Raw genomic sequence first — 112,525 nt, 5'->3', positions numbered from 1 at the left:
GGTCGGGCTCCGCGCGACGAAAGGATCGACCCATGTCCGACTCGGCCCCGGCTACGGCGAAGGCCGGCTGGTACCCCACGCGCGTGCAGGGGACGGAGCGCTATTGGGACGGTATCCGGTGGACCGAGATGTTCCGCCAGCCGCAGGGGAGCGCTCCGACTCCGATCGGCGAGCGCATCGCGTCCGAGGCGTCCATGTGAGCACCGCCGTGCCGATCTTGAGATCGACTAGCACGACCGTCGAGCACGCACAATCCCTGCTCGTGTGACGGGTTCGGTCCGTACGGTCGGCGTCATGGCAACCACGACGAAGAACTCGACGACGAAGAACTCGAACACATCCGCCACGCGTAACAAGCGGCGGCCCGCTCGTGGCGCCCAGCTCACAAAGGAGCAGAACGCCGAGAGCGGGTTCACCGCTTCCGCCACACTCAGCGACAACCTCCAGAAGGTGCTCGTCGATCTCATCGAACTCGCGTCGCAGGGCAAGCAGGCCCACTGGAACGTCGTCGGCAAGAACTTCCGCGACACGCACCGCCAGCTGGACGAGATCATCGAGTCGGCGCGTGAATTCAGCGACGCCGTCGCCGAGCGCATGCGGGCGCTGCATGCCCTTCCCGACGGTCGCAGCGACACCGTCGCCGAAACCACCAGCCTCCCCGAATTCCCGCAGGGCGAGATCGACACGACCGACGTGATCGACCTCATCACGGAACGGCTCGAGAACACGGTCGGCACCTGTCGGGACGTACACGATGCGGTCGACGAAGAGGATCCCACCAGCGCGGATCTGCTGCACCAGATCCTCGAGAAGCTCGAACAGTACGCATGGATGGTCAGCTCCGAGAACCGGGTCCCGAGCAGGGGTTAGTCCCGGGCAGACGAAACGGGGTGCAGCCGCAAGGCTGCGCCCCGTTTCCTTCAGCAGGTGAGAATGACGACCATCAGGCCGTCCGATCCGGTCAGCGGTAGAAGTCGCCGTAGTAGGTGTCCAGCTGGCCGCGGTACGCGTCATCCTGACCCGTCGTGGACTGGTCCCACTCCGGAGAGTTCTTGATCTGGTCCTTCGTGAGATCGACGTAGACCTTCTCCTCTTCGTCGTCGACACGTTCGACTGTCCCGGCCGGAAGAATCACCTTCCGGCCGAAGATCCACGGCCCGGTGTCGACGACGAGCCGGCTGCTGCCGGCATCGTTGCTCGCCTCGTCGATCTTTCCGATGCTGCCATCCGTGGCCTCCACGTGGTATCCCACCGGGTCGCGGGAACCGGCCCCGCGATCGACCGACTGGCGGTAGTCCCAGGCGTCCCAACTCGAGGACATGAGTGCTCCTTGTCTTCATGCGAGGGATGGATGCGGAGATCGACCGGGGTGGTCGCTCCGACACCCACGCTAGGAAGCGGTCCGCAGATCAGTGACCCCCTAGCCAATCCGACGGAAGAGGCGTAAGGGGCACGGAGGGTGTCGCCGATGTCGTCGGTCGGTGCGACGATTCTCAGAACAAATGTTCGATGGGAGGCGGCATGCGGGGCGAGGCGACAGTGCTCCATGCGGATCTCGATGCCTTCTATGCATCGGTCGAGCAACGCGATGCGCCCGCGTTGCGCGGTCGGCCGGTCATCGTCGGCGGGGGCGTGGTGCTGGCGGCAAGCTACGAGGCGAAGGCTCGAGGCGTGCGCACGGCCATGGGAGGCCGTCAGGCTCGCGATCTGTGCCCCGATGCCGTGATCGTGCCGCCACGTATGGAGGCGTACTCCGCGGCGAGCAAAGCCGTCTTCGCGATCTTCCGCGATACGACGCCGCTCGTCGAGGGGCTCTCCATCGATGAGGCGTTCCTCGAGGTGGGCGGCCTGCGGCGCATCGCGGGTACGCCCGAGCAGGTCGCCGTGCGTCTGCGGGAGCGGGTTCGTGCGGAGGTCGGGCTGCCCATCTCGGTCGGGATCGCCCGCACCAAGTTCCTCGCCAAGGTCGCCAGCGCCGTCAGCAAGCCCGACGGGCTGCTCCTGGTCGATCCCGGACGGGAAGAGGAGTTCCTGCTCCCGCTGCCGGTGGAACGGCTGTGGGGCGTGGGTGCCGTCACTGCCGAGAAGCTCCACCGCCTCGGCATCCACACTGTCGGGCAGCTGGCCGAGCTCGAGGCTGCGACAGCCGAGAGGCTGCTCGGCAGAGCGGCCGGAGCGCACCTGCATGCGCTGGCCCGGCTGCGCGATCCGCGCCCGGTCGACACCACGCGGCGCCGCGGGTCCATCGGTTCACAGCGTGCGCTCGGCACCCGCCCACGCACGGCCGACGAGCTGGAGGTCATCCTCACACAGATCGTCGATCGGCTCGCGCGTCGCCTGCGCGACGGCGATCGCGTCTGTCGAACGGTCGTGCTGCGCCTCCGGTACGGCGACTACACGAAGGCCACGCGCTCCCGCTCGTTCCGCTCGCCCACCGATCGCACCGCGCTGATCCTCGCTGTCGCGCAGGGGTTGCTGGCTGTCGCGCAGCCCGAGATCGCAGCACGCGGCATCACCCTCATCGGCGTCTCGCTGTCGCAGCTCGGCCGCGTCGACAGTGTCCCGTCAGAGCTCCCGATCGATTGGGACGACGGCGTGCGCCTGGACACGGTGCTCGATGCCGTGCGCGATCGCTTCGGCGCAGCATCCGTCTCCCGCGCGGCGCAGCTCGGCCGCGACCCCGGCTGGTCGACTCCGCTTCTGCCGGAGCACGAGTGACGGCGACGAGCGCCGTCCGCGTGCCCTGGCATGCGGGAAGCGCACGACTTCTCGCGCGGCGCCGACCGGGCGGGCTATACGTCGGCGGTCAGGAGTTCGCTGATGTCGTGCGACTCGGTGGGTTCAACCGGTTCAGCGACGAGGTAGAGACCTGCCGGCGAGTTGGCCGCGGCGACGAGGGCCTCGAGCCAGGCGTGGTTGAGACGGGGCGGACGGGACCCGTAGTACTTGAAGACCAGGCTGGCCTCGGGGTGTATCCACACCGAGGTTCGCCCGTTGCCGAAGCGGGCATCGTCCTTCCAGGTGAAGTGGAACCCTTCCCTTCGCCGCAGCTTGGTCGTGATGACGAGCTGCAGGTGAGCCAGTGCACGGTCTTCGAAGTCGACCTTGACGGCGTTCTCGTAGATCAGCTTTCCCACCGAGGACACCTCCATTCGACTGCGCCGTCGCTTCTTCCTCCACACGCTACGCGGACATCCGTGAGGCGCAAGGGTCATCCGAGGGACGTCGGTTGCCGACAGTGCACGTCCGCGGCGGAATGACGCATCAGTGTCGCGGGGGCGTCACAACATCAGCCTCGGGCGACCGCGGGCTCGAGAACAGCTCCAGGGAAGAACACCCGGACAGCTGCATATCCCAGCGCCGCGCCGAGCAGCTGTGCTCCGATGAACGGAAGCACGGAGGCGGGGGCGATTCCGGCGAAGGTGTCGCTGAACATGCGGCCGATCGTGATGGCGGGATTCGCGAAGCTCGTCGACGAGGTGAAGAAGTACGCCGCCCCGATGTACGCGCCGACCGCGGGGGCGGCGAGATGCGAGCGTCCGGTGCGCACCAGCGCGAAGATCAGCATGATCAGCCCGGCGGTCGCGACCACCTCCGACAGCAGCAACGGCCAGGCCGAGCGGTCGGTCGTGCTCCACGCGAAAGCCGGCACGTCGAACATCAGATTGGCGAGCACGGCGCCGGCGATGCAACCGAGCACTTGGGCGGGCACATAGACGGCCGCGGTGGGCCAGGTCCGTCGGTGGAGAGTGATGTCGACGAGGGTGACAACCGGGTTGAAATGGGATCCCGACACGGTCGCGAAGACGAGGATCAGAACGGCCAGGCCGAGGGCGGTGGCGAACGCGTTCTCGAAGAGCTGCAGGCCGACGTCGTCGGGGGAGAGGCGTTGTGCGGCGATGCCCGACCCGAGGACGACAGCGGCGAGTCCCGCGCTGCCGAGGAACTCACCGGCGGCGGCGCGAATGGTGTGGCTCACGAGGCGACGAGGAGCTGCGAGACGCGGTCGAGTGCGCCAGGGACGAGCTTGAAGTAGGCCCAGGTGCCGCGCTTGCTGCGGGTCAGAAACCCCGCGGTCGTGAGAATCTTCAGGTGGTGGGACACCGTGGGCTGGCTGAGTCCGACTGGCTCGATCAGGTCGCAGACGCACGCTTCGGAGTCCTCTGACGCAGCGACGATGGACAGCAGTCGGAGCCGGGTCGGGTCGGCGAGAGCCTTCATGGTCACGGCGAGCTGCTCGGCTTCGTCGGCTGTCAGCGGCTCGCGAACCAGGGGTGTGCAGCACACGCCGGCGGTGACGTCCGTCACGTCGAGCATCGTGGTCATGCATCGAGATTAGTCGATATTGACACATGTCGATAGATGGGCCCAGAATCTGTATCGAAGTTCATCGATATCCGCTGGAGGACGTTGTGACCCTGCTTGACTTGACGCCTCGCGCCGCCGATGCCAGCCCGCTGTCGACTCTGCCCGTTGCGATCATCGGCGCCGGCCCGGTCGGGCTGGCCGCCGCCGCGAACCTGGTCGAGCGAGGCATCGACTTCATCGTCTTCGAAGCGGGCGCCGACGTGGCGGCCAGTGTCCGCTCGTGGGGGCACACCAGACTGTTCTCGCCCTGGAAGCACCTCGTCGACCCGGCCTCGCGTCGCCTCCTCGAAGGACGCGGGTGGGAGGTGCCCGACCCGGAGCGTGCGCCGACGGGGACCGAACTCGTCGAGAACTACGTCGCACCGCTCGCCGCCCTCGAGCAGATCGCCCCACGGATCCGCACCGGTGTCGAGGTGATCGGCGTCAGCCGCGAGGGCATGGATCGCACGCGGACGGCGAGTCGTGCCGCCACTCCTTTCGCAGTGCGCATCCGCACCGTCGGAGGCGACGTGGAAGACTTCTCGGCGCGCGCCGTGATCGATGCGTCGGGGACCTACCTCTCGCCGAACTCGCTCTCGTCGAGCGGGCTCGAGTTGCTCGGCATGACCGAGATCGCCGACCACGTAACTCCTGCCCTGCCCGACGTCCTCGGCAGGGACCGATCGACGTTCGCGGGTCGGCGCGTGACAGTCGTGGGAGCAGGCCACTCAGCCGCGAACACGCTGCTGGCCCTGGTGCAGCTCGCTCGCGAGGAGGCCGGCACCACGGTGACTTGGCTGATCCGCACTGCGATGGCGGTGCGGGTCTCCTCCTCGCCCGACGACGAGTTGATCGGTCGCGCGAACCTCGGCAACCGCGTCGACCGCGCGGTGGAACGCGGCGACGTCGCGCTCATCGACGGCTTCGAGATCATCCGTGCCCGTCGCGCGGGTGGCGCGGTCGAACTGGTCGGCCATCACGATGACGACGTGGTCAGTCACGAAACCGACATCGTCGTGAACGCCACCGGGTTCCGGCCGAACCTCGACATCCTCCGGGAGATCCGCCTCGAGTTGGACGACATCGTCGAAGCGCCCAGACGGCTGGCTCCCCTCATCGACCCGAACGTGCACTCCTGCGGCACGGTCGAGCCACATGGGTTCCGCGAGTTGACGCACCCGGAGCAGGGGTTCTTCATCGTCGGTATGAAGTCCTACGGACGCGCGCCGACATTCCTGCTCGCCACCGGATACGAGCAGGTGCGCTCGGTGACGGCATGGCTCGCAGGCGACACCGCGTCCGCGTCGAACGTGGAACTCGTCCTCCCCGCGACAGGGGTCTGCTCCACCGACGCAGGCAACGGCGGTGGATGCTGTTCATGACTCAGGTTCGTGAGATGACGCCCGCCGACTGGCCAGCGGTCGAGCGGATCTACCAACAGGGGATCGAGGACGGGGAAGCGACTTTCGAGGTCGCAACCCCGACCTGGGAGGCGTTCGATGCGGGGAAGCTGCCCGCACTGCGGTTCGTCGCCGAGGACGAGACCGGCGCACTCCTCGGGTGGATCGCCGCGTCGCCGGTGTCCTCCCGCCCGGCGTACCGCGGCGTCGTCGAGCATTCGGTCTACATCGATCGGAGTGCTCGCGGACTGGGCCTCGGTCGCCGCCTCCTGGACGTGTTCGTCGACGCCGCCGAGGACGCAGGGATCTGGACGATTCAGTCGAGCATCTTCCCGGAGAACGCTGCGAGCCTCAGACTCCACGAGGCGGCCGGCTTCCGCGTGGTGGGTCGACGCGAGCGCATCGCGCGGTCACACACCGGCCCGCGCGCAGGCGCCTGGCGCGACACGCTCCTCATCGAGCGACGCAGCACGACCGTGCACGCCGGTTGAACGTGGCCGTTCCCGAGAGTTATCCGGGCTGGTTCGGTGAATAGATAGATGACCATCTATTCTTTCTTCTGAGAGAAAGCGAGACCGTCATGAGTGACAAGCCCACCGTTCTGTTCGTCTGCGTGCACAACGCCGGGCGGTCGCAGATGGCCGCCGGCTACCTGCGCGCCCTCGGTGGCGACGACGTCGAGGTGCTCTCCGCGGGCTCCGCGCCGAAGGACGTCATCAACCCGGTGGCTGTCGAGGCCATGGCGGAGGAAGGCATCGACATCGCCGGCAACACGCCGAAGGTGCTGACAGTGGACGCCGTGAAGGAATCGGATGTCGTCATCACGATGGGCTGCGGCGACGCGTGCCCGATCTTCCCCGGCAAGCGCTACGAGGATTGGGAGCTCGACGACCCGGCAGGCCAAGGGATCGAGGCGGTGCGTCCGATTCGCGATGAGATCCGCCGCCGGATCGAGTCGCTGATCGAAGATCTTCTTCCCGAGCGGGTGGCGCAACCATGAACAGCGCTCAACCCCTTGGAAACATCGGGATCACAGTGGCGGAGGATGGGGGATTCGAACTCTCATTTTCTGAGGCGCGAATGGGCCGTTTTGCCGCGTAATTCCGCGGTTTTCGGGATGCCCCTGCTTAGGGTCTCCGACGTTCTCCTGCATCGATCTGCGCGGCGTGTCGCCGGTTAGTGTGCCTCAACTGTGCCACGAGGGTCGATCGACTGAGCCATGCGTGCACATCAGGCCCAGGCGGCGTCGGCGACCGATGGGCCGCGCGGTCGAATTTCGGGTCCTGGCGGCCGGCCCTTGACGCTGTCGCGTAGAATATGTTGTCAACGACATAATCCGGGGAGGTGCTCATGACCGCCGCTTCGACACTCGTGCGCGCTGCCCGAAAGAGCCGCAGGCTCACTCAGCAGCAACTCGCTGAACGTACCCACCTCGATCAGAGCAGCGTTTCTCGCTCTGAAGGTGGCCGCGATGCAGAGTTCAGCACTATCCAACGCCTGCTCGCCGGCGCAGGGCACCGCTTGTACTCGGCACCCACCCAGCGCGACGACGCCGCGACAGTCGCCGTCGAGATCCGCGAGCAGCTCGGCGTCAAAGACAAGGACCGCGCGCTGCGGGCGCTCCTGCAGCTCAACGACAACCTGGTCGCCGAGCGAGGGCTTGTCCGCGGCGTGCTCGGGCTGGCAGAGCCGGAGTCCACCAAGGATCCCGTGTGGGATGCGGCGATCGCCGGCCTCGTGGCATGGCGTTTGCGCGAGGAGGGACTTCCCGCGCCCGACTGGGTGAACGCGCCCAGTCGGCACCTCAGCACCCCTCGAACCCTCGACGTCGATCCAGCCGACCCCGCTCCACCAGAGTCGGAGGTGCCGAAGGAGTTCGCGGAACGAGGCGTGCACGTATGGGGTGACACCTTCGCGAGCGTCTGATCGTGGCGACCTCGCTCAACCGTGACGACATCATCGGCGGGCTGCGCGAACTCATCGCAGAGCTGCGTGATGCGGGCAAGGTCGCCGGCATCCGACTGGTCGGTGGTGCCGCACTCGCCCTTCGCTACTTCGACCGCGGCACCACACAGGACCTCGATTCGCTGCACATCCAGCCCGGCAGCGATGAAGCGGTGGCTGAGGCCGCGGCACGCGTCGCGGCTCACCGTGGATGGGATCCGTCTTGGCTTAACTTCGCGGTCGAGCGGGCCGACGCGTTGCCAACGTTCGGCCGCCGCGCCGTCGAGTGGGAGACGATCTACGACCAGGACAGCATCATGATCCAGGTGGCGTCCAAAGAGACACTGCTCGCGATGAAGCTCCGCGCCAATAGGCCCGGCCGGGACACCAACGACATCCGCCAGTTGCTCCGCCTGTGTGATGTCGCGACGCTCGAGGCGGCGGAGGACCTCTACGAGGACTACTACGCGGGCGATGCGCTCAGCGACCGTGCCGTTGAGATGGTGCAACGCATCCTTGATGGCGGTCTGCCTGACCATGTGCCGTCACCGGGTCCTATCGACCTATGAGCACGACTCACTGAGGGATCACGCCCCTCTTCATCAGGGCCTGCCGGCTGAGCTTCGTCCGCGAGCTCAACGCAACCCAGGTCTGCCCTCGACCCCGGAGCCATGACACGAGTTCGTCGCGTTCGTGCAGGAGCTTCGCCTCTTCGCGGTGAAGCTTCTCCAGGTCGCGGCTGAGTGTGCTCAGACGATCGAGACCTGCACGAGTGTCGCCCCATTTGCGCGCCAACCGGCGCGCTTCCGCTGATCGTGCGTCCGCGTCGCGACGGGCGCGCTCGGCTCGTTCGTGGGCCTCAGCTTCGCGCCCCTGCGCGGCTTCACGCTTGGAATTTCGGCGTCCGCGGACCATGTAACCAGGTTGTCACGCGTGCCCAGTGTTCTCAAGGTATCCGGGCGTGTCACTGATAAGTGCCTGCGTGCATTGCCGCATTCTTTACTGCCTCCGTAGCGGTAGCAGTTCCGTCTCGCCGCGAGCGGGTCATTTCGTATCGTGGGGACGCGAGTGAGTGAGGCGTCGGGGGAGTGCCCATCGTCGACCAGGGCGGCGCAGTGACCGGTGCGGCTCAGACGCGTGTGGTTCGCCGTCGGAGCCCGCGCCGGGGAGGATGCCGTCGACGCGGGCTGCCCCCAGCTTCCAAACGGAGTCTTAGCGTTGGGTCATGACCGAGTTCGAGAACCTTGTGGCGGAGTCGCCCGACGTATGCACGCTGCCGACCGCTGGACGGCCGCTGCACATCTCCGAATTCGCTGGTCCGTTCGCACGGATTTGAGTGCGCGCTGGGGTCCAGGCAGTGTGGGGAGATGCGTAGCGCGGTCGCCTGGTGGGAGCGCCACCAGGTCGCGCTCTACCTCGGCGCGATTCTTGTCGGGGCCGTCGTGGGCCTGGCCGTCCCTACGCTTGCCGATCCGTTGGAACTTGCGATCACACCGACGCTCGGGCTCCTGCTGTACGCGACCTTCCTCGGGGTGCCGTTCACGACCGTCGGCGCAGCGTTCCGGGATGTGCGATTCCTTGGAGCCGTGCTCGCGCTGAACTTTGTGTTGGTACCGGCCATCGTCTGGGCGCTCAGCCGTTTCGTGGTCTCCGATCAGGCGCTGCTCGTGGGCGTGCTGCTGGTCCTGCTGACGCCGTGTGTCGATTATGTGATTGTGTTCGCCGGACTGGCTGGCGGTGCGAGGGAGCGCTTGCTCGCGGCGACGCCCTTGCTGATGTTCCTGCAGATATTGCTGCTCCCTCTCTACCTGTGGCTCATGGCGGGGCCGGGCGTCGTGTCGGAAATCGACGTTCGCCCGTTCGTCGAGGCGTTCCTGCTTCTGATCGTGCTGCCGCTCACGCTCGCAGTGATCACGCAACTGCTCTCCAAGCGATTCCGAGCCGCTCGTACCTTCGAGCAAGGTGTTCTGGCGGCGATGGTCCCGCTCATGATGCTGACTCTCGCCGTCGTCGTCGGCTCCCAGCTGTACGCGGTCGCCGGCGCTCTCAGTCAATTGATCGTTGTCGTACCGATCTACGTGGCGTTCGCGCTGCTGGCTGCACTGCTGGGTGCGCTCGTCGGGTCGATTGCGGGGCTGGACGTTCCGGGGCGGCGGGCAGTCGTCTTCAGTGGCGTGACCCGCAACTCGCTGGTCGTCCTTCCCCTCGCTCTTGCACTGCCGGCGGCGTTCGCACTCTCCCCGCTGGTCGTCGTCACCCAGACTCTTGTCGAGCTGATCGCGATGGTGGCCATGGTGGCGCTCATGCCTCGCCTCGTCGGCAGGTCCGCCAGACCGTGACAGCGCTCCGGAGTGAGCAGCCCCGCGGTCACGGCCCGCTGGGGGAGGGCACCGCGTCGTTCGTGATGAGTCGGTACCCCATGCCTTGTTCGGTGATGAGGTGCTGGGGTTGAGATGGGTCAGCTTCGAGCTTCTTGCGCAGCTGCGACATGTAGAGGCGCAGGTATCCGGAGTCGGCCACGTGTTCGCTCTGCCAGATGTCCTTGAGGAGCGTCTGGCGAGTGACCAGCGACCCGGGGTTCCGCGCGAGGAACTCGAGCATGCGCCACTCGGTGGGTGTGAGATGCACGCTCTCGCCGGCGCGGGTGACGGTCTTTGTCGCGAGGTTGACCTCTACGTCGCCGAACCGGGCGATCGGGCGGCCGGTCACCGTCGATGCGCGCCGCACGAGCGCCCGAAGGCGCGCGAGCAGCTCGTTGATCTGAAACGGCTTCGTGACGTAGTCGTCGGCGCCCGCATCCAGGGCTTCGACCTTGTCGCCCCAGCCGGTTCTTCCCGACACGACGATGATCGGCCCGGTGTACCAGCCGCGCAGCGCCTCGATCACCTGAACCCCGTCGAGGCGGGGCATGCCGAGGTCGAGAAGGACGACGTCGGGGTGGGTCTCGGCGGCGAGGGTGACGGCCGCGGCGCCGTCCTGGGCGGCGACCACGTCGTATCCGTGTGCGGCCAGCGTGATCTTCAGGGCCCGGATCAGTTGCGGGTCGTCGTCTGCGACCAGGATCTTCATGGAAGGATGCCTCCGTCATAGGCAGGGCGATTCGGCAGGCGATCCGCTGCCGCGAGGGGCAGAGCGATCACCATGGTCAGTCCGCCGCCGGGGGTGTCTTCGGGGGTGAGGGTGCCGCCCATGCCTTCGGTGAAGCCCTTGGACAGCGCCAGCCCGAGTCCCAGCCCGGTCTGGTTGTCGGTGTCGCCGAGACGCTGGAACGGCGCGAACACATCCTCGCGCCGGTTGGCGGCGATGCCGACGCCGTGATCGATGACACGGATCTCCGCGGTCCCTCCCAGCCGGCTCGTGGCCACCCTTACCCGCGACCCGGCGGGGGCGTGCCGGTGCGCGTTGCCGAGGACGTTCACCAGCACGCGCTGCAGCAGTACCGGGTCGGCGAGGACCGCCGCCGCTTCCTCATCGAGCGCGAGCTCCACGGTCTCGGGGCCCAGCTGCAGCTCGTCGATCGCAGCGAGTACGAGGCTGTCGGCGTCGACAGGTTCGAGGGCGACGGCGAGCACGCCTGCTTCGACGCGGCTCACATCGAGCAGGTCCGTGACGAGTCGCGAGAGGGTGGCGAGGCTCTCATCCGCGGTCGCGAGGAGCTCCCGCCGGTCTTCGTCCGACAGCTGATCGTCGATCGCCCGCATACCGCCGACGGCGGCGACCGCGGCGGCCAGCGGGCGGCGCAGGTCGTGACTGACGGCGGAGAGCAGTGCGCTGCGGACTTGGTCGGTCTCGGCCAGCGCATCGGCCTCGCGGGCGGTCTCGGTGAGATCGCCGTGCTCGAGGGCGGCGGCGAGTTGCGCGACGATCACGTCGAGGAGGCGTTGCTCCGAGGCATCCAGGTCCGCCCCGCCATGCAGCTCGAGACTCGCCCGTGCGCGCCCGCCGGTGCCGACGGGCATTGTGACCGCTCTGCCGTCGGCCACTGGTTCTCCGTCGGTGGCGAGGACGGTGCCGTCAGCGTCGATGAGGCGCGCCCCGGCGAGGCGGAATGCCTCTCGAGCGCGGCTGATCAATGCGGGGACCGCGCTCTCGCCGCGCAGGACGCTGCCGGCGACCGTCGCGATCAGCTCAGATTCGGCGACCGCCCGCCGTGCGGCTCGATCGCGTCGCGCGGCCTGGTCGACCACCAGGCTGACCAGGATCGCGATCACGACGTACAGCACGAGCGCCAGCGCATGTTCGGGATCCGCGATCGTGATCGTGAAGATCGGATCCACGAAGAGGAAGTCCAGGGTGATGCCCGAGAGCACGGCGGCGAAGACAGCTGGCCATATCCCGCCCACCAGGGCGACCACGACAACCAGCAGCTGGTACGCGAGGACGTCGGCGGTGATCGAGTCGTCGCTGCTGGACATGAAGAGCAGCCACGACAGCAGCGGCCCGCCGGTGAGTGCCAGGGCGAACCCGAGGAATCGGCGCCGCGCGCTGAGGGCCGGCCCGGCCAGGCTCGGGAGGTGGAAACGTCCGCCCGCGGCGGCATGGGTGACGATGTGCACGTCGATGTCGCCGGACTCGCGGATCACGGTCGCGCCGATGCCGGGACCCGTGAGTGCGGCCGCGAAGCGCCCTCGACGACTCACGCCGAGGACGAGCTGCGTCGCGTTGGCGGATCGTGCGAACTCGACCAGCGCACGGGGGACGTCGTCGCCGACAACCTGGTGATACGTGCCGCCGAGCGACTCGGCCAGCGCCCGGTGCGCGGCCAGCGCGCCAGGCGGGGTGCTTCGGAGTCCGTCCTGGCTCGACACGTGCACCGCGAGCAGTTCTCCGCCGGCGGAGCGGGCCGCGATGCGGGCACCCCGCCGCAGCAGCGTCTCGCCCTCGGGGCCGCCGGTGAGGGCGACGACGACACGTTCTCTCGCCTGCCACGTGCCTTCGATGCCCTGTTCGGCGCGATACGCGTTGAGCGCTGAATCCACTTCGTCCGCGAGCCACAGCAGAGCCAATTCCCGCAGAGCCGTGAGGTTTCCCAGCCGGAAGTAGTTGGACAGCGCGGCGTCGATCCGCTCGGCGGGGTACACCACACCGGCGGAGAGGCGGTCACGGAGGGATTGCGGGGCGAGGTCGACGACTTCGATCTGGTCGGCGCCGCGGACGATGGAGTCGGGGACGGTCTCGCGCTGCCCCACCCCTGTGATCTGTTCCACGACGTCGTTGAGAGACTCGATGTGCTGCACGTTCACGGTGGTGATCACGTCGATCCCTGCGGCGAGCAGCTCCTCGACGTCCTGCCAGCGCTTCGCGTTGCGCGAACCGGGAACGTTCGTGTGTGCGAGTTCGTCGACCAGGGCGAGAGAGGGGTGCCGCTGCAGAAGGGCATCCAGGTCCATCTCGTCGAGTTCCACACCGCGGTGGGCGAGTCGTCGACGGGGGATCTCCGGGAGCCCCACGGCCTGCGCGGCGGTGGCCGCGCGGCCGTGGGTCTCGACGATGCCGATGACCACGTCGCGGCCATCCTCCTGCAGCCGCCGCCCCTCTTCGAGCATCTCGTACGTCTTGCCGACGCCGGGCGCGGCACCGAGCAGCACGCGCAGCCTGCCGCGCTTCACAGCGACGCTCCTCGTGTCTCCCGGCAGCCCGACGTCGGCATCCGTCTCACCTGCCGGCAGCGTCGAGGGCGAGGTTGAGCTCGACCACGTTCACGCGCGGCTCTCCCAGGTAGCCGAGGTCGCGCTGCTGGATGTGGGCGTCGACGAGGGAGCGCACCTCGGCTTCGTCGAGGCCGCGCTCGGCCGCGACCCGGGGGACCTGCAGCAGCGCGTACGCGGGGCTGATGTGGGGGTCGAGGCCCGACCCCGACGCCGTCACCGCGTCTGCGGGGATCTCCGACGGGTCGACGCCCTCCCGCTCGGCGATCGCCGCCTTGCGTTCCTCGATCGCGCCGATGAGGTCGGGGTTCTCGGGGCCCAGGTTCGAGCCGCTCGATGCGCCGGCGTCATAGCCGTCGCCGGCAGCCGAGGGGCGCGACTGGAAGTACCCGGGCAGCGCGTTGCCGTCGGCATCCGTGAAGGACTGCCCGATGAGGGCTGATCCCACGGTGTCTCCGGCCGCGTTCTGCACGGTGGACCCGTTCGCCTGCCACGGCAGCGCGAGCTGACCGATGCCGGTGACGGCCAGGGTGTAGCCGACGCCGAGGACGAGGGTGAACACGATCATGGCGCGCAGCGCGACACCTGTGGTGCGCACAGTGGTGCGGGTGACGGTGGACATTGTGGTCTCCAGACGGGGCTCAGAAGCCCGGGATGAGGCTCACGACGATGTCGATGAGCTTGATGCCGATGAAGGGGGCGATGATCCCACCGAGGCCGTAGACCAGGAGGTTGCGGCTGAGGATCTTCGACGCGCTCGCCGGGCGGTACTTGACGCCCCGCAGCGAGAGCGGGATCAGGATGACGATGATGATCGCGTTGAAGATGATCGCGCTCGTCACCGCGGATGCCGGGGAGCTCAGCTGCATGATGTTCAGTGCGGCCAGGCCCGGGAAGATGCCCATGAACATCGCGGGGATGATCGCGAAGTACTTCGCGATGTCGTTCGCGAGCGAGAACGTCGTGAGCGCACCGCGCGTGATCAGCAGCTGCTTGCCGATGCGCACGATGTCGATGAGCTTCGTCGGATCGGAATCCAGGTCGACCATGTTGCCGGCCTCCTTCGCGGCCGACGTGCCGGTGTTCATCGCGACGCCGACGTCGGCCTGCGCGAGCGCGGGAGCGTCGTTGGTGCCGTCGCCGGTCATCGCGACGAGGTTGCCGCCGGCCTGCTCCTTGCGGATCAGCGCGAGCTTGTCCTCGGGGGTCGCCTCGGCGAGGTAGTCGTCGACGCCCGCCTCCTTCGCGATCGCCCGCGCGGTCAGCGGGTTGTCGCCGGTGATCATGACCGTCCGGATGCCCATCTCGCGCAGCTCCGCGAAACGGGCCCGCAACCCGTCCTTGACGATGTCCTTCAGGTGCACGACCCCGAGCACGCGGCCGTCGCCGTCGGCGGTGAGCGTCGCGACGACGAGCGGCGTGCCGCCTGACTGCGCGATGGCATCGGTCTCGCTCGTCAGCAGCGCCCGCTCGGACGCGGGGACGGGGGTTCCGGATGCCTCGAGCCAGGCCATCACGGCGGATCCGGCGCCCTTGCGCACCTGGGTGCCGTCGACGAGATCGACACCGCTCATGCGGGTCTGCGCGGTGAACGGCACGCTGGTCGCGCTGTCGGGGGCGGTGACGTGGATGCCGCGGATCGCGGCCAGCTCGACCACGGACACGCCCTCGGGCGTCGGGTCGGCCAGCGACGACAGCGCGGCGGCGCGCGCGAGCTCGTCGTCGGTCGCATCGGGCATCGTGACGAAGTCCGAGGCGCGGCGGTTGCCGTAGGTGATCGTGCCGGTCTTGTCGAGGAGCAGCGTCGTGACGTCGCCGGCCGCCTCGACGGCGCGGCCCGACATCGCGAGCACGTTGCGCTGCACGAGGCGGTCCATGCCGGCGATGCCGATGGCGGAGAGCAGCGCCCCGATCGTGGTGGGGATGAGGCAGACCAGCAGCGCGATCAGCACCGGGATGCTGACGGGCGACGCGGCGTACGAGGCGATCGGGTTGAGCGTCAGCACGACGATGACGAAGACGATCGAGAGGCTCGCGAGCAGGATGTTGAGCGCGATCTCGTTGGGCGTCTTCTGGCGCGCGGCGCCCTCGACGAGGGCGATCATGCGGTCGACGAACGTCTCGCCCGGCTTCGAGGTGATGCGCACGACGATGCGGTCAGAGAGCACGCGGGTGCCGCCGGTGACGGCGGAGCGGTCGCCGCCCGACTCGCGTACGACCGGCGCGGACTCGCCCGTGATCGCGGACTCGTCGACGGTCGCGATGCCGTGGACGATGTCGCCGTCTCCGGGGATGAGCTCGCCGGCCGACACGACGACGATGTCGCCGAGCGTGAGGTCGGACGATGCGACCTCGACCGTGTCGGAGCGGGTGGCGGCAGCATCCGTGTTCCCGTCGTAGGCCAGCACGCGGCGCGCCATCGTCGAGGTGCGGGTCTTGCGCAGCGTCGCCGCCTGAGCCTTTCCGCGCCCCTCGGCGACCGACTCGGCGATGTTGGCGAAGAGTACGGTCAGCCACAGCCAGACCGCGATGCCCCACGTGAAGCCGAACGGCACCGGGGTGCCGCTGGACTCCTCGGCGCCACCCAGGAACGGCTCCGCCACGGCGATCACGGTCGTGAGCGCGGCGCCGACCCATACCAGGAACATGACGGGGTTGCGCCAGAGCTCGGCCGGGTTCAGCTTGCGCAGCGCGCCGGGGAGCGCCGCCCACATCTGAGCCCAACTGAACGCGCGGGTCGACTTCGGGGCCTTCGGAGGAATGGTGCCGGCGATCGGGCCGGTCGTGGGGGTGAGAGTAGTGGACATTGTCAGACGAGCCCTTCCGCCAGGGGACCCAGCGTGAGAACGGGGAAGTAGGTGAGTGCGGTGATGACGACCGCGACGACGGCGAGGAGGCCGACGAACTGCGGGCGGTGGGTCGGGAGGGTGCCCACGGTGGAGGGCACCGCCTCCTGCCGCGCGAGCGAGCCGGCAAGGGCCAGCACGAGCACGATCGGGATGAACCTGCCGAGCAGCATCGCCACACCGAGCGCGGTGTTGAACCACGGTGTGTTCGCGGTCAATCCGGCGAATGCCGAGCCGTTGTTGTTGGCCGCCGACGTGAAGGCATAAAGCACCTCGCCGAGGCCGTGCACACCGGGGTTCCAGATCGACGTGGATTCGACGTCGGCGCGGATCGCCGGTATCGCGAAGCTCAGCGCGGTGCCCGCCAGCACAAGGGCGGGGGTCACCAGGATGTACAGGCTCGCGAGCTTGATCTGGGTCGGCCCGATCTTCTTGCCCAGGTACTCGGGCGTGCGCCCGACGAGGAGCCCGCCGACGAACACCGCGATCACCGCCAGCACGAGCATGCCGTACAGGCCCGAGCCGACGCCGCCCGGGGCGACCTCGCCGAGCATCATGTTGATCATCGGGATCATGCCGCCGAGGGCCGTGTACGAGTCGTGCATCGAGTTGACTGCGCCGGTGGACGTGAGTGTCGTCGCGCCCGCGAAGAGGGTCGAACCCCAGATGCCGTAGCGGACCTCCTTGCCCTCCATGGCGGCGCCGGCGAGCTGGGGCGCGGTGCCGAGACCGAGCGACTCGAGCCAGGTGACGGCCGCGATCGACACGACGGCGATGGATGCCATCACCGCGAGGATCGCGTAGCCCTGGCGGTTGTCGCCGACCATCTTGCCGAAGGCGCGCGGCATCGCCACGGGGATCGCGAGCAGCAGCAGGATCTCGAGCACGTTCGACCACGGGGTCGGGTTCTCGAACGGGTGCGCCGAGTTGGCGTTGGCGAAGCCGCCGCCATTGGTGCCGAGGAGCTTGATGGCTTCCTGCGAGGCGACCGGCCCGCCGGGGATGGACTGCGTGCCTCCCGCGACCGTGCCGACGTCGATGAAGCCGGTGAAGTTCTGCACCACGCCGGCGATGACGAGCGCGATCGCGCTGACGACGGCGAGCGGCAGCAGCAGTCGGGTGATGCCGCGGGTGAGGTCGACCCAGAAGTTGCCGATCGTGGCGGAGCCGCGCCGCGAGAAGCCGCGCACGAGCGCGATCGCGACGGCGATGCCGACGGCGGCCGAGACGAAGTTCTGCACCGCCAGACCCGCCAGTTGCACGGTGTAGCCCATCGTTAGTTCGGGGGAGTAGGACTGCCAGTTCGTGTTGGTCACGAACGACACCGCGGTGTTGAACGCGAGACCCTCCGGCACGGCGGGCAGACCCAGCGAGTAGGGGAGGACGGCCTGGAAGCGCTGCAGGGCGTACACGAACAGCACGCCGATGAGCGAGAACGCGAGCACCCCCCGCAGGTACGCCTGCCAGGTCTGCTCGGACTTCGGGTCGACGCCGACGAGGCGGTAGGTGACGCGCTCGACGCGCCAGTCCTTCTCGGCGGTATAGACGCGGGCGATCCAGTCGCCCAGCGGCCGGTAGAGGAGCGCCAGGATCAGGATGACGGTGGCGATCTGGAGGACGCCGGTCCAGACGGTGGCGGCATCCATCAGAACTTCTCCGGCTTCACGAGGGCGACGACGAGATAGACGATGGCGGCGAGGCCGAGCACGGCGCCGATGAGGGAGAAGACGATCACAGCTTCTCGACCCCCTTGGCGATCAGCCCGACGAGCGCGAACAGGGCGAGCGTCGCGACGAGGTAGACGACATCGAGCACAGGAGCTCCTTGTAGACGGGTGTGCCGCGCGACTGCTGTGGCGCGGGTGCCGCATCCCGCGGCACGACTTCGAATTCAACGCGTCCGCAGCGGGCTGATCGGCCGTACTTACGGAACGCATACGGGCGATACGCCGATGCTTACGGTTTGCTGCGAGTCCGCTCCTTTACCCCAGCCCCAGCGTCGATCGTCGGGTGGGAGATGCCCCGCCCGCTGCATCGACGCCGACGAGACCGTCGAGTTCGGCGAGGTGCATGTGTTCGTGGGCGATAACTTCGTGATCGCGATCCGCCGCGCCGAATCGCCCGATTTGAAGCGCGTCCGCGCCCGGCTAGAGCTCGCCGGCACCGGAGTGATCTTCCACAGGAACGGTCGCGGTGCGAGAGTTTCGGTATGGACATCAATCGCTGGTGGGCGCAGTTGGATGCGGACACGAGGGACTGGCTCGTGAATCACAATGGCGAGCCGCTGACACCCGACGTCCTTGAAAGGATCGTCGCCGTCGGCGGCACAAGCGACGCCGGCGACTGGGCCGAGGGTGAGGACTCTGCGGATGCCGTGCGGCTGTCGGATGAGGCAATCGACTGGATCGAAGCCGCCGCAAACGACGAGACCGATTGAGGGTCAGACCTCGACGCGCGATCCCATCAGGATGGTGCGGTCCGGCGGCAGGTTGAAGTACTGAGCGGCGTCGGCCGCGCCGCGAGCGGTGGCGAGGAAGAGGGCCTTCCGCCAGCGCGCGAGGCCGGGCACGTTGCCGCGGTGCAGTTCGATGGTCGACAGGAAGTACGAAGCGTGGGGCAGCTGGGACGCGAACGCGAACTCCTGCTCGTCCAGCATCTGCAGGGCCCCTGGCACGTCGGGCGTTTCCATGTATCCGAATCGCGCGCGCACCAGGGTGATCCCGTCGGCTGCGAACCCCAGATCGTCGGTTGACAGTCGCGCGTCGGCCGGCACCGTCGGAGTCTGCGCGGTCTCCACCGACAGGATGACGACGTGCTGGTGCAGCGACCCGACGTGTTCGACTGTGGAGCGCATCGCCAGTGGCGTGGTCTCGCCGCCCCGGTTGAGGTAGATCGCTGTTCCGGGGACGCGGATCACCGGAGCGGGACGGTCGTGGAGACCGGCGAGGAAGTCGCGGAGGGGGCCTTCCTCGTGTTCGCGTTGAGCGGTGACCAGTTGGCGCCCGCGGTGCCAGGTCATCAGGATCGCGTAGACGGCGATGCCGATCGCCAGCGGCAGCCAGGCGCCGCTGGTGAGCTTGGTGAGGTTCGCGGCGAAGAAGAGGGCTTCGAAGCCGAGGAGGAGACCGCCGCCGACGATGATCAGCCACAGCGGCGCACGCCAGGACTCACGGGCGTAGTAGAGGAAGAGGATCGTGGTGATGGTGATGGTTCCGGTCACCGCCATCCCGAACGCGTAGGCGAGCGCGGCGGATTCCTGGAAGGTGAGGACGAGCAGGATGACGGCGACCAGCAGGATCCAGTTGACCAGCGGCACGTAGATCTGCCCGATCGTTCGCGCGGAGGTGTGTTCGATGCGCAGCCGCGGCAGGTACCCGAGTTGCACGGCCTGCCGCGCGACGGAGAAGGCGCCGGTGATGACGGCCTGCGAAGCGATCACGGTGGCCGCGGTGGCCAGCAGCACCATCGGCAGCTGCAGCGGGCCGGGGATGAGGAGGAAGAAGGGGCTGGCCAACGCCGCGGGATCGTCGAGGATCAGCGCGCCCTGGCCGAAGTAGCTGAGTACGCAGGCGGGGAAGACCAGCATCAGCCACGCTCGCGCGATCGGCACCCGACCGAAGTGGCCGAGGTCTGCGTACAGCGCCTCCGCACCCGTGATCGCCAGCACGACGGCGGCCAGGGCGAAGAACGCGATCGACGGGTTCTGCACCGCGAACCCGATCGCATAGGTCGGCGAGAGCGCCAGCAGGATCTCGGGTTCGCGGGTGATGCCCGTGATGCCCAGCGCGCCGATCGCCACGAACCACAGGACCATCACCGGGCCGAAGAAGCGGCCCACCGCCGCCGTCCCGAACTTCTGCACCAGGAACAGCGCGACGATGATGACGACGGTGATGGGAATGACCCAGTCCGCCAGCGGCGGCGCTGCGACCTTCAGTCCCTCCACCGCGGAGAGCACAGAGATCGCGGGGGTGATCATGCTGTCGCCGAAGAACAGCGAGGCGCCCAGGATGCCCAGCGCGACCAGTGCCGCCTTCGTGCGGCGCCGCCCCCGGACGGTCTTCTCACCCACGAGCGTGAGAAGCGCCATGATGCCGCCCTCGCCGCCGTTGTCGGCGCGCAGGATCAACCCGACGTAGGCGACGGTGACGATGATCGTCACCGACCAGAAGATCAGCGACACGATGCCGTACACATTGCCGGGGGACACCGGCACCGGATGAAGGTCCTCCGGATTGAACACGGTCTGGATCGTGTAGATCGGGCTCGTACCGATGTCGCCGAACACCACCCCCAACGCACCCACGACGAGCGCGGTCTTCGCGAATCGGCGCCGGGGCGTATCGATCATCGAGCCAGTATGCACCCGGCGCGTGCGCGTAGCCGCGTTCCGCGTGTCACGGCGGATCCGGTCGGTGTCCGGCCGGGAGTGGGTATCGGTCGTAAGGGTTCGGCGCGGTGGCGTATGCGTCTCGTGAGTGAGCGACCGGGGAACCTGCGGGCGGGCGTAGACCGGAGGACATGACCCTCACCTCAGTGTTACCGACCCTGCGCCGCAGCATCCCTTCTCCGTTCACGCGTGATGTCTGGCCGGTGGGCACGGTACCCACGCTGGACGATGTGGTGCTGGCCGGCGTCTCGGTGCTGCGCTACGTGGACCTGTGCGGGACGCCCTGTGTGATTACGGGCGCCGCAGTCATCCCGCTGTCCGGCGGCGTCGCGTCGCCCTCCGAGACGACGACGATCCTGACAACCTCGCTGGTGGCGGTGGACGACCGCGGCGCCGAGCCCGTCCTGGTGCTCGATGCTGCCCTCGGCATCGCTGCGCCCCGGTGGCAGGAGACGCGACTGATCGGTCGCGTGTCCGGCGCGCATGACCGCCGGTTCGGGGTGCGTGATGCCGCCGGAGTTCCTGTAGCCGACGTCACGCTCCTCCTGCCGAGCGATCTCACATCAGGAGACATGCTCGCAGTCCCCTGCCGCGGGGGGCTGTCCGTCGGCGATGTCCGCGCGCAGGCCGCGCTGGTGGAGGCGGTGGCTTGATGTCTTGGGTGGTGACTGTCGGAGCATGTCGATGCGCCCGCGTGGAGGCCGAGTTCGAGGCCTGGTCCTCACCGTCCGCTGACGATCGGGACGACGAGCAGAGCAGGGAGGCACGATGACGACGTCGCGGCTCGCGGAGAGGTTCACGGGCGGTGTCCGCACCGGCGGCGACATGCTCAAGCCGATATTGGCAGGGCTGGAGACCGGCGAAGGCGTCGTGCCGACCATCCTGGTCCAGGGGATGGACCTCACGATGGTGACGCGACCTCGTGCGGTGCGGGCGATGGTGCACCAGCGGATGACACAGCTGCAGGTCGACCTCGTGCGTTCGCCGCTCATCCGCCGGGCACTCGTCGTGGTGCTCGTCGACGACGCGTGCGATCAGAACCGCGCGTGTGCGGGACTTGAGGCGGCGACGGCGGGCATCCACCGCAGGGTGGAGATGCTCCGAGGATTCCCGTTCGCGGTGCTGGCGATCGTGGTGCCGCGCTCGGCTCCGCCCGAGGACGTGCGTCGCCGCATCGCAGAGGGCGTCGCTTGCATCCCCGACGGTGCTGCGGCCGTCACCTGGCGGGAGGTTGCGACCTGGGGTGTGCGCGCCGCGATCAGCCTGCAGTCGCTGTGACGCGCGCGGTGATGCGCTGCGGGGTTGTCAGGACTGATCGCGGATGGACTTCTGCAAGAGGTCGGCGTTGGTTGGCGCGTCGCCGATCAATCCGTCGCAGAAGGCCGCGACATCCGGTCCGATGAGTCCGATCGCGCTTTCGCCGGAAGCGACTCCGTTCTCGAAGAAGTCCACGATGTCGGTGAGCAGGTCGCCGTCGGTCAGCGATGTCGGCCCGACTTTGAACAGGTACTTCTGGATCTCGTCGTAGACGATCCGGTAGTCGGCAGGCAGCGCCTTGACGCGAGCCATGTGCGCGCGCCACTGCCGCTTGCCTTCGATGATGTCGTGGATGCTCATGTCAGCCCTCCAGCCGGCTCAGCCTGCGTGCGACGTTCTTGTTCAGCTGCTCACGCCATTTGTCTCTGAAGTCCTTCGCCCCGTCGTCGCCGACGACGGCGGCGCAGAACCCGGGGATGTCGTCTCCCAGCGCCTCCTCGACCGACAACCCGTCGGCCGCCGTGGTCTCGAGCAGACCGAGCACCCCATCGGCGATCGGGGTCAACCGCCGACCGGTGAAACCTCCGTGAGGCATCAGTTCGATCGTGATCTGTCGCCACGCCGCCCGGTAGTCGTCGGGCAGGACTGCCACGCGGGCTTCGAACTGCGACCAGTCCCTCGTCAGGTCGCTGCCGGTGATCGTCTCCCAGAAGTTCATGCTCAACTCTCCTTCAGTTCCGAGATCCGTGACGAGACGTAGTCCCATCTCGACCAGAACGCCGACAGCTCGCGGCGCCCTGCGTCATTGAGTGCGTAGAACTTGCGCGGCGGCCCCAACTCAGACGAACGCTTCGAAACCTCGACGAGCCCCCGCCGTTCCAGCCGCAACAGGATCGTGTAGACGGTTCCCTCCGTGACGTCGGCGAACCCCAGCTCGGCGAGTCGACGTGTGATCGCGTAGCCGTAGGTCTCCTCGATCTCGATGATCCTCAGCACGCAGCCTTCGAGCGCGCCCTTCAACAGTTCCGTCAGACCGTCCGTGATCGTCCCTCTCATGCGGTACCTCGTGACACAGAGTACCACTATATCGTGTCACGCAGTACCGGCCCACGACAGGTCACGCGGGCCGCGGTCACGCCGAGCGGCGTGGAGAGGTCGCGCACGCGGCACAACAGCGAAATGACGGATGGTCTCGATCGCGCCACGCGGCGCGCGAGGCTGTCAGGCGGCGTGCGGAGCGGTGCTGTCGATCTCGAGATATGCGGCCGTCCAGGTCGCGCGGAACTCGTGCTCGTCGGCCCGGCCGGCGAGGAATCTCGCCTCGGCGCCCGCAAGTCTGGCGGCGAGGCGCCGCAGTTGTGCCCGGTCCATGGCGTCCTCGTCGACCACGGAGTGACCGGCCCAGGCGTCGTGGATGCGCGCGACGAAGGGCCGAGTAGTCCGCCACAGCCACAGGACCGGGCCGAGCCACAGAACCGTGGCGGCGAGCAGTGCCGCGGGAGTTCCCAGCACCGGATCGGCGGCGATGGCGACGATGACTGCCACGAGGAAGCCCACGCTGGGCCAGATCCGCAGCGCAGCCCAGAGCTGACGCTCGTGCCGGGTGGTGTCCGGCGGGAGCACGCGGAGGCGCTCCGTGATCAGGCCGTAGCGGCCGACTGAGGTTTCGTACAGTCCCCAGGCGCCGCGCGGCGACGCGACGGCAACAGTGTGGCGGTTGTGGAGCATGGACTCACGATCGCGCCTCTGCGAGTCCAGCGGCCGCGATCTGCACGGTTTCCGTGCGCTCTTGTTGGGCGTTGCTTACGATCCGCTCACGGACCGAGCGCCGCCTCGACCATACGGGGCGAAACGCTCTGGAGTGTAGATTCGCGCGGCGGGGTTCACGAGGCGGAGTCGAATTCAGTCCGAGGGGTGCCGCTATGACGCGGCAGCGTGGGGACGGAAGGTGCATACCGCGCACGTGCCGTCGGCGACGAGTTTGTGGCCGTCGACGGTGCAGTCCCATCCGCGGATCGTGAGTCGGTTCTGCCGCGCCTCCTGCGCGGTCCTGGCGCGGGCGCAGGCGCCGCATGGCTCGGAGGTGCCGCCCGGGTGCTTCGTGCAGAACGGCGAGTCCGCGTTATGCGTGACGTGGCCGGTCGTGTCACGCATCTCGTAGGCGCTCTCTTTCTTGATGGGTTCGGCTAAGGAGCCTGAGCCTACGTTCGCCATCACCTCACGCGTCGCGTCATGCGTCACATCACGTGTCGCTCGCCCATCGATCGCTCGAGGCGGGGGAGCGGCCGTCTTGGCTCGCTGCCGATCGCGATACTCCTTCTGCCGGCGTCTCGCGCCATCGCGGTACCGTTCGACCTCCTCGGCCGTTGACTGTCGGAGCGTGCTCGCCCAACCGACGAGGTGGTAGCCATCGTCCGTGTGCTCCCAGAGGCCGGCGCGCTCGAGCTCGTCGAATGCGGCCGGGTCGTCGCCGTCCGGGTGAAGGTACTTGGTGTAGCGAGCCGGCACCGCCCCATCAGTGCCCTGCCCGTTGCACCACATCAGAGCGCCGGCGAGCACGCGGAAGGCGCGGTCGCTCAGATTGTCGATGCGGATGCTCCCCAGCCATTCGGTGGGAAGGCGGGCGTCGACCATGACGATCGGCTTCGCCCGTGGTTAGGGCTCGACGCCGAATACCCTGAGCAGCGCAGCGCGAGGGATCATCCTGCGCGGCCCGAGCTGCACGGTGGGGATCGTGCCTCGCTCGACGCCGAGCTTGATGGTGCGGTACTCGACGCCGACCAATTCGGCCGCGTCCTTATACGTGAGAGCGAGTGAGTTCGGCGAGCGGTTCATCTGCTTCTCCTTCGTGAGCCACCAATGTCATCGCATGCGCACACGCTAGCACGAACCTGAGCCAGTTAAGTCATGAATGCGTCATGTCGTACCTTGTTCAGCAAATTCCTGCCTGCGATACTGGCGTGCATGGTGGACCTTGAGAACGTCGACGTGAGCGACAAACGCGTCGCGGTGGGCAACGGCGTCAGCGTCCCGGCGAGCTGGACGGCGGTCTTGAAGGGTGAGCCCGACGTCCCCGGCGAGATCCGCGTCCGCGCCGCGTACGACCCACGCCTCAATCGGGTCGTGGCGACGGAGGTCAGTGTGAGTCGGAGCGGGGAGGGCGACGAGGTGACGAGCCTCACCTTGCGGGAGGTTCGCGTGCAGACTGCCCTTCAGATCAGTGGCTTGAGAGTTTCCACAGTGAAAGAGCCCGACCATGCGATCTGCTCGGGCGGGGACTACATTCGGCGCATGCGCACACGAGAGGGGCGCGACCTCACGGCGAGCGTGGTGGATGCGTCTACGACGTACCGCCTCGCGGCCGCCATCAATCTGCCGCCGTTGAGGGCCGTCGCCGACTGCCTCGGGGTCAGTCAGAGCACCGCGACACGGCTGATGAACCGAGCCCGTCTTGCGGGTCTCGCACCGGGAGTGGATCTCCCTGACCCGTCGGCGACGGGGCCGGTGATCAACGCGCCGACCCCCGGCGGTCCGACGATCGGCTGAGAGGAAGACGGATGCCGCGGCGATCGAATCAGGACGGCACAGTCTCGTCGTACACGACGCAGTCGGGGGAGACGAGATACCGAGTCGCCTACTGGGTCGAGCGTCCCGATGGGGACTCTGTCCGCAGGTTCCGGCGGGGTTTCGCCACCGAGCGAGACGCGCTCAATGCACTCGTCGAGGTACAGGTCGACATCCGCCGCGGCGTCCATATCGACGAGACGCGCGAGACCTTCAACGCCTTTGCCGACAAGTACTTCGACTCCCTGCGCGTGCGCCCGACGACCCTCGCCGGCTACCGCAAGCACTTCCGTGTCCACGTGCTCCCGTCGTCGATCGGCCGGACGCCCATCGCCGACATCACCAAGGACCAGCTCAACCGCTTCTATCGACAGCTGGAGCAGGCGGGCCGGAAGGATCGCGGGCACGTCGGGGAGCCTCTGGGTGCCGCGACAGTCAGGCATGTTCATGTACTGATCTCGCAAGTGCTGCAGCACGCACTGGAAGATGGGCTGATCCGCTTCAACCCGGCGAAACGCGCCTCGCCGCCGACGAAGCTCGAGGCCGCGCCACCGGAGATGACGACGTGGTCGGCGGAGGACGCACGGCTCTTCCTCGATTGGTCCGAGTCATCGGGGGACTACCTGTGGCTGGCATGGCTGACCCTTCTCGGCACCGGGATGCGGCGTGGCGAGATCCTCGGCCTCCGATGGAAGGACCTCGATCTCGACAACAACGTGATCACGATCGCCCGCGCCATGTCGTACGTGAAGGAGGCGGGCAGCAGACCGGTGATCGACTTCCGAGCCACCAAGAGCGGTCGCGTCCGCAACGTCGACATCGACGCCCGACTCGCGGATGCGTTCCGCGCGAAGCACGAGATGCTCCGTGCCGTGTCGCCGGAACATGCCCGCGGAGAACACCTGATCTTCTGCAATCGCTACGGGGAGCCGCACAACCCGACGCAGTTCTCGCGTCAGTGGCGGGAGCGGGTCGCCAAGGCGGTCGAGGCGCACCCGGATCTCGATGCTCTGCACCTGCACGAGCTGAGACATACCCACGCGACGCTGCTGCTGCGCGCAGGCGTGCATCCCAAGATCGTGTCGGAGCGCCTCGGGCACGCGGACATTCAGACGACCCTCAACACCTACTCGCACGCGGTGAAGACACTGCAGCGCGGCGCCGCAGATCTCGTTGGCGCGCTCCTCGCGCCCGTGGCTGTAGAGCGACCGGTCTAGGTAGTTCTGGGGGCTCGGTCCAGACCTTCGCGCCGACAATCAGCGATCGCGCAGGCGTGGGACGGCGCAGTCTGCAAAGAGCGAGCGGACGGAACGGAGCCGGCGGCGTCTGCCAGCCTCTCGCTGTCGGACGGAGGGTGCTCGCCCTCACGGTCGGTTCTGCGACGGCGGTGTAAGAGGAAGGCCGGTGAGGGCGAGGACGCTGGCGAGGCCATCCGGCGTGCCCGGCCAGTGGCGCCGGATGGCGTCGGTTCCGGCGTGACGAATCGCGAACCGCAGCACGATTGCGACAACCACGGCATCGTCTGCGATTCCGAGCACCGGGATGAAGTCTGGTACGAGGTCGAACGGCATCACCAGGTAGCCCAGCAGCGCGAGCAGCCACCATCGCGTTGCCCGCGGCACGGTCGGATCGGCGGTGAGCCGCTTCACGAGTCGGACGACATCGGGTACCAACCGCATGATCGCGCGCCAGTCGACGGTCGATCCGGTCCGGCGCTGCTGGATCCACAGCAGGACGATCAGGGCGGCCCACAGCAGAAGGAAGCCGGCGACGATTCCGAGCGCGACGATCAGCCACTCAGGCATGGTGCTCCCGATGGCCGCGACGGAACGCCCGGCACGGAGTCCGCCTCACTCGGGTCCCGCGGCGAGGTTGGCGGCGTAGACGAGTTGTGCGAACCGGTCGAGCGCGGCGGTGCTGGCGTCCAAGGCCTTCTGCGCGTCGTCCGCGTCCGGCAGGGGCACCGCGTTGCGCTTGCGCAGGTCGCGGTGCCAACGCCGCAACCGGTCCAGGCTCTGCTCCTCCTCCTCGAGCTCCCCGAAGGTGAACTTCTCCTTGGCGATCTCACGATCGATCTCGGCGTCGAACTTGGCTGCATCCGCGATCAGCTCCCGCCACTCGTCGCGCCGCACCGCCACGAACGCCTCGACGAGCGCAACCACGTCGGTGTCTCCCTTGGGTACCGCGGTGAACACAGAGAGAGACCCGCTGCCGCGCTCGGCTGCGCTCTTCGCCGCCGCCAGGCCATCCGTGAACGCCGGCAGATCCGGCACCGTCCACGTCCCGGGCGACACCGGCACCGCGCCCAGTCGACGCAGTTCCCGCCACACCGCGACACGATGCCGCGAGGGCTCGGTCGGGACGTTCGCAACGATCAGCAGCCACTCATGTGAAGGGTCAGTCACAAAAGCGAATGTAACGACAGTTACACTCCCGCGCAACTCTCATCATCACCCAACCTCGTCTGATCGAAGGCGTAACGCGATCCACAGGCCGCAACGCCGGCAGACGAACGTCGCGCCATCGCCCAACGCGTGGACCTTGCGGCGCGGCAGTGTTCTGCCACAGCAGGAGCACTGGACGGGCGCGTCATCGTCCATGTGCGGTGATCGCCTCGATGAGTTGCTGGGTCGTCGGGGACCCGGCTGGTCCGTGGGGGGTCGAATAGATGCGGCAGGCCGGTGCCGAGGTCCGTCCCTCGGCGGAGAACAATTCTGCACCGTCGAGGAGAATCGTGGCCGAACCGGCGAACGTAACCTGCTCCGCGGCTTCGGCAGATCCCAGCAAGCGGTAGTTGATAGCGATGTGCGACAGACCCACAGCGTCGAGCGCGTCGCGCAGGTTGCGCGCTGCGGTAACCCAGCTCGGGCAACCCCCGAGATAGAGCAGGTCGACGCTCACAAGGTCATCATCCTCCGAAGTCGGTGTCGCAGGGAGCGTGACGCCGATCGACGACGGTCACAGCACGCACCTCGTGGTGTCATCGTCCCAAGGCGTCCTCGATGGCCATGGTGAGGTCGTCGAGGCTGTTCAGTTCGAGCCGCTGACCATCGAGGTAGAAGGTCGGGGTGCCGCCGACTCCCATCGCCCGGCCCGCGTTGAAGTCGCTCTCGATACGGGCTCGGGTCGCCGGATCCGCGACCACTTCGTCGTAGGCCGCCATGTCGAGGCCGAGTTCCTCCGCGTAGGTGCGGAACAGGGCTGCCTTCGATTCGCGTTGCTCGCCCCACTCGGACTGCGTCTCGAACATCTTGTGGAACATCTCCTCGACGCCCCCTTGCTGGGCAGCCGCTTCCACGGCGAGGGCCGCGTTCATGGAGTTGGCATGCCCCGGCAGGGGAAAGTAGCGGAACGCGTAGTTGATCTCGCCGGCGTGCTGCGCGCGCAGGTCCTCGACGTAGGGGTAGAACGCGCCGCAGACCTCGCACTCGAAGTCGAGGAATTCGACCAGGGTCGGCGCGGCGGGTCCGGCTTCGTCCAGGACGTGGGTATCGATGCGGGTGACGGGCAGTTCGCCCGAGGGTATCGAAGCGTCGGGTGTGACCGGCCGGTTGACCAGCACGAGCACGATCGTGGCGATGATGAGCAGGACGACGACGGCACCGGTGATCAGAGTCACCTTGACAGGGGTCTTCATCGGTTCCTTCGGGTCGGATGCTGCGGGCTGGGCGCAGTGCGGGAGGGTTACGCGGCAATCGCCGCGGGTGCGGGGATCGGGGGCTTCGCGCCGACGACGGACGCCGGGCGGCGCGCGGCGCGGACACCGTTGAGGATGACGACGACCTCGGCCACCTCGTGGACGAGGACCACACCCGCGAGTCCGAGCACGCCGAACAACGCGAGCGGGAACAGCACGACGATGATCGCGAGCGCGAGGCCGATGTTCACCGTCATGATTCGGCGCCCACGCCGCGCATGGGCGATCGCGCCCGGGAGCAGGCGCAGATCGTGTCCGGTGAACGTGATGTCGGCGGATTCGACGGCGGCAGCGGATCCCTTCACGCCCATTGCGATGCCGACGGTCGCCGTCGCGAGCGCGGGGGCGTCGTTGATGCCGTCGCCGACCATCGCGGTCGGTCGGCGCGCGATGAGGCTCTCGACGGCCGTCGCCTTGTCTGCGGGCAGCTGTTCCGCGCGCACGTCGGCGATCCCGGCTTCGTGAGCGATGGCCTGGGCGGTGCGTGCGTTGTCGCCGGTGAGCATGACGGTGTCGATGCCCTGTGCCGCGAGCATCCGCACGGTCTCGGGCGCCTCGGGTCGCAGTTCGTCACGCACGCCGATGACGCCGGCGACGACCCCGTCTGCTTCGACGACGACGATCGTCATGCCCTGGGCGGCCATCGCGTCCGTCGCAATGCGGAGATCCGCGGGGTCGACGGTGCGGTCGTTGCCGACCCGGATCGGGCGGGCGTCTACGCGGCCGGTGATGCCATGACCGGCCTGTTCGACGACGTCCTCCGCCCGGCGAACGGTCGGCGCTGCGGCCACGATGGCGCCGGCGAGCGGGTGCGAACTCGACGCTTCGAGCGCCGCCGCCCACGACAGCACGTCGTCGCGGCTCACGCCCGCGACGGTGCGGACGTCTACGACCGTCGGCTCGTTCCGCGTGAGCGTGCCGGTCTTGTCCAACGCGACGGTGCGGATCGTTCCGAACTGCTCGAAGGCCTCACCGGATTTGATCACGACGCCGAACTTCGATGCGGAGCCGATCGCGCTGATGACGGTGACAGGGACCGCGATCGCCAGGGCGCACGGTGATGCCGCCACGAGCACGACGAGCGCCCTCTCCAGCCACGTCGACGGATCGCCGATGAGGATGCCGAAGAGCGCGACGAGCGCGGCCGCGATCAGCACGACGGGGACGAGCGGACGGGCGATCCGGTCGGCGAGGCGCGCACGATCGCCCTTGCGTGAGTGGGCCTGCTCGACGAGGGTGACGATCTGGGTGAGAGAGTTGTCGCGTCCGTCGGCCGTCGCCTCGATGCGCAGCGTCGCGGAGCCGTTCACCGAGCCCGCGGCCACGGCGTCGCCGGGTCCGACCTCGACCGGGATCGATTCGCCGGTGATCGCGGAGGTGTCGAGGCTCGAGCGGCCGTCGACGACGACGCCATCGGTGGCGACTCGTTCGCCGGCTCCGACGACGAGGATGTCCAGTTCGCGGACGTCGGCGGCGGGAACGGTCACCTCGCCGGAGAACCGCGAGACGCGGACGGTGTCGGGGATGAGTGACAGCAGCGCCCGCAGGCCCTCCTTCGCGCGATCCATCGCACGGTCTTCGAGCGCCTCGGCCAGCGAGAACAGGAACGCGAGGGCCGCCGCCTCGCCGACGTGGCCGAGAAGCACGGCGCCGAGTGCGGCGATCGTCATCAGCAGTCCGACGCCGAGGCGGCCGCGGAGCAGACGTCGGATCGCGCCGGGGACGAAGGTGTATGCGCCGGCGAGCAGCGCCACGGTCTGCAGCACCACCGCTGGAATGTGCAGGCCGGCCCACTCGAGCGTGTAGCCGGCGAGCAGAAAGACGCCCGCGATCGCGGACGGCAGCAGTGCGGTGTCGCGCCACCACGGCGGGCGGACCTCGTGCTCCGCGCGATCGCCCGCGATCTCTGCAGCATGGCGAGAGGTTTCCGCCGGACCGCAGCAGGCATCGCCGTCGGTGTGTGCCACCGATGGCGGGGAAGCCGACTCAGGCCCGCAACAGGCGTCCGTGCTGGGCTCGATCCGGGTGAGCTCGATGCGTCGCACCGCGGATGGCTTGCGGGGTTCGTCCGGCCCGCAGCACTCCTCGCTCATTCGCAGCACTCGCAGGTCTCGTCCATGCACGGCGCACCCTCGTCGACCGCGACGACCGCATCGAGCAGGTGCGTGAGGCCCAGCGTGAGATGCGGATCGGCGATCTCGTAGCGGGTGCGCCGGCCTTCGACCTCGGCCACGATCAGCCCACAACCGCGCAGACACGCGAGGTGATTCGACACGTTCGTGCGAGACAGTCCCAGGTCCCGGGCGAGCTCGGCCGGGTAACCGGGACCCTCCAAGAGCGTCAGCAGGATCCGGGAACGGGTCGGATCCGCCATCGCACGACCGAGTCGATTCATCACATCGAGCCGCGAAGCAATAGTCAGCACACGCTGACTATACATCGAATGCTGAACAGTGAAGTGATCGCGCCGGGCCAAACGAGAGGCTACGGCGGCACCAGGCGAGGGCCATGAGGTGCCCGGGTGGTTCACCCGAAGTGTCCGAAAACCGCTAGCGCCGGTTGCGACATGAGGCAGTCATGTCGCAACCGGCGCATCAGCCTGGTCGAGATCCGCGGAATTCCGGGCCTCTCGGAGACCAAAAGTGAACGATAACTGTGCCACGAACTGTGCCACGAGATTTCGAACGAGTCGCGATCCCTTGAAAACACTGGGACCACAGGTGCGGAGGATGGGGGATTCGAACCCCCGAGGGCTTGCACCCAACACGCTTTCCAAGCGTGCGCCATAGGCCACTAGGCGAATCCTCCAGGCGGCCCCGGAGGGCCGCCGACCATCCTACCCTGCTCGGCTACCCTGCCCGAACCGGGGCGGTGCCCGCGTACACGCTGCCGGGCCGGATCACGAGCGAACGCGGCGCGAGCAGCGCGAGAATCCGCCGCGAGGGCGGCACGGAGGCCAGCAGAGACGTGCGGACGGATGCTGCGGCATCGGCCGCCGCGTCTCCCATCCAGTACGAGCGGGTGCCGGCGCGCGAATAGCTGGCGCGCTCGATCGCGAGCAGGACGGTGTTCATCTCGGATGCGCCGACTCCGTGTTCGGCGACGAGCCGGCCGGCGAACGCGCGAGGCGTCTCGCTGGCGGGCACCGGGATGCCCACGTCGATCGCGGCCTCCTGGACGGACTGCCACGCGGCGGCGGCATCTCCGCCTCGTGCGGCGGCGTCCTGCTGCCGGCGGCGCAGCTCGCGGATGAGGAACGGGAGTGCGAGCAGCACCATCACTGCCGCCACCACACCGAGGATCGGAAGCGGGTCGAGGGCGTCCTCGGCGGAGCCGCCCGACGCGTTCTGCCGCTGCTCCTCGAGGTCGATCTGGGCCTGGTCGCCGCGCGCCGTCGGAGTGGGGGTCGACTGAGGAGTCGTCGCATCGGGGTCGGTGCTCTGGCCGGGCAGCGTCAGTTCAGACGAGAAGGTGGTCGGAACGCCCAGCCCGGAGGTGGGCTCGAACGCGATCCAGCCGATGCCGTCGAAGAACACCTCGGGCCAGGCGTGAAGCTGGGAGCTGGACACCGAGAAGACCGGCTGGTCGTCGATGCTGTCGGTCGTCGGGGTGCCGGGCAGATACCCGATCACGACGCGCGTCGGCATATTGAGCGTTCGCGCCATGAGCGAGAACGCTCCCGCGAAGTGGATGCAGTACCCCTCGCGCACCTCGAGGAATCGCGCGACCGCCTCCGCGCCGGTGCCGTCGAACCCGTCCTCGACGGGCGCCTCGAGCGAGTACCGGAAATCGGTGCCTCGGAACCAGCGCTGCAGCGCGGCGAGCTTGTCGTAATCGGAGGTGGCGTCAGCCGTGACCTGGAGGGCGAGCTCTCCGATGATGGGCGGGATATCGGCCGGCAGCTCAGTCGTCTCCTCCCGCACCTGCGAACCCACCGACACTGCCGCGCGGACCTGTTCGAGCGACGGGCGCGGGACGTTGAATGCCACCTCGTAGGACTGGCCCTGGGTCGATCCGGCGGTCGTGGCGACGGTGTGGTTGTAAGGAACCGCACCCCACGCGCCTGCGCCGAGGCCTGTGATCCCGACGGCGGGGTAGGGCACCGGCGCCCATTGGGAGTCCAAACGCACGACGTCGACCTTCGCCGTGTACTCGCTGATGCGGACGTCCGCGTCGGATTCGACGACCCCGAACGCACGCACGCTGTCGAGCGACACCGTCTGCGCACGATCGGATTCCCAGGCTTCGCCGTCCAGACGGGTCACGGTCGTCACGCGCAGGTACGGCACCGACGGGGCGTTGGTGCGAAGCCGGAGCACCTCGGTCTCCTGCGGGCGCCGAAGGTCCTCGCCCAGCCGCAGCGTCGCGTCGATCCCAGGGCCGGGGCCGAGGCCCGCCCCCGCTCGCGCACCGGGCTGCGGCAGTACGGGGGTCGCGACGACGGCCACGACGATCGCGATCGCGCCGATGCCGAGCGCGGTCGCCGGCACTCCGGCGGTGCGCTCCGCCTCCCGCTCAACAGGCTTCTCCCGCGAGCGGGTCTCGGAGCGCAGCAGGAACAGGATCGTCACCGCGAGGAACACGAACCCGATGACGTCCACCTCGCTCGGCGCGGCGATCGCCGGGATGAGCGAGACCGCGACGATGCCGACCGAGGCGAGCAGCGGCATCCGTGCGGTCACCACGACGTGGTCGACGATGATCGTGAGGAGTCCCATCGACCCCACCACGACGAATGCCAGTGACAGCGTCGGCTCGAGCGGGGCCGCGCCGACGGTGATCTCCTCCATCGCGGTCTCGACCAGCATCGGCACCGCCCGGAAGCTGTCGAGCGTGGGGATCACCCACAGCAGGGCGGTGTCGCGCAAGAACATCAGGGTCATGAACACGACCCACACCGCGACCTCGATGAGGGTCACCGCGACGGCGGGGAGGCGGTACAGGCGGGCGGCGTATCCCGCGGCGAGCACCATCGCCGACAGCACCAGGGCGGCGACGAGCCACCACCCGGGCTCGACGACCCGGACGACCGGCAGCAGTGCCGCCAGCAGGGCCGCGAGGATCGCGAACGTCAGCAGCCGCTCGCCGCCGCGGGCGCGGACCGGTCGGCCCGATTCAGCCGAAGACATGATGCACCCCCCGGCCGATCGCGTTCGCCCACGCGAGACCCAGGTCGCGGTCGGGGCCGACGGCCGCGACGTGCCAGCCGTGATCGGCGGCGATGTCGAGCGCGTCGCCGATCGGGACCGCGGAGAGCAGGAGGGGGAGCGTGCTGTGGTGCGAGACCGGGCCGATGGCCACCGCGTCCGCCGGGTCGAGCCGCCCGACGATGAGCACGATCGGACCCGTCGACGCCCCCGCGAAGAGCCGCGACAGGCGCGGAAGCGCGTCGTCGCGGTGCGCGGTCACGGTCGCGAACTGCACCAGCATCGCGTCGACCTCGGTCATGTCGCCGCCCTCGATGCGGTCGACGAGCACGGTCCCCTCGGTGTCGAGCACCTCGACGGCGTACCCGTCGTGGACGAGCCGCGCGACAGCCGAGACGCACGCTGAGATACCGGCCTCGAACCCGGGGTCGGCGCCGGGCGCACGCAGCGCCTCGGGTGACCAGCGCAGCGCGGCGCGGTCGATCACGACCACGGCTTCGGGCGTGGATTCCTGCTCCTCCTGGCGCACCATGAGCTCATCGCGGTGGGCGGTCGCACGCCAGTGGATGCGGCGCATCGAGTCGCCCGGGGCGTACGGCCGGGCGACGAGGTTGTCGGCGCCCTGACCGAGCTGGTCGGTCGTGGTGTGCAGCATCCCGCCGGTGGCGCCCGCGTAGTCGACGAGCGGCGGCAGATCGATGACCGCTGGTGCCACGGTGACGGCCGTGCGCTGGCTGAACACGACGGTGCGTCTCGCGAGCCCGAACGGGTCGGATGAGCGCACGGTGAGCGGTCCGAGGGAGTGGACGCCGCGCCGCGCGCCGGTGACCGCGTAGACGAGGTCGATGCTGCGCGCGCCACCGCGCTCGCCGCCGCGCAATCCCGAGCCGAGGGCGGGGAACGCGCCCTCCGCCTTGCCTCGCAGCCCCTTCGGCAGCGCGTCGCGCCACGTCCCCGGGGCGGTGGGCAGCGCCGTGCGCACTTCGACGCGCACCGACACGCGCGCTTCGCGTCCGACCGGGACGACGTCGGGAACGAGCGCTCGGCTGACCGCGTCGGAGCGGCGCCCGACATACAGCGATGCGATGCTCGCCACCACGACCGCCAGCAGCAGGATTCCGAAGTACATCAGCTCGACGATGCCCGCCTCGTTCGCGACGATGAAGCAGGCGATCGCGAGGACCAGCGCTCCGGTGCCCCGGACTGTCAGCGGCCACACGCTTCTCATCGTTCTGTCACTGACGTGCGGCGATCGGCACCCGCACACTCGCGGCGATGCGCTCGAGGATGGTGGCGATCGCATCGGCGGCGCTCGACGCGCGAGCGCCGCCCGCGGCGCGGGTCGGGATGAGCCGGTGCGCGAACACCGGGGCGAGAAGCGCCGTGATGTCGTCGGGGATGACGAAGGCGCGCCCGTCGAGCGCGGCCCACACCTTGGCCGCGCGCACCAACTGGAGCGTCGCGCGGGGGCTGGCGCCCAGGCGCAGATCGCTGTGCGTGCGGGTCGCCTGCGCGAAGGCGACGGCGTAGTCCTCGATGGCCGGGGCGACATGCACCGCCCTCGCCCAGGCGACGAGACCGGCGACCTCGTCCGCCGAGACGACCGGCTCGAGCTGGTCGAGCGGGTTCACCGTGTCGCGCTGGCGCAGCATGAGGGCCTCCGACCGCGCATCGGGGTAGCCCATCGAGATGCGCATCATGAACCGGTCGCGCTGCGCCTCGGGGAGGGCGTAGGTGCCCTCCATCTCGAGCGGGTTCTGCGTCGCGACGACCAGGAACGGCTCGGGCACGAAGTGCGTGCGCCCGTCGACGGTGACCTGACGCTCCTCCATCGCCTCGAGCAGGGCCGACTGCGTCTTGGGGGAGGAGCGGTTGATCTCGTCGGCGATGACGATGTTGGCGAAGATCGCGCCCGGCTTGAACTCGAACTCGCGCTCGACCGGGTTGAACACGCTCACGCCGGTCACGTCGCCGGGAAGCAGATCGGGCGTGAACTGGATGCGGCGGACCGTGGCATCCACGGAGGTCGCGAGTGCCCGCGCCAGCATGGTCTTGCCGACGCCGGGGACGTCCTCGATGAGGAGGTGCCCTTCCGCCAGGAAGCACACCAGGGCGCTGCGCACCGCGTCCGGCTTGCCGTCGATGACGCTGCCGACCGCGTCCAGGATCGCATCGGTGACGCGGGCGAAACCCTCCGCGCTCGGGGCGCCGAGCGCACCATGGCCTCCTGACACAGCATCCGTCATCGCGGTATCGACCATCGCGGGCTCCTGTTCCGCCCTCGAACGAGCGGGTCGGGGGTGGGCGCGGGCTCCCTCGCCCACAGGCCCGATCCTAATCGCGCAGATATCGGTTCGGTATCGATGGTGCTGGGAGAACGCTGGATGCCGCAGCGCGGCGTCCGCGACTAGATGGACGTCCCGGCCGCCATGAGCAGCACCGAGATGCCCATGCAGATCAGCTGCGCGCGGTCCAGGGGACGGTGAGCCCGGAAGGCGAGGACCACCGACAAAGCGGCGTACGCGACCGCGCCGACGAGCAGGAGCACGGCGAGGAGCGACTCGCCCCCGGCCCCGCCGTGCGCGTGCGTCGAGGCAGCGGTGGCAGCCGCCGTGTGAGGGGCCATGCCGAGTTGCAGTGCGGCCATCGCGACGAGCCCGAGCCCGGTGTGGACCGCCATCGGTCCTCTGGCCGACGAGCCGCCGCCCACCCGGCGCGGGCGCTGCCAGGCGGCCAGCGCCATCGCAGACCCGAGGAGCAGCGCCGCCCAGTACACCGGCGCCACCAGGCCGGTGAGCGCCGCGTCGAGCATCGCCATCAGCATGAGGGCTGACGCGACGGCGTCGGGCCACCGCGCCCGGCCGCGGTCGGCTGCCACACAGCAGGCGCCGATCGCGGCCGGGGCGATGGCCCAGGCGTGGAGCAGTTCGGTCACGGATCAACCGTGGTGGTGGTGCGCGCCGTGCGCGTGACCGTGGGCGCCGGAGTCGTGCCCGCCAGCGCTCGGCTCGTTCCCGTGCGCGCCGGGCGTCGGACCGTAGCCGCCGGTCGCGCCGTCTGGTGGTGTGACGTCGAGCCTCCGCGCGACGGGTTAGACTTGACCCAGCTCTCCGCGAGGCGGCATCCAGGCCAACTCCCCCAGGACGGAAACGTAGCAAGGGTAACCAGGCTCTGCCGGGTTCGCGGAGAGTCTTAATCTTTCCGGGCGAAGGGCCCTCCAGCGCCGACCACTGCAGCAGCATGATGGTCTTCGCATCCTGGATCCGCCCGTCGCGGACCATGGTGAGCGCGTCGTCGATGACGAGCTCCACCAGTTCGATGTGCTCGCCCTCCTCCGCAAGGCCGCCGCGCTCGCCGATCCCCGCCGCGCCGTCGTAGACCGCGGCGAAGAAGTGAAGCCGCTCGGTGACCGAGCCGGGGCTCATGTAGACGTCCCACACGTGATCGAGTTCACCGATGGCGACGCCGGTCTCCTCCACCGCCTCTCGCCGGATCGCCGTCGCGGGGTCGTCCTCGTCGAGGAGGCCCGCGGCGGTCTCGATCAGCATCCCGTCGGGGTGGTCGTTGACATAGACGGGATAGCGGAACTGCCGCGTGAGCAGCACCGTGCGCCGCGCAGGGTCGTAGAGCAGCACCGTCGCGCCGTTGCCGCGGTCGTAGGTCTCGCGCTGCTGCGTCTCCCACGTGCCGGACGGCCCGCGGTACTCGAGCGTGGTGCGCCGCAACACGTGCCAGGCCGACGCGAGCACCGCGACGTCGGTCACCCGCACATCGGGGTTGCGATCCAGACCTCGTCCCGTGAGGTCGAGGCCGGTGCGCCCGCGGTGATCGGGGACATCGATTCCAGGGCGGGACTCGTGCATGCCGTCGAGGGTATCCACGGACGGCCGCCGGCCCCGCCTCGGAGCGGCGTGCTGCTTTTGATCCGGTGGCACGCCTGGCCGCAGCATCCGTGCCGCCCATAGGCTGGACGCGTGGCGCAGAGCATCTACATCACGTCGGCAGAGGGTCATTCGGGGAAGTCCACGGTCGCGCTCGGAGTGCTCGATGCGCTGAGTCACGCGACCCCGCGGGTGGGCGTGTTCCGGGCGATCGCACGGTCGACCGTGGAGCGCGACTACGTACTCGAGATGCTCCTCGACCACGACGGCGTCGACCTTCCGTACGACGACTGCATCGGCGTCACCTATGACGACGTCCGTCAGGATCCGGATGCTGCGCTCGCGACGATCGTCGAGCGCTACAAGGCCGTCGAGGCACAGTGCGACGCCGTCGTCATCGTCGGCAGCGACTACACCGACGTCGGCAGTCCCGCGGAGCTCGCCTACAACGCGCGCATCGCCGCGAACCTCGGCGCTCCCGTGCTCCTGGTGCTCGGCGGTCGCTCGGCGCAGAACCAGACGCAACCCGAGCAGCTCGGCTCGTCGCTTGCGCGCACGCCCGCCGAGATGGGACAGATCGCCGACCTCGCGCTCGCCGAACTCGCCCACGGCCGCGCGAAGCTGTTCGCGGTGGTCGCGAATCGCACCGACCCGGTGCGCACCGGCGAGACCCTCGACGCCATCCGGCGATCGATCCACACGCACCTCGACGGGGCCGCTCCGGCCGCACCCGTGCCGGCCTCCGGGCCGCAGGCCTCGGTTCCGGTGTGGGCGATCTCCGAGGACCGCTACCTCGTCGCGCCGTCGATCCGCGGCATCATGCGCTCCGTCGACGGCGAGATGATCGCCGGCGATCCCGACCGCCTCACGCGCGAAGCGCTCGCGGTGGTGGTCGCGGGCATGTCGATGGTGAACGTGCTGCCGCGCCTGCTCGAGGGAGCCGTCGTCGTCATTCCCGCCGACCGCTCCGAGGTCCTCCTGGCGACGCTGCTCGCCAACGCGTCCGGGACGTTCCCCTCGATCTCGGGCATCGTCCTCAACGGTGGCTTCGAGATCCCGGAGCCGGTGACCCGCCTGCTCGACGGACTGGGCTCGAGCGTTCCGATCATCACGACCGAGCTCGGCACCTACGAGACCGCCGTGCGCGTCATGGGCACCCGCGGTCGCCTCGCCGCCGACTCGCAGCGCCGCTACGACACGGCGCTCGCGCTGTTCGAGCAGAGCGTCGACACCGACGAGCTGCTCGTCGCGTTCGGCCTCGCGCGCGCGACTGTCGTCACGCCGCTCATGTTCGAGTTCCAGCTCATCGAGCGGGCGCGTGCCGAGCGCAAGCGCATCGTGCTGCCCGAGGGCGACGACGACCGGGTGCTCCGCGCGGCGGCGACGGTGCTCAAGCGCGGCATCGCCGACCTCGTGATCCTGGGCGAGCCGTTCGAGGTGCGTGCGCGGGCGATCGAGCTCGGCATCGACATCCAGGGCGCCGAGGTGCTCTCGCCCCTGGACGCGGTCCACGTGCACAAGTTCGCCGAGGAGTACGCGCGCCTGCGCGCCCACAAGGGCGTCACCGTGGGGCAGGCGGCCGACACGGTCACCGACGTCTCGTACTTCGGCACGATGATGGTGCACCTGGGCCTCGCCGACGGCATGGTGTCGGGCGCCGCGCACACCACGGCGCACACGATCCGCCCGGCGTTCGAGATCATCAAGACCAGACCGGGCGTCTCGGTCGTCTCGAGCGTGTTCCTCATGGCTCTCGCCGACCGCGTCCTGGTCTACGGCGACTGCGCCGTCATCCCCGACCCGACGAGCGAGCAGCTCGCCGACATCGCGATCTCGTCGGCGGCGACCGCGACGCAGTTCGGCATCGACCCCCGCGTGGCGATGCTCTCGTATTCGACGGGGGAGTCGGGATCGGGTGCCGAGGTCGAGAAGGTGAGGGATGCTACCGCCCTCGTCCGCTCGCGTGCTCCGGAACTGCTCGTGGAAGGGCCGATCCAGTACGACGCGGCGGCCGACGCAGCGGTGGCCGCGGCGAAGATGCCCGGGTCCGCGGTCGCGGGACGTGCGACGGTGTTCGTCTTCCCCGATCTCAACACCGGCAACAACACCTATAAAGCGGTGCAGCGTTCCGCGGGTGCCGTGGCGATCGGACCGGTGCTGCAGGGCCTCAACAAGCCGATCAACGACCTGTCGCGCGGGGCGCTCGTCGACGACATCGTGAACACCATCGCGATCACTGCGATCCAGGCGCAGGAGGCCGGTCGCTGAGACGGCGACCGCAAGAAGAAGGGAACGCGCGATGACCCCGGTGCTCGTGATCAACAGCGGCTCCTCGTCGTTCAAATACCAGCTCCTCGACATGGACACCGAGCGCACGCTCGCATCGGGCCTCGTCGAGCGCATCGGAGACCCGATCGGCATCGCCCGTCACACCGTGTACGCGACGCCGACCGACGGCCCCACACCGACCTTCCTCGACGCGACGCGCACGCGTGAACTGCCGATCGCCGACCACACGGCGGGCTTCGCGGTCATGCTCGAGGCGTTCGCGTCGGACGGCCCGTCGCTCGCCGAGACGCCCCCGGTGGCCGTGGGGCACCGCGTCGTGCACGGCGGCGCGCGGTTCTTCGAGCCGACGCTCATCACGCCCCTCGTCGAGATCAACATCGACGAGCTGTCCGTGCTGGCGCCGCTGCACAACCCGGCGAACCTCGCCGGCATCGTCGCGGCCCGGTCGGCGTTCCCCGACGTCCCGCACGTGGCCGTCTTCGACACCGCGTTCCACCAGACCCTGGCGCCCGCGGCCTATACGTACGCGATCGACGCAGAGGTCGCGGCATCCCATCGCATCCGCCGGTACGGCTTCCACGGCACGTCGCACAAGTTCGTGAGCGAAGCGGCCGCCGCCTTCCTCGACCGCCCGCTCGCCGAGCTGAAGCAGATCGTGTTCCACCTCGGCAACGGGGCGTCGGTCACCGCGATCGACGGGGGCCGCTCGGTCGACACGTCGATGGGGTTCACCCCGCTCGAGGGGCTCGTGATGGGTACGCGCTCGGGCGACATCGACCCGGCCGTGCTGTTCCAGCTCGAACGGCGCGCGGGGATGACCGTCGACGACCTCGACGAGCTGCTCAACAAGCGCAGCGGCCTGCTGGGGCTCGCGGGCTCGAACGATCTGCGCGACATCCGCGCCGCCATCGAGCGCGGCGAGGAGCGGGCGATCCTGGCGTTCGAGGTGTACGTGCACCGGCTGCGCGCCTACGCGGGCGCCTACCTCGCGCAGCTGGGTGGCGCCGACGTCATCTCCTTCACGGCCGGGGTGGGCGAGAACGCCCCCCAGGTGCGCGCCGGAGCGCTCGAGACGCTCGGCTTCGCGGGCGTCGAGATCGACCCCGCGCGCAACGAGAGTCCCGAGCGCGGCATCCGGATCATCTCGACGGATGCTTCGACCGTGACCGTGCTCGTCGTCCCCACCGACGAGGAGCTCGAGATCGCGCGCCAGACCCTGGGTGTTGCCCGCGCTTAACCGTCACGGGGTGTCGACCGGACGCCCGCCCGCATTACGCTTGCTGGACGGCCCGACGCCGTGCCGAGCATCCGTACCGCTCTCGTTCCCGGAGGTTCTGTGGCTGACGACGCCCTGCCCGATCTGACCGCTTACGACGCTGTGCTGTTCGATCTGGACGGCGTGCTCACGCCCACCGCCGAAGTGCACATGCACGCGTGGCAGACGATGTTCGAGGAGCTCTTCACGGCGTGGGACATCACCCCGCCGTACACCGAGCGCGACTACTTCGACTACCTGGACGGCAAGAAGCGCTACGACGGCGTGGCGAGCCTGCTGCGCTCGCGCGACGTCGAGGTGCCGTGGGGTCACCCCTCCGACCCGGTGACCGCCGACACGGTATGCGGTATCGGCAACCGCAAGAACGCGGTCTTCGAGCGCGTGCTTCGCGCCGAGGGGATCGCCCCCTACCCGGGATCGCTGCGTCTGCTCGATGTCCTCGCCGCAGCCGGCACGCCCGTCGCGGTGGTGTCGAGCTCCAAGAACGCGGAGGAGGTGCTGGCGGCAGCCGGCATCCGTGATCGCTTCGCCGTCGTGATGGACGGCATCATCGCCGAGCGCGACCACCTCGCCTCGAAGCCCGCTCCGGACGTGTTCGTCGAGGCGGCACGGATGCTGGGCGTCGAGCCTGCCCGGAGCGCCGCGGTCGAAGACGCCATCAGTGGCGTGCGCTCCGCAGCCGCCGGTGACTTCGCGCTCGTGGTGGGTGTCGACCGGGGTGTCGGCGTGCAGGATCTCATCGACGCCGGCGCGCACGTCGTGGTCAAGGATCTCGAGGAGTTCGCACGATGATCGATCGCGACCGGTTCCCCGTAGACCCGTGGCGCCTTGTCGAGACGTCGTTCGACCTCGACGACGCCGGCGTCACCGAGACGCTGTTCGCCGTGGGCAACGGCTACCTGGGCCTGCGCGGCAACCAGCCCGAGGGACGTCACGCGCACGAGCACGGCACGTTCATCAACGGGTTCCACGAGACGTTCCCGATCCGTCACGCCGAGCAGGCCTACGGATTCGCCGAGGTCGGACAGACGATCGTCAACGCCCCCGACGCGAAGGTGATGCGCGTCTACGTCGACGACGAGCCGTTGTCGCTCGATGTCGCGGACGTCCGCGAGTACGAGCGCACCCTCGACATGCGCGACGGCGTGCAGCGCCGGCGCATCCTCTGGGTGACGCCGTCGGGCAAGGAGGTGCGGATCGACTACGAGCGGCTGGTTTCGTTCGAGGAGAAGCATCTCGCGGTCATGACGGTGGACGTCACGGTCCTCAACGCCGACGCGCCGGTGACCGTGAGCTGCCAGATCCTCAACCGCCAGGACGGCGAGGACGTCTACGGCGGCACGCCCGCGGCGCCGCGGAGGGCCGGTTTCGACCCGCGCAAGACCGAGAAGTTCCACGAGCGTGTGCTGCAGCCGCAGGAGTACTGGCAGGACAAGCTGCGCTCGGCCCTGTCGTACCGCGTCACCGATTCGGGCATGACGATCGCCGTGGTCGCAGACCACCTGGTCGAGACGGCGAACGAGTACACCTCGCGCACGCTCATCGAGCCCGACATCGCGAAGAACGTGTTCCGCGTGAACGCGAAGGCCGGCGTGCCGATCCGCGTCACGAAGCTCGTGAGCTATCACACCTCTCGCGGCGTCCCCGCGCGCGAGCTCGTCGACCGGTGCCGCCGGACCCTCGACCGCGCGCTCGGTGAGAGCGTCGATGCGATCCGCGCCCAGCAGCGCGAGTGGCTCGACGCGTTCTGGGAGCGCTCGGACGTGCGCATCGGCGGTCACGACGATCTCCAGCAGGCCACCCGCTGGTGCCTCTTCCAGCTCGCGCAGGCATCGGCGCGCGCCGACGGTCAGGGCGTGCCCGCGAAGGGCATGACGGGCTCGGGGTACTCCGGGCACTACTTCTGGGACACCGAGATCTACGTGCTCCCGTTCCTCGCGTACACGACGCCGCTGTGGGCGCGCAACGCGCTGCGCATGCGGTATCTGATGCTGCCCGCCGCACGTCGCCGGGCGTTCCAGCTCAACGAGGCCGGTGCGCTCTTCCCATGGCGCACGATCAACGGCGAAGAGGCATCCGCCTACTACGCCGCCGGCACCGCGCAGTACCACATCAACGCCGACGTCAGCTTCGCGCTGGCGAAGTACGTGCGCGCGACGGGTGACGACGATTTCCTCTTCCGCGAGGGCGTCGACATCGCCGTCGAGACGGCACGCCTGTGGGCGACGCTCGGGTTCTGGCGCTCCAGCGACGGCATCCTGGACGGTGAGGGCGACACGTTCCACATCCACGGTGTGACCGGCCCCGACGAGTACACCACCGTCGTCAACGACAACCTGTTCACGAACGTCATGGCGCGGTTCAACCTCCGCTTCGCCGCCCGCACCATCCGCGAGATGGCGGAGGCCGACGGCGAGGTCTACCGCCAGATGGTGGACCGCCTCGCCCTCGAGCCGGGCGAGCCCGAGGCGTGGGAGCGGGCCGCCGAGGCCATGCACATCCCGTTCAGCCCGAGCCTCGGCATCCATCCGCAGGATCACGTGTTCCTCGAGCGCGAGATCTGGGATCTCGAGAACACCCCGCCCGACAAGCGGCCGCTGCTGCTGCATTTCCACCCGCTGGTGATCTACCGGTACCAGGTGCTCAAGCAGGCCGACGTCGTGCTCGCGCTGTTCCTCCAGGGCAACCACTTCTCCGACGAGGACAAGCTCGCCGACTTCGAGTACTACGACCCGCTGACCACGGGCGACTCGACGCTGTCGGCTGTCGTGCAGGCGATCCTCGCTGCGGAGGTCGGCTACCAGGACCTCGCGCTGGAGTACTTCCGGCAGTCGATCTTCGTCGATCTCGGCGATCTGCACCACAACGCTGCGGACGGCGTGCACGTGGCGTCGGCCGGCGGCGTGTGGACCGCGCTGGTGGCCGGCTTCGGCGGCATGCGCGACCACTTCGGCGAGCTGTCGTTCAACCCGCGGCTGCCCGCCTCGTGGCCGTCGCTCGAGTTCGTGCTGCACTGGCACGGCACCCGGCTCGTCGTCACGGTCACCCGCGACGAGCTGCGGGTGCGCGCCACGGCGGGCGATCCGGTCGGCTTCAGCGTGCGGGGCGTGGGCTACGTGGTCGGTGCGGGCGAGGAGGTCGTGGCACCGCTCGACGGGCAGGGGCCGGTCATCCCGGGGCGGCCGTCGCTGCGCGAGCTCGGCGACGCGCGCCGCGAGGACGGCTCACTGCTGTCGGCGTCTGTGCCCACCGTCACCTCGACGATCCCGATCATCGTGGGTGCCGCCGACGTCGAGCACGGCGCCGACGCCTAGGTGTACTCAGCAGAGACGTTGGTGACGTTCTTGTGAGGTGAGGAGACCTCCTGGCTTAGTGGAGCTGTCTAGTTTCTTCACCCGCCAGGAGGTCTCGTGTCTCACGCTAATGCCCGGCTGAATGTCCGGGGCAGGGTTCTGCTTGTCGAACGGGTGCTGGTGCAGCATCGTCCAGTCGCACACGTCGCGAAGGAGCTCGGGGTGTCGCGCCAATGCGCGCACCGCTGGGTCAACAGGTTCCGGGCCGAGGGCGTCGCCGGACTGCGTGACCGGTCCTCGCGTCCGCACTCCATGCCGCAACGAACACCACTTGAGGTGGAGTTGCGGGTGGTCGCGTTGCGCCGTCAGCTGCGACAAGGCCCCGATCGCCTCGCCGCGGTGGTGGGTGTTCCCGCGCGCACCATCACCGCCATCCTGCGGCGGCATCACGTGCCGCGTCTGGTCGAGTGCGACCCGCTCACCGGGGCGGTCATCCGGGCGTCGAAGACCACCACTGTCCGCTACGAACGCGCCCGACCCGGCGAGCTGGTGCACATGGACGTGAAAAAGCTGGGCCGCATCCCCGACGGCGGCGGGTGGCGTGCGCACGGCAGATCGGCCGGCGACACCGCCGCCCACAGGAGAGCCCGGATCGGGTTCGACTACGTGCACTCACTCGTCGACGATCACTCCCGACTGGCGTACTCCGAGATCCACCCGGACGAGAAGGGCGCCACCTGCGCCGGGTTCCTCACCCGGGCTGCCGCCTACTTCCGCGACCACGGCATCACCCGCATCGAGCGGGTCATGACCGACAACCATTTCAGCTACCGGCTCTCCAACGACGTCCAGGACGTGCTTGCCGCGCTCGGCGCCAAACACGTGCTGATCCGCCCCCACTGTCCCTGGCAGAACGGCAAGGTGGAACGACTGAACCGCACCCTGCAAACCGAATGGGCATACCGGCAAGTGTTCACCTCGAACGACCAACGCGCCGCCGCCCTTGCACCCTGGCTCGAGCACTACAACACTCAGCGATACCACTCAGCCATCGGCGGCACCCCACTCAGCCGGGTGTCACCAACCTGACAGCCGAGTACACCTAGGGGTCTTTCCGAGATCGGAGATCTGGCGAGCACAGGACGATCCGGGCGGAGTCGTCCTGTCGCAGCCAGATCTCCTGATCTCGTCGACGGCGCGTTCCGGGGATCACGCCCGCGCGAAGAACTCCCGCTCGTGCTCCATCGACCGGGCGAAGGCCGCGTCCATCCGCGCGCGCTCGAGCGGTCCGGCCTCGCGCGCCGCAGCGTCGGCGATCTCGGTCGCGCGGGCGGTGGCCGCGGTGAACGCGGGGTCGGCGTACATCGCGAGCCAGTCGTCGTACGGGTGCGCGTCGTGGCGCCGGGCGGCGAGACGGATGCCGAGGTCGGTGTACAGCCAGAAGCACGGCAGGAGCGCCGCCACCAGCTCGCCGTACGAGCGGGCCGACGCGTGCAGGTGGTTCGTGTACGCGAGGTTCTGCGGCGCAGGGGCCACCGTCGCCGCGCCGAGGTGCGACTCGTGCAGCCGGCGCTCCTCGACGATCGAGGATTCGGCCGCCCGCGCCCAGAACGCCTGCTCCTCCGGCGTGGGCGCGATCGCGCTCGCCTTCGCGAGCACGCGGGAGTACTCGCCGAGGTAGATCGCGTCCTGAGCCAGGTAGCGCAGGAACGTCTCGCGCGACAGCGTGCCGTCGCCGAGCCCGCGCACGAACTCGAGGTCGTCGACGTCGGCGCGCACACCGGCCGCGGCATCCCACGCCAACGTCGACCATGACACTGCGGGGATGGATGCTGCGTCCCGGTGCTCGTGGAAGTGGTCGATCGGACCGTTCCCCTCGCCGACCCGCAGGCCGTGCGCGTGCGCGAGCGCCCCGGTGAGCCAGGTCTTGGCGCGCTCCAGCGCGTCCGGCCAGGACGCGCCTCCCGCGCGCAGCGTCGCCATCGCCGACGACAGCGAGCAGCCGGTGCCGTGGGTGTTGCGGGTCTCGACGCGCTCACCGGACACCTCGCGCACCGCGCCGTCCGCCGCAACGACGGCGTCGGGGCAGTCGGCGCCGTCGAGGTGTCCGCCCTTGAGCAGCACCGTCGTGCCGGTCTCGCGTGCGAGGGTCCGCGCGTCGTCGAGGGCCTGCGCCCACGTGGTCGCACGAGCGCGCCGAGTGAGAACCGCGAGTTCCGCGAGGTTCGGCGTGATGAGGTCGACCTCGCCGGCGAGCTCGCGCAGCGCCTCCTCTGCCGCGGGGTCCAGCAGCCGATCGCCGCTCGTCGCGACCATGACGGGGTCGAGCACGACGATCGGCGGGCGCACCCGGCCGAGCCACGCGCGCACGGTGCCGATGATCTCGTCGGATTGCAGCATCCCGATCTTCACCGCGTCGATCTCGACGTCGTCCGATACGGCGTCGAGCTGCGCGGCGAGGAACGCGGTCGGCGGAACATGCACCTCGCGCACGCCGCGGGTGTTCTGCGCCACGAGCGCGGTGACCACGGCCATGCCGTAGCCGCCGAGCGCGCCGATCGATTTGAGGTCGGCCTGCACCCCCGCGCCGCCGGTCGGGTCGGTGCCCGCGATGCTGAGCACGCGCGGGATCGCTGTCGCTCGAGCCGTGATCGGGGCGGGCACAGCCAGCGTGGTGTCGGTCATCACGCGACCCCCTCGAGGGAGGGGGCATCGGCGGCGCTGCGCAGCGCGCGCGCCGCAGCGGCGGGATCGTTCGCCCCGCAGATCGCCGACACCACGGCGATGCCGGCCGCCCCGGCGTCGCGGAGCGCCGCGACGTCCGGCTCGACCACGCCGCCGATCGCGACGCACGGCAGGTCCGTACCGGCCGCGAACGCCGCGAAGCCGTCCACGCCGAGCGCCGGCGGATGGTCGGGCTTCGTCGACGTCGGGCGGATCACGCCCACGCCGAGGTAGTCGATCGTGCAGTTGCGGGGCGAGGATGCCGCAGCCCGGTGCTCCGCGGAGTTCGCGGTCCATCCGATCACGGCGTGCGCCCCGAGGAGGCGGCGCGCGGTCTCGGGCGGCAGGTCGCCCTGGCCGAGGTGGACGCCGTCGACGCGGGCTCCGGCCTCCCGTGCCGCCACCGCGACGTCGACGCGGTCGTTGATGAGCAGCAGGCAGCGGCGGTCGATGACCTCCGACAGCGCGGTCGCCTGCCGGATGAGCTCACGAGCGGTCACCGACTTGGCCCGTAGCTGCACGACGTCGACGCTCGCGCCCGCCGCGGCGTCGACCACCGCGAGCAGCCGGTCGAACGGCAGCCGGTCGTCGGTCACGAGGTGCAGCGCGAGGCGTGCTCCGGGCCGGGTCATCGGATCGCCAGCACGTCGGCGAGGCGCGCGTCGAGCTCGGCCGGCTGAGCGGCCACGGCGTCGAGCGCATCCAGGAACGCGACGGCGAACGAGCCCGGTCCATCTGCGCGGGCGGCGGCCCGTTCCGATGCGACCGCATAGAGGACGGATGCCGCGACCGCCGCCTCGAACGGAGCGCAGACACCGACGAGCGCGGCCATCACCGCGCCGAGCGAGCAGCCGCCGCCGGTGATGCGGGTGAGGAGCGCGTCCCCGCCCGCGATCCGAACGACACGCTCGCCGTCGGTGACGAGATCGACCGGGCCCGACACGGCCACCACGCCGCGGGTGCGCAGCGCCAGCGATCGCGCGGCGCCGGCCGCAGCATCCGTTCCGTCCGTCGCGTCGACTCCGCGCCCGCCGCCGCCCTCACCGGCGACGGCGAGGATCTCGGAGGCGTTGCCGCGGACGATGGCGGGACGGTGCTCGAGCAGTTCGGCGGCGAGGGCCGTGCGCACGGGGAGGACACCGACGGCGACGGGGTCGAGCACCCACGGTGTGCCGGCACGCACCGCCTCGCGGGCGGCATCGCGCTGCTCGGCGGCGGGCGTGCCGAGGTTGACGAGCACCCCGTCGGCGACCCCGGCGAAGAGGCCGGCTTCGCCCGGGATGTCGCACATCGCGGGGGCGGCGCCCACCGCCAGGAGCGCATTCGCGGTGTAGTTCGTCACCACCGCGTTCGTGATGCACTGCACCAGCGGTGAGGCCTCCCGCAGCGCCGTCAGCGCGGCGGCGGGGGAGAGGGCGGACAGGTGTGCTTCGGTGCGCGCGTTCATCGCGACATCCCTTCGCTCGCATGATCGAGATCAGGTTCGACGGGTGTGTTCTCAGCCCGCTGTGCGGGCACCCCGTGTCACTGCGGAGCAATCTAGCAGGCGATCTCGACGTGCCGACGCCCTGTGTCGGCGTCGGCCCGGTGCGACTGCCGTCCCGGCCGGGAGCCTGCCCGAAGCACGGTCGCGATGTCGGCCCCACGCCGTAGGCTGGGGGAGTGACCACCGCCCTGTACCGCCGTTACCGGCCCGAGTCGTTCGGCGAGATGATCGGGCAGTCGCAGGTCACCGAGCCGCTCATGACCGCGCTGCGCGGCGACCGGGTCGGTCATGCGTACCTGTTCTCGGGCCCCCGCGGGTGCGGAAAGACCACGTCCGCCCGCATTCTCGCGCGCTGCCTCAACTGCGCGCAGGGCCCGACCGACACCCCATGCGGCACCTGCGACAGCTGCGTCGAGCTCGGTCGCGGCGGCGGCGGGTCGCTCGACGTCGTCGAGATCGACGCGGCGAGCCACAACGGCGTCGACGACGCCCGTGATCTGCGCGAGCGCGCGGTGTTCGCACCGGCCCGCGACCGCTTCAAGATCTTCATCCTCGACGAGGCGCACATGGTCACCCCGCAGGGATTCAACGCCCTGCTCAAGCTCGTGGAAGAGCCGCCCGACCACGTCAAGTTCATCTTCGCGACGACCGAGCCCGAGAAGGTCATCGGCACCATCCGCTCGCGCACGCACCACTACCCGTTCCGTCTCGTGCCCCCGGCGGCCATGCTCGAGTACGTCGAGCAGCTGTGCGCGCAGGAGGGCGTCGACGTCGAGCAGGGCGTGCTACCGCTCGTCGTGCGCGCGGGCGGCGGGTCGCCGCGAGACACGCTGTCGTTGCTCGACCAGCTGATCGCCGGCTCGGAAGACGCGAAGGTCACCTACGCCCGCGCGGTCGCGCTGCTCGGCTACACGCACGCCGAGCTGCTCGACGAGGTGATCGACGCCTTCGCCGCCTCCGACGCGTCGGCCGCGTTCGCCGCCGTCGACCGCGTGGTGCAGACCGGGCAAGACCCGCGCCGCTTCGTCGACGACCTGCTCGAGCGTCTGCGCGACCTCATCGTGGTGTCGGCGACCGGCCAGGGCGCGGCGGCGGTGCTGCGCGGAGTCTCGGCCGACGACCTCGCGCGCATGCAGCGTCAGGCCGACGCGTTCGGTCCGTCGCGGCTGTCGCACATCGCCGACCTCGTCATCGCGACCCTCGACGACATGACCGGCGCCACTTCGCCGCGCCTGCAGCTCGAGCTGATGGTCGCCCGCGTGCTGGCCCGCGGGGCAGGGGCCGTGCCGGCAGCGGCACCGGTCGCTGCCGCTGTGCCGGCCGCGACACCCGCGGCGGCGCCGGCGGTGTCGCCCACCGCCGCTCCGCCGGCCGGGAGTGCGACCGTGGCGCCCACGCCTGGTGCTGCGCCGGCTCCGGTCGCGCAACCCGCCGAGCCCGCGCCGGTGGCGGCGCCTCCTGTTCCCGCCGGCCCCGTCACGCTCGATCGCCTGCAGCAGGCATGGCCGCAGGTGCTCTCGCAGCTCGAGAACGTGAGCCGCTCGTCCTGGATGCTCGCCTCCGGCGCCCGCACCGTGGCACTCGACGACGACGTGCTCACGCTGGCGTTCGCGAGCCAGAGCGACGTCGCGAAGTTCAAGCAGCTCGCCGCCGGCAAGGGCCCCAGCGAAGATCTGCGCCAGGCGATCCTCGCCGTGCTCGGCATCCGTGTGAAGTACATCGCCCGCCACGACCCGTCGGGCGGTTCCGGCGGCGTCGGCGGGCCCGCGGGCCCGGGCGGAGTGGGAGGAGCGGACACGCCCGCGAGTTCTCCCGCCGGTCCCGGGCGCGAGACTCCGCGCCAGGCCGCCGCTCCCGAGGCTCCGGCGGCGGCACGCGCCACCGCAGCGGCACCGAGCGCGGCTGGTCCTTCGCGGGCTGCGGCGCCGCGTGCGTCGGCCCCGGCCGCACCGCGTGCGTCGGCCCCGGCCGCACCCCGAGCGAGTGCCCCGGCCTCGGCACCGGCATCCGCTGCCCCCGTGACCGACTGGGCCGTCGCGCCCATTCCGTCCGACGACGACGCCCCGCCGCCCGACCCAGGACCCGCCGCGTTCCCCGTCGAGACGCCGGCGCAGTTCGCGGTCGACGACGAGCCCGAAGATGCCGAGGCCGCGACCGCGCGGGTCGCGACCCTCGCACCACCGCGCGAGGGCCAGGTCCTGCCGCGCACCGAGATCGCTCCACCGCTCGAGCGCGACGACGACGATGACGAGACGGACAACACGGATGCTGTCGCCGACCTCCCGGTGCCGCCTACGGTCGCCCCGCCCCTGACCCCCGTGGTCACGACGCGCAACGGCGGCGTCCAGCGCTACGGCGAGGCGGTGGTGCGCCAGGTGCTCGGCGCCACGTTCGTCCGCGAGGAGCCCTACGAGCCGCCGACGAGGTTCAGCTAGCCCATGTACGACGGCATCGTCCAAGACCTCATCGACGAATTCGGCCGCCTCCCCGGGATCGGGCCGAAGTCGGCCCAGCGCATCGCGTTCCACATCCTGCAGACGCCGAACTTCGACGTGTCACACCTCGCCGAGCTCCTCAGCGAGGTGCGCGAGCGGGTGCGCTTCTGCGAGGTGTGCGGCAACGTCTCCGAGCAGGATCGCTGCTCCATCTGCCGCGACCCCCGTCGCAACCAGACGCTCATCTGCGTCGTGGAAGACGCGAAGGACGTGGCGGCCATCGAGCGCACCCGCGAATTCCGCGGGCTGTACCACGTGCTCGGCGGTGCGATCAGCCCGATCGCCGGCATTGGCCCCGACGACCTCCGCATCACGCAGCTCATGCAGCGACTCGCCGACGGTACGGTGCAGGAAGTGATCCTGGCCACCAACCCCAACCTCGAGGGCGAGGCGACGGCGACCTACCTCAGCCGCCTGCTGCACACCCTCGAGATCACCGTCACCCGCCTCGCGTCGGGCCTGCCCGTCGGCGGCGACCTGGAGTATGCCGACGAGGTCACCCTCGGCCGCGCGTTCGAGGGCCGGCGCTCCGTCTGACCCCGTCGCCGGGTGTCGCGACGCCGTGATCCGCCCAGGATGTCGGAAGTCCGTCGTAGATTGGCGGTCGGCCGTCTCGCGCTCGGCGCCGGCGATCGCGGAACCTGAGTCGATGACGACCGCCGGGCAGCGCCGCCGCTGACCCCACCACACCACCGTTGGGAGATGCCCCATGAACCCCTCGCAGCGATTCGACACGCGCGCGTGGCTGCTGTTCGGCGCGATGGCGCTGCTGTGGGGCGTCCCCTACCTGTTCATCAGCGTGGCCGTGGAGTCCTACTCACCGGCTGCGGTGGTGGCCGGCCGCACACTCCTCGGCGCCCTGCTGCTGCTGCCGTTCGCGCTGCACCAGAAAGCGCTGCGCCCCGCGTTCGCGAAGATCGGCTGGGTGCTCCTGTTCGGCGGCATCGAGATGGCCGGGCCCTTCCTGCTGCTCGGGCACGCGGAGCAGACTCTGCCCTCCGGGCTCACCGGCCTGCTCGTCGCCACGGTGCCGCTGTTCGCCGCGCTGATCGCGTTCGGCGGGGGCGACCGGTCCGTGCTCAGCCCGGCGCGGGCGATCGGACTCTTCATCGGCTTCGCGGGGGTCTTCGTGATCGTCGCCGGTCCTGGGCTCGCCGTCGAGGGCGGCGGCGGTCTGCTGGCCGTCGGCGAAGTGCTGCTCGTCGCGCTCCTCTACGCGATCGCGCCGTTCGTCATCGCGACCAAGCTGCGCGATGTGCCCGCCCTCGGGTCGATCACGCTCGCCCTCTTCGCGGTCGGCATCTTCTACACGCCGATCGCCTTCCTGACGCAGCACCAGGTGCCGACCGTCGAGAGCACGGTCTCGCTCATCGCTCTTGCGGTGCTCTGCACCGCACTCGCGTTCATCGTCTTCTTCGCACTGATCGCCCGCGTCGGTCCGGTCCGCGCGCCGCTCTTCACCTACGTCAATCCGGTCGTCGCGATCGTCCTGGGCACGATCATCCTGGGCGAGCCGCTGACGCCGGGCCTGCTGATCGGCTTCCCGCTGGTGATCGTCGGATGCTGGCTCGCCGCGACCGGCGGCGCGCTCCGCACCCGCAAACCCGACAACGCCGAGCTGCCGCCGATCTCTACCGGGTGAGCGTCAGCGGAGCACTTCGACCAGCACGATCCACGACACCAGCAGCGCGGCCACGATCGCGATGATCGACCCGACCGCGAACCACACGAGGCCGACGGGCTGGCCGGCCGCCAAGAGTGCGCCGCCGATCAGGTAGGCGAGAGGCGCGAAGAAGCCCACTGCCGACTTGAGCCAGCGCATGCGGTTGGCGGGATGCTGATTCTCGAAGATCCTGCGCGTCGCCTGCACCTGGAACACACCCGCGCCGAGCGCGAAGACGATCATCGCAACTCCGTACGCGACGTTCCCCACAGCCGGGATGAGTCCGATCGCCGAGCCGACGAGGGCCAGCACGAGCCCCGAGATCCCCGCGGCGAGGCGGGCGGTGAGCGACGCCTCCTTGATGATGTCGCCGATGTTGACGCTCGCGGCGACGATCACGAGACCCGCGAGCGCCGCCGTCGCCCCGACCATGGCGACGTTGAACTCCGACCACGTCTCGATCTGCTCCATGTTCGGATGCTACTGGCGCCGCACAGAATCGGAACCTCTCGACGAAGCGCCGGTCGGAGGGCGCCCTGCGCGGCGTGTCGGGCAGAAGCTCCGATCCTGTGCAGCGCTCACCGCCGCTCGGGCCGTCCGACACATGACTGGGCGCGCATGAGCGCGTCCGTAAGATGGACCCTTGGGTGACAGGAGACCGCGGGACGCGGCATCCGTTCTCGCCCGTCCTCAGACAAACGCGTGGAGTTCGATGTGGCGCTGATCGTCCAGAAGTACGGCGGATCGTCGGTCGCTGATGCCGAGAGCATCAAGCGCGTCGCAAAGCGCATCGTCGACACGCGTCGTGCCGGTCACGACGTCGTCGTGGCGGTCAGTGCGATGGGCGACACGACCGACGAGCTGCTCGACCTCGCGGGTCAGGTCGCCCCGATCCCGGCACCGCGCGAACTCGACATGCTGCTGTCGAGCGGCGAGCGCATCTCGATGGCGCTCCTCGCGATGGCGATCCACTCGATGGGCTTCGAGGCGCGCTCGTTCACCGGCAGCCAGGCCGGCATGATCACCACCGCCGACCACGGCTCGGCGCGGATCGTCGACGTGACGCCGATCCGCCTGCGCGAGGCGCTCGACGAGGGCGCGATCGTCATCGTCGCCGGCTTCCAGGGCTTCAACCGCGACACCCGCGACATCACGACGCTCGGCCGCGGCGGCTCCGACACCACCGCCGTCGCTCTCGCGGCGGCGCTCGAGGCCGACGTCTGCGAGATCTACAGCGACGTCGACGGAATCTTCACGGCCGACCCGCGCGTCGTGCCCAAGGCGAAGAAGCTGAACGTCGTCTCGGCGGAGGAGATGCTCGAGCTCGCCGCCAACGGCGCGAAGGTGCTGTACATCCGCGCCGTCGAATACGCACGCCGTCACCGCGTGCTCATCCACGCCCGCTCCACGTTCAGCTCGGGCGTGGGGACCTATGTGCTCGGCCCCGGGATGAACGTTCCCGCGGGTGAAAAGGGAGAAGAGATGGAAGAGCCCATCGTCGCCGGCGTCGCCACCGACCTCGGCCAGGCCAAGATCACGATCATCGGCGTTCCCGACGTGCCCGGCAAGGCCGCCGAGATCTTCAAGGTCGTTGCGAAGTCCGGCGCCAACGTCGACATGATCGTGCAGAACGTGTCGGCCGCGACCACGGGCCGTACCGACATCTCGTTCACGCTCCCCAAGACCGATGCCGCGATCGCGCTCAAGGCGCTCGCCGCCGACCAGTCCGAGATCGGATTCGAGAATCTCGTCCACGACGACCAGATCGGCAAGCTCTCGGTCGTCGGCGCGGGCATGCGCACGCACTCGGGCGTCTCGGCCACCCTCTTCGAGGCGCTGAGCGTGGCGGGCATCAACATCGAGATGATCTCGACCTCCGAGATCCGCATCTCGGTCGTGGTGCGCGGCGACGACCTCGCCGAGGCCGCCCGCGTCGTCCACACCGCCTACGGGCTGGACGGCGACATCGAGGCGACCGTCTACGCCGGTACCGGCCGCTGAGGTCGTCCCCGGTCGCTGACGTCGTCCCCGGTCGCTGACGTCGTCCTCGACCGCGTCACAGCCCGGTTCCAGCGTCCACCGCTAGTCTCGCTCCGCGTCTTCGCGGAACCGAGGAGGTGCGATGACGGCACCGCAGCGCACCGGCAGCACAGCACGTCGTCGTCGACTGTTGTGGGGGATCGGCGCGCTCGTCGCGGCCGGCCTCGTCGTCGCTGCGCTCCTGTTCCAGCCGTGGCTGCTGTTCGTCGACGTCCGCGTGGACGACGCGATTCCGCAGCCGCGCGCCACTACCTCGTCGTCACCGGCCACTGAGCCCGAGTCCACCCCGCGGCCGACCGCCGCGCCGCCGGAGACCGCCGCGCCTGCCACTCCTGTTGATCTGCTGTCCGGGACGTTCGTGAGCCACGAGCACACGACGACCGGCTCCGCCCGCGTCATCGAGTTCCCTGACGGCACCCGTCAGCTCGCCCTGGAGGATCTCGACACCTCGAACGGGCCGGACGTGCACGTGTGGTTGAGCGCCGGACCGGTCGTCGAAGGATTCGACGGATGGTTCACGGCGGCGAGTCACCCGCACGTCGATCTCGGCCTCATCAAGGGCAATCAGGGCGATCAGCTGTACGACATCCCCGCGGACGTCGATCTGTCCGTCTATCGCGCCGTCGATCTGTGGTGCGAGCGCTTCTCCGTCTCGTTCGGCGCCGCCGCGCTCGGGTGACGAGCCGGTCTATCAGCAAAGCGCCCCTCGACGCCGGCGCCGGCCGCTGACGGACTTCGCAAGGGATGGATGCTGCGGCCCGCAGCCCCCACTCATCTCCGGCGTTCGCTCTCGGCCGCGGCACCTCTGCCGCGTACCGATCGCCCGTAATGCGGCCTGGCTCGTGTCGGTCCGGCGGTAGAATCGCCCGAACCCCGCGCGATCGACGGCGCCCGCGCGTCCGCTCCACGCTTGTGCCCCACGCTGAGGAACCACCATGACCCGCATCTCCGATTCAGGACTCTCCGTCGCCGTCGTCGGCGCCACCGGCCAGGTCGGGACGGTCATGCGCGAGATTCTCGCAGAGCGGAACTTCCCGATCCGCGAGCTGCGCCTGTTCGCCACCGCGCGCTCGGCCGGCACCGCCGTCGAGTTCGGCGGCGAGACCGTGATCATCGAGGATGTCGCCACCGCCGACCCCTCAGGCATCGACGTCGCGCTGTTCTCGGCCGGCGCCACAGGCAGCCGCGCGCACGCTCCTCGCTTCGCCGAGGCCGGTGCGATCGTCATCGACAACTCCAGCGCGTGGCGCATGGACCCCGAGGTGCCGCTCGTCGTCAGCGAGGTCAACCCGCACGTCATCGCGAACCCGCCGAAAGGCATCATCGCGAACCCGAACTGCACCACCATGGCCGCGATGCCGGTGCTGAAGGTGCTCGACACCGAGGCCGGCCTCGAGCGTCTCATCGTCTCGACCTACCAGGCCGTCTCGGGCTCGGGGCTCGCGGGCGCGCAGGAGCTGCTCGGCCAGGTCGAGGGCGTCCTCGCGCAGGGCAACACGCTCGACCTCGTGCACGACGGCGCGGCAGTGGACTTCCCGCAGCCCGAGAAGTACGTCGCCCCGATCGCCTTCGACGTCATCCCGCTCGCCGGCAACCTCGTCGACGACGGCCTCAACGAGACCGACGAGGAGAAGAAGCTCCGCAACGAGAGCCGCAAGATCCTCGAGCTGCCTGACCTCCGCGTCGCCGGCACGTGCGTCCGCGTGCCCGTCTTCACCGGGCACTCGCTCTCGATCCACGCGGAGTTCTCGCGCGACATCACCCCCCAGCGCGCCTACGAGATCCTCTCGTCGGCGCCCGGCGTCGTCGTCGAAGAGGTCCCGACGCCGCTGCAGGCGGCCGGCAACGACCCGAGCTACGTAGGCCGCATCCGCGCCGACCAGTCGGCGCCCGAGGGCAAGGGTCTGGTGCTCTTCATCTCCAACGACAACCTTCGCAAGGGTGCCGCACTCAACGCCGTGCAGATCGCAGAGGTCGTCGCCGCGAACCTCGGCGTCACCGCCTGACCCGCACCACTTCCAAGCGGACGGATGCTGCGACCCGCAGCATCCGTCCGCTTCTTCGTTCGTTCGTCACGTATGTACGCAGATCGCGGCCCTTCGCGTACATACGTGACGAGCGAACAACGAGAGGCTGCCGGCGAGGAGCGACGCGCGGGCTTGTCGTTTCGGCAAGAACCGCAGGACTTTCGGCGGGAGAACCCGGTCAGGGTCAGGGGTGCTTTCGAGCGGAACTAGAATCGTCTGGTGACCGCAACGCCCGCTGAGAACCACACCGAACACACCTCCCACGTCGAGACCGTCGACGTGCTGCTGATCGGCGGCGGGATCATGAGCGCGACGCTGGGCACGCTGCTGCAGGAGTTGCAGCCCGATCTCCAGATCGCCGTTTTCGAGCGGCTGAGCGACGTTGCGCTGGAGAGCTCGAACGCGTGGAACAACGCGGGCACCGGCCACGCCGCCCTGTGCGAGCTGAACTACATGCCCGAGGGCAAGGACGGCTCGGTCGATCCCGCCAAGGCGATCTCGATCAACGAGCAGTTCCAGCAGAGCCGGCAGCTGTGGTCGTCGCTCGTCGAGGCCGGCGTGCTCGACGCTCCGTCGACGTTCATCAACTCCGCTCCGCACATGACGTTCGTGCGCGGCGACAAGGATGTCGCGTACCTCAAGAAGCGCTACGAGGCCCTCAAGGACGAGCCGCTGTTCGCCGGCATCGAGTACAGCGAGGACTCCCGCGTCATCAACACGTGGGCACCGCTGCTCATGCAGAAGCGACGCAAGGGCGAGCCGTTCGCGGCGACGCGTGTGCCCGCCGGCACGGATGTCGACTTCGGTGCCCTGACCCGCCAGCTGGTCGACCGGCTCGCCGAGAACGGCGCCGACGTCCGGACGAACACCGAGGTTCGCAAGCTGAAGCGCCTCTCGGACGGCACGTGGAGCGTGAAGTACCGCCGCACGATCGGCCGTACGCCGGGCGAGATCCGTGCGAAGTTCGTCTTCGTGGGCGCGGGTGGCTGGGCGCTCAAGTTGCTGCAGCGCTCGGGCATCCCCGAGATCTCGGGTTACGGCGTGTTCCCGATCGGCGGTCAGTTCCTCAAGACGACGAACCCCGCCGTCGTGGCGCAGCACAAGGCCAAGGTGTACTCGCAGGCCTCTGTCGGCGCACCGCCGATGTCGGTGCCGCACCTCGACACGCGCGTCGTCGACGGCGAGGCGTCGCTCCTCTTCGGCCCGTTCGCGACGTTCAGCCCGAAGTTCCTCAAGACCGGCTCGTGGTTCGACATCGTCGGCCAGGTGCGCCCCGGCAACCTCGGCCCGATGCTCAAGGTCGCGTGGGACAACCCGAGCCTCATCACATACCTCGTCGGCGAGCTGCTGAAGAACCACAAGAAGAAGGTCGACAGCCTCCGCACCTTCATGCCCACCGCGAAGGACGAGGACTGGGAGATCATCCAGGCCGGCCAGCGCGCGCAGGTCATGAAGAAGGACCCCGAGAAGGGCGGCGTGCTGCAGTTCGGCACCGAGGTCGTCACCGGCGCCGACGGCACCATCGCCGGCCTGCTCGGCGCCTCGCCCGGGGCGTCGACCGCGGTCTCGATCATGCTGGGCCTTCTGAAGACCTGCTTCCCCGACCGTATCGAGGCATGGGAGCCGCGCCTGCGCGAGCTCATCCCGAGCTACGGCGACACGCTCAACGCGCGTCCTGCGGTCGCGCGCGAGTCGCTCGGCGAGACCGCCGAGACGCTGGCGCTCACCGCCTGATCCGCCGCGCGCGCTCGATCCTGGGCGCGCGAGCCGCCCACCCCTAGGGTGGGTGCATGTCGGTGTCACGACGCGGATGGCGTCGCTGGGGGATCACCGCCGGGGTGCTCGTCGCGCTCGTCGTCGCGGGTGCGGTCACGTTCGGCGTCGCGGGTGCCTCCGCTGCGCCTGCGGCGATCGCGGCGCGGGGGAGCGAACGCCCGGCGGTCGTGAATGCGGTGGCCGCAGCATCCGTCGACGATTTCACGTTCGATTCGTTCCAGGCCGACTACTGGCTCGTGCGGGGGACAGGCGAGCGCAGCCGCCTGCTCACGACCGAGACGATCGTGGCGCGCTTCCCGGACTTCGACCAGAACAAGGGCATGGTGCGGGCGCTGCCTGTCGTCGACAGCGGCATCGACCTCGGAACCGTCGTCTACACGGTGACCGGCGCGGACGGCGCGGCGATCCCGTGGTGGACCGAGCGCGACGGCGACTGGATCTACGTGCTTACCGGCGACGATTCCTATGTGCACGGCGCGCAGGCCTACGTCATCACGTACGAGATGAGTGACGTGGTGCTGCGCTACGAAGACACCGCGGCCGACGAGTTCTACTGGGACACCGTCGGCACCGACCACGCGCAGCCGTTCGACGTCGTGACCGCCGACGTGCATGTGGCGACGGATGCTGCGGCCGGCCTCATCGACGGGCGCGCGTTCTGCTACACCGGGCCGAACGGGTCGACCGCGCAGTGCGGGATCGAGCGCGCGCCGGAACCGGAGTCGCTGCCCGACGGCGTTCAGGCGTGGGCGCAGGCTGCCGGCTCGACCGCGACGAGCGCAGTGGTGTTCACGGCGGAGGATGAGGGGATCGGCCCGGACGAGAACGTGACCGTGGCGCTCGGCTTCGAGCGGGGTACCTTCGCGGCACCGAGCCCGCCCCCGCCGCCCCCGTACCCGTGGTGGCTCTGGATCCTCCCGGCGCTCGCGCTGCTGTCGGGCATCGGCGGGCTGATCTTCGTGCTCGTGGTGAAGGCCGCTGCGCGCCGGAACCCCGACCGCTCGCCGGTGATCGTGCAGTACACGCCGCCCGACGACGAGTCGCTGACGCTGTCGGCCGGTGTGCTCGACGTTCCCGAGCGGGCGCTGGCGGCGCACGTCGTCGATCTCGCGGTGAAGGATGCCGTGGAGATCCGTGCGGCGGGGGACCGGCAGGATGCCGACGACTTCGAGGTCGTGCTGCGGGACACCGCCGGGCTCGACAGCGACGAGCGCCGCATCGTCGACACGCTGTTCGGACGCAAGGCCGAAGCCGGCGCCGACGTCGACCTCGGCGCGTTCGCCCGCAAGCCGCCGTCACGAGCCGTCACCTACGTGCGTCGGATCGACGAGTTCACGGTGCAGCGCGGGTATCGCAGCAAGCTCCCGGACGGGATCACGCTCGTGCGCGGCTTCCTGCAGTTCGCGGGACTGCCGCTGGCGATGCTGCTGATCTTCTTCGCCGACGGCGCGTTCGTCGTGCTCGACCCGCTCGGATCCCTCGGGAACCTGATCTACTTCGTGGCGCTGGGCAGCGCCTTCTTCGCGTTCATCGGGCTGCCGTTCTTCTCGCTCCCGAAGTCGGTGCTGACGGTCGCCGGCGGGATGCACAAGACGTATCTGGAGGGCATCCGCGAGTATCTGCGGCTGGCCGAGGAGGATCGCCTGCGCGCCGCGCAGTCGCCGCAGACGGCCGACCTCGTGTCGGCGGGGCGCCGTCCGTACGGCGACACGCCGGGCGCCGCGGGTGCGTCGGTCGTGAACCTCTACGAGCGGCTGCTGCCCTACGCGGTGCTGTTCGGCATGGAGCGCGAGTGGGTGAACGTCATCCGCGCGGCGGGAGCCGCCGAGGTCGCCTCGCAGGTCGCGCTGTTCGACGCCGTGACCTCGCGCTCGCTGTCCGACGCGTCGTCGTCGATCGGGCGCCTCGCCGCGACCCCGGTGTCGCGACCGGGATCCTCGTCGAGCTCGTCCTCGAGCTCGAGCTGGTCGTCCTCGGGCGGATCATCGGGCGGCGGGTTCTCGGGCGGGGGAGGCGGCGGGGGAGGCTTCGGCGGGCGCTGACGCGCCCACCGGCTACGCTCGATCCGTGGCCAAGCTCTACTTCCGCTACGGGGCGATGAACTCCGGCAAGTCGACGTCGCTCCTTCAGGCCGCGTACAACTACGAAGAGCGCGGGCAGCACGTGCTTCTCGCGAAGCCTGCCATCGACACCAAGGGCGCAGACCAGATCGACAGCCGACTCGGCGTCAAGCGCACCGTCGACTTCCTGGTGCGTCCCGACGACGACATCCGCGCGGTGTTCGCCGAGCACCGCGCGCGGGTCAAGGCGGAGGCGGCCGACACGCTCGTCCCCGAGTCCGACGAGCACGAGGTCGACGTCGCGTGCCTCCTCATCGACGAGGCGCAGTTCCTCACCCGCGCGCAGGTCGACGATCTGCTCCGCATCGTCGTCTTCGACGGCGTGCCGGTGCTCGCCTACGGCATCCGCACGGACTTCCAGACGCAGGCGTTCCCCGGATCGGCGCGCCTGCTCGAGCTCGCCCACAGCCTCGAAGAGCTCAAGACGATCTGCCGCTGCGGGCGCAAGGCACTGTTCAACGCCCGCCTCGTCGAGGGCCGCTTCGTCTTCGATGGCGACCAGGTCGCGATCGACGAGCTCACCGCTGATCGCGTCACGTACGAGTCGTTGTGCGCCGAGGACTACCTGCGCGCTTCCGGCGGCCGCCTCGAGTGACGGCGGCGCTCAGGCCGTCTCGGCTGCCCGCCCGCGCCGGCGGGGGAGTGGGACCAGCATCGACGTCGTGCGCTGGTACTCGCGGTAGGCCGGGTACTTCGAGCCCGAGATCGATTCGGTGAACACCGTGGAACCGATGAACAGCACCGTCAGCAGCGCTGCGCCGGCGATCGTCCAGTTCAGCCAGCTGCCGCCGTCGGCGACGAGCGCCGCCGCGCCGAGTGCGTAGAACGCCCACCACTGCGCCTGCTCGAAGAAGAAGTTCGGGTGCCGGCTGTAGGCGAAGAGCCCGGTCGTGACGAAGCCCGGTTCGAGCGTGCCGCCGGCGGACTTCTTGGCCTGGTGGAACGCCCACTGCTGCTGGTCTGCCACGGTCTCGCCGACCAGGAACGCGGCGAACAGCGCCGCGAACGCGGCATCCCATCCGGTGAACGGCACGGGATGCTGCCACGCGATGTACGCCGGAAGCGAGATGAGCACGAGCAGTGCGCTCTGGAAGAGCACGATGAAGAAGAAGTTGAACAGCTGGAACTGCCAGCGCGTCATGCGCCCGCGCAGGATCGCCCAGCGGTAATCCTCCATGCCGGTGTAGCCGCCCTTGCGCGCGAAGTTGAACGTCAGTCGCGCTCCCCACGCCGTGACGAGGATCGCCATCACGACCAGCCGCGTCGCGTCGACGCCTGCGATGAGCGCGGCGACGGCGAAGATCCACACGTAGATCACGGGCATGATCGACCACAGCCGGTCGATCCACGACGTCTCGTTCGTGATGAGCGAGGTGATCCAGCAGAACGCGGCAGCGACGCCTGCGACGATGAGGACGAGCAGGAGGGGGTCCATGGGGTCAGCGTAGTGGTCCGCGCGGACACGCGGAGTCATGCGGGTTGTCTGTGGTCCGACCACACGCTATCGTGGTCAGACCACACCGTGCCCTTCAAAGAGGGAGGGCGCCGGATCCGACATCGACGAGGAGATCCGTGGCAGGCACCCCGACTCCGCCCGCGCTCGCGCCCGCACGCGCGTGGCGCGTCGTGCTCGAGAAGATCGAGACCGACTTGCTCGACGGCGCCCTCCGGCCCGGCGACCGTCTCGCCCCCGAGCGTGAGCTCGCGGCCACCCTCGGAGTCGGGCGCTCCAGCGTCCGCGAGGCGCTGCGCGTCCTCGAGGTGATGGGACTCATCCGCACCGGCACCGGGTCAGGGCCGACCTCCGGGGCCATCATCATCGCGACGCCGCAGGGCGGCATGTCGGCGCTGCTGCGGCTGCAGGTCGCCGCACAGGGGTTCCCGTTCGATGACGTCGTCGCCACGCGGCTCGTGCTCGAGTCGGCAGTCGTCGACGCCCTCGCGGCCGACCCGGCGCGCTCGACCGCCCAGGCGCGCGAGGTGCTCGACGCGATGGACGCCGACGACCTCACCGCCCCCGAGTTCCTCGCCCTCGACGCCCAGCTGCACCTCGCCCTCGCCGAGGCCTCCGGCAACGTCGTCATCGCCGCGATGATGGCGGGCCTGCGCACCGCCATCGAGTCGTACGTGCAGGCGGGCGCGGCGGGCATCGCGGAATGGGATGCTGCCGCCGACCGCCTGCGCGATGAGCACCACGCGATCCTCGCGGCCGTCGACGCGGGAGACCCCGCGCTTGCCCGCACCCTCGTCCACGACCACATCGTCGGCTACTACGCAGCGGCGGGTCTCGCCCGCTCGACCGCCGCCCGCACCCAGATCTGACCCATCGGAGAGGTATTCATGGTCACCCGCCAGTTCCCCAACCCCAAAGAGCTCCTCGAGCTCATGCAGTTCAAGAAGCCCGAGCTCGACGGCAAGAAGCGCCGCCTCGAGTCGGCGCTGACGATCTACGACCTCCGTGACATCGCGAAGCGCCGGACGCCAAAGGCGGCCTTCGACTACACCGACGGCGCCGCCGAGGGCGAGCTGTCGCTCTCCCGCGCCCGTCAGGCGTTCGAGGACATCGAGTTCCACCCCGACGTGTTGCGGCCCGCCGAGAACGTCGACATGTCGACCGAGATCCTCGGTGGCCCGTCGGCGATGCCCTTCGGCATCGCGCCCACCGGCTTCACGCGCCTCATGCAGACCGAGGGCGAGGTCGCCGGTGCCGGCGCGGCCGGTGCCGCCGGCATCCCCTTCACGCTCTCGACGCTCGGCACGACGTCGATCGAGGGGGTCAAGGCCGCCAACCCGAACGGGCGCAACTGGTTCCAGCTGTACGTCATGCGCGACCGCGAGATCTCGTACGCCCTGGCCCGTCGCGCCGCCGAGGCCGGCTTCGACACGCTCCAGTTCACTGTCGACACTCCGGTCGCGGGCGCGCGACTGCGCGACAAGCGCAACGGGTTCTCGATCCCACCGCAGCTCACGCTCGGCACCATCGTCAACGCCATCCCGCGCCCGTGGTGGTGGTACGACTTCCTCACCACGCCGAAGCTCGAGTTCGCGTCGCTGTCGACGACCGGCGGCACGGTGGGCGAGCTGCTCAACTCGGCCATGGACCCGACCATCAGCTACGACGATCTCGCGATCATCCGCGAGATCTGGCCGGGCAAGATCGTGATCAAGGGTGTGCAGAACGTCGCCGACTCCAAGCGCCTCATCGACGCGGGCGTCGACGGGATCATCCTGTCGAACCACGGCGGCCGTCAGCTCGACCGCGCCCCCATCCCGTTCCGCCTCCTGCCCGAGGTCGTCCGCGAGGTCGGCAAGGACGCCACGGTCATGGTCGACACCGGCATCATGAACGGCGCCGACATCGTCGCCTCGATCGCACTCGGTGCCAAGTTCACGCTCATCGGCCGCGCGTACCTGTACGGCCTGATGGCCGGCGGACGCCAGGGCGTCGACCGCACGATCGCGATCCTGCGCAGCGAGATCGAGCGCACCATGAAGCTCCTCGGCGTCTCGTCCATCGCCGAACTCGAGCCGCGCCACGTCACGCAGCTGCAGCGGCTGGTTCCGGTGGCGGTGTCCGCACCCGCTGCCGAGGCGGCAGTGTCGGCCCCGCGCCCGCGCGCTGCTCGTGCCACGACGGCGTCGAGCGCCGCGAAGACGGATGCTGCAGCATCTCGTCCCGCGAAGGCCCCGGCCGCGAAGAGCACCGGCCCGCGCGCGAAGGCCTGATCCTTCGGTACGGAAGGCGAAGAGGGCGGATTCCGTGGGAATCCGCCCTCTTCGTGTGTCCGGACGCGTCAGACGCGGACGGGAAGAGTGGGGATGAGCTGCTCGAGGTAGACGACCGTGTCTTCCCAGCCGTCGACGGCCTGGCAGCGCACACCCATCGCGAGGACGGGGTAGTCGTTGCCGTCGGCGTCGAGGCGGTCGCCGACGAACAGCATGTCGTCGAGGGAGATGCCGGTCTGCTCGGCGAGCCGGCGCATGCCGTAGGCCTTGTCGATGCCCCGCTCGGTGATGTCGACCGAGGTCGAGCCGCCCGAGCGCACCTCGAGATCGGGCAGCAGCGCCGCGACGGCGGCGCGCAGGCTGTTCTTCTTCTCGCCCGTGGGGTCCCACGCCATCTTCGCCGGAACCGGGGCCTGCTGGCCCAGCGCCGAGAAGGTGATCTGGGATCCGCGGTCCTCGAGGATGTCGCCCCAGGTCTCGGATTCCCAGAGTCCGAGGCGGCGAGCCTCGCCTTCGACGGCCGAGAGCGCGCGGGACTTCTGATCGTCCGTGAGCGAGCGCTTGTAGACCGTGACGACCTCGTCTTCGGTGAGTCGGTAGTACTGCGTGCCGCAGGTGGGGAGCAGGTGCAGACGTGCCAGGGCGGCTGCGGAAGCCTCGGGAAGACGGTCGACGACCTGTGTCGTGAACTGCTGGAGCTGGCCGCCGGAGATGATCGCGACCTCTACGCGCTCGGCCAGCGCGATCAGCAGTTCGCCGATGCGCGGGTCGATCTGGCTCTTGGAGGGAGCGAGTGTGTCGTCGAGATCGAACGCGACGAGAAGGGGCGGGGTGGTGCTGTCGAGCATGGTGTCCGTCCTTTCATGCGAAAGGCTCCGCCTTGCGGCGGAGCCTCTCTGCTGTCGGGGTGACAGGATTTGAACCTGCGGCCTCTTCGTCCCGAACGAAGCGCGCTACCAAGCTGCGCCACACCCCGTTTTGCAACCCTCCGAGTCTAACCGATCGTCAGGGGTGCTGCTGACCACGGCCGACGCGAGGCGACGATCGTGGCGCCGAGGCTGATCAGCGCGATCGCGATGGCGGCCGGCGCGCGGAGGGCGGCAGCATCCGTTCCGGTCGCGGCCAGCTCTGCGGTGCGTGGCGCGGGCGGAGCCGGCGGTGCTTCGGCAGCCGGGGTGGGCGCGGGCGTCGGCGCCGGCGGAGGCGGCGCGATCACCGCGACCTGCGAGGGCTCGCCGAATCGCTCGGTCCACGCGTAGTCGGCGCCGGTGTGGGCGGTGACGGAGGGGAGCTGGTCACCGGCCCGGACGCTCCAGACGGCGGTGTAGTGGCCCGGCGCGGCCATCTCCCACGCGGACGTGACGGTATACGGCGCTGTCGGACCCGTCGCAGGGTCGGTCGTCAGCTGCAGCGAGCCGACGATGGCATCCTCGCCCGGAGCGGGGGAACCTGGGACAGGCGCGGTGTCGGTCCGGTACACGACGGCGCTCGCGGTGACCGGCAGGTACGAACCGTCGTCGGCGCGCGGCCACGAACCGTCGGCGGCGGTGAAAGTGACCGCATCGACGTACGGACCGCCATGCGCCTCGCTCGCTGCGACCTGCGTAGAGATGGCCGGTGCGAACGGAGGGATGCGCGGGGTGGCGTCCGCGCCCGCCACGTCGAACTGCACACGCCCCGCAGGGCCGGCGGTCTCCTGGCCGCCAGGGGTCGTGAAGTGCCGCACGGCGGAGGCGAGGCCGGCGTCGAAACGGCCGGTTCCGCTCACGGAGTACGGGCGTCCCTCGGTGGGCGGTGCGGCGCGGATGGCGTACGTCGAGCCGCCTGCAGCGTTCTCGAGCGTCGGCAAGCCCGACTCTGCGAAGACCGCGTTCGTCAGGGTGACGGTGCCTGTCGCCGGGGTCGTCGTGTCGACCCGGACCGACCCGGAGCGATGGTCAGCAGCATCCGTGGTGAAGACCAGACTTCCGCTCGCGGTCGCGACGCCGGGAACAGCGCGTGTGGCTTCGTCGTAGTACGCGACGGCCCGTTCCTGGACGGCGCGGTCATGCTGTGGCGAGAGCGCCGACATGGTCCAGTGGATCGCCCCGGCGAGTGAATCGCCGCGGTAGCCGAAGGCGTGCAGGGTCTCCTCGCGGTTCGCGATCGCCTTCACGGCCCACGCGACCGCGGCGGCCTGGACAGGGTCGTCCGTCTGGCCGTACGTCGTCACCAGAAGGTTGATCCCGGCGAGCTGCTGGGGTGAGAGGCCGGCCGCCGAGCCGCTGATTCCGTGGTCGGTGGTCTGCCCGGTCGGGGCGGGCGCTCCTGGGGTGATGCAGTAGGTGTGCACGCTGCCGACGAGCATCGAGCCGTGCCAGCCGTACGCGGAGATCGGCGCCCAGGTGCCGAACCCTGTGCCGCGCTCGGCGGCGTCGGCGCGGAACGGGTGGGCGATGTTCATCACGACGATGACCACGAAGAGCGGGATGAGGAACAGGTACGCGGGCAGGCGCCGAGCGCGCCCGTGGTAGACGTGACGGATCCGAGTTGCGGGGGAGTCGACGCGGGGCATTCTCACTCCGCGTCCTCGAGGAGAGGCATGAACGGAGCGTGGCGGCCGAAACCGCGAGACGGGGGCGCGTCGCCGCGATCGGCGTCGTCGGTGGCCGCCGGGGCGAATGGTGCGCAGGCGACCGCGATCACGAGGGCGATCAGAAGCGCGAGCAGGCGCAGGCGCACGGGCAACCCGGTGCCGTGAACTGCCGTCGTGGTGACGAGCGTGTTCTGGAACAGGTCGTCGGCGGGTCGATGGGAACGGGAAGCAGCCATGCATCGAGGATCGGTGCCACGCGCCGTCCGGTGGGGGCGTGCAGCAGGAACTGTGGACGACCGATCGCCGAGAGCGGTTGGGGAGGAGCCTAAGGGGCCCGCTGCCGCTACGCCCTCGGAACGAGGGTGAGGAGCGATGCCTCGGGACGGCAGGCGAAGCGCACCGGGGCGTAGATCGAATGGCCGAGACCGGCGCTGACGTTGAGTGGCACCGACCGCCCGTCGTGCTTCCACGCGCTCAGGCCGCGGGCCTGGCGCAGCGGGATGTCGCAGTTCGCGACGAGCGCGCCGAAGCCGGGGACGCGGACCTGTCCGCCGTGCGTGTGGCCGCCGAAGATCGCGTCGGCGCCCAGGTCGACGAAGTCGTCGAGCACTCGGCGATAAGGTGCGTGGGTGACGCCGAGGGAGAGGTCGGCGGGCTGCTCGGCACGGAGCGCGGCGAGCGGCTCCGGGAGCGCCTCGGGGCGGTCCCAGTGGCGATGAGCGTCGCTCACCCCGAAGGCGGCGATGCGCAGGCCCGCAGCATCCAGCGATCCGACCTTGTTGTTGAGGTCGAGCCAGCCGAGTTCGCGGGTGAGATAGTCGTCGAGCGCCTCGGTGTCGAGCGGTTCCGCGGTGTGCTTCACCTTCGACGGACCGGTGAAGTAGCGGAACGGGTTGCGAGGCGAGGGCGCCGCGTGGTCGTTCGAGCCGTGGACGAACACGCCGGGCACGCCGCGCAGCGGATCGAACGCGCGGCGCAGTCCCTGGAGGCCGTTGAAGTGGCCCATGTTGTCGCCGGTGTTGATGACCAGGTCGGGCTGGAGCTCGGCGAGTGCGGCGATCCACTCCTGCTTGCGGTGCTGCCACGGGGCCATGTGCGCGTCCGAGAGGTGGAGCACACGGATCGCCGGGGCGCCCACCGGGAGCACCGGGACCTCATGGAAGCGGACCGTGAAGAGATAGCGCTCGATGCCGACGCCCCAGATCGCGGCGCCCGCGCCGACCGCCCCCACCGTGCCGAGCACGGTGAGGGCGGTGCGAGTCGGTTTCGAGGGCACTAGCCGTTGCCGCCGCCGCTGCCGGGACCGCGGCCGCCTCCGCCGGCGCAGATCGCTGCCGCGTAGTCGACCGCGATCGACGTGTTGCGGTTCACGACCGAGCCGGCGGCCGGGTTCGTCGCGCCGGCCTTGGTCTGCGCGCCCAGGCTGGCATCGGCGGTGCAGGTGCCGTCTCCGACGTTGCCGAAGCCGGCGCTGCGCAGCGCCCTCTTCGCGTCGTCGAGTGTGCTTCCCGCGACGTTGGGCACAGCGATGCCCTCGCCGTTGCTCGGGCTGATCGTGACTGTGCTCCCGCCCGCGACCTTGCCCGGGCCGGGGTTCTGCGCCGCGATGAGGCCCGCAGGTTGGTCGGAGTCGACCGGCCCGCCGACCTCGACGGTGAAGCCCGCATCGGTCAGGATCTTGGTGGCCTCGTCGACCGACTTGCCGACGACATTCGGGAGGTCGGTGAGCTGGACCTTCGTCAGCTCGTTGTCGGGAGCGGCGAACCTGTCACCGCCGTAGATGTCGTTCGCCACGCCCTGGATTGCCCGCGTGATCGGGAAACGGATCTGGTTCAGGCGGTTGCCGTTGTAGGACGTCTTCGTGATGTCACCACCACCCTGCACGTTGCCGACCCACGTCGCCGTGGCCACCTTCGTGCTCGACTCGACCATCCACGTCGTGATCTCTTCGTGCGTACCGGTCTTGCCGATGAGCGGGATCCCGTCGCCGGGGTTGCCGCCGGTGCCGGTTCCGCCGCTGTTCATGACGCCCTGCAGCGCGAAGGCCGCGGTCGCCGCGACGTTCGGCGCGATGACCTGGGTGCACGTGCGCGCGGGCTTCGCCATCTCATTGCCGTCGGAGTCCGTCACGCGGTCGATCGCCTGCGGCTGGCAGTAGATGCCGTTGTTCGCGACTGTCGCGTAGGCCTCGGCCATCGCCATGGGGGAGACGAAGTTCGTGCCGATGATGGAGTTCAGGTTGTCCATCGCGACCTCGGCGCCGTTCCCCTGTGTCACGCCCATACGCGTGGCGACGTTCTTGATGTCGCAGAGGTCGAGCTTCTCAGCCATCGCGAAGAAGCCGGTGTTCAGCGAGTCCTTCGTGAAGCGCATGGGTGTGCCCATGTAGCCTCCATTGCCACCGAAGTTCTTGATGAGCGTCTTCGAGGTGTTGACCCAATCGGCAGGGCCACCTGTCTCGCTGTTGCAGCTGTTCTTCAGCCGCGGGAAGACGTGCAGCGTGCCGTTCAGCGTCTGATTGACCGAGTTCCCCTTCTCGAGCCAATCGATCAAGGTGAACAGCTTGAAGGTCGAGCCGGCAGGGAACCCTGAGGAGTTGCCGAACTTGCTGTCCCCTGCGAACACGAGCGACGAGAAGTTCGGGTCAGGCGCGAGCGAGGCGTCCTCGCTGAACTTCGTGTTCTGGGCGATCGCGAGGACGCGGCCCGTCGTCGCTTCGATGCTGACAGAGCTGGCGCCGAATCGCCCGGGCGACGGCGTGGTGCGCCCGATCGGCATGTCGGCCGAGGTCGGCGCGTACTTGGTCATCGCGTCCTGCGCCGCCGCCTGAACGCGGGTGTCGAGCGTGGTGTAGACGTTGAGCCCGCCTCGCTGCAGCAGCGCCTGGCGCTCCTCGAAAGTCTCCCCGAACGCCTCGTCCTTGAGGATGACGTCCTTCACGTACTGGCAGAAGTACGCAGCGCCGCCGGCCGCCTGGCAGCCCGTGGTCGGTTCGACGACGTCCGGCGTGATGGGCCAGACGGCCGCTTCCACGTACTGCTCGCGCGTGATCTTGCCGTCATCGAGCATGCGGCTGAGAACGTAGAGCTGGCGCACCTTCGTCGAGGTGTACCCGTCGGCCGCGGCGAGCTTCTGCTCCTCAGTGATCTCGCCCGACGCCACCAGCGCGTCGAGTGCGCCGAGCTTGGCGCCTTCATCGATGACCCCGTCGGGTGCCTTGTTGAAGGTCGCGCCGTCGGCGCCGAAGATGGAGCCGCCCGGCCGGTCGATGCGGTAGTTGTTCGGGTTCTGCACCATGCCGGCGAGAGTCGCCGCCTGCGCGACCGTGAGGTTCGCGGCGGTGGTGCGGAAGTAGTGGCGTGCCGCGGCCTCGATGCCGTACGTGATGCCACCGAAGTTGGCGATGTTCATGTACCCGAGCAGGATGTCGTTCTTCGAGTACTTCTGCTCGAGTGCGATCGCGTACCGCATCTCCTGCAGCTTGCGGGTGTAGCCCTCCGAGCCCTTGGCAGTCGTGGCGTCCGTCCAGCAGTTCAGCAGCACCTGCGAGCGCGAGATGATCTTCGGGTTGCCGTTCTCGTCGAGGACGGCCTCGCCCTTGTCGTCGAGCTCCGGGGTGTCGGTCGCTTCCTGCTCGCATTTCTGGATCAGCACGTTCTTGACGTACTGCTGGCTGATCGACGACCCACCCTGGGTCTCGCCGCCGCCTTGCGCGTTCGACAGAAGAGCGCGGGTCGTGCCGATGAGGTCGACGCCGCCGTGCTGGTAATAGCGCGGGTCCTCACTGGAGAGGAGGGCGTCGTACATCACCGGGTTGATCTGATCGAAGTTGACCGGCGTGCGGTCCTGCTCGAGGAACTGTGTCAGCAGCACGGGCTGCTGGGTTTCGGGATCCGTGGCGTAGAAGTTGCTCGGAAGCATGAGCTTGTCGATCTCGAGGACGCTCGGGAGATTGTCGAACATCGTGATCGCGCGCTCGGCCGCGGTGCTCGTGAGTGCGACCGCGGGGGTGACGGTCGCCGCAATGAGGACACCGGCTGCGGCACTGAGGCCGACGAGCCCGGCGAGTCCGCCGAGCACACCGGTGGCCGTGCGTTTGGTATCAGGCATAGGGTTGATCGTAAGGGAGATACCTGGGCGATCCATCAAGGACGCTCAGCTAACCGGGGTGTTTCCCAGCCTTCACCAGCCGTCCTTTCCGCACACTCGAGGAGTCGCGATGACGACGTGGGAGTACCTCACCACGCCCCTTCTGATCCACAACACCGCAGCGATCCTCAACAATTGGGGCAAGCAGGGCTGGGAGCTCGTGCAGATCGTGCAGGGTCCCGAGGGCGGCCTCGTCGCCTACTTCAAGCGACCGTCCGGCGGCGGCCAGCAGAACGCGGGACTGGATGCCGCGGCCCAGGCCGCCAAGCAGTTCGAGGAGGCGTGACCATGAGCGTGAGCGCCCGTCTCGCCGAGCTCGGCATCGATCTTCCTGACGTCGTCCCGCCCGTCGCGGCGTATGTGCCCGCGAAGGCGCACGGCGACCTCGTCTACACCGCCGGCCAGCTGCCGATGATCTCGGGTGCTCTGCCCGCGACCGGCAAGGTCGGCGAGGGCCACGGACTCGTGCCCGCGTCCGACGCGAAGTCCTACGCGCGCCAGAGCGCCCTCAACGCCATCGCGGCCGCTGCGGCTGCCGTCGGCGGGGTGGACCGCCTCACCGGCGTCCTCAAGGTCACCGGGTTCGTCGCATCCGTTCCCGAGTTCACCGGCCAGCCCGGTGTCATCAACGGCGCGAGCGAACTGCTCGGCGAGGTCTTCGGCGACGCCGGCAAGCACGCCCGCTCGGCCGTCGGCGTCCCGGTGCTGCCGCTGGACGCCCCGGTCGAGGTCGAGGTCGTCTTCTCGTACGCATAACTGCGCGACGCGAGTCACGAACGACAGAGAGCGGATGCTGCAGCCCTGGGCTGCAGCATCCGCTCTTCTCGTTCGTTACTTGACCTGCGCGGAGATCACCGACATGACGGCGGTGTCGGCGAGGGTCGTCGTGTCGCCGACCTCGCGGCCCTCGGCGACGTCGCGCAGCAGTCGGCGCATGATCTTGCCGGAGCGGGTCTTGGGCAGCTCGCCCACGATGTAGACGTCGCGGGGGCGCGCGATCGGGCCGATCTGCTCGCCGACCCACAGGCGCAGGTTCTGCGCGAGTCCGTCGGGGGAGTGGGCCGACAGGTACGACTGCTTGATGATGACGAACGCCACGACGGCTTGGCCCGTGGTCTCGTCCGAGGCGCCGACGACGGCCGCCTCGGCGACAGCCTCGTTGCCGACCAGCGCCGACTCGATCTCGGTGGTCGACAGGCGGTGCCCGGAGACGTTCATGACGTCGTCGACACGGCCGAGGAACCACACGTCGCCGTCGTCGTCGAGGCGGGCGCCGTCGCCGGCGAAGTAGAAGCCCTGCTTCTGGAACTTCTCCCAGTAGGTCTCGACGAAGCGCTCGGGGTCGCCCCAGATGCCGCGGAGCATCGACGGCCAGGGCTCGGTGATGACGAGGAGGCCGCCGTTGCCGTTGCCGACGTGGGTGCCGTCCTCGTCGACGACGTCGATCGAGATGCCGGGGAGCGGCACCTGCGCCGAACCGGGCTTGGTCTCAGTGACGCCCGGAAGTGCCGACACCATGATCGCGCCGGTCTCGGTCTGCCACCACGTGTCGACGATCGGCGCGGTCTTGCCGCCGATGATCTTGCGGTACCACATCCACGCCTCGGGGTTGATGGGCTCGCCCACCGAACCGAGCAGGCGCAGGGTCGACAGGTCGAACTGCTTCGGGATCGCGCGGCCGAGCTTCATGAAGGAGCGGATCGCCGTGGGCGCCGTGTAGAGCACGGTGACGCCGTACTTCTGCACGATCTCCCACCAGCGGCCGGGGTGCGGGGCATCCGGGGTCCCCTCATACATCACCTGGGTCGCGCCGTTCGCGAGCGGGCCGTACGTGACGTAGCTGTGGCCGGTGATCCAACCGATGTCGGCGGTGCACCAGAACACGTCAGTCTCGGGGTGGATGTCGTGGACGACCTTGTTCGTGAACGTCGCCTGGGTGAGGTAGCCGCCCGAGGTGTGCAGGATGCCCTTGGGCTTCCCGGTGGTGCCCGACGTGTAGAGGATGAAGAGCGGGTTCTCGGCGGGGAACGCCTGCGCCTCGTGCTCGGCGGACGCCGCGGGAACGACGTCGTGCCACCACAGATCGCGACCCTCGGCCCAGTCGACCTCGTTCTCGCCGCGCTTGACGACGAGCACGTGCTCGACGGTCTCCTGCACCCCGGTGCCGCGGTCGCCGAGCGCCATGTCGACGGCCGGCTTGAGCGGAGAGACCTTGCCCTTGCGGTAGCCGCCGTCGGCGGTGATGACGAGCTTGGCGCCGGCGTCGTCGATGCGGGCGCGCAGGCTGTCGGCCGAGAAGCCGCCGAACACGACGGAGTGGATGGCACCGATGCGCGCGACGGCGAGCATCGAGGCGACGGCCTCGGGGATCATCGGCAGGTAGATCGCGACGCGGTCACCCTGGCCGATGCCCAGGCCCTCGAGCACGTTGGCGAGGCGCTTGACCTCCTCGGTGAGCTCGGCGTAGGTGACGCGGCGCTCGTCGCCGGGCTCGCCCTCCCACAGCAGCGCGACGCGGTCGCCGTTGCCGGCCTCGACGTGACGGTCGAGGCAGTTGTATGCGACGTTCAGCTCGCCGTCGGCGAACCACTGCGCGAACGGCGGGTTCGACCAGTCGAGCACCTCGGTGAACGGCTTGTGCCAGTGGAGGTCGCGGGCCTGGTCGGCCCAGAAGCCGAGCCGGTCGGCCTTGGCCTCTTCATACAGTTCTGCCGTCGCGATCGCGTTGTCGGCGAACTCGGCGGTGGGCGCGAAGCGCCGATCCTCGTTCAGCAGGTGGTCGATCTGGCTGCTGGCTTGCGTGACAGGGGTCTGTTCGCTCATGGGAGCGCGCTCCTTTGCGGGCTGGGTCGAGGCCGAAGGGTGTCGGCGAGTCTGCCAGGAAATGTACCCACCGCCGCCGGAACCGACTACCCCCGATAGTAGGTGGCGCCGCATACATCGATCCGGACCGATATATCAGTGAGAATCCTCTCCTTTTCGTTTTGTGAGGACCCTTGCCTCGCATATGCTGACCGTTGGCCGAACATCGATTCTGGCATTGCGGCACCCGACGTCACCCCCCGAATTCGGGGCCGCGCTTGGCGGCATCCCATTCCCCCCATGGGATGCCGCCTCTATTTGTTGGGAGCGGTTTCGCGGCCGTGCGCGTGCGGCGGCTCCTCCCCAGCGGCAGTCTCCGCCGAGCTCTCCACCGATGACCTCGGTTGGCGGTTGGCGGCGACAGCATCTTCGTAGCGTCGGAGCATGTCCGCACCCTTCGTCGTCCGTCCCCGCCACGGGGCTGCGGGCGCGCCTGGTGGGAGGGGGCGATGGGATGCTGCGGGCCGGCCCGCATCTGTGGCCGCGACTGTGCCCGTCCCGCAGTCGGCGGCCGTTCGGCCCGCCAGTGCGCCCGCCGCGCCGGCGGAATCCGTCGGAGCATGGGTGCCGCGTCGGGTCGACGCTGCCGAGGTCGCGTCGCCAGGACCGGTGACGGGGCGCGTGCCCGCGCGAGTGCCGGTGGAGCGGCATCCGGCCCTCGCGCCGTTCTCGGCCTACCTCGACGATCCGCAGGTCACGGACCTGTTCGTCAACGGTGCGGCGGGCCTGTTCGTGGATCGCGGCGCCGGAGTACGACCGGCCCGTGAGTGGCGCGCCACTGACGAAGAGGTGCGCGATCTGGCCGTCGCGCTCATCGGGCTCGGCGGGAGACACATCGATGACGCCTCACCGTGCGTCGACGTGCGTCTGGAGGGCGGCATCCGCGTGCACGCCGTCCTTCCGCCGATCGCACCGGAGGGCACGGTCCTGTCGATCCGTGTGCCGCGCCTCGGCGCTGCGACGCTCGACGATCTTCAGCAGACCGGCATGTTCGACCAGGCCGCGCGCCGCCGGCTGGACGAGGCGATCGCGGGTCGAACGAACCTGCTCGTCTCCGGCGCCGCCGGCGCCGGCAAGACGACGCTGCTCGCGGCGCTCCTCGCGGCGGCGCCCGCACACGAGCGGATCGTCACGATCGAGGACGTCGCGGAGCTGCGCATCGCGCACCCGCACCATGTCCGCCTCGAGGCGCGTCAGCCCAACATCGAAGGCACCGGCGGCGTGGGGCTCGCACGGCTGGTTCGGGAGGCGTTGCGGATGCGGCCCGACCGGCTGGTCGTCGGCGAGTGCCGCGGCGACGAGGTGCGCGAACTGCTGTCGGCCCTGAACACCGGCCACGACGGCGGCGCCGGCACCGTCCATGCGAACGGACTGCACGACGTGCCGGCCCGGCTCGAGGCGCTCGGTGCACCCGCCGGACTCGACGACCGCGCGCTCGCTCGCCAGGCGGCCAGCGCGATCGGGCTCGTCGTGCACGTGGAGCGGGGCGCGGACGGCTCGCGACGCATCGCCGGGGCCGGTCGCCCGGTCGTCGATGGCGACGGGCGTCTCGCTATCGAGGAGGAGCGATGGGACTCTCGCTGACGCGGGGCGCGAGCGCGGGGAGCATCCAGCGGCCGGTCGGAGCTTCGTCGTCCTCCCGCGCGCCGGGATCGTCCCGGTTGCGGGCGTCCCGGTTGCGGGCGTCCCTGTTCCGGGCGTCCCGGTTCGGGGTGTCGGCGCGGACCCCCGCCTCGGCGGCCGACGTCGCCGAGACCGTGCTGCGGCTCGCGGTGCTGCTGCAGGCCGGGGTCGCGCCGGCCCGCGCCTGGGAGCATCTCGCCCGCGCCGGGGACCCTGCGGCTCAGCACGTCGCCTCGGCGATCGGACGGGGGATGCCGATGCACGAGGCGGTCGCGACCGCCGGGGCGGGCGCCTGGCGCGAGGTCGGTGTCGCGTGCCAGGTCGCGCTGATCGTCGGCGCGCCGCTCGCCGAGTGCCTGCGCGGACTCGCCGCCGCGCTGCGTGACGCGCAGGAAGCGGCCGACGACGTGCGGGTGGCCCTCGCCGAGCCCGCCGGAACGGCCCGGCTCATGAGCTGGCTTCCGCTCGTCGCGGTGGGGCTGGGCGCAGCGCTCGGGTTCGACACGTTCGGCACCCTGTTCGCGAACCCGCTCGGTCTGGCCTGCCTCGCGGGCGGTGCGGTGCTCATCCTCGCCGCCCACCGGTGGACGAAGCGACTCGTGCGCGCCGCCGCCACGTCGGAGGATGCGCCAGGTCTCGATGCGGAGCTGATCGCCATCGCACTGAGCGGCGGGGTCTCCATCGATCGAGCCCGGACGGTCGTGCGGGAGGCGCGGCGAGTGGGGGCGCCGAGGGACAGCGCGGGCAAGAGTGCCGACGCCGCCTCCACCCCGGTCGCCGCTGGCGGCGCCGCACCGGACGCAGAACGAAAAGGAACCGGCGGATCGGACGACGTGGACGACGTGCTCGCGCTGTCGCGGACAGCGGGCGTGCCCGCCGTCGAGCTTCTGCGGGCCACTGCGGCTCACGCCCGCCATCGCGCCCGCGTCGACGCCCGCCTGCGCGCCGCGCGCCTCTCGTCGCGGCTGCTCCTTCCGCTGGGGGTGTGCACGCTGCCGGCCTTCCTTCTCCTCGGCGTCGCGCCCATGCTGCTCAGCGTCATGTCGACGATGTCGGTCTCGCTGTGATGCCCCCGGCACGCGACAGGCGCGACATCCACGCCCGCGACCGGAATCAGCCATCCCTGTCCGCGCCCCAGATCGTGCCCGACACCCATCGAACGGAGAACCCCATGTCCCTGTCCCGAACCGACCGAGTCGTGCCCCTTCTCACGCGCCGCCGGGCCGAACGCCTGTTCGCGCCGCGCGAGGACCGCACGTGGGCTGACGACACCGGAGCCGCGACCGCCGAGTACGCCATCGCGACGATGGCCGCCGTGGCCTTCGCCGGCCTCCTCGTCGTCATCATGCGGTCCGACGAGGTGCGCACGATCCTGACCGATCTCGTACGACGCGCGCTCACGGTGGCGTGATGCGCCCGCGGCTGGGCGACGACCGCGGTGCGGTCGTCGCCGAGTTCGCGGTCGCGCTCCCGGCCGTGGTCCTCGTGCTGGTCCTCGGTGTGGGAGTGCTCGCCGGGGCGTCCCGGCAGGTGCGGCTGCAGGATGCGGTGGCGGATGCTGCGCGCCTGAGCGCTCGCGGCGAGTCTGACGAGCGCGTGAAGAATGCCGTCGCGACGACGGTGGCGGAAGCATCCGTCGAGATCACCTCCCGAGGAGATCTCGTGTGCGTGTCGGCATCCGCGCCCGCGCTGTTCGGGGTGCGTGTGACCGCCGACGGCTGCGCGTTGGCGGGTGGGCTGTGAGCGTATCGAGTCACACCGTGGCGCCGCCGGCCAGAGGGTCGGGCTGATGGCGGGGACGATGGCGGCGGTCGGGATCCTCTCCGCCGCCGCCGTGCTCGCGGCGGGGCTCGCCGGCGCCGGCGCTGCGGCGGTCGCGAGCCAGCGATTGGCCTCGGCGGCCGACGCCGGGGCGCTCGCCGCGGCGGACGCGGCATCGGGCGCGATTCCCGGTGTCCCGTGCGATCGTGCGGCCGAGGTCGCGGGCGCATTCGGAGCCGTCGTCGAGTCGTGCGAGCTCGACGAGCTGATCGCGACGATCACCGTCTCGATGCGCCTCGGACCGGTCTCCGCGCGGGCGTCCGCCCGGGCCGGCCCGCCGGCCTGATCCGGTCTCACAGCGCCCGCACCGGGAACTGGCGTGTATGGTTTGCGTCGAAGAAAGGACGCCCCCGTTGGCAGAAGGCAAGAAGCTCGTCATCGTCGAGTCACCGACGAAGATGAAGTCGATCCAGGGGTACCTCGGCGATGGCTACGAGGTGCTCAGCTCGGTCGGGCACATCCGCGACCTGGCAGACAAGCGCGACATCCCGGCCGATAAGAAGCAGGCCTATGGGAAGTACTCGATCGACATCGACAACGGCTTCGACCCCTATTACGTCGAGAGCGAGCGCGGCAAGAAGACGGTCGCCGAGCTCAAGCGCGCGCTGAAGGGGGCGGACGAGCTCCTGCTCGCCACCGATGAAGACCGCGAGGGCGAAGCCATCGCGTGGCACCTGCTGCAGACGCTCAAGCCGAAGGTCCCCGTCAAGCGCATGGTGTTCCACGAGATCACCAAGGACGCGATCCAGGCCGCCGTCGGCAACACGCGTGAACTCGACCTCGCGCTCGTCGACGCGCAGGAGACCCGCCGCATTCTCGACCGCCTCTACGGCTGGGACGTCAGCCCCGTGCTCTGGTACAAGGTGCAGCAGGGCACGTCGGCCGGTCGTGTGCAGTCCGCGGCGACGCGACTGGTCGTCGACCGCGAGCGCGAGCGCATGGCCTTCGTCTCGGCGTCCTACTGGGACATCGAGGCGCTCGCCGCGCCGAACCGGCCGCAGGGCATCGACGAATCGTTCTCGACCCGCCTCGCCCGCGTCGACGGCGCGGTGCTCGCCCGCGGCACCGATTTCGACGACCGCGGTGAGCTGAAGAAGGCGGTGCTGGTCCTCGACGAGGCTCAGGTGCGCGAACTCGCTGCCGCGATCGAGGCGGCGGCCGAGGCATCCGTCACCGCCCTCGAGTCCAAGCCCGGAACCCGCAGCCCCAAGCCCCCGTTCACGACCTCGACCCTCCAGCAGGAGGCCGGTCGCAAGCTCTCGATGAGCGCCAAGCACGCCATGGGCGTCGCGCAGCGCCTCTACGAGAAGGGGTACATCACTTATATGCGCACCGACTCGACGGCGCTGTCGACGCAGGCCGTGCAGGCCGCGCGCGAGCAGGCCGTCGCGATGTACGGCGACAAGTCGGTGCCGCCGAACCCTCGCAGCTACCGCAACAACAGCAAGAACGCGCAGGAGGCGCACGAGGCGATCCGTCCGTCGGGCGAGACTTTCCGCACGCCGTCCGAGGTGTCCGGGCAGCTCGATCGCGACGAGCTGCGCCTGTACGACCTCATCTGGAAGCGCACGATGGCCAGCCAGATGTCGGACGCGAAGTACGAGACCACCACCGTGACCCTCGAGGTCTCGGCGGCCGGCCGTCGCGCCGAGTTCACGGCCTCCGGAACCGTCTACACCTTCAAGGGCTTCCTCGAGGCCTACGAAGAGGGCCGCGACGAGAAACGCGGCGACAGCGACAAGTCCGACGATCAGTCGCTGCCCGCGATGGCGGTGGGCGACGTGCTGCGCCTGCGCGACGTCGAGCCGAAGGGCCACGCGACGAGCCCGAAGCCCCGCTACACCGAGGCGAGCCTCGTGAAGGCGCTCGAGGAGAAGGGCATCGGACGCCCGTCGACGTTCGCGAGCATCATCGACGTGATCCTGAACCGCGGCTACGTCACCAAGCGCGGTCAGGCGCTGATCCCGAGCTGGCTCGCGTTCAGCGTGGTGCGACTGCTCGAGCAGCACTTCGCCGACCTGGTCGACTACGACTTCACGGCGGCGCTCGAGGACGACCTCGACGCGATCGCCCGCGGCGAGCAGAAGCGCCAGGACTGGCTGCAGGACTTCTACTTCGGGGGAACCGACCACGTCGGCCTCCGCAACATCGTCGACAACCTCGGCGAGATCGACGCGCGCGCGCTCAACTCGACGCCGATCGGCGACGTCGCGACGCTGCGGTTCGGCAAGTACGGCCCGTACCTGGAGGTGCCCGACGCCGAGAAGCCGGACGCCGAGCCCAGGCGCGTCAACATTCCCGAGGACCTCGCGCCGGATGAGCTGACGCCCGCTCGCGCGCAGGAGCTCATCGACGCCCCGGTTGCCGGCGACCGGGTGCTGGGGGAGAACCCCGCCAACGGCAAGCTCGTCGTCGTGAAGGACGGCCGCTTCGGCCCGTATGTGCAGGAGACCGACCCGCCTGCCGAGGAAGAGGTCGATGAGGAGACCGGCGAGGTCGTCGCCGTCGAGCCTGAGCCAGCGCCGAAGAAGCGCGGCGCGAAGAAGGAGGCCGCGCCGAAGCCGCGCACGGCCTCGCTCTTCAAGTCGATGTCGGTCGACACGATCGATCTCGACACGGCGCTGAAGCTCCTCGACCTCCCGCGCACCGTCGGCGTCGACCCCGAGACGGAAGCCCCGATCACCGCGCAGAACGGTCGATACGGCCCCTACCTGAAGAAGGGCACCGACTCGCGCACACTGCAGAGCGAGCAGCAGATCTTCGACATCACGCTCGAAGAGGCGCTGGCGGTCTACGCCCAGCCGAAGTACGGCGCGCGCGGCGCGTCGTCGGCCCTCAAGGAGTTCGAGGCCGACCCCACGAGCGGCAAGCCGATCAAGCTGAAGGACGGCCGCTTCGGCCCGTACGTCACCGACGGCGAGACGAATGCGACGATCCCGCGTGGCGAGGACGCGATGGAGGTCACGTTCGAGCGCGCGGTGCAGCTGCTCGCCGACAAGCGTGCGAAGGGCCCGGCCAAGCGCCCGGCGCGCCGCACGACGACGACGCGCAAGCCCGCGGCGAAGAAGTGACGGCGGCCGGCGACACCGCGCGCGGACTCTTCGTCACGTTCGAGGGCGGCGACGGCGTCGGCAAGACGACGCAGGCGGCGCTGCTCGACGCATGGCTGACGGATGCCGGACGCACCGTCGTGCGCACGCGCGAGCCCGGCGGCACCGAGGTGGGCGTGCTCATCCGCGACATCGTCCTCCACCACCGGGGCGAGGTCGCACCCCGGGCGGAGGCGCTCCTGTACGCCGCCGACCGGGCGCACCACATCGAGACGCTCGTCCGCCCCGCGCTCGCTCGTGGCGAGGTCGTGATCCAGGACCGCTACCTCGACTCGTCGGTCGCGTACCAGGGTGCCGGGCGCGTCCTCGGGCGCGACGAGGTGCGCGAGCTGTCGCTGTGGGCGACCGGAGCACTGCTCCCCGACGTCACGGTGCTCCTCGACCTCGATCCCGCATCGGCCCGTGCGCGCCTCGACGCCGACGACAAGCCGTTCGACCGCCTCGAGGCCGAGAAGGAGCACTTCCACGCCCGCGTGCGGGAGGAGTTCCTGGCGCTCGCCGCCGCCGAGCCCGGGCGCTTCCTCGTGCTCGACGCGTCGCTGCCGCCCGACGAGCTCGCCGCCGTGGTGCGGGCGCGCGTGGAGCCGCTGCTCGCATGAGGCGAACGCTCGGCCTACGCACAGCCGGTGTCCGACTCGGTGGCTAGGCTGGTCGGCATGGAGCCGGTCGCCGCTGTCGCTGGGGCGTCTCCCGCAGCGGATGACCAGGCGTTCCCCTGGGGCGACGTGTGGGGGCAGCCCGACGCCGTCGCGGCGCTCAGGGAGGCAGCATCCGATCCCGCGTCCATGACCCATGCCTGGCTCATCACCGGCCCTCCCGGCTCGGGCCGCTCGACGCTCGCCCACGCCTTCGCGGCGGCCCTCATCGCCGAGCCCGGTGACGAGCGCACGATGCACCAGGTGCTCGCCGGAACCCACCCCGACCTCACGGCGCTGCGCACCGAGGGCGTCATCATCTCCATCAAGGACGCCCGGGCGCTCGTCGAGCGGTCGTACTTCGCGCCCTCGCTCGGGCGGTACCGCGTCATCGTCATGGAAGACGCCGACCGCATGGTCGAGCGCACTTCGAACGTGCTGCTGAAGGCCCTCGAAGAGCCGCCCGAGCGCACCGTCTGGGTGCTGTGCGCGCCCAGCGACGCCGACCTGCTGCCGACGATCCGCTCGCGCGTGCGCACGCTGCGACTGCGAGAGCCCGACGTCGCCGATGTCGCCGACCTCATCGTGCGGCGCAGCGGCGTCGACCCGGCGATCGCCGAGCAGTCCGCGCGGCACGCGCAGCGTCACATCGGCATGGCCCAGAGGCTCGCGACGGATGCTGCCGCCCGCGCCCGCCGCGACGCCACGCTGCGCGGCGTGCTCGCGGTGCGCGGCGTGGGCGACGCGGTGGAGGTCGCTGGCGCGATCGTCGCCGCCGCCACCGACGACGCCAAGGCGCTCACTGCGGAGCGCGACGAGGCGGAGCGCTCCGGTCTGCTGCGCACCCTCGGCATCGCCGAAGGCGCCGCGGTCCCGCCCGCCGTGCGGTCGCAGCTCTCGGCGCTCGAGGACGAGCAGAAGCGCCGCGCCACGCGCAGCCTGCGCGACGGCATCGACCGCGTCCTCACCGACCTCGAGTCGATGTTCCGCGACGTGCTGCTGCTGCAGTTCGGGCGCGCCACCGACCTCATCAACCGCGAGCTCGAGCCCGACCTGCGCGCCCTCGCCACCGCGTGGGCGCCCGAGCGCACGCTGACGGTCGTCGACCGCATCGGCGTCACCCGCGAGAATCTCGAACTGAACGCCGCGCCCGCTCTGGCGCTCGAAAGCATGCTCGTCACCGTCGCGAGCGGAAGGATCCCGTGAACCCGACCCGTCCCCGCCGACTTCGTCGCGCCTTCGCCGTCATCGCCGGCCTGGTCGCAGCATCCGTCGTCCTGAGCGGCTGTCTGTCGGCGATGATCCCCGATGCGTCGCCCCGGCCGACGTCGAGCAAGGCGGCCGACACCGACGGCGTCGCCGAGAACCTGCTGCCCTACTACGAGCAGACGCTCGACTGGTCCGGCTGCAACGAGACGTTCGACTGCACCACGGTGACGGCGCCCCTGGACTGGACCGATCCGTCGAAGGGCGACATCGAGCTGTCGGTCATCCGCAGCCGCTCCGAGGGCACCACCGAGCCCATCGGATCCCTGCTGACCAACCCGGGCGGGCCGGGCGCGAGCGGCGTGGCCCTCATCCGGGACTCGGTGTCGTTCGCGGTCAGCGACCCCGTGCGGCAGCAGTTCGATGTCATCGGCTTCGATCCGCGCGGCGTGGGTGAGTCGACATCGGTGACCTGCTACGACGCAGCCGACATGGACGCCTACCTCTACGACATCCCGGAGAACCCTCGGGGAACGGATGCCTGGACCGACGAGCTCCTCGAACGGCACGAGGCGTTCGGCGCGGCCTGCGACGAGAACAGCGACGGCATCCTGCCGTACATCACGACGGAGAACGCCGCCCGTGACATGGATCTCATCCGAGCGGTGCTCGGCGACACGCAGCTGAACTACCTCGGCTACTCCTACGGCACCTTCCTCGGGGCGACCTACGCCAAGCTGTTCCCCGAGAAGGTGGGACGTCTCGTGCTCGACGGTGCGATCGACCCGTCGATCTCCGGGCTGGATGTCGGCATCACCCAGGGCGTCGGCTTCGAGAATGCCCTGCGCGCGTATATGGCTGATTGCCTGACCGACGACGAATGCCCCTTCCGCGGCACGGTCGACGAGGCCATGGCCGACCTGGGCGCGCTCCTCGCGAGCGTCGACCGGGACCCCATCGCGAACGCCGACGGCCGCATGCTCGGCGCGGACTCCCTGATGACCGCGATCGTGGCCGCCCTGTACTCGCAGGACAGCTGGAGCTACCTCACGATGGCCCTCACCGACGTCCTGCAGGGCAACGCCGATGTCGCGTTCCAGCTCGCCGACTTCTACAACAACCGCCAGGACGGCACGTACCTCGACAACCAGACCGAGGCGTTCCGCGCCTACAACTGCATGGACTACCCGGTCGACGCCACCGAGCAGGAGCAGGCCGACGCCACAGCGCTCCTCGAGGCCGAGGCGCCGACCGTGGCGCCGTACTGGCAGGGTCCCGACCCCTGCGAGGTGTGGCCGTCCCCGCCCACCGGCGTGCGCGAGCCCATCACCGCCGACGGCGCAGCACCGATCGTCGTGGTCGGCACGACGAACGACCCCGCGACCCCCTACGAGTGGTCGGTGTCGCTGGCCGATCAGCTCTCTTCCGGCGTCCTGGTGACGCGCGTCGGCGAGGGCCACACCGGCTACAACAAGGGCAACTCGTGCGTCGACTCTGCGATCGAGACCTACCTGCTCGACGGCACGCCTCCGGAGGACGGCCTGCGCTGCGAGTGAGCCGCCGATGACAGCAGAAGGCGGATGCGGCGACCTCGTGTCGCGGCATCCGCCTTCCGTCATCCGGGGCGCGGGTGTCAGCGGCGCAGCACGCGGCGGGCGAGCGCGTTGCCGAGGAACTGCACCAGCTGCACGATCACAATGATCACGAGCACCGCCGCCCAGGTCACCGCCGGGTTGAACTGCTTGAAGCCGTACACGATCGCGAACTCGCCGAGGCCGCCGGCCGCGACGGCGCCGGCGATCGCGGTCATGTCGACCAGCGCGACGACGATGAACGTGTAGCCGAGGATCAGCGGTCCGAGCGCCTCTCGGGGGAGGAGGCGCAGGAGGATCCGTGAGCGGCTCGCGCCCGTGGCGCGGGCCGCTTCGATCACGCCGGGGCGGACCGTCAGCAGGTTCTGCTCGACGATGCGGCTGATCGCGAAGAGCGACGCGATGGTGATCGCGAAGATGCCGAACTCGGGCCCGATGCCGGGGATGCCGAGGCTGCGCGCAATGGGCTGCACGGCAGCGAGGAGGATGACGAACGGGATCGGCCGGAAGAAGTTCACGATGACGTTGATCGTGCCGAAGAGGAACCGGTTGGGAAACAGGCTCCCGGGGCGGGTGGCGTACAGCGCGAGGCCGACGAAGAGCCCGGCGATGCCGCCGAAGACGAGGCTCAGCGACACGACGTAGAGAGTCTCCGCCGTCGCCGCCCAGAGCTCGGGGAGCAGATCGAGGAGCCTATCCACGGGCGTCCTCCTCGATGAGCGGCGCGAACGCCGATGCCGCCTCGATCGCCTGCTGCACAGCATCCGCCTCTCCGGTCAAGGCCAGCGTGAGGTGCCCGAAGACGCGCCCTCCGATGTCGTTGATGCCGCCGTGCACGAGCTCGAAACGCACGCCGTGCGACGAGAGGGCGGCGAAGACGTCGGCCTGCGTGATGTCGCCGTCGCGAATCGTGAACGTCACGATGCGTCCCGGGTGGCGATCGCGCAGAGTGCGCAGCTGGTCGCCGACCGGGACGTCCTCGATGATGCTCGCGACGAACCGGCGCGTGGCGGCATGCTGCGGCGCCGACAGGACGTCGAACACGGCGCCGCTCTCGATGATGCGGCCGTTCTCCATCACGACGACGCGGTCGGCGAGGGTGCGGATCACGTCCATCTCGTGCGTGATCACGAGGATGGTGACGCCGAGCTCCTCGTTGATGCGCTTGAGGAGTGCGAGCACCTCCTGCGTCGTGTCGGGATCGAGGGCGCTGGTCGCCTCGTCGGCGAGGAGGATGCGCGGGCTGGTCGCGAGGGCGCGCGCGATGCCGACACGCTGCTTCTGGCCGCCCGACAGTTGCTCGGGATAGCTCTTCGCCTTGTCGGCGAGGCCGACGAAGCGCAGCAGCTCGTCGACGCGCGCGACGATCTCGGCACGCGGGCGTCGGGCGACCTCCAGCGGGTACGCGACGTTCTTCGCGACCGTGCGGGAGTCGAAGAGGTTGAACTGCTGGAAGATCATGCCGATGTCGCCGCGCAGTTCGCGCAGTTCGCGCTCCCGCAGGCGCGTGATGTCGCGGTCGTCGATCTCGACGATGCCGGAGGTCGGCGTCTCGAGGGCGTTCACCAGCCGCAGCACGGTGCTCTTGCCGGCGCCGGAGTAGCCGATGATGCCGCACACCTCGCCGGCGGCTACTTCGAGCGACACATCGTCGACCGCGGCGACGGGTGCGGCGTCCTTGGCGGGCGGCGGGAAGGTCTTGGTCACGCCGGTCAGGCGGATGAGGGTCATGGGTGCTCCTCGGCGGAACGCGCATGTGCGGCCCGCGCGCACGAAGCGCTGACGGGCCGCACAGACGAGTGCCGCGGTGTGGCGGGTGTTACGAGTTGGCGCGGATGTCGTCCTCGACGTCGGTGAGCGACGTGACGAGCTCGTCCACCGGGGTCTTCACGAGCACGGCGGTGCCGCCCGAGGCCTCGACGACGCCGTCCAGGACGTCCTGCGTGTTCTGGTAGATCTCCACGAGCTTGAGGTACGTCGGGTTGTCGGCGTCCTCGGCCTTGGCCGCGAAGATGTTGATGTACGGGAACGCGGTCGGATCGGTCGGGTCGTCCGTGGCGATGGCGTCCTCGGGGGTGAGGTTCGCGTCCGCGAGGAAGTCGTTGTTCACGATTGCCGCGGCGACATCGGGAAGCGAGGTCGCAGTGAACGCGGCGTCCAGCGCCTCGACCTTCACCTTGGAGTCCGGCAGCACGTCGGCGACGGTCGAGAAGACCGAGCCGCCGTCCTTCAACTCGATGAGACCCGCCGATTGCAGCACCAGAAGGCCACGGGCCTGGTTCGACTCGTCATTGGGGACGGCGACCGTGGAACCCTCGGGGATGTCGTCGGCCGACTCGTACTGCGACGAGTACAGGCCGAGCGGGTAGATCGCCGTGGCGCCGATCGGCTGCAGGTCGTCGTCGCTCTGCACGTTGTAGGTCGCGAGGTAGATGATGTGCTGGAACTGGTTGAGGTCCAGTTCGCCCGCCGAGAGGGCGGGGTTCGGCTGTGTGTACTCGCTGAAGTTGACGAGCTCGACCTCGATGCCCTCGTCCGCCGCGGCCTCCTTGTAGGTCTCCCAGTACGGGTCGCCGGAGTCGACGACGCCGATGCGGACGACCTCGTTCTCGTCGGAGGCGCCGGCGGCAGCATCCGTTCCGGTCCCGGCGCAGCCGGCGAGGAGGAGGGCGAGAGGAAGCGCGAGTGCTGCTGCGGCGGTGAGCTTCTTGGACGTGGACATGTGAGTGCTCCTGTGGATCGAGGCCCGTCTCGGGCTTGTGACCGCGCGCACGATCCACGGACCGCGCACGCTTCGTCGCGGACCGGGTTCGAACCTACGTGGGCTCTCCGGGCATCCTGAAACCTGGCCGTAACACGTCGACACCGAGTCCGCCGGAGAGTGGGATCGAGTCCGGGATGGATGCCTCGTTCCGCGTGGTTCGCGAGCACCCTCGGGACCCTGTAAGATCGTTGCTTGTGCGTCGCGCAAGCGAGGCCCGCCACCTTAGCTCAGTCGGCAGAGCGAATCACTCGTAATGATTAGGTCAAGGGTTCGATTCCCTTAGGTGGCTCAGAACCGGAACGGCCGCGGACAGCGGCCGTTTTCCGTATCCGAAGGACGGTGATGCGGTGCCTCAGGCGATCGACGCCCTCGCCGAGATCTTCTCGTGGATCGGGTTCGGCGTGGGTGCTCTTCTCGCAGGCGTCGCTCTCATCATGTACCTCTTCGACGGCACGTGGCTGCCCGTGCGCGCTGTCGTCGAGAACGGTCCCGACGGCCGGCTCGTCCGCTGGTTCGACGAGGACGGCGGGGTCGGGGAGGCGCACCTCACGCACGAGCAGGAGCACCACATCGGAGACGCTGACATGGCTGACGTCTTCGTCCGCCGCGGCTCGCTCAACCGGATGCGGCTGACCCAAGGCTCGCCGGCCGTGCGGGCGGTCGCCCGCCTCGCGATCGGGATGCTGGCGCTCGGCGTGGTCGCGCTCGCCACGTCGCTCGTGATGCTGTTCGTCCGCGGCTGACACGCCGCTCGGCGGTCGCGCCCGACCGCTACGCGACGGCCAGCATCCCGCCGGCCGCGAGCGCGAGGCCCAGTCCCACCCACTGCACGGCGGCGACCCGCTCGCGCAGCACGATCGCCGCAAGCAGGATCGTGCCGGCGGGGTAGAGGGCGGTGAGCGCCGACACCACGGCCAGGTCGCCGGTGCGCAGCGCGAACAGCGCCAGAGCATTGGCTGCGGCATCCGCGATCCCGCATGCGATGGCCAGCCACCAGGCCTGACCCGTCGTCGTGAGGACGCGCCCGACACCCGTGGCCGCGTGCTCGAGATCGGCGTGCCCGCTGGGCGTCGCCCCGAGCGGCAGCCCGTTGACCGCCAGCACCGACCGGGCGCGCTCGCCGCGGCGGTGGGCTGCGAGGGCCAGCACCCCGACGATGAGGCACGTGACGACCGCGCTCGTCGCGCGGCTCGTCACCAGCGGCACCAGCCCGCTGTCGTCGGAGGTCTGATCGAGCACGATGAGGAACGCGCCGATCGCGAGGCCCGCGCCGACGGCCATCGCCAGCCCGCGGGTGCTGGGGCGCACGATCTTCTCACCCGGGATGAAGCCCACGAGCACCACCGCGACCAGCGCCACGCCGAGTCCGGCGTAGCCGATCGGCGCGAGGGCATCGCCGTTCAGAAGCAGCCCCCACAGCATCGGCGCGACGGCCGACACCACCGCGGTCAGCGGCGACAGGATGCTCATCGGGCCGATCGCGAGGCAGGCGTACAAGAGCGCGATCGCGACCACGCTGCACACGCCTCCGACCACGCCCCAGGCCACGTCGGACACGGACCACACTCCGCCGAACAGCGGCTGGGCCGCGAGCAGTGCGGCGAGTCCCGAGAGCGCGGCGACGGCCGTCACGACGATCGATCGCAGCCGCCGGGCGGCGAGTCCGCCCAGGAAGTCCGCGGAGCCGTAAACGATGGCGCCGATGAGGGCGATGGCAGCGGAGAGCATCGCGACCCAGCATAGGAGCGCGGCGAAGAGAGCCGAATCGAGGACCTGATGTCAAGTGTCGAGGTGAACTCAGTTCGCTAGATAAGCTAGCGATATGACCTCGCCTCACCACGCGAACCGTCGCCCCTCGGGATGGCTGCGGATCGGAATCCCGGCCCTCCTCGTCCTCATCTGGCTGGCCGCGGGATCCATCGGCGGACCGTACTTCGGCAAGGTCGATGAGGTGTCGAGCAACGACCGCTCGTCGTTCCTGCCCGAGAGCGCCGACGCGACACAGGTCAACGAGCGGCTCGCGGACTTCCTCGGCGGTGACAGCATCCCGGCGGTCGTCGTCGTCACGGGGGACGGCGAGCTCACCGAGGACGACATCGCCGACGTGCAGGCCCTGGCCGACGACATCGCCGAGGTCGAGGGAGTGCAGGAGGACGTGTCGCCGCCCATCCCGTCCGACGACGGCGAGGCCGTGCAGGTCTTCGTGCCCATCGACGCCTCGGGCGAGGTGGGGCCGACCGTCGAAGAGATCCGGACTCTCGTCGTCGAAGACCTTCCGTCCGGACTCGAGGGCTGGGTCACCGGCCCGGCCGGTTTCACCGCCGACCTCGTCGAGGGCTTCCTCGGGATCGACGGGCTCCTCCTCGGCGTCGCCCTGCTCGCGGTGTTCCTGATCCTCGTGATCGTCTACCGCTCGCCGCTGCTGCCGGTCCTCGTGCTGCTGACGTCGATGTTCGCGCTGTGCGCGGCCCTCCTCACCGTGTGGTGGCTCGCGTACGCCGGCATCGTCGTGCTGAACGGCCAGGTGCAGGGCATCCTCTTCATCCTCGTGATCGGCGCGGCGACCGACTACGCGCTGCTGTACGTCGCCCGGTTCCGCGAATCCATCGCGACCGGGATATCGAAATGGGATGCTGCGCTCTCGGCGTGGCGCGGAGCCTTCGAGCCGATCCTGGCCTCGGGCGGCACGGTCATCGCGGGCCTGCTGTGCCTGCTGCTGTCGGACCTCGCGACCAACCGCGCCCTGGGCCCGATCGCGTCGATCGGGATCGTGTTCTCGATGCTGTCGGCGCTGACCTTCCTGCCGGCGCTCCTCGCGCTGTGCGGACGCGCGGCGTTCTGGCCCTTCATCCCGAAGGAGCCGATCGCGATGATCCCCGACGACCTCACGCAGCCGGTCAAGGGCCTGTGGCCGCGGCAGGCGCGATTCGTCGCCCGCCACGCCCGCATCGTGTGGATCGCATGCACGATCGTGCTGCTCGCCGGCGCCGTGGGCATCACGCAGCTCAAAGCCGACGGCGTGCCGACCAGCGACCTCGTGCTCGGCTCATCCGAGGCGCGCGACGGCCAGGAGGTGCTCGCCGAGCACTTCCCGGCGGGCTCCGGCTCGCCGGTGTACGTCATCGTTCCGGAGGAGGACGTCGCCGACACCGTCGCCGTGCTCGATGAGTCGAACGGCATCGAGTCGGTATCGGTCGCTTCGGACGACTCACCGACGGGTCAGGCGCAAGTCGCGGTCGAAGACGGCGAGCCGGTGTTCACCGCCGTGGGTCCGCCCGGCACGCCCGCACCCGAGCCGACCATCTCCGAGGGCGACGTGCTGGTCATCGGGACGTTGACCGATGCTGCCGACTCCGTCGCCGCGGAGGACACCGTCCGCGACCTGCGCGCCGACCTCGACGAGACGCTCGGCGAGGGGACCACGATCGTCGGCGGCGAGACGGCGACCGACATCGACACCAACGACACGTCGACGCGCGACCGCACCGTGATCATCCCGGTGATCCTCGCGGTGATCCTCGTGATCCTCATGCTGCTGCTGCGCTCGATCCTCGCCCCGGTTCTCCTGATCGGCACCGTGATCCTGTCGTTCGCAACGGCGCTCGGCGTCAGCGCGCTGGTCTTCAACGAGGTGTTCGGCTTCCCGGGGGCCGACCCCGCGGTGCCGCTCTACGGGTTCGTGTTCCTCGTCGCGCTCGGCGTCGACTACAACATCTTCTTGATGTCGCGCGTGCGCGAGGAGTCTCTCGTCCACGGCACAAGACCCGGCATCCTCCGCGGCCTCGTCGCCACGGGCGGGGTGATCACGTCGGCCGGACTCGTACTCGCCGCCACCTTCGCTGCGCTCGGTGTCATCCCGATCCTGTTCCTCGTGCAGATCGCGTTCATCGTGGCTTTCGGCGTGCTGCTCGACACGTTCATCGTGCGGTCGCTGCTGGTGCCGGCGCTCTCGTACGACATCGGCAAGGCGATCTGGTGGCCCTCGGGGCTGTGGCGGCGTGATGCCGGCGCTGCGCCGGGCAGCAACTCCGCCTCGAACGCGCCGGCCCAGCCCGGCACACCCGCGACGGCGGCACCCGCGGCAGAATCGGGCGGAGTTGCGGCCCACGACGAGCCGCTCCCGGCCGACATCGCCCCCGAGCTCGTGGCCGGCGACGGGCATCCGCTCACCCGGGAGGAGTACAGGCGTACGCTCGAACCATGAGCAAGGCGCTGTTCATCGTCGACGTCCAGAACGACTTCACCGAGGGCGGTGCGCTCGCGGTCGAGGGCGGAGATGCCGTCGCGCAGCGCATCTCGGAGTTCCTCGTCACGCACGCCGAGGAGTACGCCGTGATCGTCGCCTCGCGGGACTGGCACCACGGCGAGGGCGACAACGGCGGGCACTTCCACCCGGAGCCCGACTTCGTCGACACTTGGCCGGTCCACTGCGTGAGCGGCACCGAGGGCGCCGAGTACGACCCCGGCCTCGACACGTCGTCGGTGACCCATCACGTCAAGAAGGGGCAGGGAAAGCCCGCCTACTCGCTGTTCGAGGGCACCACCGACGACGGCGTGACGGTCGCGCACCTCCTCGAGGAGCACGGCGTGGTCGACGTCGACATCACCGGCATCGCCACCGACTACTGCGTGCGCGCCTCGGCGCTCGACGCCATCGAGCACGGCCGCCACGTCCGCATCCTCACCGACCTCATCGCCGGGGTCGCGGCCGAGTCCAGCGATGCGGCGCTCGCCGAGCTCGCGCACGCGGGCGCCGAACTGCGACCATCCGGGCTCGAGGGCGGTGACTGAGCCCGGGGCGCTGACCGCCGAGGGTGTCCGCGCGGCGCTCGAGGGCGCAGCATCCGTCGACGAACGGGCCAAGATCGAGCGGCGCATGACCGACCCGCGCACCGAGGTGATCGGCGTGCGCATGGGCACCGTGTTCGACATCGCGAAGACGAATTCACGGATGCCGCTGGCCGAGGTCGACCGGCTGCTCGACTCGGACGCCTACGAGATGCGCATGGTCGCCGTGTCGATCCTCGACTTCCAGGCGCGGACGAAGGGCGTCGACCGCGCGGCGCTGTACGAGCTGTGGATGCGGCGGCTCGACCGCATCGACACCTGGGATTACATCGACCGGTCCGCGCCGCGCGTCGTCGGCCACTACCTGCTGGACCGCCGGCGCGACGTGCTGTTCGAGCTCGCCCGGTCCGCCGACCGCTGGCATCGCCGCACGGCGATCACCGCGGCGTTCTCGATCATCAGGGCGCGCGACCTCGATGACCCGCTCGCGTTGTGCGAGATCCTCGCGGACGATCCCGAGCACCTCGTGCAGACGAATGTGGGCGTGGCGCTCCGCGAGATCGGACGCGTCGACCGCGTCCGGCTGGAGGAGTTCCTGGCGCGTCGCGGCGACGACCTCAGCGCGCACGCGCGACGCACCGCCCGGACCGCCCTCGTCTGAGGCGGGCAACCCGCTACTCTCGGGCTCGTGACCGAGATCCGACCCCTCGCCCTTGCCGACCGCGACGCCTGGCTCCCGCTCTGGCACGGCTACATCGAGTTCTACGAGTCCGAGGTGTCGGACGAGCAGACCGCGCTGACGTGGAACCGCCTCCTCGACCCGCAGTTCCCGATGCACGGGGCCGTGGCGACCGACGACGGCCGCGTCATCGGCTTCGTGCACTGGCTGACCCACGCGGCGACGTGGTCGGCGGCTCCCTACGTCTACCTCGAGGATCTCTTCGTCGCCCCCGACACCCGGGGCACCGGCGCGGGGCGCGCGCTCATCGCCGACGTGACCGACTGGGCACGGGACCACGGCGCTGCGAAGGTGTACTGGCTCACGCAGGAGACCAACGCCACCGCCCGGGCGCTCTACGACCGCGTCGCGACGCACACCGGGTTCGTGCATTACGAGATCGGCCTCGGCTCGTGACCGCTGCGGCGCCGGCTGAGCGGAGCATCGGCGATCTCGTCGCCACCCTGCTGCTGATCGGCTTCTCGGTCGGCGCGGCGGTGGTGCTCTTCTTCGTCTCGCTGGTGTGGGCGATCGGCAACCACGACAACACGGTCGCGATCGTGCTGGGCGGGTACATGCCGCTCGCCTTGGCGGTGATCGGCGCCGTCGCCGGCATCGTCGCACTGTCGCGGAAGCACCGCGCGTTCTGGTACCCGCTGATCGCGCTCGCGCTCAGCATCGCCGCGTGGCTCATCGCGGCCTCGACTGCGCGCTGACCGATTCAGACCCGCTTGCGATCCCTCCGCGCCAGGAAGATCACGAAGCCCAGCGCCACGAGTGCCGTCAGGCACAGCAGGCTGAGCCCGATCGTGTAGCTGTGCGCCTCGGCGTTGTACGTCGCGCCCATGACCAGCGGCGGGAAGTAGCCGCCGAGTCCGCCGGCCGCGCCGACGATGCCGGTGACCGTGCCGACGCGCTCGGAGGGTGCCCGCTGAGCGACCCAGGTGAAGACCGCACCGGTGCCGAGACCCAGGAAGAGCGCCATCAGCACGAACGACGCTCCCGCGGCGAGCTCGGGCGGCGGCTGCAGCGCGATCACGACCGCCATCACCGCAGCACCGCCGAGCGAGATGCTGAGCACGGTCGCCGGCCCGATGCGGTCCGACAGCCAGCCGCCGACGGGCCGGGCGATGACCGCCGCGATGGCGAAGCCCGCGGTGCGGGCGCCGGCGTCGGCGAGGTCGTACCCGTAGACCTCCTTGAGGTAGGTCGGCAGGTACGTCGAGAACGCGACGAAGCCGCCGAAGGTGACGGCGTAGAGGAAAGCCATCTGCCACGTGACGGCGAGCTTCGACGCCGCCTTGAGCTTCGGCATGACGGGTGCGGTATTCGGCTTCCACAGAGGCGAGTCCCTCATGAACAGCCACACGATGACCGCGACCACGAGCAGCGCGACCGCGATGATGAGGTGGGTCGCGACGTAGCCGAACCACGCCACCATCCGGGGGGTGAAGAACGACGACAGCGCCGTGCCGCCCATACCCGCGCCGAACAGGCCCGTGGCGAAGCCGCGCTTGGCGGGCTCGTACCACGCGTTGCCGAACGGGATGCCGATCGCGAAGGTGGTGCCCGCGATGCCGAGCAGGAACCCGAACGCGATCATGAGCGCGTAGGAGCCCCACACTCCGGCGAGGGCCACCAGCACCACGGGCACGGCAGACGCCGCCGTCAGGACCGTGAACATCAGGCGGCCGCCGAAGCGGTCGGTGAAGGCACCGGTGAGGATGCGGCCGAGCGACCCGACCAGCACCGGCGTCGCGATGAGGAGGGAGGCCTCGGTGGAGGTCAGCCCCATCTCGGCCGTGTACTGCACCGCCAGCGGCGCGACCAAGTTCCAGGCCCAGAACGTGATGGTGAAGGCCAAGAGCGCGAGCAGCAGGTTCTTGGTGCGACCCGGGAGCTCTTGAGTGCCGGTCGCGGCGGTGGCCGCAGCATCCGTGGTCATCGTCGCCCTCCGGTCTTGCGCGTGGTGGTCGCCTTGCGGTCGGGGGTGCGGTCGGTGGTGCCCACGGGCGCCCAGCCGCGGCGGATCCCGCGCGCCGTCGTCGGCCGCCCGTCGCGCGAGCGGTAGACGATGTACGGGCGGAACAGGTAGTGCACGGGTGCCGTGAACGCGTGGACCAGCCGGGTGAACGGCCAGATCATGAACAGCACCATCCCGATGACGGTGTGGATCTGGAAGTCCAGCGACGCCTCGCTCATCGCCGCGATGTTCGGCTGGAAGACGAACAGCGACCGGAACCACGGCGCCACCGTCTCGCGATAGGTCGTCTCGTGCGGCGGACCGATGACGCTCAGCACGGTGGTGGCGAGACCCGCGACGATCGCCGCCACGAGCACGACGTACATGGTCTTGTCGTTCTTCGTGGTCGCCATGAACACCGGGCCGGTCGTGCGGCGCCGATAGATCAGGATGCCGACCCCCGCGAGGGTCGCGAAGCCCGCGACAGTGCCGAGCCCGAGGGCGGCGAGGTGGTACATCTCCTCCGAGACGCCCAGCGCGTCGGTCCAAGCCTTCGGGATCACGAGGCCCACGACGTGCCCGATGATCACGACGAGGATGCCGAAGTGGAACAGCGGCGACCCGATCCTCAGCAGCCGGGATTCGTAGAGCTGCGAGGAGCGCGTGGTCCAGCCGAACTGGTCGTAGCGGTAGCGCCAGATCGTGCCGCCGACGAGCACCGCGACCATGAGGTAGGGGAGGATGCCCCACAGGAACAGCTCCATCAGCGCCTCCCGACCGGCTCGAGCGGCAGCAGCCGCGGGTCGTGCGCGTCGAGTCCCACCGATTCGCGCGGGGGGCCGGCGGCGGCCATCGCCATCGCCTGCTGACGGTCGGCGGGGGAGCGGCCCGGCAGCGTGTCGCACACGGCGCCCACAACTGCAGCGTACGGCGACCCGCGCTCGCCGAGGGCGATGCGGATGAGCTCGAGGCTCGCGCGGTACTCCTGCAGCAGCGCCGCGCCCTCGCCTGGCGCATGCCGCGCGAACTCGAGCACGAGCGGCAGGAAGTCGGGCAGCTCACCCGTGCCGTCGATCGCGAGTCCCGCCCCGCGGTAGCGGCGCTTGAGGTCGGCGAGCACCGCACCGCGCCGCCGGGTGTCGCCGTCGGTCCAGTAGCTGAGGTACAGCGCGTGCCGCCGCGACATGTCGAACGTGTCGACGTACACGGTCTGCACCTCGGCGGCCGGGGTACTCGCCCACCATTCGAGCAGAGGGGCGAAGGATGCTGCGGCCCGCGGCGCCGCCTCTGACAGCGCCTGGCCGATCAACGCCGAAGAGCCGAGCACGTCGTCGTCGGGATAGCTCAGGCAGAGGGACGCCGCCTGGTAGACCACCCGGACGTTCACGACGGGCCTCCGGGCGCAGCATCCGGTGTCGAATCCTTCGGGGGGAACAGGCCCGGCGGAGCGCCGTTGCCGTCCCAGTTGAGGAGGTTCACGCGGCCGCGCAGCGACTCGCCGCTCGCGGCCGCGTCGGAGGTCTGGCGCTCCTTGAGGGCGTGGAACGTCTCGACAGCGACCGGCGTCGGGCGGCCGCTCGCCTCGCCGAACATGCCGGACTCGTTGCCGTACGGGCCGCCGTCGAAGTCGAGCGAGCAGCCGAGCTCCTCGAGCTCGTGCGCGCGCTCGTAGTGGGCGGTCGGGATGACGTAGCGGTCCTCGTACTTCGCGATCGCGAGGAGGCGGTACATCGCGTAGATCGACTCGCCGGTCATGCCGACCGCAGCGGGGATCGACTCGTCGCGCTCGCGCTCGAGCGTGATGTCGCGGAGGTACGAGCGCATCGCGGCGAGGCGCCACAGTACGCCCGTGATGATGTCGGTGTCGCCCGCGGTGAAGAGCTCGGCGAGGTACTCGACGGGGATCCGCAGGGCCTCGATCGCTCCGAACAGCGTGCCGGCGGCCTCGGAGTCGTGGCCCTGGTCGCGCAGGAGGTCGACGATCGGCGACAGCGGCGGGATGTACCAGACCATCGGCATCGTGCGGTACTCGGGGTGAAGCGGCAGGGCCACCCGGTAGGTCTTCGCCAGAGCGTAGACGGGGGAGCGGCGCGCAGCATCCATCCAGTCCTCGGGGATGTCGCCCTGCGCGCGGACCGCCGCGATCACCTCGGGATCGTTCGGGTCGAGCATGAGGTCGAGCTGCGCCTCGTAGAGGTCCTTCGGATCGGGCGTCGACGCCGCCTCGGTGACGCGGTCGGCGTCGTAGAGGAAGAGACCGAGGTAGCGGAGGCGCCCGACACAGGTCTCGGAGCAGACGGTCGGGATGCCCACCTCGAGCCGCGGGTAGCAGAGCGTGCACTTCTCGGCCTTGCCGGTCTTGTGGTTGAAGTAGATCTTCTTGTACGGGCAGCCGGTGATGCACTGGCGCCAGCCGCGGCATCGGTCCTGGTCGACGAGCACGATGCCGTCCTCGGCGCGCTTGTAGATCGCGCCCGACGGGCACGACGCCATGCACGACGGGTTCAGGCAGTGCTCGCAGATCCGCGGCAGGTAGAACATGAAGGTCTTCTCGAACTGCAGCTTGATGGCGTCTTCCGACTCGCGCCGCACGCGTTCGACGATGGGGTCCAGATGTCCCATCTCCGAAGCCCCGCCGAGGTCGTCGTCCCAGTTCGCCGACCAGGTGATCTTCGTGTCCTCGCCGGTGATGAGCGACTTCGGCCGTGCGACCGGGAAGTCGTCGCCGAGCGGCGCGTCGATGAGCGTCTCGTAGTCGTAGGTCCAGGGCTCGTAATAGTCCTCGAGCTTCGGCTGCACGGGAGAGGAGAAGATCGTGAGCAGGCGCTTCAGCCGGCTGCCGGTACGCAGCGACAGTCGCCCGCGCTTGTTGAGCGTCCAGCCGCCGCGCCACTGGTCCTGGTCCTCGTAGCGGCGAGGGTAGCCCTGGCCGGGCCGCGTCTCGACGTTGTTGAACCACACGTACTCGGTGCCGGCCCGGTTCGTCCACGCCTGCTTGCAGGTGACCGAGCACGTGTGGCATCCGATGCACTTGTCGAGGTTCATGACCATGCCCATCTGGGCCATCACGCGCATCAGAACACCACCTCCTGCGAGCGGCGGCGCACCGTCGCCACCATGTCGCGCTGGTTGCCGGTCGGACCCAGGTAGTTGAACGTGTACGACAGCTGCGCGTACCCGCCGATGAGGTGCGTGGGTTTGACCAGCAGCCTCGTGACGGAGTTGTGGATGCCGCCGCGCCGGCCGGTCGCCTCGGACTTGGGCACGTCGATCGTGCGCTCCTGCGCGTGGTGCACGTAGACGACGCCGGTCGGCATGCGGTGCGACACGATCGCCCGGGCGACGAGCACGCCGTTGGAGTTGACGCACTCGACCCAGTCGTTGTCGGCGGCGCCGATGGCTGCGGCATCCGCCGGACTCATCCACACTGTGGGGCCGCCGCGCGAGAGCGACAGCATGAAGAGGTTGTCCTGGTACTCCGAGTGGATCGACCACTTCGAGTGCGGCGTGAGGTAGCGCACGACCACCTGCTGCGAACCGTCGGGCCCGAGCTTGGGCTCGCCGAACAGCCGGTGCATGTCGAGAGGTGGACGGTAGATCGGGAGGGCCTCGCCGAGGTCGCGCATCCAGGCGTGGTCGAGGTAGAAGTGCATGCGGCCGGTGAGCGTGTGGAAGGGCTTCAGCCGCTCGATGTTCACCGTGAACGGTGCGTATCGCCGCCCGCCAGTCTCGGAGCCCGACCACTCCGGCGACGTGATCACCGGCACCGGCGCCGCCTGGGTCATCGCGAAGGTGATGCGCTTCTCCTCGGAGCCCTCGGCGAGATCGGCCAGCGGCTTGCCGACGCGCTTCTCCAGCGTGCGGAAGCCCTGCGAGGCGAGTTCGCCGTTCGTCGTGCCCGAGAACGCCAGGATCGCCTCGGCCATCTTGACGTCGGTGTCCATCGCCGGGCGGCCGTCGGCCGCGCCGCCGAGCATCACGCCGTTGTTCTGGGCCAGCCGCTCGACCTCGTGCGACACGTCGTACGTCACGTTCTTGATCGTGAAGCCGAGCTTGTCGGCGAGCGGCCCGACGGCGGCGAGCTTGTCGGCGATCGCCGTGTAATCCCGCTCGACGACCGTGAACTGCGGCATCGTCTTGCCGGGGATGCCGGCGGTGTCGCCGCGCGCCCAGTCGCGCACCTCGCCGCCCGGCTGCGACGTCTCGCCCGGGGTATCGTGCTGCATCGGAACCGAGACCAGGTCGCGACGCGTGCCGAGGTGCGTGCGCGCCTGCGCCGAGAACTCGACCGCGATCGCGTGGAACAGGTCGAAGTCGCTCTTCGCCTCCCACGGCGGGTCGATCGCCGGGGTGAACGCGTGCACGAACGGGTGCATGTCGGTCGACGACAGGTCGTGCTTCTCGTACCACGTCGCCGCCGGGAAGACCACGTCCGACAGGAGCGTGGTCGAGGTCATGCGGAAGTCGGCCGACACCAGCAGGTCGAGCTTGCCCTCGGGGATCTCGTCGTGCCACTTGACGTCGTTGGGCCGCACACTCGCCTCGTCGGTCGCCATGACGTTGTTGTGCGTGCCGAGCAGGTACTTGAGGAAGTACTCATTGCCCTTCGCGCTCGATCCCATGAGGTTCGATCGCCACAGCGTGAGCAGACGCGGCCAGTTCTCGGGCGCATCGACGTCGGCGATCGCGGGCTGCAGGTCGCCGGAGGAGAGCTTGGAGGCGACGAAGGATGCTGCATCCGCCGCCGCCCCGTTCGCCACCGCCGCGTCGGCCTCGTCGGCCAGGTCGAGCGGGTTGACGTCGAACTGCGGGTAGAACGGCATCCAGCCGAGCCGTGCCGACTGGGCGATCGTGTCGGCGGTGTGCATGCCCGCCAGGTTGCCCTCGGCGAGCGGGGACGCGAGGGCGTCGGCCGAGTACCCGTCGAAGCGCCACTGGTCGGTGTGCATGTACCAGTAGGCCGTGCCGATCATCGTGCGGGGTGGGCGGCTCCAGTCGAGCGCGTTGGCGAGCGAGAGCCACCCCGTGATCGGGCGGCACTTCTCCTGCCCGACGTAGTGCGCCCAGCCGCCGCCGTTGCGACCCATCGACCCGGTGAGGATCAGCAGCGCGAGGATTGCGCGGTAGGTCGCGTCGCCGTGGAACCACTGGCAGATGCCGGCGCCCATGATGATCATCGACCGGCCGTTCGACTCGACCGCGTTCGCGGCGAACTCGCGCGCGATGCGCGCGCACGCCTGCGCGGGCACGCCGGTGATCTCCTCCTGCCACGCCGGCGTGTACGGCGACTCGGCGTCGCCGAGGCCGGTCGGCCAGTCGCCCGGCAGCCCGTCGCGGGCGACGCCGTACTGGGCGAGCATCAGGTCCAGGACGGTGGTGACGAGGATGCCGTTCACCCGCATCGCGGGGACTCCACGGCGCAGCACATCGCCCGACCCGTCGGCGGAGTCGAAGCGGGGGAGGAGCACCTCGACCGCCTCCGGAGCGGCGGCCGCGGCGGGGAGGTCCGCGATGGACAGTGCCGGCTCAACGCCCTCGAGATCGAGGTTCCAGCGGCCCTCGCCCGACGCGGCGTACCGGAACCCCATCGAGCCGTTGGGCACGCGCGGGGCGGCGGTCGCAGCATCCAGCACCACCGTCTTCCACTCGTCCTCGGGAGTGTCTCCGCCGAGGTCCTTCGCGGTGAGGAAGGTGCCCGGCACGAACGCGCCGTCGCGCTCGGTGAGGCGCACGAGGTGGGGCAGGTCGGTGTACTGCCGCGCGAAGTCGGCGAAGAACGGCACGCGGCGGTCGACGTAGTTCTCTTTCAGCACCACATGACCCATCGCCATCGCGAGCGCGGCGTCGGTGCCGGCCTGGCAGGGGAGCCACTCGTCGGCGAACTTGGTGTTGTCGGCGTAGTCGGGGCTGACCGTCACGACCTTCGTGCCGCGGTAGCGCACCTCGGCCATCCAGTGCGCGTCGGGCGTCCGGGTGACGGGAACGTTCGAGCCCCACATCATGAGGTAGGTGGCATCCCACCAGTCGCCCGACTCGGGCACGTCGGTCTGGTCGCCGAACACCTGCGGGCTGGCGACCGGGAGGTCGGCGTACCAGTCGTAGAACGACGTCATCACGCCGCCGACGAGCTGCGTGAACCGGGTGCCGATGCAGTGCGACACCATCGACATCGCAGGGATCGGCGAGAAGCCCGCGACCCGGTCGGGGCCGTACTCCTTGATGGTGTGCACGTAACCCGCCGCGACCAGCTCGACCGCCTCACGCCAGGACGCGCGTACGAGCCCGCCCTTGCCGCGGGCCTGCTGGTAGCGGCGCCGCGTCTCGGGGTTCTTCGTGATCTCGCCGAACGCGAGCACCGGGTCACCGCCGGTGCGCGCCTTCGCCGCCCGGTACTCCTCGAGCAGCACCCCGCGGACGTACGGGTAGCGCACGCGCGTCGGCGAGTAGGTGTACCACGAAAACGCAGCCCCGCGGGGGCACCCGCGGGGCTCGTATTCGGGGCGATCGGGACCGACGCTCGGATAGTCGGTCTCCTGCGCCTCCCACGTGATGATGCCGTCCTTGACGTACACCTTCCACGAACAGGAGCCCGTACAGTTCACGCCGTGCGTCGACCGCACGACCTTGTCGTGACTCCACCGGTCGCGATAGAAGGCGTCGCCCTCACGGCCGCCCTCGAGGAACGCCGCCCGATGATCGGGGGTCTCGTCCCACCTCGTGAAGAACCGCCCTGCGGCCAGCAGAGCATCGGAAGCCGGACCGTCCACACCGACACGGGGCGTCATGCCTCGGACCCTAGCGAAAGGACCGGCGGGTGCACCAGAGGGGTGGGATGCCTTTTCCCGCGCGTCATCGCCGACGCATCCGAGCGATGGAACTGTGGTGCCCCCACAGGGACTCGAACCCTGGACCCACGGATTAACCTGCTGCACTGAGTTTCCCCAGCCACCGTCTCCGGCTTGCAGTCTGGACTATATCTTCACCTTCGGCCGAGCCGGTCAGGTGCGCCGCGTGTAGTCTCTGAGGTTCCCTTGCGGTTACCTGCTGATTACCCAATCCCTCGGATTGTCACTGCCGTCTCCGGCGAGTACCTCGGGCTCTCAGGGCGTCCCAGCATATAGCGGCGGTCATCCGACGCATTTCTGCGCCGGCGCTCCATTTAATTGTCTTGAAGTCCGTTGCTCTAACCAACTGAGCTATAGGGGCGTGTCCAACCCTAGCAACGCAAAGCGGTTGCTCACGTCACCCGTTGCCGCCTCCGTTGCCTTTGCCGCTGTTGCTCCCGGGGCCGTTGCCGTTGCCGTTGCCGTTGTTGTTGCCGGGACCGCTGTTGTCGCTCCCGCCCGTGCCGGTATCAGCCGGCGGCGCGTCGTCCGACGGAGCCTGCTCGGCGGGCACGTTCACGGGTTCTTCCTCGGCCGGCGCCTCGTCCGCCGGCGCAGGAGACTCCTGCTCCTCCACCACCGGTGAGGTCGGTGCCGGCTCCGGTTCAGCCGACCAGATGTTCGACAGCCACAGGGTCCCGAGAGCGAGCAAGACGGCGAGGAACGCCGCGAGGACGATCCCGATCGCCAGCCCACGACGGGTCGGGCGACCCCGCTCGTCCGGGTCTGACGGCGCAAGAGATGCACCGGCGGGGGCCAGGCGGGCGTCGCGGCGAAGGGCTCCGCTCCCGCCTGGGCGTTGTGGCGCCGACGTCGGCAGCGCCGCGGAGAAGACCTGGGTAGGAGCGGTGACAGGGGCTGCGACCGGCGTCGTGAGCGGCGCGGTCGAAGGGTCGACGTTCTCGCGGGCGATGGTGTTCTCCATCGCGGCCAGGCGCGACGCGGCCGTAACCACCTCGAGCGCCGTGGGCCGGTCGTCGGGGCGGATCGCGGTCATCCCGCGAAGCAGCCCCTGCCACGACGGATGGAGCGACTCGGGGATCTTGGGCGCCGCCGAAAGCCGCGCCATCACCGTGCCGATACCCTCGGCCTCGCCGAACGGGCGTTCGCCGGTCAGCGCCTCGATCAACAGCAGGCCGAACGCATAGATGTCGGCGGAAGGTGCCGGTGCCACGCCCCGCGCCTGCTCCGGGGCGACGTACGCCATCGTGCCCACGATCACTCCCGGTGTCGTCACACGGGCCGAGTCCATCAGGTACGCGATGCCGAAATCCGCCAGTTTCGCCCGCCACTCCCACCCGGGCCGCGGCGAAGACCACAGGAGCACGTTCGAGGGCTTGATGTCACGGTGCACGACCCCGTGATCGTGCGCGACGTGCAGCCCTTCCGCGATGTCGATCGCAATCGAGGCGACCACCCGAGGATCGATTGGTCCTCGCGCGATCAGGTCGCGCAGCGTGATTCCGTCGACGAGCTCCATGACCAGGTAGCTGGTCTCTTCCGTGCCGACGCGGGCATCGAAGACAGTGACGAGGGAGTGATGACTGAGGGAGGCGAGCAGCGTCGTCTCCGACAGCGCGCGCTCGACCGAGCCGATGGCGTCGGTCGGCTCACGAAAGACTTTCACCGCCACCGGACGCTGGAGATGCATGTCGTCGGCACGGTAGACGCGGGCCATGCCGCCCTCGCCGATGCGCTCACGGAGCAGGTACCGATCGTCCAGGAGTTCTCCGGTGGAGAGCTCCCCCGACGCGAGCAGGTCCGTCACATGTCCTCCCGCCCGATGCTCGCACCCCTCCGGCGCCGCACCGGGTCTCCATCCACGGTACGGGAGGGTGCCCCTCGCGAACCGAGGGGTTGACGAGGTCTTGCCCACGTGCAAGCGCCTGCAACGACGAGGCCGCCGGCGCACCTCGCAGGCGCCGGCGGCCGCGCCGCCCCCCGGATGGCCGGCGTGACGCCGGCGTCGGTCACTGAGCCGGAGGCATCAGGACCGAGTCGATGAGGTACACGGTCGCGTTCGCGGTCTGCACGCCGCCGCAGATGACGTTGGCCTCGTTGACCATCCACATGTCGCCCTCGCCGGTGACCTCGAGGTCGGCACCCTGCACCGTGGTGTGGGTGCCCGCGATGTCTGCCGGCTCGATCCGGCCCGGCACCACGTGGTACGTGAGGATCGACGTCAGCGTCGCGGTATCGGTCTTCAGCGACTCGATCGTGGCGGGGTCGATCTTGGCGAACGCGTCGTCCGTCGGAGCGAACACGGTGAACTCGTCGCCGTTCAGGGTGTCGACGAGGTCGACCTCGGGGTTGAGCTGTCCGCTCACCGCGGCGGTCAGCGTCGTGAGCATCGGATTGTTGGATGCTGCGACCGCGACCGGGTCCGCCGACATGCCCTCGATCGAGCCGTCGCCGTCCGGCACCGCTTCGGCGTACGCGGCGCAACCGGGGCCGACCAGGTTCGCGGCGGGGTCGGCCGTCATCGGCTCCTCGCTGGACTCCATGGACGGCGTCGAGGGTTCGGTCGTGGGTTCGGCGGTCGTTCCGCCCATCGAACAGGCGGACAGTGCGAAGGTCGCGGCCACAGCCAGCGCCAGTCCGGCTGAGACGCGCTTCCTGGTGATGCGAGACATGTCTTCCTCCTCTCCGCGGTCCTCGGACCACGGTCTGCGTGTCCCCGGTGCGGGGTGCGTGCCGCGGGAGCGGCTACACGGACTGTTCGGAGGGGTCGCCTTATCGGATTGCAGATCGGACGCAACGGATGCTGCGGCCCGCAGCATCCGTTTCCGGTGCGCGCAATCCGAACGGGTGACTGGTGCGAATAATCAATGACGCACGAGGGGGACGCATGGAGCTCGTCATCATCGGTCTGCTGGGCGGACTCATCACGGGGATCTCGCCGTGCATCCTGCCGGTGCTGCCGGTCATCTTCCTCACCGGCGGCGCTCAGTCGGCGCGCATCGACGGCGACGTGAGGCCCGCGTCGCGCTGGCGCCCGTACCTCGTGATCGCGGGGCTGATCACGAGCTTCACGCTCGTGACGCTGCTCGGCTCGCTGCTGCTGGGGGCGCTCGGCCTGCCGCAGGACGTGCTCCGGTGGGCGGGCATCGCGGTGCTCGTGCTGATCGGCGTCGGACTTCTCATCCCGAGGTTCGAGCAGGTGCTCGAGAAGCCGTTCCAGAAGCTCGCGCGTCGCACCGAGGTGCAGAACCGGGGGAGCGGCTACGGCGTCGGGCTCGCCCTCGGCACAGTGTTCGTGCCGTGCGCCGGACCGGTGCTCGCCGCGATCATCGTCGCGGGTTCGACGGGGCGGATCGACGCCGGCACCGTCGTGCTCACGGTGTCGTTCGCAGTCGGCGTCGCCGTGCCGCTGCTCTTCTTCGCGCTCGCGGGCCGCGGCCTCGTCGAGCGCATCCGCGCGTTCCGCACGCGTGAGCGCGGACTGCGTATCGCTGCCGGGGTCGCGATGCTCGCGCTCGCCGTCGGTCTCGTGTTCAACGTTCCGCAGCTGCTGCAGCGGCTCGTGCCCGACTACACCGCGGGGATCCAGCGCGAGCTGACCGACAACCCCGACGCGCGGCGCGCGCTCGACCTCGGCGGCCTCGTCACCGACGAGAACCGGGACCTCGACCGGTGCACCAACGGCGCGCCCGAGCTCGAATCGTGCGGGACCGCCCCGAGCATCCGCGGCATCGAGGCCTGGCTCAACACGCCCGGCGGCGAAGCGATGGATCTGGAAGACCTGCGGGGCGAGGTCGTGCTCATCGACTTCTGGGCGTACTCGTGCATCAACTGCCAGCGCAGCATCCCGCATGTGGTCGCGTGGGACACCGCCTACCGCGATACGGGCCTGCGGGTGATCGGCGTCCACTCGCCGGAATACGCCTTCGAGAAGGATGCGGGAAACGTCGCAGCGGGTGCCCGTGACTTCGGGATCAGCTACCCGGTCGCGCTCGACAACAGCCTCTCGACGTGGACGAACTACCGCAACCGGTACTGGCCGGCGCATTACCTGATCGACGCGAAGGGCACCGTGCGCCACATCGCATTCGGCGAGGGGAACTACGCCGCGACCGAGAAGCTCATCCGCGAGCTCCTCGAGGACGCCGAGCCTGGTGTCACCCTGCCGGCGCCGACGGAGGTCGCCGACCAGACCCCCGACGCCGGCACGCGCACGCGAGAGACCTTTCTGGGCTCCTCCAAGGACGTGAACTACGGCGGCGACGGCTCATATCGCGCGGGCGACGGCGACTACGCGCTCCCCGCGGCGCAGCCCGACGACTCGTTCGCGCTGGACGGCTCGTGGCGCATCGAGTCGCAGTACGCCACGCCCTCGGGCGACGGCGGTGGCAGCATCCGTCTCCGCTTCCACGCCGACGAGGTGCGGATGGTGCTCGCCGGCGAGGGGGAGGTGCGCGTGCGCCTCGACGATGGGACCGAGAAGACCGTGAGCGTCTCGGGCACGCCCCGCTCATACGCCGTTGCGGAGAACACGGGCGACGGAGAGTCCCACGTGCTCGACGTCCGGGTGTCGGCGGGGGTCGAAGTGTACTCGTTCACGTTCGGCTGAGGCGACGGCGGGTCGGAGGGAGGTACGTAAGGCATGCTGGTGGACATGGTGATCGACGGACTCGACGTGCCCGAAGACGGCACCGAACCCGTCGACCACATCGGGGAGCTGCTGCAGCGTGTCGCCGGTGGCGACCAGACAGCGTTCGCCCGCGTCTACGACATGCTGTCGCCGCGCGTCTTCGGGCTGATCCTGCGGGTGCTCGTCGACCGCGCGCAGAGCGAGGAGGTGCTGCAGGAGGTCTTCCTCGAGGTCTGGCAATCCGCTTCGCGCTTCGCTCCGAACAGAGGTCAGGGAAGATCGTGGGTGCTCACGATCGCGCACCGCCGGGCCGTCGACCGGGTGAGGTCGTCGCAGGCGTCGAGCGATCGTGACGTGCGCGCGGGGTTCAGGGACCTCGACGTCGCCCACGACGGGGTCTCCGAGCAGGTCGAGCTGCGCATCGAGGGGGAGAAGGTGACGGCGGCGCTGTCCGGGCTTCCCGATGCCCAGCGGGAGGCGCTGACCCTCGCGTATTACGGGGGTTACAGTCAGAGCGAGATCGCGGCCCTGGTGGGGGCGCCGCTGGGGACGATCAAGACGAGGATGCGGGATGGACTGTCCCGCCTGAGGGCCGAGATGGGGGTGACCGCGTGATGGACGAGAAGGAGTTCGCCGAGCTCGCCGCCGGCGCTGCCCTGAACGCGCTGTCGCCGGCCGACCGCGCAGCCTTCGACGCCGCACGCCGCGAGCACCCCGAATGGGAGCACTGGATCGAGACGGATGCTGCCACCGCCGCGGCACTCGCCGACACCGTCTCCGATGCCCTGCCTCCGCTGACGCTCCGCTCGACGCTGCTGTCGCGCGTCGCGACGACCCCGCAGCTGCCGGCGATGGATGCGGCGGTGGCCGCCACCGCCGAGCCCGTAGACCGCTGGACGCCCGCCCCGGCGCCCGCCCCGGACCGATCCGGCGACCGGCCCGCGGCCGAGCCGCCCCCGCCGACGGCGGTGATCCAGGCGGTGTCACGACGCCGCTGGACCCGCGGCATCCTGACGCTCGCCGCATCCATGGTGCTGCTCGTCGCCCTCGGCATCGGGGCGGTGCAGATCAACGAGTACATGAACCGGCCGGCGGAGGTCGTCGCACTCCAGCAGATCGAGGATGCCCCCGACGCGCAGTCGGCGACGGTCGAGATCACCGACGGGGGCTCGGCGACGGCGCACTGGTCGGAGTCCGTCGGCAAAGTCGTGCTGGTCTCTCAGGGGCTGCCGCAGATCGCCGACGACGAGAGCTTCGAGCTCTGGTTCGTGCGCGACGGGGCAGCTGTTCCCGCCGGCGTGTTCGAGTCGACCGACGGGACGAGCACCCAGCTGCTCGAGGGCGCGGTGGAGCCCGGCGACGTGATCGCCGTCACGGTGGAGCCCCAGGGCGGATCGCCGACGGGGGAGCCGTCGACCGACCCGATCGTGACGATCCCGACCGCCTGACGCCCTGCGACACCGCCGATCCCGGTAGCGTGAGGCCGTGGCATCCGTCCCCCAGACGACGCAGACCCTCGCGCACCTTCGCCGCGCGCGCGACCTCATGGACCGCGACTACGCGCAGCCCCTCGACGTGCCCACGATGGCGACCAAGGCCCTCATGTCGCCCGCGCATTTCTCGCGCGAGTTCAAGGCCGCGTACGGCGAGACCCCGTACGCGTACCTGATGACACGGCGCATCGAACGGGCCATGGCGCTGCTTCGCGAAGGCATGTCGGTGACGGATGCCTGTACCGCCGTCGGTGCGACCTCGCTGGGCTCGTTCAGCTCGACGTTCACCGAGATCGTCGGCGAGACGCCGAGCTCGTACCGTTCGCGGCCGCACGACGCCGCCGAGGCGATGCCGCTGTGCGTCGCGAAGATCCTCACGCGCCCGACCCGCTACGCCTGACCCACAACCGAGCAGGATCGGAGAAGCGCGCGGCGCGGTGCGGCCGTAGCGTGGCAGCCATGACGAACATCGCCCTGGCATACAGCCCCATCACCGTCGACGACGTCGACGCCGCCATCCCCTTCTACCGCGACGGACTCGGCCTCGAGGTCGTCAACGACGTCGCGTACGACGGGCACCGCTGGGTGAGCTTCGGCTTCCCCGGTCAGCCCGGACTGTCCCTCGTCGTGTCGGACCCGACCGCGGGCCGCTCGCCCGAGGACGGCGACGCGCTGCAGCGTCTCGTGGTGAAGGGCTCCGGCCCCGGACCCTACGTCTTCACCACCTCCGACCTCGACGCCACGTTCGAGAAGCTGCGCGAGTTCGGTGCCGAGGTGTTGCAGGAGCCCAAGGAGCAGGGCTGGGGTCCGCGCGACGCGGCGTTCCGCGACCCGGCGGGCAACCACATCCGCATCAACCAGGTTTGAGACAGGCGCGATCGTGTGCCTGCCCTGGGTCGCCGCCATGCAGCGCGAGCCGGAGCGCGAGCCCGTGCTCGTGGCGGCGAGTAGCCTGGACGGAATGAGCGATTCGTCGAGGGAGTTCCACAAGCCCGTCCGCCGACCGGCCGAACTCTTCGACCGGGTGTTCGCCGCTGACGACCCGGCCGAGGTCTCTCGTGTCGCGCACACGACCGCGCACGCCCTGCTCGCCCGCGTGAGGGCCGACCCCGACGGCTCCGTCGTTGACCGGCTCGTCGCCTTCACCGACGAGCACGGCATCGACGACCTCGCCGAGCTGTGGTCGCGGTCGCCGGCGAAGACGCTTCCGGGCGCCCTGTGGCGCCTCTACCTGGTGCAGCTCATGATCCACGACGACCCGCGCACGGCCGCGCTCCTCTACGAGCGCGGCCGTGCCGAGCTCCCGTCGGCCGACGACGTGGTGGCCGGCGCTCCGTCGCCGGCGGGGCCTGAGGAGCTCGTCGCGCTGGTCGACACGATCCTGCGCGGACTCTTCGAGGGAGACTTCGCCGTCGCCCTCGATCGCGCGGCGGCCTTCTGCCGGGTGCAGGCGTCGGGCGCGACACACGTCGCCGACGACTACGAGGCGACCGAGCCCGACCGTGCGTCGGCCTTCACGACTCGGGCGCTGCGTCTCTCGGACTACGCCGCCGACCTCACAGCCTGCGCGGCCCTGTGGCGCCGCGACTCCCTCAGCTGAGGTCGCACAGAATCGGACGTTTCGGGCGACATGCCGGAACACGGCATCCGTCCACCGGCGAGTCGGGCACGTTCTCCGATTCTGTGCGTCGATCGCGCCGCGGCAACGGAACCCTCCGGGCATGAGAGTGCCGGGCCGCAGAACGCCACAGTGCTGATGCGCTTCGCGGGAGAGGCGTTCTGTCTCGGCTGGAGCGTGCGGATTCGCCGGGCATGAGAGTGCCGGGCCGCAGAACGCCTCTCGGCGCGGCGCCGCTCGAAGCGGCAAATTTTGGAGCCCGGGGTTACTGCGGCCCGGCCGATCCAGTGTAACCGAGTCCGACGGCGCGGCATTCCCGAACGCCTAAGCTCGGGACATGGCCTTGCGTTTCGCGCTCGTGATCGAGCCCGCGGCATCCGCTGATCCTCGCTCCGATTTCACCGATTCGTTCCGCGTCATCGATCCGTCCGCCCCGGCGCTGAGCGTGGGCGAGCTGAGCACGCAGCGCGGCGACGGCATCTTCGAGTCGATCGGCGTCGTCGACGGCCACGCGCAGGAGACCGAAGCGCATCTCGAGCGACTCGCGCACTCGGCGCGGATCTGCGACCTCCCGGCCCCGAATCTCGAGCAGTGGCGTCAGGCCGTCGCCATCGCGGCCCAGCACGCGCCGAGCGAGGGGGAGGGCGTCATCAAGCTCATCCTGAGTCGCGGCGTCGAGCACGGTCCAGCGCCGACCGCGTGGGTGACCGCCACGGCCGCCGCCGACAACTCGACCGCGCGCGAGAAGGGCATCCGGGTCGTCACGCTCGATCGCGGGTACGGCATCGACACCCCGGCGCGCGCGCCGTGGCTGCTCCTCGGGGCCAAGACCCTCTCGTACGCCGTAAACATGGCCGCGATCCGCGAGGCGAAGGGCCGCGGCGCCGACGACGCGGTCTTCGTGACGTCCGACGGCTTCGTGCTCGAGGCGCCTACGGCATCGCTCATCCTCCGCATCGACGGGCGCTTCGTCACGCCGGCGCCCAACGGCGGCATCCTCCACGGCACGACGCAGCTGAGCCTGTTCTCCCACCTCGAAGAGCACGGGCACGAGACGCGCTACGAGGTCGTTCCGACGAGCGCATTGGGCGAGGCGGATGCCGCGTGGCTGGTGTCGAGCGTTCGGCTCGCCGCTCCGATCACGGCGATCGACGGCGTCGCGGTGCCGGTGGACGCCGGGCTCACCGCATCCTTCAATCGGTATCTGCTGAGCCCGCGCGACTGAGTCTGTCGCCACCCGAGCCGGTCGTCACCGCGTCACTCCCGACATGTCGCGCCGGGCGCGCGCGATCATGCCTCGCGCGAGCAGGGCGAGGCCCGCGCGGACAGGCAGTGACGCCAGGCGACCGCTCGCTCCCTTGAAGCGCATGGCGGCGACCACCCGCACGAGCGAGTTCTGCTCGTCGACCCCCACCCCGACGCGCACGTCGAGGCGGCGTGCATCCACGGCGACGAGCGCCTCGTCGCCCTCGACGCGGGTGACGGTCAAACGATCGCAGCGCGCCGGTCGATGACGGAAGGCGGCGAGACCGGCCAGCACGAGCGCGATCCATCGGGGGAGTGCGGACGTCGACAGGAGGTTGCGCGCCCACGCCGACGGATCAGCCGACGCGTGCGCCGGCAGCACGTCGACCCACACCTGCGTGTAGTCCGGATCGGCGATGTCGACCAGGGCGAGCGACCAGAAGGCGGGTTCTCTCATGCTGAGCTCCTCGGCGACCATACGCTGTCGTATGGTCCTGTGGAGAAACTATACGGTAGCGTACGGACATGGCAAGATTCACTCGAGCGGACTGGGTGGATGCCGCGTACCGCCGGTTCAGCGAAGAGGGCATCCGTGCCGTCGCCGTCGAGCCCACCGCCCGCGAGCTCGGCACCACGAAGGGGTCGTTCTACTGGCACTTCGCCGACCGGCGAGCGCTCGTCGACGCCGTGCTCGAGACGTGGCGCGACCGCGAGACCGAGGCGCTGATCGCCGAGGTCGAGGCCATCCCCGACCCGCAGGCCCGGCTGTCCACCTTGCTCGAGATCATCGCGCACCGCACGGGGGATCGCTCGGGTGAACGCACGCTGTACGCCGACGCCGCCGCGGCCGACGTGCGCGACATCGTCGAGGCCGTCACCGAGCGACGCGTGTCCTACCTGAGCGGTCTGCTCGAGGCATCCGGCGTTCCGGATCGGGAGGCGCGGCGACGCGCGATCATCGTCGTCTCGGCCGTCATCGGCTATCAGCAACTGGTCTCGAGCGGATGGGATGCGGCGGCTGACCCGCGTCCGCTGGTCGAGACGCTCTTCGCCCTGGCGACGGCCCAGGTATGACGACGAAGCCCCTCGCCACAGGGCGAGGGGCTCCGATCACCGCGTCTGCGTGATCAACCGAAGCGGCCCGAGACGTAGTCCTCCGTGGCCTGGACGGACGGCGTCGTGAAGATCGTCTTCGTCTCGTTGTACTCGATGAGCTTCCCGGGTTTGCCGGTCCCGGCGATGTTGAAGAAGGCCGTCTTGTCGGACACGCGCGAGGCCTGCTGCATGTTGTGCGTGACGATGACGACCGTGTAGTCGTTCTTCAGCTCGCCGATCAGCTCCTCGATCGCGTACGTCGAGATCGGGTCGAGGGCCGAGCACGGCTCGTCCATCAGGATGACCTCGGGGGAGACGGCGATCGCGCGCGCGATGCACAGACGCTGCTGCTGGCCGCCCGACAGGCCCGAGCCGGGCTTGTCGAGGCGGTCCTTGACCTCGTTCCAGAGGTTGGCGCCCTTCAGCGACTTCTCGACGAGCGCGTCGGAGTCGGACTTCGACATCTTCTTGTTGTTGAGCTTCACGCCCGCCAGCACGTTCTCCTTGATCGACATCGTCGGGAACGGGTTGGGGCGCTGGAAGACCATGCCGACCTGACGGCGCACAAGCACCGGGTCGACGTTGGCGCCGTAGAGGTTGTCGCCGTCGAGCAGCACCTCGCCCTCGACGCGGGCGCCGGGGATGACTTCGTGCATGCGGTTGAGGGTGCGCAGGAACGTCGACTTGCCGCAGCCCGAGGGGCCGATGAAGGCCGTGACGCTGCGCGGCTCGATGTCGAGCGAGACGCCCTCGACGGC

106 protein-coding genes, 3 tRNA genes, 1 other RNA gene, 2 pseudogenes and 1 riboswitch (1 of these 113 only partly in view) are annotated in these 112,525 nt (G+C 69.6%); of the genes and pseudogenes, 58 read left to right on the top strand and 54 right to left on the bottom strand.

Going from position 1 to position 112,525, the window contains the following annotated elements; all coding sequences use genetic code 11:
• Positions 1–32 precede the first annotated feature (32 nt).
• A complete protein-coding gene (locus ACVN90_RS14455; protein ID WP_475098907.1) occupies positions 33–200 on the top strand; it encodes a DUF2510 domain-containing protein in 168 nt (55 codons plus the stop codon).
• Between the two features lie 94 nt (positions 201–294).
• Positions 295–870, top strand: a complete 576-nt coding sequence (locus ACVN90_RS14450) for a Dps family protein (protein ID WP_475098906.1) — start codon at positions 295–297, stop codon at positions 868–870.
• 91 nt (positions 871–961) lie between these two features.
• On the opposite strand, the gene ACVN90_RS14445 is transcribed toward ACVN90_RS14450, so the two are convergent.
• Entirely contained in the window at positions 962–1,321 is a 360-nt protein-coding gene (locus ACVN90_RS14445) for a PRC-barrel domain-containing protein (RefSeq protein WP_475098905.1), read from the bottom strand.
• 200 nt (positions 1,322–1,521) lie between these two features.
• Between ACVN90_RS14445 and dinB the strand changes: the two genes are divergently transcribed.
• Positions 1,522–2,718 carry a DNA polymerase IV gene (gene dinB, locus ACVN90_RS14440; RefSeq protein WP_475102136.1) on the top strand — a complete coding sequence of 399 codons (1,197 nt, stop codon included), beginning with the start codon at positions 1,522–1,524 and terminating at the stop codon, positions 2,716–2,718.
• A gap of 74 nt (positions 2,719–2,792) precedes the next feature.
• Here dinB and ACVN90_RS14435 read toward each other — a convergent pair whose 3' ends face one another.
• The 3 genes from ACVN90_RS14435 to ACVN90_RS14425 all read right to left on the bottom strand — a co-directional run bounded on the left by ACVN90_RS14435 (position 2,793) and on the right by ACVN90_RS14425 (position 4,326).
• The gene (locus ACVN90_RS14435) at positions 2,793–3,137 is read right to left on the bottom strand and encodes a DUF7882 family protein (protein ID WP_475098904.1); all 345 of its coding nucleotides are present in this window, start codon (positions 3,135–3,137) and stop codon (positions 2,793–2,795) included.
• A gap of 152 nt (positions 3,138–3,289) precedes the next feature.
• Positions 3,290–3,979, bottom strand: a complete 690-nt coding sequence (locus ACVN90_RS14430) for an aquaporin (RefSeq protein ID WP_475098903.1) — start codon at positions 3,977–3,979, stop codon at positions 3,290–3,292.
• Positions 3,976–4,326 carry a metalloregulator ArsR/SmtB family transcription factor gene (locus ACVN90_RS14425; protein WP_475098902.1) on the bottom strand — a complete coding sequence of 117 codons (351 nt, stop codon included), beginning with the start codon at positions 4,324–4,326 and terminating at the stop codon, positions 3,976–3,978. Before ACVN90_RS14425 ends, ACVN90_RS14430 begins: the two co-directional genes overlap by 4 nt.
• A 101-nt stretch (positions 4,327–4,427) precedes the next feature.
• Between ACVN90_RS14425 and ACVN90_RS14420 the strand changes: the two genes are divergently transcribed.
• From ACVN90_RS14420 to ACVN90_RS14390, 7 genes and pseudogenes are all read left to right on the top strand, one after another.
• On the top strand, positions 4,428–5,729 hold the full coding sequence (locus ACVN90_RS14420) for an FAD-dependent oxidoreductase (protein ID WP_475098901.1): 1,302 nt from the start codon (positions 4,428–4,430) through the stop codon (positions 5,727–5,729).
• Positions 5,726–6,238, top strand: a complete 513-nt coding sequence (locus tag ACVN90_RS14415) for an N-acetyltransferase family protein (protein ID WP_475098900.1) — start codon at positions 5,726–5,728, stop codon at positions 6,236–6,238. Before ACVN90_RS14420 ends, ACVN90_RS14415 begins: the two co-directional genes overlap by 4 nt.
• 89 nt (positions 6,239–6,327) lie before the next feature.
• Positions 6,328–6,747, top strand: a complete 420-nt coding sequence (locus tag ACVN90_RS14410) for an arsenate reductase ArsC (RefSeq protein ID WP_475098899.1) — start codon at positions 6,328–6,330, stop codon at positions 6,745–6,747.
• Between the two features lie 350 nt (positions 6,748–7,097).
• A pseudogene (locus ACVN90_RS14405) lies at positions 7,098–7,244 on the top strand (helix-turn-helix domain-containing protein); the annotation flags it as partial.
• Positions 7,245–7,268: 24 nt separating this feature from the next.
• Positions 7,269–7,673 carry a hypothetical protein gene (locus tag ACVN90_RS14400; protein ID WP_475102174.1) on the top strand — a complete coding sequence of 135 codons (405 nt, stop codon included), beginning with the start codon at positions 7,269–7,271 and terminating at the stop codon, positions 7,671–7,673.
• 2 nt (positions 7,674–7,675) lie between these two features.
• On the top strand, positions 7,676–8,260 hold the full coding sequence (locus tag ACVN90_RS14395) for a hypothetical protein (protein WP_475098898.1): 585 nt from the start codon (positions 7,676–7,678) through the stop codon (positions 8,258–8,260).
• 798 nt (positions 8,261–9,058) lie between these two features.
• Positions 9,059–10,030: an arsenic resistance protein gene (locus tag ACVN90_RS14390; RefSeq protein ID WP_475098897.1), complete on the top strand. Its 972-nt coding sequence runs from the start codon at positions 9,059–9,061 to the stop codon at positions 10,028–10,030.
• Positions 10,031–10,058: 28 nt separating this feature from the next.
• Here the strand turns inward: ACVN90_RS14390 and ACVN90_RS14385 are convergent, their stop codons facing one another.
• The 6 genes from ACVN90_RS14385 to ACVN90_RS14360 are packed head-to-tail and all read right to left on the bottom strand — an operon-like array spanning position 10,059 to position 17,920.
• Positions 10,059–10,760, bottom strand: a complete 702-nt coding sequence (locus ACVN90_RS14385; RefSeq protein ID WP_475098896.1) for a response regulator transcription factor — start codon at positions 10,758–10,760, stop codon at positions 10,059–10,061.
• Positions 10,757–13,300 (bottom strand): DUF4118 domain-containing protein, encoded by a 2,544-nt coding sequence (locus ACVN90_RS14380; RefSeq protein WP_475098895.1) that lies wholly within the window; start codon positions 13,298–13,300, stop codon positions 10,757–10,759. The genes ACVN90_RS14385 and ACVN90_RS14380 overlap by 4 nt, the downstream gene beginning before the upstream one ends.
• A gap of 46 nt (positions 13,301–13,346) precedes the next feature.
• Positions 13,347–13,961 carry a potassium-transporting ATPase subunit KdpC gene (gene kdpC, locus ACVN90_RS14375; protein WP_475098894.1) on the bottom strand — a complete coding sequence of 205 codons (615 nt, stop codon included), beginning with the start codon at positions 13,959–13,961 and terminating at the stop codon, positions 13,347–13,349.
• 19 nt (positions 13,962–13,980) lie between these two features.
• Positions 13,981–16,146, bottom strand: coding sequence for a potassium-transporting ATPase subunit KdpB (gene kdpB, locus ACVN90_RS14370; protein WP_475098893.1), 2,166 nt, complete (start codon positions 16,144–16,146; stop codon positions 13,981–13,983).
• Between the two features lie 2 nt (positions 16,147–16,148).
• The gene (gene kdpA / locus ACVN90_RS14365) at positions 16,149–17,831 is read right to left on the bottom strand and encodes a potassium-transporting ATPase subunit KdpA (RefSeq protein ID WP_475098892.1); all 1,683 of its coding nucleotides are present in this window, start codon (positions 17,829–17,831) and stop codon (positions 16,149–16,151) included.
• On the bottom strand, positions 17,831–17,920 hold the full coding sequence (locus tag ACVN90_RS14360; RefSeq protein ID WP_220339253.1) for a potassium-transporting ATPase subunit F: 90 nt from the start codon (positions 17,918–17,920) through the stop codon (positions 17,831–17,833). The genes kdpA and ACVN90_RS14360 overlap by 1 nt, the downstream gene beginning before the upstream one ends.
• Positions 17,921–18,393: 473 nt before the next feature.
• On the opposite strand from ACVN90_RS14360, the gene ACVN90_RS14355 reads away from it, so the two are divergent.
• Entirely contained in the window at positions 18,394–18,621 is a 228-nt protein-coding gene (locus tag ACVN90_RS14355) for a hypothetical protein (protein ID WP_475098891.1), read from the top strand.
• Positions 18,622–18,624: 3 nt separating this feature from the next.
• Here ACVN90_RS14355 and ACVN90_RS14350 read toward each other — a convergent pair whose 3' ends face one another.
• The gene (locus ACVN90_RS14350) at positions 18,625–20,535 is read right to left on the bottom strand and encodes a potassium transporter Kup (protein WP_475098890.1); all 1,911 of its coding nucleotides are present in this window, start codon (positions 20,533–20,535) and stop codon (positions 18,625–18,627) included.
• Between the two features lie 170 nt (positions 20,536–20,705).
• On the opposite strand from ACVN90_RS14350, the gene ACVN90_RS14345 reads away from it, so the two are divergent.
• Both ACVN90_RS14345 and ACVN90_RS14340 read left to right on the top strand, forming a co-directional pair.
• Entirely contained in the window at positions 20,706–21,227 is a 522-nt protein-coding gene (locus tag ACVN90_RS14345; RefSeq protein WP_475098889.1) for a hypothetical protein, read from the top strand.
• Between the two features lie 115 nt (positions 21,228–21,342).
• On the top strand, positions 21,343–21,852 hold the full coding sequence (locus ACVN90_RS14340; protein WP_475098888.1) for a hypothetical protein: 510 nt from the start codon (positions 21,343–21,345) through the stop codon (positions 21,850–21,852).
• A 27-nt stretch (positions 21,853–21,879) separates the two neighbouring features.
• Here the strand turns inward: ACVN90_RS14340 and ACVN90_RS14335 are convergent, their stop codons facing one another.
• From ACVN90_RS14335 to ACVN90_RS14310, 6 genes are all read right to left on the bottom strand, one after another.
• Positions 21,880–22,191 (bottom strand): DUF1048 domain-containing protein, encoded by a 312-nt coding sequence (locus ACVN90_RS14335; RefSeq protein WP_475098887.1) that lies wholly within the window; start codon positions 22,189–22,191, stop codon positions 21,880–21,882.
• 1 nt (position 22,192) lies between these two features.
• The gene (locus ACVN90_RS14330) at positions 22,193–22,549 is read right to left on the bottom strand and encodes a DUF1048 domain-containing protein (RefSeq protein WP_475098886.1); all 357 of its coding nucleotides are present in this window, start codon (positions 22,547–22,549) and stop codon (positions 22,193–22,195) included.
• A 2-nt stretch (positions 22,550–22,551) separates the two neighbouring features.
• Complete coding sequence (locus ACVN90_RS14325; protein WP_475098885.1) at positions 22,552–22,887, bottom strand: PadR family transcriptional regulator; 336 nt, start codon at positions 22,885–22,887, stop codon at positions 22,552–22,554.
• Between the two features lie 165 nt (positions 22,888–23,052).
• Positions 23,053–23,559, bottom strand: coding sequence for a DUF6611 family protein (locus tag ACVN90_RS14320; protein ID WP_475098884.1), 507 nt, complete (start codon positions 23,557–23,559; stop codon positions 23,053–23,055).
• Between the two features lie 192 nt (positions 23,560–23,751).
• Positions 23,752–24,465 carry a hypothetical protein gene (locus ACVN90_RS14315; RefSeq protein WP_475098883.1) on the bottom strand — a complete coding sequence of 238 codons (714 nt, stop codon included), beginning with the start codon at positions 24,463–24,465 and terminating at the stop codon, positions 23,752–23,754.
• A gap of 21 nt (positions 24,466–24,486) precedes the next feature.
• Positions 24,487–24,666, bottom strand: coding sequence for a helix-turn-helix domain-containing protein (locus tag ACVN90_RS14310; RefSeq protein WP_109212167.1), 180 nt, complete (start codon positions 24,664–24,666; stop codon positions 24,487–24,489).
• A 129-nt stretch (positions 24,667–24,795) separates the two neighbouring features.
• Between ACVN90_RS14310 and ACVN90_RS14305 the strand changes: the two genes are divergently transcribed.
• Both ACVN90_RS14305 and ACVN90_RS14300 read left to right on the top strand, forming a co-directional pair.
• A complete protein-coding gene (locus tag ACVN90_RS14305) occupies positions 24,796–25,377 on the top strand; it encodes a hypothetical protein (RefSeq protein WP_475098882.1) in 582 nt (193 codons plus the stop codon).
• Between the two features lie 11 nt (positions 25,378–25,388).
• Entirely contained in the window at positions 25,389–26,612 is a 1,224-nt protein-coding gene (locus ACVN90_RS14300) for a tyrosine-type recombinase/integrase (protein WP_475098881.1), read from the top strand.
• A 147-nt stretch (positions 26,613–26,759) separates the two neighbouring features.
• On the opposite strand, the gene ACVN90_RS14295 is transcribed toward ACVN90_RS14300, so the two are convergent.
• From ACVN90_RS14295 to ACVN90_RS14245, 11 genes are all read right to left on the bottom strand, one after another.
• Positions 26,760–27,200, bottom strand: a complete 441-nt coding sequence (locus ACVN90_RS14295) for a YkvA family protein (RefSeq protein ID WP_475098880.1) — start codon at positions 27,198–27,200, stop codon at positions 26,760–26,762.
• A gap of 45 nt (positions 27,201–27,245) precedes the next feature.
• A complete protein-coding gene (locus tag ACVN90_RS14290; RefSeq protein ID WP_475098879.1) occupies positions 27,246–27,800 on the bottom strand; it encodes a Chromate resistance protein ChrB in 555 nt (184 codons plus the stop codon).
• 184 nt (positions 27,801–27,984) lie between these two features.
• Positions 27,985–28,296 (bottom strand): thioredoxin family protein, encoded by a 312-nt coding sequence (locus ACVN90_RS14285; protein ID WP_475098878.1) that lies wholly within the window; start codon positions 28,294–28,296, stop codon positions 27,985–27,987.
• Positions 28,297–28,375: 79 nt separating this feature from the next.
• The gene (locus tag ACVN90_RS14280; RefSeq protein WP_475098877.1) at positions 28,376–29,032 is read right to left on the bottom strand and encodes a DsbA family protein; all 657 of its coding nucleotides are present in this window, start codon (positions 29,030–29,032) and stop codon (positions 28,376–28,378) included.
• 47 nt (positions 29,033–29,079) lie between these two features.
• Positions 29,080–31,185 carry a heavy metal translocating P-type ATPase gene (locus ACVN90_RS14275; RefSeq protein WP_475102135.1) on the bottom strand — a complete coding sequence of 702 codons (2,106 nt, stop codon included), beginning with the start codon at positions 31,183–31,185 and terminating at the stop codon, positions 29,080–29,082.
• Positions 31,182–31,517, bottom strand: coding sequence for a Cd(II)/Pb(II)-sensing metalloregulatory transcriptional regulator CmtR (gene cmtR, locus ACVN90_RS14270; protein WP_475102134.1), 336 nt, complete (start codon positions 31,515–31,517; stop codon positions 31,182–31,184). The genes ACVN90_RS14275 and cmtR overlap by 4 nt, the downstream gene beginning before the upstream one ends.
• A gap of 298 nt (positions 31,518–31,815) precedes the next feature.
• Positions 31,816–31,900 (bottom strand) — tRNA-Ser (locus ACVN90_RS14265).
• Between the two features lie 41 nt (positions 31,901–31,941).
• Positions 31,942–34,221, bottom strand: coding sequence for a transglutaminase TgpA family protein (locus ACVN90_RS14260; protein ID WP_475098876.1), 2,280 nt, complete (start codon positions 34,219–34,221; stop codon positions 31,942–31,944).
• A complete protein-coding gene (locus tag ACVN90_RS14255) occupies positions 34,208–35,467 on the bottom strand; it encodes a DUF58 domain-containing protein (protein WP_475098875.1) in 1,260 nt (419 codons plus the stop codon). Before ACVN90_RS14255 ends, ACVN90_RS14260 begins: the two co-directional genes overlap by 14 nt.
• 7 nt (positions 35,468–35,474) lie before the next feature.
• Positions 35,475–36,500 carry an AAA family ATPase gene (locus ACVN90_RS14250; protein WP_475102133.1) on the bottom strand — a complete coding sequence of 342 codons (1,026 nt, stop codon included), beginning with the start codon at positions 36,498–36,500 and terminating at the stop codon, positions 35,475–35,477.
• 146 nt (positions 36,501–36,646) lie between these two features.
• The gene (locus ACVN90_RS14245; RefSeq protein WP_475098874.1) at positions 36,647–37,174 is read right to left on the bottom strand and encodes a hypothetical protein; all 528 of its coding nucleotides are present in this window, start codon (positions 37,172–37,174) and stop codon (positions 36,647–36,649) included.
• A 166-nt stretch (positions 37,175–37,340) separates the two neighbouring features.
• Between ACVN90_RS14245 and ffs the strand changes: the two genes are divergently transcribed.
• An RNA gene (ffs, locus tag ACVN90_RS14240) (signal recognition particle sRNA small type) lies at positions 37,341–37,437 on the top strand.
• A gap of 38 nt (positions 37,438–37,475) precedes the next feature.
• Here the strand turns inward: ffs and ACVN90_RS14235 are convergent.
• Positions 37,476–38,102 (bottom strand): annotated as a pseudogene (locus tag ACVN90_RS14235) (NUDIX domain-containing protein); the annotation flags it as partial.
• A gap of 111 nt (positions 38,103–38,213) precedes the next feature.
• On the opposite strand from ACVN90_RS14235, the gene pta reads away from it, so the two are divergent.
• From pta to ACVN90_RS14210, 5 genes are all read left to right on the top strand, one after another.
• The gene (gene pta / locus ACVN90_RS14230; RefSeq protein WP_475098873.1) at positions 38,214–40,388 is read left to right on the top strand and encodes a phosphate acetyltransferase; all 2,175 of its coding nucleotides are present in this window, start codon (positions 38,214–38,216) and stop codon (positions 40,386–40,388) included.
• 31 nt (positions 40,389–40,419) lie between these two features.
• Entirely contained in the window at positions 40,420–41,646 is a 1,227-nt protein-coding gene (locus ACVN90_RS14225; protein ID WP_475098872.1) for an acetate/propionate family kinase, read from the top strand.
• A gap of 99 nt (positions 41,647–41,745) precedes the next feature.
• Positions 41,746–42,477 carry an HAD family hydrolase gene (locus tag ACVN90_RS14220; protein WP_475098871.1) on the top strand — a complete coding sequence of 244 codons (732 nt, stop codon included), beginning with the start codon at positions 41,746–41,748 and terminating at the stop codon, positions 42,475–42,477.
• The gene (locus ACVN90_RS14215) at positions 42,474–44,999 is read left to right on the top strand and encodes a glycoside hydrolase family 65 protein (RefSeq protein ID WP_475098870.1); all 2,526 of its coding nucleotides are present in this window, start codon (positions 42,474–42,476) and stop codon (positions 44,997–44,999) included. Before ACVN90_RS14220 ends, ACVN90_RS14215 begins: the two co-directional genes overlap by 4 nt.
• A 96-nt stretch (positions 45,000–45,095) precedes the next feature.
• Entirely contained in the window at positions 45,096–46,067 is a 972-nt protein-coding gene (locus ACVN90_RS14210) for an IS481 family transposase (protein ID WP_475098526.1), read from the top strand.
• Between the two features lie 120 nt (positions 46,068–46,187).
• Here ACVN90_RS14210 and ACVN90_RS14205 read toward each other — a convergent pair whose 3' ends face one another.
• The 3 genes from ACVN90_RS14205 to thiM all read right to left on the bottom strand — a co-directional run bounded on the left by ACVN90_RS14205 (position 46,188) and on the right by thiM (position 49,149).
• Complete coding sequence (locus tag ACVN90_RS14205) at positions 46,188–47,663, bottom strand: bifunctional hydroxymethylpyrimidine kinase/phosphomethylpyrimidine kinase (RefSeq protein WP_475098869.1); 1,476 nt, start codon at positions 47,661–47,663, stop codon at positions 46,188–46,190.
• A complete protein-coding gene (thiE, locus tag ACVN90_RS14200; protein ID WP_475098868.1) occupies positions 47,663–48,334 on the bottom strand; it encodes a thiamine phosphate synthase in 672 nt (223 codons plus the stop codon). The genes ACVN90_RS14205 and thiE overlap by 1 nt, the downstream gene beginning before the upstream one ends.
• Positions 48,331–49,149 carry a hydroxyethylthiazole kinase gene (thiM, locus tag ACVN90_RS14195; RefSeq protein ID WP_475098867.1) on the bottom strand — a complete coding sequence of 273 codons (819 nt, stop codon included), beginning with the start codon at positions 49,147–49,149 and terminating at the stop codon, positions 48,331–48,333. Before thiM ends, thiE begins: the two co-directional genes overlap by 4 nt.
• Positions 49,140–49,234: riboswitch (TPP riboswitch) on the bottom strand. (Overlaps the previous gene by 10 nt.)
• Positions 49,235–49,364: 130 nt before the next feature.
• On the opposite strand from thiM, the gene ACVN90_RS14190 reads away from it, so the two are divergent.
• The 3 genes from ACVN90_RS14190 (at position 49,365) to ACVN90_RS14180 (ending at position 53,325) form a co-directional block, all read left to right on the top strand.
• Entirely contained in the window at positions 49,365–51,623 is a 2,259-nt protein-coding gene (locus tag ACVN90_RS14190; protein WP_475098866.1) for a DNA polymerase III subunit gamma and tau, read from the top strand.
• Positions 51,624–51,626: 3 nt separating this feature from the next.
• On the top strand, positions 51,627–52,220 hold the full coding sequence (gene recR, locus ACVN90_RS14185) for a recombination mediator RecR (RefSeq protein WP_116196093.1): 594 nt from the start codon (positions 51,627–51,629) through the stop codon (positions 52,218–52,220).
• A gap of 172 nt (positions 52,221–52,392) precedes the next feature.
• Positions 52,393–53,325, top strand: coding sequence for a DMT family transporter (locus tag ACVN90_RS14180; protein ID WP_475098865.1), 933 nt, complete (start codon positions 52,393–52,395; stop codon positions 53,323–53,325).
• 3 nt (positions 53,326–53,328) lie between these two features.
• Here the strand turns inward: ACVN90_RS14180 and ACVN90_RS14175 are convergent, their stop codons facing one another.
• On the bottom strand, positions 53,329–53,817 hold the full coding sequence (locus tag ACVN90_RS14175) for a hypothetical protein (RefSeq protein ID WP_475098863.1): 489 nt from the start codon (positions 53,815–53,817) through the stop codon (positions 53,329–53,331).
• Between the two features lie 243 nt (positions 53,818–54,060).
• Here ACVN90_RS14175 and ACVN90_RS14170 point away from each other — a divergent pair, with 243 nt between their 5' ends.
• The 6 genes from ACVN90_RS14170 (at position 54,061) to ACVN90_RS14145 (ending at position 61,904) form a co-directional block, all read left to right on the top strand.
• Positions 54,061–55,347 (top strand): aspartate kinase, encoded by a 1,287-nt coding sequence (locus ACVN90_RS14170; RefSeq protein ID WP_475102132.1) that lies wholly within the window; start codon positions 54,061–54,063, stop codon positions 55,345–55,347.
• Positions 55,348–55,468: 121 nt separating this feature from the next.
• Positions 55,469–56,065: a DM13 domain-containing protein gene (locus ACVN90_RS14165; protein ID WP_475098862.1), complete on the top strand. Its 597-nt coding sequence runs from the start codon at positions 55,469–55,471 to the stop codon at positions 56,063–56,065.
• A 256-nt stretch (positions 56,066–56,321) separates the two neighbouring features.
• Positions 56,322–57,392: an aspartate-semialdehyde dehydrogenase gene (locus ACVN90_RS14160; protein WP_475098861.1), complete on the top strand. Its 1,071-nt coding sequence runs from the start codon at positions 56,322–56,324 to the stop codon at positions 57,390–57,392.
• Between the two features lie 240 nt (positions 57,393–57,632).
• On the top strand, positions 57,633–59,147 hold the full coding sequence (locus ACVN90_RS14155) for a malate:quinone oxidoreductase (RefSeq protein ID WP_475098860.1): 1,515 nt from the start codon (positions 57,633–57,635) through the stop codon (positions 59,145–59,147).
• A 56-nt stretch (positions 59,148–59,203) separates the two neighbouring features.
• On the top strand, positions 59,204–61,231 hold the full coding sequence (locus ACVN90_RS14150; RefSeq protein WP_475098859.1) for a DUF2207 domain-containing protein: 2,028 nt from the start codon (positions 59,204–59,206) through the stop codon (positions 61,229–61,231).
• 25 nt (positions 61,232–61,256) lie between these two features.
• Complete coding sequence (locus ACVN90_RS14145) at positions 61,257–61,904, top strand: thymidine kinase (RefSeq protein ID WP_475098858.1); 648 nt, start codon at positions 61,257–61,259, stop codon at positions 61,902–61,904.
• Positions 61,905–61,913: 9 nt separating this feature from the next.
• Here the strand turns inward: ACVN90_RS14145 and ACVN90_RS14140 are convergent, their stop codons facing one another.
• On the bottom strand, positions 61,914–62,744 hold the full coding sequence (locus ACVN90_RS14140; protein ID WP_475098857.1) for a DUF1295 domain-containing protein: 831 nt from the start codon (positions 62,742–62,744) through the stop codon (positions 61,914–61,916).
• A gap of 137 nt (positions 62,745–62,881) precedes the next feature.
• On the opposite strand from ACVN90_RS14140, the gene ACVN90_RS14135 reads away from it, so the two are divergent.
• Positions 62,882–63,631 (top strand): FadR/GntR family transcriptional regulator, encoded by a 750-nt coding sequence (locus ACVN90_RS14135; protein ID WP_475098856.1) that lies wholly within the window; start codon positions 62,882–62,884, stop codon positions 63,629–63,631.
• 18 nt (positions 63,632–63,649) lie between these two features.
• The gene (locus tag ACVN90_RS14130; RefSeq protein ID WP_475098855.1) at positions 63,650–65,035 is read left to right on the top strand and encodes an alpha-hydroxy acid oxidase; all 1,386 of its coding nucleotides are present in this window, start codon (positions 63,650–63,652) and stop codon (positions 65,033–65,035) included.
• Between the two features lie 68 nt (positions 65,036–65,103).
• On the opposite strand, the gene ACVN90_RS14125 is transcribed toward ACVN90_RS14130, so the two are convergent.
• The 6 genes from ACVN90_RS14125 to ACVN90_RS14100 form a co-directional block, all read right to left on the bottom strand.
• Positions 65,104–65,883 carry an HAD-IIB family hydrolase gene (locus tag ACVN90_RS14125; protein WP_475098854.1) on the bottom strand — a complete coding sequence of 260 codons (780 nt, stop codon included), beginning with the start codon at positions 65,881–65,883 and terminating at the stop codon, positions 65,104–65,106.
• Between the two features lie 54 nt (positions 65,884–65,937).
• A tRNA-Pro gene (locus tag ACVN90_RS14120) sits at positions 65,938–66,011 on the bottom strand.
• 18 nt (positions 66,012–66,029) lie between these two features.
• The gene (locus tag ACVN90_RS14115) at positions 66,030–67,589 is read right to left on the bottom strand and encodes a hypothetical protein (RefSeq protein WP_475098853.1); all 1,560 of its coding nucleotides are present in this window, start codon (positions 67,587–67,589) and stop codon (positions 66,030–66,032) included.
• Between the two features lie 2 nt (positions 67,590–67,591).
• Positions 67,592–67,846 carry a hypothetical protein gene (locus tag ACVN90_RS14110; protein WP_475098852.1) on the bottom strand — a complete coding sequence of 85 codons (255 nt, stop codon included), beginning with the start codon at positions 67,844–67,846 and terminating at the stop codon, positions 67,592–67,594.
• A gap of 107 nt (positions 67,847–67,953) precedes the next feature.
• A complete protein-coding gene (locus ACVN90_RS14105) occupies positions 67,954–68,886 on the bottom strand; it encodes a metallophosphoesterase (protein ID WP_475098851.1) in 933 nt (310 codons plus the stop codon).
• Positions 68,886–71,720 carry a transglycosylase domain-containing protein gene (locus ACVN90_RS14100; protein ID WP_475098850.1) on the bottom strand — a complete coding sequence of 945 codons (2,835 nt, stop codon included), beginning with the start codon at positions 71,718–71,720 and terminating at the stop codon, positions 68,886–68,888. The genes ACVN90_RS14105 and ACVN90_RS14100 overlap by 1 nt, the downstream gene beginning before the upstream one ends.
• Before the next feature lie 109 nt (positions 71,721–71,829).
• Here ACVN90_RS14100 and ACVN90_RS14095 point away from each other — a divergent pair, with 109 nt between their 5' ends.
• Positions 71,830–72,045 (top strand): DUF4177 domain-containing protein, encoded by a 216-nt coding sequence (locus tag ACVN90_RS14095; protein WP_116196108.1) that lies wholly within the window; start codon positions 71,830–71,832, stop codon positions 72,043–72,045.
• A 2-nt stretch (positions 72,046–72,047) separates the two neighbouring features.
• Positions 72,048–72,515, top strand: coding sequence for a RidA family protein (locus tag ACVN90_RS14090; protein ID WP_475098849.1), 468 nt, complete (start codon positions 72,048–72,050; stop codon positions 72,513–72,515).
• A gap of 75 nt (positions 72,516–72,590) precedes the next feature.
• Here the strand turns inward: ACVN90_RS14090 and acs are convergent, their stop codons facing one another.
• Positions 72,591–74,582 carry an acetate--CoA ligase gene (gene acs / locus ACVN90_RS14085; RefSeq protein WP_475098848.1) on the bottom strand — a complete coding sequence of 664 codons (1,992 nt, stop codon included), beginning with the start codon at positions 74,580–74,582 and terminating at the stop codon, positions 72,591–72,593.
• A gap of 423 nt (positions 74,583–75,005) precedes the next feature.
• On the opposite strand from acs, the gene ACVN90_RS14080 reads away from it, so the two are divergent.
• The 9 genes from ACVN90_RS14080 (at position 75,006) to ACVN90_RS14040 (ending at position 84,572) form a co-directional block, all read left to right on the top strand.
• Positions 75,006–76,205, top strand: coding sequence for a TadA family conjugal transfer-associated ATPase (locus ACVN90_RS14080; RefSeq protein ID WP_475098847.1), 1,200 nt, complete (start codon positions 75,006–75,008; stop codon positions 76,203–76,205).
• Positions 76,190–77,311, top strand: a complete 1,122-nt coding sequence (locus tag ACVN90_RS14075) for a type II secretion system F family protein (RefSeq protein WP_475098846.1) — start codon at positions 76,190–76,192, stop codon at positions 77,309–77,311. Before ACVN90_RS14080 ends, ACVN90_RS14075 begins: the two co-directional genes overlap by 16 nt.
• A 104-nt stretch (positions 77,312–77,415) precedes the next feature.
• Positions 77,416–77,655 (top strand): DUF4244 domain-containing protein, encoded by a 240-nt coding sequence (locus ACVN90_RS14070; RefSeq protein ID WP_475098845.1) that lies wholly within the window; start codon positions 77,416–77,418, stop codon positions 77,653–77,655.
• Positions 77,655–77,987: a TadE family type IV pilus minor pilin gene (locus ACVN90_RS14065; RefSeq protein WP_475098844.1), complete on the top strand. Its 333-nt coding sequence runs from the start codon at positions 77,655–77,657 to the stop codon at positions 77,985–77,987. Before ACVN90_RS14070 ends, ACVN90_RS14065 begins: the two co-directional genes overlap by 1 nt.
• 46 nt (positions 77,988–78,033) lie before the next feature.
• Positions 78,034–78,351, top strand: a complete 318-nt coding sequence (locus tag ACVN90_RS14060; RefSeq protein ID WP_475098843.1) for an Rv3654c family TadE-like protein — start codon at positions 78,034–78,036, stop codon at positions 78,349–78,351.
• Between the two features lie 67 nt (positions 78,352–78,418).
• Positions 78,419–81,136, top strand: coding sequence for a type I DNA topoisomerase (topA, locus tag ACVN90_RS14055; protein WP_475098842.1), 2,718 nt, complete (start codon positions 78,419–78,421; stop codon positions 81,134–81,136).
• Entirely contained in the window at positions 81,133–81,774 is a 642-nt protein-coding gene (gene tmk / locus ACVN90_RS14050) for a dTMP kinase (protein ID WP_475098841.1), read from the top strand. Before topA ends, tmk begins: the two co-directional genes overlap by 4 nt.
• A 57-nt stretch (positions 81,775–81,831) precedes the next feature.
• Positions 81,832–83,016: a DNA polymerase III subunit delta' gene (locus tag ACVN90_RS14045; protein ID WP_475098840.1), complete on the top strand. Its 1,185-nt coding sequence runs from the start codon at positions 81,832–81,834 to the stop codon at positions 83,014–83,016.
• Positions 83,013–84,572 (top strand): alpha/beta hydrolase, encoded by a 1,560-nt coding sequence (locus tag ACVN90_RS14040; RefSeq protein ID WP_475098839.1) that lies wholly within the window; start codon positions 83,013–83,015, stop codon positions 84,570–84,572. The genes ACVN90_RS14045 and ACVN90_RS14040 overlap by 4 nt, the downstream gene beginning before the upstream one ends.
• A gap of 77 nt (positions 84,573–84,649) precedes the next feature.
• Here ACVN90_RS14040 and ACVN90_RS14035 read toward each other — a convergent pair whose 3' ends face one another.
• The 3 genes from ACVN90_RS14035 to ACVN90_RS14025 all read right to left on the bottom strand — a co-directional run bounded on the left by ACVN90_RS14035 (position 84,650) and on the right by ACVN90_RS14025 (position 87,330).
• Positions 84,650–85,309 carry a methionine ABC transporter permease gene (locus ACVN90_RS14035; protein WP_475098838.1) on the bottom strand — a complete coding sequence of 220 codons (660 nt, stop codon included), beginning with the start codon at positions 85,307–85,309 and terminating at the stop codon, positions 84,650–84,652.
• Entirely contained in the window at positions 85,302–86,339 is a 1,038-nt protein-coding gene (locus tag ACVN90_RS14030) for a methionine ABC transporter ATP-binding protein (RefSeq protein ID WP_475098837.1), read from the bottom strand. Before ACVN90_RS14030 ends, ACVN90_RS14035 begins: the two co-directional genes overlap by 8 nt.
• A gap of 88 nt (positions 86,340–86,427) precedes the next feature.
• Positions 86,428–87,330: a MetQ/NlpA family ABC transporter substrate-binding protein gene (locus ACVN90_RS14025; RefSeq protein ID WP_475098836.1), complete on the bottom strand. Its 903-nt coding sequence runs from the start codon at positions 87,328–87,330 to the stop codon at positions 86,428–86,430.
• Positions 87,331–87,588: 258 nt separating this feature from the next.
• Between ACVN90_RS14025 and ACVN90_RS14020 the strand changes: the two genes are divergently transcribed.
• Positions 87,589–87,661: transfer RNA gene (locus tag ACVN90_RS14020), tRNA-Thr, on the top strand.
• Positions 87,662–87,719: 58 nt separating this feature from the next.
• The gene (locus ACVN90_RS14015) at positions 87,720–88,115 is read left to right on the top strand and encodes a hypothetical protein (RefSeq protein WP_475098835.1); all 396 of its coding nucleotides are present in this window, start codon (positions 87,720–87,722) and stop codon (positions 88,113–88,115) included.
• A 28-nt stretch (positions 88,116–88,143) separates the two neighbouring features.
• Here the strand turns inward: ACVN90_RS14015 and ACVN90_RS14010 are convergent, their stop codons facing one another.
• On the bottom strand, positions 88,144–89,100 hold the full coding sequence (locus tag ACVN90_RS14010) for an EamA family transporter (protein WP_475098834.1): 957 nt from the start codon (positions 89,098–89,100) through the stop codon (positions 88,144–88,146).
• A 94-nt stretch (positions 89,101–89,194) separates the two neighbouring features.
• Between ACVN90_RS14010 and ACVN90_RS14005 the strand changes: the two genes are divergently transcribed.
• The 5 genes from ACVN90_RS14005 to ACVN90_RS13985 are packed head-to-tail and all read left to right on the top strand — an operon-like array spanning position 89,195 to position 93,594.
• Entirely contained in the window at positions 89,195–91,576 is a 2,382-nt protein-coding gene (locus ACVN90_RS14005; protein WP_475098833.1) for an MMPL family transporter, read from the top strand.
• Positions 91,573–92,163 carry an isochorismatase family protein gene (locus ACVN90_RS14000; protein ID WP_475098832.1) on the top strand — a complete coding sequence of 197 codons (591 nt, stop codon included), beginning with the start codon at positions 91,573–91,575 and terminating at the stop codon, positions 92,161–92,163. Before ACVN90_RS14005 ends, ACVN90_RS14000 begins: the two co-directional genes overlap by 4 nt.
• Positions 92,156–92,821: a DNA alkylation repair protein gene (locus tag ACVN90_RS13995; RefSeq protein ID WP_475098831.1), complete on the top strand. Its 666-nt coding sequence runs from the start codon at positions 92,156–92,158 to the stop codon at positions 92,819–92,821. Before ACVN90_RS14000 ends, ACVN90_RS13995 begins: the two co-directional genes overlap by 8 nt.
• Positions 92,822–92,848: 27 nt before the next feature.
• Positions 92,849–93,295, top strand: coding sequence for an N-acetyltransferase family protein (locus ACVN90_RS13990; protein ID WP_475098830.1), 447 nt, complete (start codon positions 92,849–92,851; stop codon positions 93,293–93,295).
• On the top strand, positions 93,292–93,594 hold the full coding sequence (locus ACVN90_RS13985) for a hypothetical protein (RefSeq protein ID WP_475098829.1): 303 nt from the start codon (positions 93,292–93,294) through the stop codon (positions 93,592–93,594). Before ACVN90_RS13990 ends, ACVN90_RS13985 begins: the two co-directional genes overlap by 4 nt.
• 5 nt (positions 93,595–93,599) lie before the next feature.
• Here ACVN90_RS13985 and ACVN90_RS13980 read toward each other — a convergent pair whose 3' ends face one another.
• From ACVN90_RS13980 to ACVN90_RS13950, 7 genes are all read right to left on the bottom strand, one after another.
• Positions 93,600–94,823 carry a nitrate/nitrite transporter gene (locus ACVN90_RS13980; protein WP_475098828.1) on the bottom strand — a complete coding sequence of 408 codons (1,224 nt, stop codon included), beginning with the start codon at positions 94,821–94,823 and terminating at the stop codon, positions 93,600–93,602.
• Positions 94,820–95,605 (bottom strand): respiratory nitrate reductase subunit gamma, encoded by a 786-nt coding sequence (gene narI / locus ACVN90_RS13975; RefSeq protein WP_475098827.1) that lies wholly within the window; start codon positions 95,603–95,605, stop codon positions 94,820–94,822. Before narI ends, ACVN90_RS13980 begins: the two co-directional genes overlap by 4 nt.
• Positions 95,605–96,228: a nitrate reductase molybdenum cofactor assembly chaperone gene (gene narJ, locus ACVN90_RS13970; protein ID WP_475098826.1), complete on the bottom strand. Its 624-nt coding sequence runs from the start codon at positions 96,226–96,228 to the stop codon at positions 95,605–95,607. The genes narI and narJ overlap by 1 nt, the downstream gene beginning before the upstream one ends.
• Positions 96,225–97,916, bottom strand: coding sequence for a nitrate reductase subunit beta (narH, locus tag ACVN90_RS13965; RefSeq protein WP_475098825.1), 1,692 nt, complete (start codon positions 97,914–97,916; stop codon positions 96,225–96,227). Before narH ends, narJ begins: the two co-directional genes overlap by 4 nt.
• On the bottom strand, positions 97,916–101,626 hold the full coding sequence (locus ACVN90_RS13960; RefSeq protein WP_475098824.1) for a nitrate reductase subunit alpha: 3,711 nt from the start codon (positions 101,624–101,626) through the stop codon (positions 97,916–97,918). Before ACVN90_RS13960 ends, narH begins: the two co-directional genes overlap by 1 nt.
• Before the next feature lie 457 nt (positions 101,627–102,083).
• Positions 102,084–103,493, bottom strand: a complete 1,410-nt coding sequence (locus ACVN90_RS13955; RefSeq protein WP_475098823.1) for a serine/threonine-protein kinase — start codon at positions 103,491–103,493, stop codon at positions 102,084–102,086.
• Between the two features lie 202 nt (positions 103,494–103,695).
• On the bottom strand, positions 103,696–104,358 hold the full coding sequence (locus tag ACVN90_RS13950) for a fasciclin domain-containing protein (protein ID WP_475098822.1): 663 nt from the start codon (positions 104,356–104,358) through the stop codon (positions 103,696–103,698).
• 215 nt (positions 104,359–104,573) lie between these two features.
• Between ACVN90_RS13950 and ACVN90_RS13945 the strand changes: the two genes are divergently transcribed.
• The 7 genes from ACVN90_RS13945 (at position 104,574) to ACVN90_RS13915 (ending at position 110,652) form a co-directional block, all read left to right on the top strand.
• On the top strand, positions 104,574–106,295 hold the full coding sequence (locus tag ACVN90_RS13945) for a cytochrome c biogenesis protein CcdA (protein ID WP_475098821.1): 1,722 nt from the start codon (positions 104,574–104,576) through the stop codon (positions 106,293–106,295).
• Positions 106,296–106,328: 33 nt separating this feature from the next.
• Complete coding sequence (sigK, locus tag ACVN90_RS13940; RefSeq protein ID WP_475098820.1) at positions 106,329–106,931, top strand: ECF RNA polymerase sigma factor SigK; 603 nt, start codon at positions 106,329–106,331, stop codon at positions 106,929–106,931.
• Positions 106,931–107,764 (top strand): anti-sigma factor, encoded by an 834-nt coding sequence (locus ACVN90_RS13935; RefSeq protein ID WP_475102131.1) that lies wholly within the window; start codon positions 106,931–106,933, stop codon positions 107,762–107,764. Before sigK ends, ACVN90_RS13935 begins: the two co-directional genes overlap by 1 nt.
• 97 nt (positions 107,765–107,861) lie before the next feature.
• Positions 107,862–108,209: a helix-turn-helix transcriptional regulator gene (locus ACVN90_RS13930; RefSeq protein WP_045298308.1), complete on the top strand. Its 348-nt coding sequence runs from the start codon at positions 107,862–107,864 to the stop codon at positions 108,207–108,209.
• Between the two features lie 59 nt (positions 108,210–108,268).
• Positions 108,269–108,676, top strand: coding sequence for a VOC family protein (locus tag ACVN90_RS13925; protein WP_341997744.1), 408 nt, complete (start codon positions 108,269–108,271; stop codon positions 108,674–108,676).
• A 94-nt stretch (positions 108,677–108,770) separates the two neighbouring features.
• Positions 108,771–109,409, top strand: a complete 639-nt coding sequence (locus ACVN90_RS13920) for a DNA-directed RNA polymerase subunit beta (protein ID WP_475102130.1) — start codon at positions 108,771–108,773, stop codon at positions 109,407–109,409.
• A 355-nt stretch (positions 109,410–109,764) separates the two neighbouring features.
• Positions 109,765–110,652, top strand: coding sequence for an aminodeoxychorismate lyase (locus ACVN90_RS13915; RefSeq protein ID WP_475098819.1), 888 nt, complete (start codon positions 109,765–109,767; stop codon positions 110,650–110,652).
• Positions 110,653–110,676: 24 nt separating this feature from the next.
• On the opposite strand, the gene ACVN90_RS13910 is transcribed toward ACVN90_RS13915, so the two are convergent.
• Positions 110,677–111,129 carry a hypothetical protein gene (locus tag ACVN90_RS13910; RefSeq protein ID WP_475098818.1) on the bottom strand — a complete coding sequence of 151 codons (453 nt, stop codon included), beginning with the start codon at positions 111,127–111,129 and terminating at the stop codon, positions 110,677–110,679.
• A 68-nt stretch (positions 111,130–111,197) separates the two neighbouring features.
• Between ACVN90_RS13910 and ACVN90_RS13905 the strand changes: the two genes are divergently transcribed.
• Positions 111,198–111,746, top strand: a complete 549-nt coding sequence (locus tag ACVN90_RS13905) for a TetR/AcrR family transcriptional regulator (RefSeq protein WP_475098817.1) — start codon at positions 111,198–111,200, stop codon at positions 111,744–111,746.
• 53 nt (positions 111,747–111,799) lie between these two features.
• Here the strand turns inward: ACVN90_RS13905 and pstB are convergent, their stop codons facing one another.
• Positions 111,800–112,525, bottom strand: partial view of a phosphate ABC transporter ATP-binding protein PstB gene (gene pstB, locus ACVN90_RS13900; RefSeq protein ID WP_374975137.1) — the 3' portion only. The gene runs 54 nt beyond the window's last position; 726 of the gene's 780 nt are visible here — the last part of the coding sequence; the start codon falls outside the window, past its right edge — the gene reads right to left on this strand; the stop codon is at positions 111,800–111,802.

The organism is Microbacterium sp. F01 (genome assembly GCF_056156365.1).
The sequence above is the reverse complement of the archived record's forward strand: the minus strand, read 5'-3'. Positions and strand labels throughout refer to the sequence as shown.

What these genes read in the sequence shown, in the direction of transcription:
- ACVN90_RS14455 (WP_475098907.1), top strand. Translation starts at nt 33, where the DNA reads ATGTCCGACTCGGCCCCGGCTACGGCGAAGGCCGGCTGGTACCCCACG.
- ACVN90_RS14450 (WP_475098906.1), top strand. Translation starts at nt 295, where the DNA reads ATGGCAACCACGACGAAGAACTCGACGACGAAGAACTCGAACACATCC.
- ACVN90_RS14445 (WP_475098905.1), bottom strand. Translation starts at nt 1,321, where the DNA reads ATGTCCTCGAGTTGGGACGCCTGGGACTACCGCCAGTCGGTCGATCGC.
- dinB (WP_475102136.1), top strand. Translation starts at nt 1,522, where the DNA reads ATGCGGGGCGAGGCGACAGTGCTCCATGCGGATCTCGATGCCTTCTAT.
- ACVN90_RS14425 (WP_475098902.1), bottom strand. Translation starts at nt 4,326, where the DNA reads ATGACCACGATGCTCGACGTGACGGACGTCACCGCCGGCGTGTGCTGC.
- ACVN90_RS14415 (WP_475098900.1), top strand. Translation starts at nt 5,726, where the DNA reads ATGACTCAGGTTCGTGAGATGACGCCCGCCGACTGGCCAGCGGTCGAG.
- ACVN90_RS14410 (WP_475098899.1), top strand. Translation starts at nt 6,328, where the DNA reads ATGAGTGACAAGCCCACCGTTCTGTTCGTCTGCGTGCACAACGCCGGG.
- ACVN90_RS14390 (WP_475098897.1), top strand. Translation starts at nt 9,059, where the DNA reads ATGCGTAGCGCGGTCGCCTGGTGGGAGCGCCACCAGGTCGCGCTCTAC.
- ACVN90_RS14385 (WP_475098896.1), bottom strand. Translation starts at nt 10,760, where the DNA reads ATGAAGATCCTGGTCGCAGACGACGACCCGCAACTGATCCGGGCCCTG.
- kdpC (WP_475098894.1), bottom strand. Translation starts at nt 13,961, where the DNA reads ATGTCCACCGTCACCCGCACCACTGTGCGCACCACAGGTGTCGCGCTG.
- kdpB (WP_475098893.1), bottom strand. Translation starts at nt 16,146, where the DNA reads ATGTCCACTACTCTCACCCCCACGACCGGCCCGATCGCCGGCACCATT.
- kdpA (WP_475098892.1), bottom strand. Translation starts at nt 17,831, where the DNA reads ATGGATGCCGCCACCGTCTGGACCGGCGTCCTCCAGATCGCCACCGTC.
- ACVN90_RS14355 (WP_475098891.1), top strand. Translation starts at nt 18,394, where the DNA reads ATGGACATCAATCGCTGGTGGGCGCAGTTGGATGCGGACACGAGGGAC.
- ACVN90_RS14350 (WP_475098890.1), bottom strand. Translation starts at nt 20,535, where the DNA reads ATGATCGATACGCCCCGGCGCCGATTCGCGAAGACCGCGCTCGTCGTG.
- ACVN90_RS14345 (WP_475098889.1), top strand. Translation starts at nt 20,706, where the DNA reads ATGACCCTCACCTCAGTGTTACCGACCCTGCGCCGCAGCATCCCTTCT.
- ACVN90_RS14340 (WP_475098888.1), top strand. Translation starts at nt 21,343, where the DNA reads ATGACGACGTCGCGGCTCGCGGAGAGGTTCACGGGCGGTGTCCGCACC.
- ACVN90_RS14335 (WP_475098887.1), bottom strand. Translation starts at nt 22,191, where the DNA reads ATGAGCATCCACGACATCATCGAAGGCAAGCGGCAGTGGCGCGCGCAC.
- ACVN90_RS14330 (WP_475098886.1), bottom strand. Translation starts at nt 22,549, where the DNA reads ATGAACTTCTGGGAGACGATCACCGGCAGCGACCTGACGAGGGACTGG.
- ACVN90_RS14325 (WP_475098885.1), bottom strand. Translation starts at nt 22,887, where the DNA reads ATGAGAGGGACGATCACGGACGGTCTGACGGAACTGTTGAAGGGCGCG.
- ACVN90_RS14320 (WP_475098884.1), bottom strand. Translation starts at nt 23,559, where the DNA reads ATGCTCCACAACCGCCACACTGTTGCCGTCGCGTCGCCGCGCGGCGCC.
- ACVN90_RS14315 (WP_475098883.1), bottom strand. Translation starts at nt 24,465, where the DNA reads ATGGTCGACGCCCGCCTTCCCACCGAATGGCTGGGGAGCATCCGCATC.
- ACVN90_RS14310 (WP_109212167.1), bottom strand. Translation starts at nt 24,666, where the DNA reads ATGAACCGCTCGCCGAACTCACTCGCTCTCACGTATAAGGACGCGGCC.
- ACVN90_RS14305 (WP_475098882.1), top strand. Translation starts at nt 24,796, where the DNA reads ATGGTGGACCTTGAGAACGTCGACGTGAGCGACAAACGCGTCGCGGTG.
- ACVN90_RS14300 (WP_475098881.1), top strand. Translation starts at nt 25,389, where the DNA reads ATGCCGCGGCGATCGAATCAGGACGGCACAGTCTCGTCGTACACGACG.
- ACVN90_RS14295 (WP_475098880.1), bottom strand. Translation starts at nt 27,200, where the DNA reads ATGCCTGAGTGGCTGATCGTCGCGCTCGGAATCGTCGCCGGCTTCCTT.
- ACVN90_RS14280 (WP_475098877.1), bottom strand. Translation starts at nt 29,032, where the DNA reads ATGAAGACCCCTGTCAAGGTGACTCTGATCACCGGTGCCGTCGTCGTC.
- ACVN90_RS14275 (WP_475102135.1), bottom strand. Translation starts at nt 31,185, where the DNA reads ATGAGCGAGGAGTGCTGCGGGCCGGACGAACCCCGCAAGCCATCCGCG.
- ACVN90_RS14260 (WP_475098876.1), bottom strand. Translation starts at nt 34,221, where the DNA reads ATGTCTTCGGCTGAATCGGGCCGACCGGTCCGCGCCCGCGGCGGCGAG.
- ACVN90_RS14255 (WP_475098875.1), bottom strand. Translation starts at nt 35,467, where the DNA reads ATGAGAAGCGTGTGGCCGCTGACAGTCCGGGGCACCGGAGCGCTGGTC.
- ACVN90_RS14250 (WP_475102133.1), bottom strand. Translation starts at nt 36,500, where the DNA reads ATGGTCGATACCGCGATGACGGATGCTGTGTCAGGAGGCCATGGTGCG.
- ACVN90_RS14225 (WP_475098872.1), top strand. Translation starts at nt 40,420, where the DNA reads ATGACCCCGGTGCTCGTGATCAACAGCGGCTCCTCGTCGTTCAAATAC.
- ACVN90_RS14215 (WP_475098870.1), top strand. Translation starts at nt 42,474, where the DNA reads ATGATCGATCGCGACCGGTTCCCCGTAGACCCGTGGCGCCTTGTCGAG.
- ACVN90_RS14205 (WP_475098869.1), bottom strand. Translation starts at nt 47,663, where the DNA reads ATGACCGACACCACGCTGGCTGTGCCCGCCCCGATCACGGCTCGAGCG.
- thiE (WP_475098868.1), bottom strand. Translation starts at nt 48,334, where the DNA reads ATGACCCGGCCCGGAGCACGCCTCGCGCTGCACCTCGTGACCGACGAC.
- thiM (WP_475098867.1), bottom strand. Translation starts at nt 49,149, where the DNA reads ATGAACGCGCGCACCGAAGCACACCTGTCCGCCCTCTCCCCCGCCGCC.
- recR (WP_116196093.1), top strand. Translation starts at nt 51,627, where the DNA reads ATGTACGACGGCATCGTCCAAGACCTCATCGACGAATTCGGCCGCCTC.
- ACVN90_RS14180 (WP_475098865.1), top strand. Translation starts at nt 52,393, where the DNA reads ATGAACCCCTCGCAGCGATTCGACACGCGCGCGTGGCTGCTGTTCGGC.
- ACVN90_RS14175 (WP_475098863.1), bottom strand. Translation starts at nt 53,817, where the DNA reads ATGGAGCAGATCGAGACGTGGTCGGAGTTCAACGTCGCCATGGTCGGG.
- ACVN90_RS14165 (WP_475098862.1), top strand. Translation starts at nt 55,469, where the DNA reads ATGACGGCACCGCAGCGCACCGGCAGCACAGCACGTCGTCGTCGACTG.
- ACVN90_RS14160 (WP_475098861.1), top strand. Translation starts at nt 56,322, where the DNA reads ATGACCCGCATCTCCGATTCAGGACTCTCCGTCGCCGTCGTCGGCGCC.
- ACVN90_RS14150 (WP_475098859.1), top strand. Translation starts at nt 59,204, where the DNA reads ATGTCGGTGTCACGACGCGGATGGCGTCGCTGGGGGATCACCGCCGGG.
- ACVN90_RS14140 (WP_475098857.1), bottom strand. Translation starts at nt 62,744, where the DNA reads ATGGACCCCCTCCTGCTCGTCCTCATCGTCGCAGGCGTCGCTGCCGCG.
- ACVN90_RS14130 (WP_475098855.1), top strand. Translation starts at nt 63,650, where the DNA reads ATGGTCACCCGCCAGTTCCCCAACCCCAAAGAGCTCCTCGAGCTCATG.
- ACVN90_RS14125 (WP_475098854.1), bottom strand. Translation starts at nt 65,883, where the DNA reads ATGCTCGACAGCACCACCCCGCCCCTTCTCGTCGCGTTCGATCTCGAC.
- ACVN90_RS14115 (WP_475098853.1), bottom strand. Translation starts at nt 67,589, where the DNA reads ATGCCCCGCGTCGACTCCCCCGCAACTCGGATCCGTCACGTCTACCAC.
- ACVN90_RS14110 (WP_475098852.1), bottom strand. Translation starts at nt 67,846, where the DNA reads ATGGCTGCTTCCCGTTCCCATCGACCCGCCGACGACCTGTTCCAGAAC.
- ACVN90_RS14100 (WP_475098850.1), bottom strand. Translation starts at nt 71,720, where the DNA reads ATGCCTGATACCAAACGCACGGCCACCGGTGTGCTCGGCGGACTCGCC.
- ACVN90_RS14095 (WP_116196108.1), top strand. Translation starts at nt 71,830, where the DNA reads ATGACGACGTGGGAGTACCTCACCACGCCCCTTCTGATCCACAACACC.
- ACVN90_RS14090 (WP_475098849.1), top strand. Translation starts at nt 72,048, where the DNA reads ATGAGCGTGAGCGCCCGTCTCGCCGAGCTCGGCATCGATCTTCCTGAC.
- acs (WP_475098848.1), bottom strand. Translation starts at nt 74,582, where the DNA reads ATGAGCGAACAGACCCCTGTCACGCAAGCCAGCAGCCAGATCGACCAC.
- ACVN90_RS14080 (WP_475098847.1), top strand. Translation starts at nt 75,006, where the DNA reads ATGTCCGCACCCTTCGTCGTCCGTCCCCGCCACGGGGCTGCGGGCGCG.
- ACVN90_RS14075 (WP_475098846.1), top strand. Translation starts at nt 76,190, where the DNA reads ATGGGACTCTCGCTGACGCGGGGCGCGAGCGCGGGGAGCATCCAGCGG.
- ACVN90_RS14070 (WP_475098845.1), top strand. Translation starts at nt 77,416, where the DNA reads ATGTCCCTGTCCCGAACCGACCGAGTCGTGCCCCTTCTCACGCGCCGC.
- ACVN90_RS14065 (WP_475098844.1), top strand. Translation starts at nt 77,655, where the DNA reads ATGCGCCCGCGGCTGGGCGACGACCGCGGTGCGGTCGTCGCCGAGTTC.
- ACVN90_RS14060 (WP_475098843.1), top strand. Translation starts at nt 78,034, where the DNA reads ATGGCGGGGACGATGGCGGCGGTCGGGATCCTCTCCGCCGCCGCCGTG.
- ACVN90_RS14045 (WP_475098840.1), top strand. Translation starts at nt 81,832, where the DNA reads ATGGAGCCGGTCGCCGCTGTCGCTGGGGCGTCTCCCGCAGCGGATGAC.
- ACVN90_RS14030 (WP_475098837.1), bottom strand. Translation starts at nt 86,339, where the DNA reads ATGACCCTCATCCGCCTGACCGGCGTGACCAAGACCTTCCCGCCGCCC.
- ACVN90_RS14025 (WP_475098836.1), bottom strand. Translation starts at nt 87,330, where the DNA reads ATGTCCACGTCCAAGAAGCTCACCGCCGCAGCAGCACTCGCGCTTCCT.
- ACVN90_RS14010 (WP_475098834.1), bottom strand. Translation starts at nt 89,100, where the DNA reads ATGCTCTCCGCTGCCATCGCCCTCATCGGCGCCATCGTTTACGGCTCC.
- ACVN90_RS14005 (WP_475098833.1), top strand. Translation starts at nt 89,195, where the DNA reads ATGACCTCGCCTCACCACGCGAACCGTCGCCCCTCGGGATGGCTGCGG.
- ACVN90_RS14000 (WP_475098832.1), top strand. Translation starts at nt 91,573, where the DNA reads ATGAGCAAGGCGCTGTTCATCGTCGACGTCCAGAACGACTTCACCGAG.
- ACVN90_RS13980 (WP_475098828.1), bottom strand. Translation starts at nt 94,823, where the DNA reads ATGACCACGGATGCTGCGGCCACCGCCGCGACCGGCACTCAAGAGCTC.
- narI (WP_475098827.1), bottom strand. Translation starts at nt 95,605, where the DNA reads ATGGAGCTGTTCCTGTGGGGCATCCTCCCCTACCTCATGGTCGCGGTG.
- narH (WP_475098825.1), bottom strand. Translation starts at nt 97,916, where the DNA reads ATGCGCGTGATGGCCCAGATGGGCATGGTCATGAACCTCGACAAGTGC.
- ACVN90_RS13960 (WP_475098824.1), bottom strand. Translation starts at nt 101,626, where the DNA reads ATGACGCCCCGTGTCGGTGTGGACGGTCCGGCTTCCGATGCTCTGCTG.
- ACVN90_RS13950 (WP_475098822.1), bottom strand. Translation starts at nt 104,358, where the DNA reads ATGTCTCGCATCACCAGGAAGCGCGTCTCAGCCGGACTGGCGCTGGCT.
- ACVN90_RS13945 (WP_475098821.1), top strand. Translation starts at nt 104,574, where the DNA reads ATGGAGCTCGTCATCATCGGTCTGCTGGGCGGACTCATCACGGGGATC.
- sigK (WP_475098820.1), top strand. Translation starts at nt 106,329, where the DNA reads ATGCTGGTGGACATGGTGATCGACGGACTCGACGTGCCCGAAGACGGC.
- ACVN90_RS13935 (WP_475102131.1), top strand. Translation starts at nt 106,931, where the DNA reads ATGGACGAGAAGGAGTTCGCCGAGCTCGCCGCCGGCGCTGCCCTGAAC.
- ACVN90_RS13930 (WP_045298308.1), top strand. Translation starts at nt 107,862, where the DNA reads ATGGACCGCGACTACGCGCAGCCCCTCGACGTGCCCACGATGGCGACC.
- ACVN90_RS13925 (WP_341997744.1), top strand. Translation starts at nt 108,269, where the DNA reads ATGACGAACATCGCCCTGGCATACAGCCCCATCACCGTCGACGACGTC.
- ACVN90_RS13920 (WP_475102130.1), top strand. Translation starts at nt 108,771, where the DNA reads ATGAGCGATTCGTCGAGGGAGTTCCACAAGCCCGTCCGCCGACCGGCC.
- ACVN90_RS13915 (WP_475098819.1), top strand. Translation starts at nt 109,765, where the DNA reads ATGGCCTTGCGTTTCGCGCTCGTGATCGAGCCCGCGGCATCCGCTGAT.
- ACVN90_RS13910 (WP_475098818.1), bottom strand. Translation starts at nt 111,129, where the DNA reads ATGAGAGAACCCGCCTTCTGGTCGCTCGCCCTGGTCGACATCGCCGAT.
- ACVN90_RS13905 (WP_475098817.1), top strand. Translation starts at nt 111,198, where the DNA reads ATGGCAAGATTCACTCGAGCGGACTGGGTGGATGCCGCGTACCGCCGG.